Raw genomic sequence first — 115,343 nt, forward strand, 5'->3', positions numbered from 1 at the left:
GCCTTCTCTACGGGACGGGATTCAGTGTCGAAGATGGCAACGGGATCCAGAAGGGTTGGGGCGGCAGATCCCGGTGAGGACCAGTGCCGACACGCCCTGCCCATACACACAATTTGGCCTATAACCCGGTTTCTTCCCTACAAATGACTGTGTCGCCGCTGTGACCAGCGGCGACACGGTGGAGGGGATGACGGGAATCGAACCCGCACCATCAGTTTGGAAGACTGAGGCTCTACCATTGAGCTACATCCCCGTGTTGCGTGTTCGACTATAGTCGAGAACTTCCGCGACCGCCAAATCGAGATTCGGTGACGCGCGTCACCCTCCCGGCCTCGGTGTGAGGTGTATCGCATTACCGATTTCGCTCGCCCCCAGGGTGCATCCGGCGACCCGGCTGTGGTTAGATAGGAGCCGTCGCGGGATGTGGCGCAGCTTGGTAGCGCATCTGTTTTGGGAACAGAGGGTCGCAGGTTCAAATCCTGTCATCCCGACAGGCTCAAGCCGCTCGGACCATATGGTCCGAGCGGCTTTTTCAATCCGACGCAGGATGGGCCGATATCCGAGCTGCGACTCAGACCTCGAAGTCGATGACCTGCCGGACGACCGTTCCGTCGGAGAGCGCGTCGAAGGCCGAGTTGAGATCGCTCAGCGCGATCGTGTCGGAGATCAGCTCGTCGACCGGCAGTCTGCCCTCCCTCCACAGGTCCGCGTAGACAGGGATATCTCGGCTCGGCACTGCCGAACCGAGATAGGACCCGATGACCGTGCGGGCCTCGGCCGTCAACGTCACAGGAGTGATGTGGGCCTGGGCGTCCGGGGCGGGCAGCCCGACGGTCACGGTCGTCCCGCCGACGGCTGTGGCGCCGAATGCGGTTTCGAACGCGCGCGGATGGCCGACACATTCGATGACGATCGGTGCACGGCGGTCCCCGAGCTGTTCGGGAGTGAAGACCTCGACGGCCCCGAGTTCCTGCGCCCGCACGAGCTTGTCGGGATTCGCGTCGACGCCGATGACGCCGGCGGTCTCGATCGACAAGGCTGTGATGAGCGCGGCCATACCGACGCCGCCGAGGCCGACGATCATCACTTCGTCGTCCGGACCGGGCTGTCCGGCGTTGAGCACCGCTCCCCCGCCGGTGAGCACGGCGCAGCCGAGCACTGCGGCGATCGAGGCGGGAACATCGTCGTCGACGGGGACCACGGATGCGCGGCTGAGCACGGCATGAGTGGCGAACACAGAGGCACCGAGGTGGTGCAGCACCTCGGTGCCGGTGTCGTCGTGGAGACGCACCTTGTGCCCGTCGAAGGGCAGGGTCCCGGCGCCGTTCGTCGCACTGCCCGGCGTGCAGGGCAGTTTGCCGTCGGTGCGGCAGTTTGCGCATTCCCCGCAACGGGGCAGGAATACCGTGACGACCTGTTGGCCGATCTCGAGATCATTGACGCCGTCCCCGAGCTTCTCCACCACGCCGGCACCTTCGTGGCCGAGCAGCATCGGCAGCGGTCGAGGCCGGTTTCCGTCGACGACGGAGAGGTCCGAGTGGCAGACCCCAGCGGCCGTCATCCGGATGAGCACCTCACCGGGACCGGGTTCGTCGAGCTCGAGGTCCTCAATCGCAATCGGCTGCGACTGAGCGAACGGCCGGGGCCGCTCCATCTCTCGCAGCACTGCCCCTCGGATCCTCACAGTGTTCTCCCCCTCACAGAGCCTGCGGGCCCTGATCCTCGTAGTCGCCCATGATCGTGATGCGCCGTTCGTGGCGCTCATCGCCGGAGAACGGTTCGGCCAGGAAGGCGTCGACGATGGCGATCGCCTCGTCTTCGGGGTGCTGGCGAGCTCCGACCGCGACGATCTGGGCGTTGTTGTGCTGCCGGGCGAGCTTCGAGATCTCCGGGTTCCAGGCCAGTGCGGTACGCGCACCCTTGACCAGGTTCGCCGCCATCTGCTCCCCGTTGCCTGATCCGCCGATCACGACTCCGAGAGCGTCGATGCCGGCGGCGCGGTCATCGACGACGGCCTGAGCAGCCGCGATGCAGAACGCCGGGTAGTCGTCGAGTGCGTCGTATTCGAGTGCGCCGTGATCGATGACCTCGTGTCCCGCCTCGACGAGGTGGGTTTTGAGGATCTCTTTGAATTCGAATCCGGCATGGTCGGTGCCGAGGTGAACCTTCATATGTCTGCCTTTCGCTGATCCTCAGCGGATCATTCTGGTGCTGAATGCCGTATGCATGGGTGCGGGGCCGATCTCAGTCGAAGTTCGGGTCCTGGTCGCGGGTGCGCTTGAGTTCGAAGAATCCCGGCGTCGAGGCGACCGCGAGGACTCCGTCGAAGAGTCGTCCTGCGTCCTCCCCCTTCGGAGCAGGCGTGACGACAGGGCCGAAGAACGCGGTTCCCGCGACCCGGCAGATCGGGGTGCCGACGTCGTCGCCGACCAGTGCCAGGGCTTCGTCGTGGGAGGCCTGGAGCTGCGCGTCATAGTCCTCGGTCTCGCCGTACTTCATGAGGTCTGCGGGCAGCTCGAGCTCGGCGAGTGCCTCTGACACGGCCTTGTCGAAGTCCTTCTCCCCGCCAGGGTGGATACGGGTGCCGATCGCGGTGTATAGCGGTTCGGCGATCTCGTCACCGTGTTCTGCGATCGCGGCGGTGACGACGCGCATGGGGGGCCAGAGCCCGATTCATCAGTGCGCGGTAGTCCTCGGGAATGTCCTTGTCGCGGTTGAGGAAGTTCAGGCTCATCGGGTGGAACTTCACGTCGACGTCTCGGACCTTCGCCACTTCGAGTCCCCAGCGTGAGGTCATCCACGCCCATGGGCAGGCCGTATCGAACCACAGGTCGAGTGTTTCTCTGCTCACTGTCTCTCCTCTTTCATTCGCTTGCGGGTCCCGGGTCAGGCACCCATCATGTCGGTGCTCAATCTACCTATCGTGTCGGTGCTCAATCTACCTATCGTGTCGGTGCTCAATCTATCAAGACCCATCGACTCCGGGGACAGCGGTCGAATCGCGATCAGTGCCGTCGGCATCGGGCCAGGAGCGCATGTCCATGAAAGAATGACCGAGTACACCCGGTCCCCGAAGCGAAGGTCACCTCACTGTGCCGCAACACAACCTCACCCGCGACGAAGCACGCGAACGTTCCGCCGTCGTGGACGTCTCGAGCTACGAGCACACCCTGATCCTCACGGGAGAGGGAGAGAGTTTCCGCGTCCGTTCACGTATCCGCTTCACTGCAGATCCGGATTCGACGACATTCATCGACGCCATCACCGCCAGTGTCGAGCGCGTCCGCCTCAACGGCACCGACCTCGATCTCGCCGAGGTGGTCGCACCGGCCCGCATCACCCTTCCCGGACTCGCCGCTGAGAACGAGCTCATCGTCGATGCCCATTTCTCCTATATGAATACCGGTGAGGGCCTGCACCGTTTCGTCGACCCGATCGATGACGAGGTCTACCTCTATTCCCAGTTCGAGGTCCCCGACGCCCGCCGTGTCTTCCCCGTCTTCGAACAGCCCGATATCAAGTCTCCGTACTCCTTCACCGTCGTCGCCCCGGAGAAGTGGACCGTCGTGTCCAATTCCCCCACTCCGACGCCGAGCGATCCGAAAGAGACCTTCGCCGAACTCGAGGAGACTCCGCGGACCGGCATGGCAGTGTGGCAGTTCGCCCCCACCACACCGATCTCGTCCTATATCACCGCGATCATCGCGGGACCCTATGAATCCGTGCATTCGCAGCTGACCTCCTCCGACGGGTCGATCGTGCCTCTGGGTCTGTACTGCCGTGCCTCACTGCTCGAACACCTCGATGCCGAGAAGCTGTTCCGGATCACGAAAGCCGGTTTCGAGTTCTTCGAACGCGAATTCGATGTCGCCTACCCGTTCGAGAAGTACGATCAGCTCTTCGTCCCTGAATTCAATGCCGGGGCGATGGAGAACGCCGGAGCAGTGACGATCCTCGAGAACTATGTGTTCCGCTCCCGTCCCACCGAGGCTCTGGTCGAACGCCGGACGGTGACGATCCTCCACGAACTGGCTCATATGTGGTTCGGCGATCTCGTGACCATGCGCTGGTGGAACGATCTGTGGCTCAACGAGTCCTTCGCCGAGTTCATGTCCACACTCGCCACAGCCGAGGCCACCGAGTTCGCCGATGCGTGGACGACCTTCGCCACGATCGAGAAGTCCTGGGCCTACCGCCAAGATCAGCTGCCGAGCACGCACCCGATCGTCGCCCCGATCGAGGACCTCGCCGATGTCGAGGTCAACTTCGACGGGATCACCTACGCCAAGGGTGCCTCGGTGCTCAAACAGCTCGTCGCCTGGGTCGGCCGCGACGAATTCTTCTCCGGTCTCAAGAGCTACTTCGACAGACATGCGTGGTCGAACACCGAACTCTCCGATCTCCTCACCGAGCTCGAGGCCACCTCGGGACGGGATCTTGAGCGCTGGTCGCAACTGTGGCTCGAAGAATCCGGCGTCAACCTCCTCGAAGCCGCTGTCACCACCGAGGACGACGAAGGAGCGACAGCTGCGACTCAGACGTCAGATCGGACGATCTCGAACCTGCGGGTGACACAGAAGCCCTGGTCGCTTCCGGGACAGCCCACTCCGTCGCTGCGCCCTCACCGCCTGGCCATCGGCTTCTATTCGGATAACAGGCAGGGGCGTCTGGAACGCACCCATTCGTTCCCCCTCGACCTCGATGGCGAATTCGCTGAGGTCACCGAAGCCCGGGGTCTGCCCCTGCCCGATGTCATCGTCGTCAATGACGCCGACCTCAGCTATGCGAAGGTCCGCTTCGACGCCCGCAGCATGGACACGGCGGCACACAGGCTGGGCGACTTCGACGATTCGCTCACCCAGCTGCTCGTGCTGGCCACATTGTGGGATGAGGTCCGTGACGGTGAACGACCCGTCCACGACTACATCAACACTGTGCTCACCCACTTGCGAGCCATCACCCACTCCTCCGGACTGCTCACACAGATGCGTCAGCTCGACACCGCGGTCGCGTCCTACCTGCCTCCGCAGGAGCGGGAGACGATGCACGCCGAGGTGGCCGACCGTTTCATCGACCTGCTCGAGAACACCGAGGAAGGCACAGATCAGGCCTTCCAATTCGTGCGCGGTTTCGTCCGTAATGCGACCACAGCCGTGCAGCTGGACCGGCTGAAGACCTGGCTGCGGCCCGAGACGGAACACGTCTACGGGATCGCCCTGGACACCGATCTCACGTGGGAGATCATCATCGGACTGTGTTCGAACGATGCCGTCGACGATGCCACCGTGGCGGAGATGACCCGGAAGGATCCCAGCGCCACCGGCGTCCGCCACGCCGCGACCGCACGTGCCTCCAGGCCCACCTCGGCGGCGAAGTCGCAGACCTTCACCCGCATCGTCGACGATGCAGACCTGCCGAACTCCGAGCTCGGGGCGCTCGCGCTGGGCTTCGGAACCGGGCTGCAGACTGCCGCCGGGGAGATCATCAGCGCCGAAGCACCGCTGACGTCATTCGCCGACGAGTACTTCGCTCGAGTGGCTGGATGGTGGGAGACCCGCACCCTGGAAATGGCACAGACGATGACTCTGCGGCTGTATCCACCGGTGAGTTCTGCCACAGTCGAGGCCACCCGGCAGTGGCTGACCGATCATCCCGCGGCGCCGAAAGGCCTGGTGCGGCTGATGCGAGAGAACCTCGCCGATGCTGATCGCGGTCTGCAGGTTCAGCGTATGTCCAGCGCTTCCAAGGGATCATTGAACCTCGGCGGCTAGTCTCGGGACATCATGACTTCTGACGCTATGGAATCCACTGTCCAGGCCGCAAGTGACTTCGATTGGTCGTTCCTCCTCGGCGCTCCGCTGCAGATCACGGTCATCGTCATCATGGCCTTCGTCGTCAACCTCATCGTGCGGTACTTCATCCGCCGCTTCACAACCGCGGTCGCCAAAGGCACCGTCGGCAGTGAGAAGGCGGAAGGCGCCGGTCTGGCGAAGTTCTCCGCCACAGCGCTGGAGGCCCAGCGGACCGGAGTCGATCAGCAGACGATCAAGGAGCGCCGTGCCCAGAGGGCGAAGACGGTGGGCCGGATGCTGTCATCGGTGACGACGATCCTCATCAGCGTGATCGCCGCGCTCATGATCCTCGACGCTCTGAACTTCAATATCGCCCCGATCCTCGCCTCGGCGGGAATCGCCGGTGTTGCCATCGCCTTCGGTGCTCAAGAGCTCGTCCGCGACTACCTGTCGGGATTCTTCATCGTCATCGAAGACCAGTACGGAATCGGTGACACCGTCGACCTCGGCGAGGCCGTCGGCGAAGTCGAGGACGTCGGCCTGCGCCGCACCCAGGTCCGTGACCTCACCGGCACCCTGTGGCACGTGCGCAACGGTGAGATCCTGCGCGTGGGCAACCTGTCCCAGGGTTGGGCGCGTGCCGTCCTCGACATCCCCATCGACTACCGGACCTCAATGGATGAGTACCGTGAGATGACTGCGGACATCACGCGCACTCTGCGGAAGGACCCCGAGCTCTCCAGTGCGATGCTCGAAGATCCGGAGATCGCCGGCGTCCAGTCGCTGTCGGGCTCCCACAGAGTCATCCGCACGATGGTCAAGACCAAACCGAACCTGCAGTGGATGGTCGAACGTGCTTTCCGCGCCGAACTGATGACCCAGCTGGCCAAGCACGGCGGGCAGATCGGTATGGTGCAGGAGACGGTTCTGCGCACTCTTCCCACCAAGGAGGCGGCGGTTGCCCCCGCGGCGGCCGCAGACTCCGAGAACCCCTCGCCACTGCCCGGTGACCAGGAGATCCGCAGCACCGCGCAGGAAGACTCCCCCAGTGAAGGAACGACCGATGACGCAGACAGCTGACGGCTCCATCTTCGACGCCGTCGGGGGCCATGACACGTTCACCCGCCTCGTCGACGTCTTCTATCAGCACGTCGACGCGGATGCTCAGCTCATTGCGATGTATCCGGACGGCCATGAGCTGGAGGGGGCGAAGCACCGTCTGCAGACGTTCCTCGAGCAGTACTTCGGCGGTCCGTCGACTTACCAGGAACAGCGAGGTCATCCGCGTCTGCGCATGCGGCATTTCGACTATCCCATCGATTTCGACGCTCGAGATCGCTGGCTGCGCTGCATGCGAGCGGCTCTCGACGAAGTGAACCTGCCGCCGCTGTATGACGAGATGTTCTGGGACTACTTCCAGCGGGCCGCCACCGCCATGGTGAACACGAATCCGAACATCCGCTGATCACCAGACGCTGATCATCAGGCGCTGACTGCAGCCGAGTGTGCGGCCGCATTCCTCACCGAATGCGGCCGCACTCTGTGCTCTCCGGAGTTTTCGGGTACCTAGAGCTCGCCGACTTCCAGCCGTACCGTCTCCTCTGTTCAGCCGCGGGCGCGTGTGTCAGCCGCGGGCGCGTGTGAGCAGATGACCGCCCGGGGTGACGAGGCGCAGCCAGCCGGAGGACTCCATGATGCTCAGCTGCCGGTCATCATCGTGTCCGGCAGGCGGGACGAAGCGCAGAGCAGTTGCCGCGAAGGCCAGTCCTCCCGGCATGAGGGTCCCCTGCTCCCCCGCGATCTCCCGTGACCAGACTCGGGAGCGCAGAGACTTGACCGCATGTCCGCCGGACCCCTCGGGTGCTCCGGTGCTGATCTCAGCGATTCCCGCCGCCGCGCTCTCGTGGAGTCGCCCCGCTGAGATGGTGTCGTGTTCCAGCCAGCCCCCGCGTGGCGGCGCGATCCCCGTCCACGATACGAGCACGGAGTTCGGAGGCACGGGCAGACTCGTGCCGTTCTCATCGCGGGCGAAGCGATCGAGGAGATTCGACAAGGGCACCGCCTCGTCGAAGCCGTCGAGTTCGTGATCGTTCAAACGCAGCGTCCGCATCGCCAATACCAGCGGCGTCGAGTCGCCCAGACCGTGGGGGAACAGCGGAGCAACGGTCGCGGCGAGGACGTCAGAGGCGACCTGCAGCCGCATCGCTCCATCGGAGTCCGCGCGGTGGGCCAACGAAGTGAAGGCAGAGAGGTCCCGCATCGCCAGCGGGTCGTTGATGTGCAGAACGGTCATCGGCGTGCCCTCCGCAGCGGCACGGGCGTACCGACAACCGATTCCATCGCTTCGGTCTCGGTTTCGGTCAGCCGACGTGGTCTGCCGCGGTCAGTGTCGATGAAGACCACGACGGTCTCGGCGACTGTGTAGGTGCGCGAACCATCGGGTTCGCAGATGACATAGCCCACTGTCACCGAGGCGGGACTGACCTCGCTGATGACGAGGTCGACGGCGATAGGTCCGCTGCGATAGGGAATCGAGGCACGGTATTCGATCGCATGTGAGGCCACGAGCAGCTCCGTCGTCGCCGAGGCGTCGGCGAAGACCGTCGGAATCTCCACCCCGCTGACGGTCTCGGTCACCCCGTGCAGTCCGGGCGTGGTCGGCGCGTCCGAACTGTGGGTGGGAGAGCCGAGAGCACGGACACGCGCTTCTTCCAACAGTTTGAGCTGGGTGACATTGTTGACGTGGCCGTAAGCGTCCATATCACCCCATCTCAGTTCCAGCAGTACGCGGGTGAATTCTTCGAGAAGGGGGTTGGTGGCGCCTGAATGCATGTTACCCATCATGCCACCTTCATCACGCCGGTGCCGCACGCGATAGGATCGTGACTCGTACGCATGATCGGCACAGTCACCCGAGGGAGAAACCCATGACCGACGAAGCATCCTCAGACGCGGAAGCGAACGTGGCACGACTGCACGAGATCCTCGATCTGCGCAAGCTCGAGTTCACCGCGGCTTCCAGCGAAACGGATTTCTTCATCGGCCACAGCCAGTACAAACCGGACGGTCGGGTCTTCGGCGGGCAGGTCCTCGCGCAGTGTGTCGTCGCTGCTGCGGCAACCCTTCCCAGCGACCGCCTGATCCATTCCCTGCACGGGTATTTCCTTCGCGCCGGCGACGTCAGCGAACCCATCGAGTTCGGAGTCGAACGGCTGCGTGACGGGCGTTCGTTCTCTGCCCGCAGAGTGCATGCGTATCAGAAGGGAGCGCCGATCCTGTCATTGAGTGCTTCATTCCAGGACGACCAGCCCGGACTCAGCCATGCCGAACAGATGCCGAGAGATCTGCCTGCTCCCGAGGACTGCCCGGAGCTGCTCGACTACATCGGCGACGAGGATTCTCCGCTCGTCAGCGAGTGGCTGAAGAAGCGTCCCTTCGAAGTCCGCCCTGTCGAGCCGTCCCTGCACACGTCCGGCGTCTCTGATCCCTCGATCAACGAGCAGCACTCCTGGTTCCGGTCCAGTGCTGTTTTCGGAGACGATCCGGTTCTCAATGCCGCTGCTCTGGCTTACGCCAGTGATTTCAATCTGCTCGAGCCGGTTCTGCGTCACCACGAACTGACGTGGCGCACTCCCGGTCTGCGGGTGGCGAGCCTCGACCACGCCATGTGGTGGCACCACCGGGTGCGAGTCGACGAGTGGATGCTCTATGTGCAGGAGTCGCCTGCTGCGCAGGGCGGACGCGGACTCGGCTATGGGCGAATCTTCGCTCAGGACGGCACCCTGCTGGCAACTGTGGCTCAGGAAGGCATGGTCCGGGTCAAGGAGGTTCAGTGACTCGTCAGGACCCGACGATGATGGATATCATCGGCACGATCCTCAGTCGGCTGGTGAACGTGGCTCTGTTCCTCGTCATCGGGCTGCTCGCCCTCGTCGCGTTCATGGGACGCACCGATCTGCATCCGGGTATCTGCGGGCTGCTCGCCGTCGTGTGTGGGATCATCGGCACGATCCTCGTCCGACTCCTGTTCAGAGGGATCGCGGTCCTCGGCGGTCTCACCAGTCGCTCAGCAGACTGATTCCCGCGGCTGCCGGAACGCCCGACCCCACCGAAGTCTGCGGGGTATGCGAACCCGCCTACACTCAACGATCGAATCGGCACAGACGCAGTGATGCCCCGGTCGGGAGGACCGGGGCATCACTGCTCAGAGCGACGAGTCAGTACGGTATCGGCTCAGACCGGACCGAGATCAGTCGCGGGTGAGACGGCGGTGCGTGACTCGGTGCGGACGGGCCGCGTCTTCGCCGAGTCGTTCGACCTTGTTCTTCTCGTAGGCTTCGAAGTTTCCTTCGAACCAGTACCAGCTCGCCGGGTTCTCTTCGGTGCCTTCCCACGCGAGGATATGGGTGGCCACGCGGTCGAGGAACCAGCGATCGTGCGAGACGACCACGGCACAGCCGGGGAACTCGAGAAGAGCGTTCTCCAGGGAACCCAGGGTCTCGACGTCGAGGTCGTTCGTCGGCTCATCGAGCAGGAGGAGGTTTCCGCCCTGTTTGAGCGTCAGGGCAAGGTTCAGGCGGTTGCGTTCGCCACCGGAGAGGACTCCGGCCTTCTTCTGCTGGTCGGGGCCTTTGAACCCGAAGGCGGAGACGTAGGCGCGCGACGGCATCTCGACCGAACCGACCTGGATGAAGTCGAGTCCGTCGGAGACGACCTCCCACAGCGACTTGTCCGGATCGATGCCTCCACGTGACTGATCGACATAAGAGATCTTCACGGTGTCGCCGACCTTGAGCTCGCCGCCGTCGAGTTCTTCGAGACCGACGATGGTCTTGAACAGCGTCGACTTTCCGACGCCGTTGGGGCCGATGACGCCGACGATGCCGTTGCGCGGCAGCGAGAAGCTCAGACCGTCGATGAGCAGGCGATCGTCGAATCCCTTCTGCAGGTTGTCCGCTTCGATGACGATGTCGCCGAGACGCGGTCCGGCCGGGATCTGGATCTCTTCGAAGTCGAGCTTCCGAGTCTTCTCCGCTTCGGCGGCCATCTCCTCGTAGCGGGCCAGACGCGCCTTCGACTTCGTCTGCTTGGCCTTCGGGTTCGAACGCACCCAGTCGAGTTCGTCTTTGAGGCGCTTGGCGAGCTTCGCGTCCTTCTTGCCCTGCACCTGCAGACGTTCGCGCTTCTTTTCGAGGTAGGTCGAGTAGTTGCCCTCGTAGGGGTAGAGGTGACCGCGGTCGACTTCGGCGATCCATTCGGCCACGTGGTCGAGGAAGTACCTATCGTGTGTAATCGCGATGACTGCGCCCGGGTAGGTCTTCAGGTGCTGCTCGAGCCACAGCACCGATTCGGCGTCCAAATGGTTGGTCGGCTCATCGAGGAGCAGCAGGTCGGGCTTCTCAAGCAGCAGCTTGCACAGTGCCACACGGCGACGTTCACCGCCGGAGAGCACGGAGACCTCCGCATCCGGCGGCGGACAGCGCAGTGCGTCCATCGCCTGCTCGAGCTGGGAGTCGAGATCCCAAGCGTCGGCGGCGTCGATCGCCTCCTGCAGTTTGCCCATCTCTTCCATGAGGGCGTCGAAGTCGGCGTCGGGGTCGGCCATCTCCTCGGAGATGGCATTGAAGCGGTCGAGTTTCGCCTTGATCTCGCCGACGCCTTCTTCGACGTTGCCGAGTACGGTCTTCTCTTCGTTCAGGGGCGGTTCCTGCATGAGGATGCCCACCGAGTATCCGGGGCTGAGTCGAGCTTCACCGTTGGACGGCTGCTCGATCCCTGCCATGATCTTCAGAATCGTTGATTTGCCGGCGCCGTTGGGGCCGACCATACCGATCTTCGCTCCGGGGTAGAACGACATCGATACATCGTCGAGGATGACTTTGTCACCGTGGGCTTTGCGCGCCTTGTGCATGGTGTAGATGAATTCGGCCATAGTGAACTCAGGCTATCGGTTCGGCGCACTCGAGCGCTACTTGACGCTCTGCCCCGCAGGGGATGTTGAGCTTCCACCGAGGTGGTTCTCGTCCGGCGAGGAGCTCTCAGCCTCCGCCGAGAGACGGGGCTTCGCCTGAGGTGTCGCCCTCGCTCGAAGTCTGTTCGGATCCGCCGTCGCCGGATGCGCTGTCGGAGCCCTCGGAGCCGGCAGTCCCTTCCGCTCCCCCGGTGCTTGATGAGTCGGAGTCGTCTCCGCTCGGTGCGGGGCTCTCGGTCTCACTGTCTTTGCCGTTGATGTCCTCGCCAGGCAGGTGCCCGGCACCGTTGGAATCGCCGTCTTCGTCGCGTTTGTCACCTTTGGGCGCCTTGACGCCCTTCGGCCGTTCGACCTCGCCGAACAGGCAGGAACCCGTCGACTCGGTGGGCTGGACGAGGTCGGCACTGGCCTTGCCCGCCCGAATCTCTCCGACGACGCAGCCTTTGTCGGTCTTGACCCCGAACATCTTTGCGGGAACTTCATTGCCCAGCGGCGATTCGTCGATCGTGGCCTCAAGCTGCTCGGGTTCGTATCCGGCGTCGAGCATCGTGGTGAAGAACTTCTTCGTCGACGGCACCGATTCCTTGTCTCCCGTCAACGGCTTGAGCGCCTTGAGCACCTTGTCGACTTCGGCAACGGGCTTCGCCTGAGTCTGCTTCGGCTGGGGCTGCGGGTCATCGGATGCGAAGCCCAGAAGTGAACAGCCTGACAAAGCCAGAGTCAGTGCTGCGGCACCCAGCACAGGAACGAGACGCATCTACAACCTCGGCGAGAGGGGATAATTGACAGTCTCACTCTAGCGGATCATGGGTGCCGAGCGCGGCAACGAGACGACCCCGAAGCGAGGAATCCAGGCGATGATCAGAATGGAGCTGCCGCGTTCGCGGTCTCGCGGGCGATCGGATCGTCTTCGCCTCCATCACCGCCGTCGGCAGCACTGATGCCCTCGGCGTCGGCACTGGTGTCGACACTGGTGCTGCTCTCGGAACCGACTTCGTGATCGTCATCCGAGCCTGTCCCTGCCAAGCTGTCTGTTCCAGTCGACTTGAGTGGGGCAGCCACGGCGTCGCCGACCCTGCCGGCGGCCTCAGATGCGGGCGTTTCGACGGGACCCAAGGTGTTCCAAACTCCATCATTCGATCCAGATGGCTCCGTGTCCGTCTGCCCGGCAGTGGACTGTGAGCGTTCCGAGGCCTTGGCCCGCCGGTAGTGCGCGGTGCCGTACCTGAGGTCGGGACCGATATGCTCCGCGACCACCGTCGGCGAGATTCCGCTTCGCTCCTCTGTGGCCCACTCCCGGTTTCTCAGGTTGCCCGACACGATCACCGCGGCTCCGGTGTTCAGTGACATCGCGGCATTGCTGGCCAGTTCGCCGTAGCAGTCGATGCCGAACCATGAGGTGCCGTCGGTGACGAACTCCCCGGTGTTCTTATCGACTCTCCAGTGGTTCACGGCGAGCCTGAATGAAGCGCACGCGCGCCCGGATGGCAGCGTGCGCGCGGTGGGGTCTGTGGCGATTGTGCCGGTGACGGTGATCGGGATTGCGGACATCGGTGTCTCCAACTCGGTGTGATGAAACCATACGGGCATCTGCGTCCGCATGGACCTCCAGTCAGCCCGATGATTCGGTCCGGTGTCCAGGAACCGAAAATGCCCTGTGGACAGAGCTTGTCCGTCCACAGGGCAGCTGACCCGGAGTCATCCCCGTCGTGTGTTTGAGTCTCAGTATCTCAGCCGAGCATCTCGTATGCCTGTCGGTGTTCTCCGATGACGGCCTTCACCGGGTTCAGGTACGAGCTCTGAGCGACGCGACCGACAGCGTCTCTCAGCCTTCCGTCGACCTCGGCAGCCGCCTCTTTGGCCCCTCTGGTCCGCGCCGACTTCGACATCAGCGAGGTCACAGCGGATCCGATGACGCCGATCACGAACAACCCCATGCTGACGATCCAACACCAGGTCGGCAGAGCACCGGAACCGATCACCGCGACGAGAGCGGAGACGATGATGCCGAGGACACCGATGATCGAGGCGACGAAGAAGATGATCTGCAGAGCGTGCGCCAACGACCACCAGCCGGGGGTCTGCCGTGTGATCTCCACAGCTGTGACGGCCGAGTCGAGGTTCTCGGACAGCTCGTCTGTGCTCTTCTTCTCTGCTTCTGCGGCCTCGTTCTGCCAGGCCTGCGGCATGGTCGACACAGATTCTGCGATGAGTTCGTGAGCCATGAGCCGCACATGCGAACTCTGGGCCCTGGTTGTCGCGGGCACAGATGCGCGAACGAGTTCGTCTCGGTCCTGACCGTGTTTGGCACCCAAGGGGTCAGGTGCGTTGCGCTGAGCCCACGCGAGTACGGGATAGCCGGTCTTGCGATATGCCCGGCGGATATAGTCATCGTGAACGGTCTGTGCCACGGCTTCGACACCTGCGGCCTCCGACATCGTCTCGACCAGTCGGGATGCGCCGGCCAGTTCGTCCGGCGCGGCGACGGGTTCTCCGAGCTCCTTTCGGATCCGCTTGGCCATCGCCTGCATGTCGGCCAACAGCCTTTCGGCGGCGGCATCGTTCGAATCGACAGTGTCGGCGAGGATGCCGCGGATCTCCGGGATGCCTTCACGCGTCGCTGCCGAGGAGATGCGCACATTCGTCTCGCTGAGCCCATCCTCGTTGAGCAGTTGGCGCAGATGGTCGGCTGCGGCCTTCTGCTCCTCCGGGCTGAGTTTGTCGATCTGGTTGAGGACGACGACCATGTTCGCACTGTTCTCGGCGAGTTTGGTCAGGTACTCGGAGTGCAGTGAGAAGTCGGCGTACTTCTGCGGGTCGACGACCCAGAACACCACGTCGACGAGCCCCACGAGCCGGTCGGATTCGACGCGGTGCTCGACTGCCGTGGAGTCGTGGTCGGGCAGGTCGAGGAGGATCAGACCGTGCAGACGCCGCTGGTCGTCACCGTCGAGGGCCGACTCGCGCCATGTACGGCTGCGCTCGGGCACGTGCAGCCAGTCGAGGACATCGTTTCCGCCCTCTCCCCAGACGCAGGCGGTCGGGCGTGAGGTCGTCGGTCGGCGCACACCGACTCGGGCGATCTCGAGACCGGCCACCGCATTGAACAGCGAGGACTTGCCGGAGCCGGTAGAGCCGGCGAAGGCGACAACGGTGAAGTCCTCCCCCAGGCCCAGGCGGTCTTCTGCCCGATCAAGCAGATTCTGGGCATCGGTGCGGACGTCTCCGGCGAGTTTGTCTTCGCTCAGCGACAGCGCATGTCGGATGCCTTCGGCCAGATCCCGGATCTCGGTCTGTGCAGAACTATTCACAATGCCACCTCAAGTCGTTCACCGGAGGCGCGCAGGGCGCCCGCTTGCCGCGCCGGTACCGCGGATAGTCTCAGAGCGTTGTCGAAAGGGGTGCGGCAGCTCGCGACGATCCCCACAGCGGCATCGAGGAAGCGCTGGCGGATCGAGGCGATGAGGCCGGCAGCCTCGTCCTCACCGAAGATCGTCTCTGCGAGGTTGAGTGCGACTCCGGCTCCCTGCCGGTTGCCCTGCCCCATATCGCGAGTGCGCTGAGGATCCCAGAAGGCGGCATATTCGACGACGGCGCAGACCCCGGCGACGCCGAAGGAGAGAATTCGGGACTTGGACTTCTTGCCCTGGCCGATATCGCGCACGAGCGCATTGACTTCGTCGGACCAGGTGCTCACGGCCGACTTCACTGCGTCCTCGAGACCTGCCCCGACGGTTCGCAGTTCAGGCTGGTCCTCGATGAGGGCTGCGCCGGCTGCGGTGTTGCGCCACTCGGCGTTGACTTCATCGACCACGTCGATGGCCTGTTCGCGCAGGGAGACCGCGGCGCTGCGCAGAATAGCCACATGCAGAGGGGTGGCCGCATCATGCTTGCCGGTCACCGCCGCAGAGATGCGATCGCGCATTCGAGCCATGGTCGGCTCGAGACCGCGGAACAGCTGTCCTGTGCCGACGAAGTCCTGCCAGCGGGCATTGACCTCTCCATGCAGGACACGACCATCGGAGAACACTTCGGCGAGCCCCGACTGCGCGGACCGGAAGCGATTCTCCAACGAATCTGCCAGAGCGGCGTGGGTCTGCTCCTGAGTCTCGGCGAAATCAGCGAGTTCGCGGACCCGAGCCGGCAGGGCCTCGACAGCACCGGTGAGAGTGCGGCTGCGAATGCGTTCGAGTGAGGTTCCCTCAGTGCCGACCTGAGAGATCCAGGAACGTATCGGATAGATCGCCGAATGCGGCAGCAGACCGTCTTCGAGTTCGAGCTCGGCGACGGAGAAGATCGGTGAGTTCGCCAGTCCCGCGTCCGAGAGCAGACTGGACAGATGATGCCTGACTTCGCGGTTGGCTTCGGGCGGAACCCGGTCGAGGACGATGGCCACCGAGGTGCTTCGCGCTGCCGCTGTCTTCAGCAGAGCCCAAGGGGCGGCATCGGCATACCGGTTCGCCGTGGTCACGAAGAGCCACAGATCCGCGCTGAGGAGCACCCTGCGAGAGAGCGCACGGTTGGTCTCAGAGATGGAGTCGATATCCGGGCAGTCGAGGACGGCAGTACCCGGTTCGATGTTCTCATCGGCGATGAGGACGACTCCGGGCACGCTCGACTGCGGATCGGAGCTGCGCGGCAGGTCCGGCAGATAGTGCTCAGCCTCGAAGAATCTGGAGTCGGCCGGGTTGAAGATGACGACCGGATTGCCCGTCGTCGGACGGCGCACTCCGGCAGGGCTGACGGTCCGGCCCACGAGCGAGTTGACCAGTGTCGACTTTCCGGCACCGGTCGATCCGCCCACAGCGATGAGGAACGGAGTCCGCGAGCGATTGATCCGCGGCAGCACGTAGTCATCGAGTTCTGCGGTCAGCGTCGAGTGTGCTGTGCGAGCGTCGGCGAGGTCCTCGCTGCGCAGGGTGAAGCGAGTCTCCGAGACTCGCTTGACGATATCGTTCAACGCTTGGCCGACCGGCGGCGTCACGGCGCTCTTGCTCTCAATGATCACGCCTCCACTCTCTATGTTTTCCCAGCTCGGCACCAACTGCCACGCCGTATCGGCGCGGATTTGCTCACCGGCGCCACGGATCAGGCGCCCACACCACTCTGCGCCGAGTCCGGACATGAGAAGCGCCCCCGGCGGGGCTCGAACCCGCGACCTACCGCTTAGAAGGCGGTTGCTCTATCCGACTGAGCTACGGAGGCTCAAATATCGTAACCGATGCTCGGATGAGAACAGAAAGCGACCCCGGTCAAGGCGGACTGTCTCAGTCGCCGCCTCGAACCGGGGCCGGATCGCTGCCGTGAAAGACCGGCAGAGACATCTCAGTAGTGACGAGCCGCGTTCTCCATCGACTTGCGCACTGTCACAAAGGACACGATAACCACTCCGGTCATCGCAAGGATGACTGCCACAGCTTCGATGCCGAAGGCGAAGTCGACGATGATCGGAAAGAATCCAGCGAGCATGAAACCCAGCAGCGCGACCAGCGTGAGTGCCGTGGCAATTGAAAAGAGCTTTGCACCATTCATCGTCCATCTCCTTCGATCAGTGCATCCGATGGAAAAGACTAACGCCAGATGCAGCTCACGTCACTGAAAATTTCGAAATATTTCGCCTCAGGAGTCTTCGCGGACATCGATCGCTTTCTCCAGGCGCTCGAGTTTGCCGTCGATCTCGCCGGAGTAGCCGGGCCTGATATCGGCCTTGACCACCAACGACACCCGAGTGCCGAACTCACCGACGGCCTCGGTCGCGTCCTTGATGACCGCGAAGACTTCGTCCCATTCACCTTCGATGGTTGTGAACATCGAGTCCGTGCGGTGCGGCAGACCAGAATTGCGGACGATCTCGACGGCCGCTGCCACGGCGTCGTGGACCGATGCGTCGGCCCCTTCTCCCCCGCTGGGGGCGACTGAAAAAGCTGCGAGCATGATGGTGATCCCTTCGTTCAGGTGCGGTGGGGTGCCGATCGGCACCCCACCGCGCTAGCTTGACCGACGCGGACTGGCCGACTCCGCTCAGGCTTGAGCAGGCACTGTCACGATGAGCGAATCGCCCTGTCCGCCGCCGCCGCAGAGTGCGGCGATGCCAGTGCCGCCGCCTCGGCGCTGGAGTTCGAGGGCAAGGGTGAGGACGACTCGAGCTCCCGAGGCTCCGATCGGATGGCCCAGCGCGACGGCGCCTCCGTTGACATTCACCTTGTCCTCGTCAATGCCGAGATCCTTGACACTGGCCAGGCCGACAGCGGCGAAGGCTTCGTTGATCTCGTAGAGATCGAAGGAGTCGGCTGCGACGCCTTCGCGCTCAGCAGCAGCCTTGATGGCCTGCGAGGGCTGGTGCTGAAGGGTCGAGTCCGGTCCGGCGGTCCATGCATGGGACCGGACCTCGCCGAGGATCGGAGCACCCAGCGCTTCGGCCTTCTCACGCGACATGACGACGACGGCGCAGGCGCCGTCGGATATCTGCGAGGCATTGCCGGCGGTGATCGTTCCGTCCTTGCGGAAAGACGGACGCAGCTTGGACAGGGACTCGGCGGTCGTGTCCGCCCGCACTCCCTCATCAGCGGAGACTGTGACATCACCCTTGCGCGAGCTGTAGGTCACGGGAACGATCTCATTCTCGAAGGCTCCGGATTCCTGCGCCGCGGCGGCTCTCTGGTGGGAGCGAGCGGAGAACGCGTCCTGCTCGGTGCGGGAGAATTCGCGGTCACCGGCGTTGGCCTCTTCGGTCAGTCCGCCCATGGCCTGATCGGTGAACGCATCCCAGAGGCCGTCGTAGTCCATATGATCCTTGACGACGACATCGCCGTATTTGTAACCCGAACGCGACTTCGTGAGCATGTGCGGAGCCTGGCTCATCGACTCCTGCCCACCGGCCACGACGACGTCGTACTCGCCGGACCGGATCAGCTGGGCGGCCTGGGTGATCGTGTTGATTCCCGACAGGCACAGCTTATTCACCGACACAGCTGGAACGGACATCGGAATGCCGGCCTTGACCGCAGCCTGACGACCGGGGCCCTGACTGTTGCCCGCCTGCAGAACCTGCCCCATGATCACGTAGTCGACGTCAGAGCCCTGAATTCCGGCGCGATCGAGTGCACCGGCGATGGCTTCGGCGCCGAGCTCGACGGCACTGAGTTTCGACAGCTCTCCCTGCAGCCGCCCGAACGGTGTCCGCGCTCCGGCGACGATCACTGCATCAGCCATATTTCCTCCTCGGATATCCGCGTCCGGACTCGTGTCCGCAACACGTATGCATTTCGACATCCACCAGCCTAGTCGAGGCTCATGTGGCCTGTATCACTGGGGCCGGACAGCCGTGTCTGAGAAGCCTCGTCCACACTCCCGCATTCGCACCCAACACTCATGGAGTCTCCGTTAGAGTAGGACGAGGACAGCCCAAGAACACCCCCTTTCCAAGATGACAGGAGTTCGCTTCAGTGACGCCCACCGAAGAATTCCGCACAGCGATGCGCGGCTACGAGAAGAGTGAAGTCGATTCGCGTCTGCAGCAGCTGCGCACCGAGGTCGAATCGGTCCGCAAGGCGTTGGCCGATGCGCGCAGTCAGGTCATCAATGCAGATCGGGCGAAGCTGCAGATCGCCGGAGAGCTCTCTGAAGCCAAGGCACAGCTGAAGAAGGCTGCCAACGACAACGCAGAAGCCGCCGGTCCTCCCGGAAGCCGCATCGACCATCTCCTCAAGATCGCCGAATCGCAGGCCCGTGAGACCCTGGCTCAGGCCAATTCCGATGCTGAGACGATCCGAAACAAGGCCCGCGCCGAGGCAGCTTCCGCTCGTGCTCGGATGCACACCGAAAGCAACGACACACTCTCCAATGCACGCTCGGAAGCCGATGCGATCACCTCCTCGGCCGAGCTGCGCGCCGAAGAGACGATCAAGGCCGCTGAGAAACGCGCCGCAGAGCTCAGCGCGACCACCGAACGAGAGACCAATCAGGCCAAGGAAGCGAATGCCGCTTCCTCGAAGGAGGCTCGCGAGAGCCTCGATCTCGAGCTGTCCGAGCTGCGGGCGACTGCAGAGAAGGAAGCTGCAGATCTGCGCGCCGAGGCCAAGACCGAGGCCGAAGAGATCGTCGCGTCCGCACAGGCCCAGGCCGATGAGCTGCTCAATGCCGCGAAGGCCCGCGATGAGGCGTCGAAGAAAGCCGGAAACGACTTCGACCTCGAACTCGCGAATAAGCGCAAAGAAGCCGAAACCGAACGCAAGAAGCGCTACGAAGAGGCTCAGGCCGAGAACAAGAAGCTCATCGAAGAGGCTCAGGCGCGTGCGGGGAAGGCCGACACCGAGGCGAAGGAAGCTGCCGAACGCGCGGAGCAGACTCGCACCGATGCGGTGAAGAAGGCCGACGAGATCATCGCCGATGGAAAGTCTCGCGCCCAGACGCTCATCTCCGAAGCTCGGGCCACCGCCGAGGCGACCATCGAGGAATCCGCGGCAGAGGCCAAGCGCAATGTCGCCTCCGCTCAGTCGCAGGTCGATCTGCTCACGAAGCAGCGCAAGACGATCACCGCTCAGCTCGACCAGCTCCGCTCCCTGTTTGCGATGCCGGGAGTCATGGGCGGGGACTCGGTGGATCCGGCGAAGGCCGAATCGGCCTCTCACGCCACCGAGCAGATCGCTGACGGCCAGGAGCTCGAAGATCTGCTGGCCGACGATGATTCTTCGGATTCGGATTCGGAAGAGGACGATTCCGGGCAGTCGACCGACGATGCGCAGTCGACCGATGCCGAAACGGATTCGGCCGAATCCGCCGATTCCAAGGGTTCGAATTCGCCCGGAAGCGGGAAGAACGACGACGCCGGAGCCGAGGACGAGGTAACCGCCCAGTCCGACGAGTCGGCAGATGGTTCGGAGACCACTGCGGAGTCAGAGACCACTGCAGAGTCGGCTGCGGACGCCGACGACGAAGCCGAGGACACGAAGGCCGAAGACCTGCCCAACGGCGCCACCGACGAGGACACCATCTCGATCGACGCCCAGGTCTCCGGATCGAAGAATGACAGCTCTAAGACGTCACGCTCGCGTAACTCGCTGCGCTGAGGACGACTGAGACGAATATGGTGAAGGGACCCGCAGCTGCGGGTCCCTTCATCATTGACAGCCTCGGAGCTCGGCCGACCGAAATCATTCAGCCACCGGGCCCAAGACCGTCTGCTCTCACCTGAAGCGGTCGAAGCAGCGGTGGTGCCAGTGTCGTCTGCTCTCGACCCCGATTTCGATTCCATGCGGGGCATCCTGACGCCACGCCACGATATGGCTTGCGGCTGCGCTGACGTCGCGACCACAGCCCGGGCAGACATACGCCTTGCCGGAGTCGTTTCCCTTCACGGTCTGCACAGACCAGGTTCCGTCCGGCAGCGTACGGCTCGTCCTCATACCTGCCACCGACGCGGACAGGTCGCGGGGAGCCTGCTGCCATTTGTTCTTGCGACGCGAGGATGAAGATCGTGGCATTGAGTCATTGTCTCACGTAGGCTGAAGCGCGTGCGTCTAGTCATAGCCAAATGCTCTGTCGATTATGCCGGTCGTCTGACCGCTCACCTGCCGATGGCCACCCGCCTCATCATGCTCAAGTCAGATGGCTCGGTGCTCATCCATTCCGACGGCGGTTCCTATAAGCCGCTGAACTGGATGACTCCCCCGTGCACGGTTCGGCACATCGAACCCGATGCCGAGCAGGCCGAAGCCGGGCTGACCGAGCTGTGGGAAGTGTCGCAGACGAAGACGGGTGACCGACTTGTCATCTCGATCGCTGAAGTCCTCGCTGACGACACCTATGAGTTCGGTGTCGACCCGGGTCTTGTCAAGGACGGTGTCGAAGCACATCTGCAGGAACTGCTCGCCGAACACATCGATACCCTCGGCGACGGATACAGTCTGGTTCGCCGCGAATACATGACGGCGATCGGGCCGGTGGACATCCTGGCTCGTGATGACGGACAGAAGTCGGTGGCAGTGGAGATCAAACGCCGTGGCGATATCGACGGCGTCGAGCAGCTGACACGCTATCTCGAACTGATGAATCGCGATCCCCTCCTCAGCCCTGTCCAGGGAGTCTTCGCAGCTCAGGAAATCAAACCGCAGGCTCGTACGCTCGCTGAAGATCGCGGTATCCGCTGCGTCGTCCTCGACTACGATGCCCTGCGCGGTATGGACGACCCGGATTCGCGCCTCTTCTGACCACCCAGCGTGGACTGCCTGATCACTCCACGGGACACTCCCAGCTCCTCGATCAAGCTGCCGATCAAGCCGAACCGCATCTGCGGACTCGTCGCGCATAGTGTGCCCCTCGATCAAGCCGCCCAGCGTCTGTCGACCCTCCGCACGCGCTCCACTCGTCGATCAAGCCGCCCAGCGTCTGTCTGCCCGTCTACCGATCGATACATGAGGCCCGCCTTGAACGAGGGCAGATATCACGTCACGTAGCGACGGTGGCCGTCGATAATGATGCGTCGTCGCACCGCCTCCTTGATCCGCAGGAAGACGTCGGCGGCGAACAGATCGCTCCACCGGATGCGGAAGACTGTCCACCCTTCGTTGCGCAATGCGTACTCACGACGCCGTTCGAGTTCGAAAGTCTGCTCCGGGTCAACTCCATCGAGGTAGTACTTGCCCACTCCGTCGAATTCTGCGATGACCTTGGCATCCTCATTTGCGAAGTCTGTCCGCCCCAAGTGTTTGCCGTTTCCATCCCAGACGTCGACCTGCGGTACGAAATCGGGAATCGAATGTTCGACGAACCGCATCGCACAGATCGACTCGGCCACGCTCTCCCGTCGAGCGTCGACATTGTCGAGAGCCTTGAGTATCTTCGCGGTGCCTGTGCGTACAGGATGGGATTCGCAATAGGTCCGGATCTCGTCGACAGTCACGATCTCATTGCGTACCGCCGAGTCGAGCACCGCAACGGCGAACGGGAGCGTGCTGTCCCGAGCGATGTCGTGCATCGTCTGCGGAACTGACGTGACCGGGATCCCGTTGACGATTTGGCTGGCACTGTGGTCAAGTGCACGTCGACGTACCAACATCTTCGCAAGGCGCACACCGCTGCGCGGACTCACGGCTTCGGCAAACACATCGTCTCGATCGACAAAAGGTATCGCGACGCCATGAATGATGAGTGCGCTGCGATGAGAGAACACAGCATCCGGAGGGAGGCGATCGACATACGACCTGACGATGATCCTCAAGTCCTCCGTACGCTTGCGCAGGCCGGTCGTCTCCTGAGGCAGAGTGGTGGTGGGGGCCTCCGCGATCGCAGCGACGAAACTGTGGTCCGGGTTCGTACACGCCGCGGTCACAACGTACCTGCCGCGCTGCAGACGTCGCAGGCAACATCGTTCAGCAGCTTTGATCCGGTGACAGTCCCATCCTGCCGCGAGCAGCGCGGCCGTCGACAGACATCCGTACATGACACCAAGCATGACCGACCGGCACCGAGGAGGCCAGAGTCGAGAATCGGCCTGTGGATAACCGACGACTCGACCTCACAGACCCCACGATTCTCTGCGTGATGTCCCACCCCCGCTTGCGCGGCGGCGCCCGCAGTCGTGTGTGTCCCGGACGGCACGAGTGGGAAGCCAGGCCCCATTCAAGCGGCAGCGCCGTTATCGGGCGGTAGACCTATGGACAGACGGGGTTCGCCGTGAACGAAGGAGGCGACTATGGACAGACGGGGCGAGGCTTGAATGAGGCCCATTTGACGGGAGAGGTCGCACGCTGAAGGGCGGAGGACTGAGCGCGGAGTGCCACGAGCCATGTGCAATGGGGTAAAGGTACGTGAGCCGCCGCGCAAAGGACGGACAGCTGCGAGGCGGAGGATGGAGACGACTCGCGGGGTGTATCGAGAAGAAGAGCGGTTCCGAAAATCACGATCGGAAGGTTGTGCGCACCGCCCGAGGTGGCCTAATCGAAGCTGAGGACGTCGCGCTTCTCGACTCGCTCGATGCGGACACCGAGGCTACGCAGATTCTCGACGAAGTTCTCATAGCCGCGTTCGATGTGATCGATTCCCGACACTTCGGTCACTCCCCCGGCTCGCAGCGCAGCCATGACCAGGCCCGCCCCTGCACGGATGTCGGAGGCTTCGACTTCGGCACCTGAGAGGCTCTCGCTGCCGGTGACCAGCGCATGATTGCCGTCGATGCGCACTCTGGCACCGAGGCGGGCGATCTCCTGCACAAAGCGCCAGCGGGCTTCGAACAGGTTCTCGGACAACAGGCCGATTCCGTCGGAGACAGAGTTCAAAGCGATGACGAAGGGCTGCAGATCGGTCGGGAAACCGGGGAACGGCATCGTCGCGACCCGAATCGCGTGAGGGCGCTCTGCACCGATGACGCGAAATCCCTGACCCAACGTCCCATCACCGAGGGTGATCTCTCCCAGGTCTTCGACTGCAGCACCCGAGTCCCGCAGCTTCGTACCGATATTGGGCATGATGTCGAGCCCGACTCCGCGTACGGTCACGTCGCCGGCGCTCAGAGCGGCGCCGAAGGCGAAGGTTCCCGCGACGATGCGGTCTCCCACGGTCCGGTGGGTGACCGGGTGCAGCGACTCAACTCCCGTGATCGTGAGGTCGGAGGTGCCGATCCCCTCGATCTGCGCTCCCATCTCGACGAGCATCCTGCAGATGTCGACGATCTCAGGTTCACGCGCGGCATTGGCGATCGTGGTGGTGCCATGGGCGAGGGTCGCGGCCATGACGAGGTTCTCAGTGGCGCCGACGGACGGGAACTCGAGGACGATCTCGGTGCCGCGCAGCCCTTCGGGTGCTTCCGCGACGAAGTAGCCGTGGTCGAGATGGACGACTGCGCCCAGCGCTTCGAGTCCGGCCTGGTGCATATCGAGACCACGGGAGCCGATCGCGTCACCACCGGGAAGAGCCACATGTGCGGCTCGCATCCGTGCGGTGAGAGGGCCGAGGACGGAGATCGATGCCCGCATCGCACGGACCAGCTCGTAGTCCGCCTGGATGCCGACCTCTGCGGGGACATCGATGCTGACGACGCCGTCTGCGGCATCGTAGTCGACCTCACAGCCGAGGCGGACGAGCAGTTCGACCATGATCCGCACGTCCAAGATGGCCGGAACGTTGGTGATGGTGGTGCGCCCGACGGCGAGGAGACTTGCGGCCATGAGTTTGAGCACGCTGTTCTTCGCGCCTCTGACGTCGATGGTTCCCGCCAGCTGTGCAGGACCGGTCAAACGGAAGACATCCATTAAGTGAAACGTCCCATCGTCGGATTGTACCCAGGGGGTGAGGATTCGAGCCACGAAGCCATTGTGGACAGGGATTCGGTGTCCATTGCCAAGGACACGGATCGCGGGCGGCCGTCCGCTTTGCCGTAGGAGCAGTCGACGACGACTGCCTCAGGCAGAACCGAATACTGCTCCCCGGACGTGGGTTTGCGCCGCACGAGTATGTCGAGATCCGCCCGCGGCAGTCGGAACGCTGCACGCCGGGTCAGAGCGAACACGGGGTACCAGTCAAGGGAGGTGACCGAGAACACGGCTACGCCCAAACGCCAACGTGGGCGAGAAGAATACTCCTCGCCCACGTTGATGGAACAGTCAAAGGCACCCGAGAGCTTCGAGATCGACCTGCGTCGAATCGTGACGACCACGATCAGAGCAAGCGCGAGTCCTACCAGCGAGAGCAGAACGATCAGCAGGACGGAAGGGTTCACGGTTGCCAGTGTAACCTGCGGATCAGAGAAGTTCGGCCTGATCAGCGGCAATGATCACACGGTTGTTCTCCACCGAGAGGAATCCACCATCGGCTTTGACCCTGATGGTGTCCTCCCCCGGGGTGAGAATCCGCGTTTCGCCGTCGGCGACGACACCCAACACGGGCTCGTGGCCCGGCAGGATGCCGATCTCGCCGTCGAGTGTACGGGCGATGACGCGCTTGGCCTCACCGACCCATACCTCGCGATCAGCAGCCACGACATTCACTTCGAGTGTCGCCATGGCTTACTTCTGCATCTCTTCGTAGTTGCGCATGACGTCGTCAAGGCCACCGACGTTGAAGAATGCCTGTTCCGGGATGTGGTCGACTTCGCCGGAGCAGATCTTCGCGAAACCTTCGATCGTGTCGGCCAGCGGCACGGTCGAACCCGGAACCTGAGTGAACTTCTCAGCGGTGTAGGTGTTCTGCGAGAGGAACTGCTCGATGCGACGGGCGCGGTGAACGACGAGCTTGTCCTCTTCACCGAGTTCATCGACGCCGAGGATGGCGATGATGTCCTGCAGCTCCTTGTTCTTCTGCAGAATCGCCTTGACCTCGTTCGCCACGCGGTAGTGCTCGTCACCGACGATCAGCGGATCGAGGATGCGCGAGGACGATGCGAGCGGGTCGATCGCCGGGTACAGACCGCGCGAGGCGATGTCACGGCTGAGCTCGGTCGTCGCATCGAGGTGGGCGAAGGTCGTCGCCGGGGCCGGGTCGGTGTAGTCGTCGGCAGGAACGTAGATCGCCTGCATCGACGTGATCGAGTGACCACGAGTCGAGGTGATGCGCTCCTGCAGCAGACCCATCTCGTCAGCCAGGTTGGGCTGGTAGCCCACGGCCGAGGGCATACGACCCAGCAGGGTCGAGACCTCGGAACCGGCCTGAGTGAAGCGGAAGATGTTGTCGATGAACAGCAGCACGTCCTGGTTCTGCACATCGCGGAAGTACTCCGCCATGGTCAGTGCCGACAGCGCAACGCGCAGACGGGTGCCTGGAGGCTCATCCATCTGACCGAACACCAGGGCGGTGTCCTTGAAGACTCCGGCCTCATCCATTTCCATGATGAGGTCGTTGCCCTCACGGGTACGCTCGCCCACACCGGCGAACACCGAGGTGCCCGAGTGGTTGTGCGCGATGCGGAAGATCATCTCCTGGATGAGCACGGTCTTGCCGACACCGGCGCCTCCGAACAGACCGATCTTTCCACCCTGGACGTAGGGGGTCAGGAGGTCGATGCTCTTGATGCCGACTTCCAGGATCTCGGTCTTGGACTCGAGTTCGTCGAAGGACGGAGCCGGACGGTGGATCGGCCACCGCTCGGAGATCTCCAGCTCCTCGCCGTCGGCGAGGTTGAGGCAGTCACCGGTGGTGTTCCAGACATGGTGCTTGGTCACGTCTCCGACGGGAACGGAGATCGGTGCGCCGGAGTCGACGACTTCCTGTCCGCGGACAAGGCCGTCGGTCGGCTGCAGCGACACGGCGCGGATCAGTCCGTTGCCCAGGTGAAGCGCGACCTCGAAGGTCAGCTTGCGGGTTCCTTCGGACAGATCCACCGACGTCGTCAGTGCATTGTAGATCTGGGGCACGGAGTCGAGCGGGAACTCGATGTCGACAACCGGGCCGATGACTCGGGAAATCCGGCCGAGGGCAGTGCCCTGTGCCGGAGAGGTTTCCGTTGCTGTGGCAGTCATGGTCTCTTTCTCTCTGCTCTCGCCGGTCAGTCGCCGGCTGCCGATGCCGCGAGGGCATCCGCCCCACCGACGATCTCGGTGAGTTCCTGGGTGATTTCCGCCTGGCGAGCCGTATTGGCCAACCGGGTGTAGGTCTTGATGAGATCATCCGCGTTGTCCGTGGCTGTCTTCATCGCCGCCTGTCGCGAGGCCTGCTCAGATGCCGCTGCACTGAGCAGGGCCGACAGAATGCGCGAATCGATGTATCGCGGCAACAGGGCGTCGAGCACGGCCTCCGCGCTCGGTTCGAACTCGTAGAGCGGGAACGCGGGTGCTTCGGACCCGCCGCCGGTCTGTCCGCCCGTCGATGCCTCCTCGGCGTCGACGACCTCCAACGGAAGCAGTCGCCGGTACTCCGGGTCATGCGTGACGCTGGAGACGAAACGGGTGAAGACGATGTAGATCTCGTCGATCCCGGAGTCCTCGGACTCTGGGTCGAAGTTCTCCAACAGCGCTTCGCCGATCTCGCGGGCGTGCTCGGGCAACGGATTCTCGGAGATACCTGTCCAGGACTTCTCGATCTTGCGATCGCGGAAGGTGTAGTAGTTCTTGGCCTTGCCGCCGACCGTGAACAGATCCACACTCTTGCCCTCGCCGCGCAGAAGCCGAACGAGTTCCTCGGCTTCGCGCAGCAGGTTCGCCGAATAGGCACCGGCGAACCCGCGGTCGGGGCCGATCACGAGGACGGCAGCATGCTTGACGTTGTCCGTCTCCGTGGTGAGAACGTGGTCGACGTTCGACTCGCTGGCCACTGCCGAGACCGCCCTGGTCAGGGCATTCGCGTAGGGGCTTGCGGCCTGCGAGCGGGCAATGGCCTTCTGAATCCGCGAAGCAGCGATGAGCTCCATCGCCTTAAAGATCTTCCTCAAGGACTGAGTCGAGCGGATCTTCTGCTTGAAGACCCTCTGCTGGGCTCCCATCAGTTCTTCCTTTCGCCGTTACGGAACAGGTTCAACGCTTCTGCCGAACGATCTGCTCCTGCTCGACCTCGTCAGAGGACGCGGCTGCGGTGTCTTCGCTGCCGGCCTTCGACCCGCTCTGATCGGAGCTGGCGAAGTTCTGCGAGAACTCGGCCAGAACACTCTTCAGCTCTTCGGTCGTGTCATCATCGAGCTTCAGCGTCTCACGGACAGTCGTGAAGATACCGGTCTTGCGCTCGATGTGATCGTGCAGCTCCGACTCGAAGCGGAGCACGTCTTCGACCGGAATATCGTCGAGGTAGCCGTTGGTTCCGGCGAAGATCGACACGGTCTGCTTCTCGAACGGCATCGGGGCGTACTGACCCTGCTTGAGCAGCTCTGTCAGACGCGCGCCACGCGCCAGATCGCGCTTGGTCGCATCGTCGAGGTCGGACGCGAACATCGCGAAGGCCTCGAGCGAACGGTACTGAGCCAGCGAGATCTTCAGCGTGCCCGAGACTCCCTTGAGAGCCTTCGTCTGAGCGGCACCACCGACTCGCGACACGGACACACCGACATCGACGGCAGGACGCTGACCGGCGTTGAACAGATCGGACTGCAGGAAGATCTGACCGTCGGTGATCGAAATGACGTTCGTCGGAATGAATGCACCGACGTCGTTGGCCTTGGTCTCGATGATCGGCAGACCGGTCATCGAACCGCCGCCGAGTTCATCGGAGAGCTTCGCGCAGCGCTCCAGCAGACGCGAGTGCAGGTAGAAGACGTCGCCGGGGTAGGCTTCACGGCCCGGCGGACGACGCAGCAGCAGGGACACAGCGCGGTAGGCCTCGGCCTGCTTCGACAGGTCGTCGAACACGATGAGGACGTGCTTGCCGTCGTACATCCAATGCTGACCGATGGCGGAGCCGGAGTAGGGAGCCAAGTATTTGAAGCCTGCGGGGTCCGAAGCGGGCGAGGACACGATCGTGGTGTACTCGAGCGCACCGGCCTCTTCCAGTGAACGGCGGACGCCGGCGATGGTCGAACCCTTCTGGCCGACAGCCACGTAGATGCAGCGGACCTGCTTCGTCGGGTCTCCGGTCTCCCAGTTGGCCTTCTGGTTGATGATCGTATCGATCGCCAGAGCGGTCTTGCCGGTCTTGCGGTCACCGATGACCAGCTGACGCTGCCCACGGCCGACGGGGATCATCGCATCGATGCTCTTGTAGCCGGTCTGGAGCGGCTCGCGCACTTCCTGGCGATCCATGACGCCGGCGGCCTGGAGCTCGAGCTCACGGCGACCGACGCTCTCGACGTCTCCGAGTCCGTCGACGGGACGCCCCAGCGGATCGACGACACGGCCGAGGTAGCCGTCACCGACCGGGATCGAGAGGACCTCGCCGGTGCGGTAGACGTTCTGCTCTTCAGCGATTCCGGAGAACTCACCGAGGATGACCACGCCGATCTCGCGTTCGTCGAGGTTCTGTGCCAGACCCAGAGTGCCGTCTTCGAACCGCAGAAGTTCGTTGGCCATAGTGCCGGGCAGCCCCGAGACGTGAGCGATACCGTCACCAGCGGTGACGACCTTGCCGACTTCGGTCTTTTCCGAGCTCTCTGGGTTGTACGAGTCAACGAACTTCCCGAGAGCGTCCCGGATCTCTTCCGGGCGAATTGTCAGTTCCGCCATCTGGTTTCCCTGCTTCCTTTACTCAAATCTTGCGTCCGACGACCGGTGGGCCGCCGATGCCGGAGAAGCCGGCCACTAGTGTCAACCTGCGAGCTTGCGCTGCACATCGGCCAGTCGATCGGCCACGGTCGAGTTCATCATCTCGTCGCCGACCTGCACCCGGACTCCCCCGATGACTTCGGGGTCGACCTGGACATTGAGGACGAGTTCGCGACCATAGCTGGCCGACAATGCCGCCTGCAGCCTTTCGGTCTGCGACTCGCTCAGCGCTCTGGCGACGGTGACGTCCGCAACCGACCGCTGCTGGCGGGCGGCGAGGATATCGCTGTACTGATCGAGCGCCTTCGCCACACGGAGTCCGCGCGGGTGCAGAGCGGCCTGTTCGACCAGCTTGATGGTGTCTGGCTGTGCCTTGCCGGAGAGCAGGTCCGACACGAGAGCGCGTTTGCTCTCGTCGGTGGCCTGCGAATCAAGTGCGCGGGACAGCTCGTGGTTGGATTCCAGCAGACGCGCGAAGCGGAAGATCTCCTCTTCCACCTGTCCCAGCTGTCCAGCTGCCTGTGCAGCAGCGGCAATCGCTGTCACACCGGCGACTTCGAGGCTGGTGACGAGGTCCTGAGTCCGCGCCCAGCGGCGGCCGATGGCCTTATCGCTGATGCGCATGACTGCATCCGTGATCCGAGTCGAGAACAGAGTCCGCAGCAGCTGCTGCTTCCTCTCGGCCGACTCGGAGGAGTCTGCCAGAGCCTTGCGCAGACCGACGTTGTCGGCAAGGACGCCGACGACTGCCAGAGTCTCCTCACCGATCTGTCGAGAGTCTCCGCCGGAGATCTCGGAGTTCGCGGTCTCGAGGACGGCCTGCAGGGACAATCTGCTCGACTGGAGCATCACGCCCCCTTGACCGGCTGCGCGGACGAGTTGGACTCGAGGTCGGAGATGAAGCGATCGACCACGTTGGCCGAACGCTGGTCATCGGTGAGGGATTCACCGACGATGCGCGAAGCCAGGTCCGTGGCAAGAGTGCCGACCTCGGAACGCAGCTGCACCATGGCGGCCTGACGTTCGGCGTCGATCTGAGTCTGTGCCTGAGCGATGATGCGATCAGCCTCGGAGTGAGCCTGAACCTTCATGTCGGCGATGATCTGGGCGCCCTCTTCTTGAGCCTCGGCGCGCAGTCGTGCAGCTTCGGCACGACCGTCGGCGAGCTGCTTCTGATATTCGGCCAGAGCCTGATCGGCTTCGGCCTGCACCTTCTCAGCCTTTTCAATTCCACCCTGAATGCGCTCAGCACGCTCGTCGAGAGTCTTATTGAAGGCGGGAAGGACGTACTTCCAGACGACCAGGAAGACGATCAGCAGACAGACGGCACTCCAGACGATGTCGTACAGCGCCGGGAGAAGCGGGTTCTCCGCGGAGGCGACGATGTTTACCGGAGTCATGTCTCACTGCCTCACTGAGTAAGGAAGAACGGGGTGGCGATACCGATGAGGGCCAGGGCCTCGATCAGAGCGATACCGAGGAACATGTTTCCGCGCAGAGCGCCGGCCATTTCGGGCTGACGAGCGGTTCCCTCGATGGTCTTGCCGATAACGATACCGACACCGATACCGGGACCGATGGCCGCGAGGCCGTAACCGATCGTCGAAACGCTACCTGTCACTTCGGCGAGCATATCCATAGGATGCTTTTCCTTTCATAATGAAGCCGGGTGGTTGGCCCGACCGTGCAACTCGTGAGTTACGGTTCTGGGTGCGATCTCAGTGTTCGTCCGAGATCGCGGCATTGATGTACACACAGGACAGAAGGGCGAAGATGTAAGCCTGCAGCACGACGATGAGCATCTCCAGGATGAAGACGAACATTCCGCCGGCGAAGGTCACGATGCCGAAGAACTGGAATCCGTTCGAGGCGTCGAAGAGGAAGAAGCTCGTGGCTGAGAAGCAGAGGACGAGCAGGAGGTGACCGACCATCATGTTCGCGAAGAGTCGGATCGCCAACGTGAACGGCTGGGTGACGAACTTCGTGATGAATTCGATCGGAATGAGCAGGATGTGCATCGCCGGCGGGACGCCGGGCAGGATGAGCGAATCCTTGAGGTAACGGCCGAGGCCCTTCTCTGCGATGCCCGCCCAGTGATAGGTCACGTAGACGACCAGAGTGAGGACGATCGGCATTCCGATGACGCCGGTGCCAGGCATATTGAGGAACGGAATGAGCTTCGTGACGTTCCAGAACAGGATGCCGAAGAAGATCGCCACGATGAGCGGCATGAACTTCTTGGCCTTCTCCTTGCCCATCGTGTCCTCGGCGATGCCGACGGTCACGAACTCCATGGCGAGCTCCATGCTCGACTGGAAGCGGCTCGGGATGAGCTTCATGCGCTTGGCCCAGACGGCCAACAGCACGACGACTGCGACGGTGGCGATGATGCGGATGAGCATCACGCGGTTCATTTCAAATGGTGTGCCCTCAAAGAGGAACGAGGCTGGAAAGAACTCAGCCATCGACGGTGCGTGGAAGCCGCCTTCTGCAGCACTGACTGTTGTGTTCGCGGCGTTGAGTGTTCCCACGTTTTTACTACTCTCCCATGGTCAAGGGCCCTGATGGCCTGGCCTTGGCCTCGCACGAAAGGCGAGGCTTGAGGTTCAGGAGCGACAAAGGGCGAAGATCCGCCCAAGCACCGGAACTACTCTACCAATTGTAGAGAGTCACCGACAAATTCATCAGGCTTCTCTGTGCAATTTCTGTCAACGATTTTATACGACACGTCATTCGACTCGTCACTCACCCCACGACGTGTCTCAGATGGGTGCTGAAGCGACGGCTCTTAAGCCTATTTCGCGTCCGGATCGACATAGGGGACGCGCCCCTTGACGACGGTGATCGCCTCGACGAGCGACGAGCCGATCACTGCGACGACGATCGTGAAGAAGGCGATCGTGCCGTCGAGCCAGGTCGCGTCCTTGATCCGCCAGATCACGATCATGAAGATGAAGGCCTTGAACAGGAATCCCATGCCGAGGAACCCTGCGATCGCGGTCAGGCCCATGTTTCGGCCCACGTACATGATCACGAGGGTGATGATGATGAACACTGCGGCCAGTGCCCCGCCAACGGCACCGCCGACGAGCCCGGTCATGCCCGAGACCAACCAGCCGATGCCCATTCCGAGGGCGGCGACGACGAGGACGAGGATGATGCCGCGGATGAGCAGAGTCCTCCATACGCGGGTCCAGGCGGCTTCGACTGCGGTTTCTCGTCGCGGAGTCGGGTCGGTCATGAGATTTCCTCTCTGGCTTTCTGACGCATGCGAAGGGGATAGAAGGTGAAGATCAGGGTGATGGCCACGAGGCCGCCGATGACCCAGGCGACGAACAGCCAGCCCTTGAACAGCAGCAGCACCGAGCCGAAGGCGATGAGCGCCGTCCAGGTATAGAGGATGAGCACCGCACGAGCATGGGAATGTCCCAGGCGCAGCATCCGGTGGTGGAGGTGTTTGGCATCGGCGGAGAACGGCGACTGTCCGGCCCGCAGCCGACGCACCACGGCTAGTCCGAGGTCGAGCAGCGGCAGGAACATCACAGCGACCGGCAGGATGATGGGCATGAACGTGGCGAACGCGCGTTCCTGGCCGATCAGCGCCGGGTCGACCTGACCGGTGACCCGGATCGTCGAGGCCGCCAGAAGCAGGCCGATGAGCATCGAACCGGAATCGCCCATGAAGATCCTGGCCGGATTGAAGTTGTGCGGCAGGAACCCGAGGCAGGCGCCGACGAGGATCGCGATGATGAGCGAGGCGAGGTTCGCATAGGACTCCGGTGAGGCGTCGCGTGCCAGCCAATAGGAGTAGATGAAGAACGCGATGCCGCCGATGGCGACGACACCCGCGGCGAGGCCGTCGAGGCCGTCGACGAAGTTCACCGCGTTGATGGTCACCAGGACGACGAGGACGGTGACGATGATCGACATCCGCGGTGAGCCGATGATGACGCCGCCGAAGGGAATCGACAGCAGCGCCACACCCTTGATCGCCATGAACCCCGCGGCGAGAGCCTGACCAGCGAGTTTCGCCATCCAATGCAGATCCCAGATGTCATCGATGACTCCGAGCAGACACAGCAGTCCGGCGGCTCCCGCGATGCCGATGATCGGTCCCAGGTCGACGAAGATCCGGTTGAGGAACGGCATCTGGGAGGCGAAGATGAGCCCGGCGAGCAGCCCGCCGAACATCGCCACTCCGCCCAGCCTCGGCGTCGGAACCGAGTGGACGTCGCGGTCACGCAGAGGTGAGAAGATCTTTCCTCGTTCGGCCACCCGCTTGACCATGGGGGTCAGCAGGTACGCCACGAGGGCGGAGACGACGAGGATGAAGAGGTAGGCGCGCACTCAGCCGTCCAGGTCGATGAGCTCGGGGACGATCTCGCGCAGCTGATCGGCCGTGATCGGGCCGCGCCGCAGGATGCGGGGCACGTCGCCGCTGAGGTCGATGATGGTCGAGGACGTCCCCGACTCCCGCGCTCCCCCGTCGACGTAGATGTCGACATCGTCGCCGAGCATCTCCTGCGCTTCGTCGGCGTTCTGGGCGGCGGGTCGTCCGGAGATGTTGGCACTCGACACGGCCAGCGGTCCGGTGCGACCGAGCAGGGACAGTGCTGCCTCGTCATCGGGCATGCGTACGGCGACGGTTCCGTGGGTGTCGCCGAGGTCCCAGTCGAGGGAGGGCTGAGCATTGGCGATGATCGTCAGCGGCCCGGGCCAGAACTTCGCGGTCAGTGCGAGCACGGTCTCATCGACCCCGTCGACGAGACCGAAGATGGTCTCCGCACGCGGGACGAGGACCGGAGGCGGCATATCTCGGCCGCGGCCCTTGGCCGCGAGCAGAGCCGCCACGGCGGAAGCACTGAAGGCATCGGCGGCGATTCCGTAGACGGTGTCGGTGGGGATGACGAGCAGGTTTCCTGTGTCGACGACTCGCGCGCACTCGTCGAAGACGAGCTCACGGATTTCGGCTTGGCTGACGTCGAATCGTCTCGACACGAGTTCTCCGTTTCGAATGTTCGGGCTGTGGTCTCGGCGACTGGGCCGTGCACGGCACGGATTCGTCTCCGGTGTCTCCTACGCCTCTCGGCGTGCCACCGAATAGCGGTCGCGTCCAGTGTAGTCCTGGAACGTGGCGGCATGTCTCAGACTGGCCGTGGCCGCCAGCAGTTCTCGAGCCTCCGCGCCCTGTTCCTCACTGTGTTCCATGAGGAAGAGGCCACCGGGTCGCAGCAGCCGCTCGGCCTCAGCGATGATGAGCCTCAGAATCTCCAGACCCGAGGCCCCGCCGTAGAGCGCGGCCGCAGGATCGTGCTCGGCGACTTCGGGGTCCCGTGGGACGGCGGCATCGGGAACGTAGGGCGGGTTCGTCACCACGATGTCGGCACGGCCGCGCAGATCGGCTCGCTCCTCGGTGATCTGCGTGGCATCTCCGGCGATGAATTCGACGGTCGACTCGCCGAGTCGGCTGTGGGCGAGGTTTTCCCGTGACCATTCGAGGGCAGCCGGTTCGCGTTCGACGCCGAGGACGTCGACTCCGTCGAATTCGGTGGCCACGGACAGGGAGATCGCTCCCGATCCGGAGCACAGGTCGATGACGATGGGGCGTTGTGCATCATCGTTTCCGGTCGATGCGTCGGGGCGCGCAGTTTCTGCGAGTTCTGTCAGGACGGCTCCGGCGAGGAGTTCGGTCTCCGGCCGCGGCACGAAGACTCCGGGACCCACCTTCAGCTGCAGGTGCCGGAAGTGGGCGATGCCGGTGAGATGCTGCAGCGGAATCCGCTGCCGGCGCAGGTCACAGAGTTCGGCGAATCGTCTGCTCACATCGACGGGCACGGGGTCGTCGAAGAGACGACGGCGGCTCAGGGCCGACCGATCGACCTCCCAGGCGTGAGCGAGCAGTTCGACGGCATCGGCTTCAGGGGTCGCGATTCCTGCGTCGGAGAGCAGGTTGATGGCCCCACGCAGGATCTCCGAGACGAGAGTCGGCCTGACGGTGTCCAGGTCAGTCCCCCAGCGCGTCGAGGCGAGCGGCCTTGTCGGCGTCGCGGCAGGAACCGATGACGGGATCGAGGTCGCCGCCCAGCACCTGGTCGAGGTTGTAGGCCTTGAATCCGGTGCGGTGATCGGTGATCCGGTTCTCCGGGAAGTTGTATGTGCGGATGCGTTCCGATCGGTCGACGGTGCGCACCTGTGAGCGGCGGATGTCTGCGGCTTCCGCCGCGGCCTCCTCCGCCTGCTTGGCCAGGATCCGGGCGCGGAGCATGCGCATCGCCGCGTCTTTGTTCTGCAGCTGTGACTTCTCGTTCTGGCAGCTCGCGGTGATGCCGGTCGGCAGGTGGGTGATGCGCACAGCCGAGTCAGTGGTATTCACGGACTGGCCGCCGGGGCCCGAGGAACGGTAGACGTCGATGCGCAGATCGTGCTCGTCCAGCTGAACCTCTTCGGGCTCGTCGACCTCTGGGAAGACGAGCACTCCGGCCGCGGAGGTGTGGATGCGGCCCTGCGATTCGGTGACCGGGACTCTCTGGACCCGGTGCACTCCGCCTTCGAACTTCACCCAGCCGTAGGCTCCGTCGTCCTTGGCTTTGACGGCCATGGTGACGTCTTTGAAGCCGCCGAGATCCGAATGCGTGGCGTCGAGGATCTGGCTCGACCAGCCCCGCGCATCGATCCAACGTTGATACATCCGAAGCAGATCGCCGGCGAACAGCGCGGATTCGTCTCCGCCTTCGCCGGCTTTGATTTCGATGATTGCGTCTCGGGAGTCATCCGGGTCGCTGGGGACCAGGAGATCCTTGAGCTCACCCTCGGCGGTGTCCATCTCTGCCGACAGCCGCTTCGCTTCGTCGGCGAAGTCGGCATCGTCCTCAGCCAGCTCCACGGCGGCTGCATGGTCGGCTTCGAGCTGGGCGAAGTGCCGGGCGGCCGCGGCGACTCTGTCGAGTTCCGCGTACCGCCTGGTCAGCTTCTTGGCCCGGCCGGCGTCAGCGTGGACCGCGGGATCGGAGAGTTCCTCCTGCACCCGCGCATGCTCATCGAGCAGAGCGCTGACGCTGGCCGTGAGGGTATCGTCGGCCATCTCAGCTGTTGTCGGTCGACGACTTCGGCAGCGGAGTGGTCTTCTGTACCTGCATGAGGAACTCGACGTTCGAGCCGGTCTCCTTGAGCTTCGACATGAGCAGTTCGACTGCCTGCTGCTGTTCGAGGCCCGAGAGCAGACGACGCAGCTGCCACATGACCTTGGTCTCCTCGCCGGTCATGAGCATCTCTTCGCGGCGGGTGCTCGAGGCGTTGACGTCGATGGCCGGGAAGATGCGCTTGTCGGCGAGCTGACGGCTCAGACGCAGCTCCATATTGCCGGTGCCCTTGAACTCTTCGAAGATGACTTCGTCCATCTTCGAGCCGGTCTCCACGAGAGCCGTCGCCAAGATGGTCAGCGAGCCGCCGCCTTCGATATTGCGGGCGGCACCGAAGAACTTCTTCGGCGGGTAGAGCGCATTCGCGTCGACACCACCGGAGAGGATGCGTCCGGATGCCGGCTGGGCGATGTTGTAGGCACGTCCCAGACGAGTGATGTTGTCCAGCAGCACGACCACATCGGAGCCCATCTCAACGAGACGCTTGGCGCGTTCGATGGCGAGTTCGGCGATCGTGGTGTGGTCATCGGCCGGACGGTCGAAGGTCGAGGCGATGACTTCGCCCTTGACCGCCCGCTGCATGTCGGTGACTTCCTCGGGACGTTCGTCGACGAGGACGACCATGAGGTGAGCTTCGGGGTTGTTCTCGGTGATCGCATTGGCGATCTGCTGCATGATCGTCGTCTTGCCCGCCTTCGGGGGTGCGACGATGAGTCCGCGCTGGCCCTTGCCGATCGGGGTGATGAGATCGATGAGGCGAGTCGAATGCAGCTTCGAGGTGGTCTCGAGTCGCAGTCGATCCTGCGGGTAGAGCGGGGTCAGCTTCGAGAACTCGACGCGGCTGCGCGCATCGTCGACGGTGAGACCGTTGACGGAGTCGAGACGGACGAGGGCATCGAACTTCTCGCGCTTGTTGCCCCGCTGCTCGTTCTCACGCGGCTGGCGGATCGCACCGGCGACGGCATCGCCCTTGCGCAGTCCGTTCTTGCGCACCATGGATGCCGAGAGATAGACGTCGTTCGGTCCCGGCAGGTAGCCGGAGGTGCGGAGGAAGGCGTAGTTGTCGTGGACGTCGAGGATACCGCCGACGGGAATGAGCACATCATCGTTGCGGATATCCGGCTCGTCGTTGCCGCGACCGCGACGCTTCCGATCCCGGCCCCGTCCGCGACGGTTGTTGCCGCGATCGTCATCGTCGTTGTTGCGGTTGCGACGATCGTTGCGGTCGTTGTGGTTTCCGCGGTCATTGTTGCCGCCGCGGTCGTTGTTGCCGCCGCGGTCGTTGCGGTGTCCGCGGTCGTTGCCGCCGTCCCTGTCGCTGTTGCCCCGGCCGCCCCGGTCATTGCCGCTGCGGTCATTGCGACTGTCGTCGGAACGATCGTTGTTCTTGCTGCGACGGTCATTGTCGCGTCCTCCGCGCTGCTCGCGGTCGGAGCGGTCCTGGCCACCGGAGTGGTCCCGGTCGGCGCCGCGGTCGGAAGATTCCTCGCCGCTGCTGTCGCGGCCCTCGGCCTGGGAACCAGGGGCCTGGGAACCGGAGGTCTGGAGCTCTGAGTCCTGGGCTTCGGAACCCTGAGACTCGGAACCACGAGAACGCGAACGGCTGCGACGGGAGCGCTGACGGTCCTGGTCGTCGTTCGCTTCCGCGGCGGGTGCTCCCCCGGACTGGTCTCCCCCGGACTCAGACGCCGACGAGCTGTCGGAGACCGGTTCGGTGATGAGGGCCGGAGCGTCCTCGGACGCAGATGCGGCCGAACGACGCGAAGAGCGGCGGTTCGTCGCCTCCTGCTTCTTCTCGTCCTGCTTCTCTGCCGACTTCTCGGCCTTGGCCGCCGGTTCGGCGGCAGACTTCTTCTCGGCGGGGGCGGACTTCGCCTCAGCGGATCCGCCCGAATGGCTGTTGATGGCGTCGATCAGTTCGCTCTTGCGAAGGCGACGGTAACCCTTGATTCCCAGCCCGGCGGCCATTTCTTGGAGCTGAGGCAGCCGCAGCGCTGTGAGGCTGCCGGAGCGCGGGGTGGAATCCTGAGTGGTGGTTTCAGACACGAAGGTCCTTCTCCCTCTTTCGGCCGTGCGGCATGTGCCGTTTGCTCACGGCGACGGAAACACCATTGACGGTGCGTTGTGAAAGAAAACCTGCTAAAGAATGAGCAGGAGATGTTCCAGAATGTATGACATCGGCGACGGACCTGTGAAGAACAGCGGGAAGCCGTGCCCTGTCGGAACACCCACAGTCTACTTGCTCGGAGACGATCTTGCGAATCGTTTCCTCAAATTTCTCGGTTCACCCGATAACCGCCGAGGTCAATCGCAGTGCGCAGAGTGACGAAGTCTGCCGGCACGAGGGCCTCGGGCACCGCCTCGGCGAGGACGAGCACCGTCGGTCCGGCTCCGGAGATGACGGCCGCATATCCCTCGGCCCGCAGCGAATCGACGAGTGCCATCGACTCCGGATAGGCGCTGCGACGGAATTCCTGGTGGAGCTGATCCCGAGTGGCTTCGAACAGCACCTGCGCATCGTTGCTCAGTCCGTGGACGAGCAGGCCGGCCCGCGCCGAGTTGTCCGCGGCGATCGCATGCTCGATGTCTGCGGGGATGAGTCCCCGGGCGACCTCGGTGTCGAGGCGGAAGGAGGGGACGAGCACCGTGACCGTGTCGAGTGTGCGCACGGGCACCTGCCAGGACTTCACAGGCGCGGACAGCGAGACGGTGAGGCCCCCGAAGATCGCGGGCGCGGCATTGTCCGGGTGGCCCTCGACAGCCGTGGCGATGTCCAGTATCCGATCGCGGCTCAGCGGTGCCCCGGTCGCCCAGGCACCGAGTTCGGAGGCGAGGCCGATCCCAGCCACGACTGCGGCCGCCGATGAGCCCATTCCCCGGGAATGGGGAATCCGATTGACGCAGTCCAGCGACAGACGCGGACCCAGATCGGCAGCGAGAGAGGGAAACTCTGAGTCCAGCACCTCACCGATGATCCGCATGATCAGGTGGGTGCGGTCTCGCGGCAGCACCCCGGCGCCCTCCCCCGTCACTGCAACGCAGCGGTGCGGATCGACCGCGTCGTCGTGGACGGTGAGAGTGAGGGTGTCGACGATGTCGAGGGCCAGCCCGTACGAGTCGTAGCCGGGTCCCAGATTCGCCGAGGTGGCCGGGACCTCGAGTCTGACACGCACCCTCAGCTGTCCTCGAGTCCCAGCGCGCGAGCGGCACTGACGGCATCGACGGAGACCCGCGTGGGCTCGATATCGGATCCGTCGGCGGTGTGCAGGGCCCAGCTGGGGTCCTTGAGTCCGTGACCGGTCACGGTGACCGCGATCGTCGCATCGGCGGGGACTCTGCCCGCGTCGGCCATCTTCAGCAGTCCCGCCACCGAGGCGGCCGACCCGGGTTCGACGAATATTCCCTCTTCGCTGGACAGGATCTTGTGAGCGGCGAGGATCTCGTCGTCGGTGACCGAGTCGATGACTCCCCCGGAATCGTCACGCGCTGTTTCGGCCTGCGACCAGCTGGCCGGGTTGCCGATGCGGATCGCGGTCGCGATCGTGTCCGGTTCGTCGACCGGGTGGCCGAGCACGATGGGTGCGGCGCCGGCGGCCTGGAAGCCCCACATCTGCGGCAGCTGCCGGGAGATTCCGTGTGCGCGGTATTCGCTGTAGCCCTTCCAGTACGCCGTGATGTTGCCGGCGTTGCCGACGGGCAGAACATGGATGTCGGGGGCATCGCCGAGGACGTCGACGACCTCGAAGGCTGCGGTCTTCTGACCTTCGATGCGATCAGGGTTCACTGAGTTGACCAGGTGCACAGGATAGGACTCGGAGAGTTTGCGGCACAGCGTCAGGCAGTCGTCGAAGTTTCCGTCGACCTCGAGCAGGGTCGCCCCGTGGGCGATGGCCTGGCTCATCTTTCCCGGTGCGATCTTTCCGCTGGGCACGAGCACAGCGCAGGTCAGTCCGGCCTTGGTGGCATAGGCGGCGGCAGAGGCCGAAGTGTTGCCGGTCGAGGCGCAGATGACGGCTTTGGCGCCATGGGCCACGGCCTTCGTGATCGCCATCGTCATGCCCCGGTCCTTGAAGGACGCGGTCGGGTTGAGTCCCTCGTACTTCACCCACACCTGTGCACCGGTGCGCGCGCTGAGCTTCTCCGCCTTGATCAGAGGGGTCCCGCCTTCGCCGAGGGTGACAGCAGGAGTGTCAGCGGAGATGTCGAGGAGGGTGCGGTATTCCTCGACGACGCCCTGCCACTGGTGTCTGGGATAGTTCATTGTCACTGTCCTTCTACGCGGATCACGGATTTGACGGTGTGGACGACTGAGAGATCGATGAGTCGATCGACCGTCTTCTGCAGTGTCGAGTCGGTGTTCGAGTGAGTGGCGAGCACGAGTTTGGCATGCTGGACGCCCTGCTCGTCGATATCGCCGATCGTCTGACGCATGAGTTCGATGGAGGCACCCTCGTCGGCGAAGACCTCGGAGACCGCGGCGAGCACACCGGCACGGTCCACCACGTCGAGCGTGATGTGGTACCGAGTCGTGATCGAGGAGATGGGCAGGATCGGGTAGTCCTCGTGGAAGGGACGTTCGTACTGTCCGCGTCCGCCCAGGACCTTGCGGCGGGCCACGGATACGAGGTCGCCGAGGACTGCGGAAGCGGTCGGTGCTCCCCCTGCGCCCTGACCGTAGAACATCAGCTCACCGGCCGCTTCGGCTTCGATGAAGACGGCGTTGAAGGCACCGCGGACGGACGCCAGCGCGTGGTTGCGGTCGAGCAGCGCCGGATACACGCGAGCGGAGAGTCCGGCACCGGTCGGCGACGAGGCGACGCGTTCGCACACGGCCAGGAGTTTGATGACGAATCCCTGATCCCGGGCGGTCTCCACCATTTCGGCGGTGATGCCTTCGATGCCTTCGACGTGGACGTCGTCGATCGATACGGGGGCGTGGAATGCCAGCGAGGACAGGATCGCGGCCTTCGCAGCCGCATCGTGTCCGCCGATGTCGGCGGTCGGATCGGCTTCGGCATAGCCGAGCTCCTGGGCTGCGGTCAGTGCCTCATCGAAGTCCCAGCCTTCGGAGTCCATCTGGTCGAGGATGAAGTTCGTCGTTCCGTTGACGATGCCGATGATGCGTTCGATCCGGTCACCGGCCAGAGAGTCTCCGACGGGTCGGATGATCGGAATCGCGCCGGCGACCGCGGCTTCGTGTTCGAGACGGACACCGGCGGAGTCGGCTGCGGACATGAGCTCGCCGTAGCTGGCGGCCAACAGCGCCTTGTTCGCGGTCACGACCGATGATCCCTGGCGCAGCGCCCCAGTGATGAGCGAACGGGCCGGTTCGATCCCGCCCATCATCTCGACGACGATATCGGCTCCGGCGATGGCCGCCTCGGCGTCGGTCGTGAGCAGCTTCTCATCGATTCCCGGGCGGGCCTTCGACGCGTCACGGACGACGATGGCGCTCAGCTCCAATGGCGCACCGATGCGTTCGGCCAGGCCCTCTGCACGGTTCTGGATCCGGGCGGCGACCTCCGTGCCGACGACTCCGCATCCGAGCATGGCAACCTTCAGTGCCTGCATTTCCTCACCTTTTCCGCTCTTGTCTCTCACGCTCATCAGCTTGTCTGTCCTCCCCGGGCCATTCCCGGGTCGGTGGCGAACATCTGTGTATGGTCCTCGGGCAGGACGATCCACTCAACTCTATCGGCATCGACGGCGAGCACTCCCGGCCGGGGCAGGTGGTTGTAGTTGTTCGCCAGCGACCGGCAGTATGCACCCGTGGTCGGAACGGCGACGAGGTCGCCGGCGGTGACGTCGGCACCCATGTATTCGTCGCGGACGATGATGTCTCCGGATTCGCAGTGTTTGCCCACGATCCGCACGATCGCCGGTTCTGCGCTCGAGTTCCGGTTCGCCAGGGTGCACGAGTAGTCGGCATCGTAGAGCGCGGTGCGGATGTTGTCGCTCATTCCGCCGTCGACGGCGACATAGGTGCGAGTGCCGCTGTCGGTGCTCACCTGTTTGACGGTGCCGACCTCGTAGAGCGTGAACACCGCCGGGGAGACGATGGCACGTCCGGGTTCGATGGAGATCCGGGGGACGCTCGTGCCCAGTCCCCGGCATTCCTTGGCCACGACCGCTGCGAGTTCTTCAGCCATCTCCGCAACCGGAATCGGGGTGTCCTGCGAGGTGTAGCGGATGCCGAAGCCGCCGCCGAGGTCGACATCGGGCAGGTCGATGCCGTGTTCGCCCATGACTTCGGCTCGGAAGGCCAGCACACGGGCGGCGGCGACTTGGAAGCCGGAGATGTCGAAGATCTGCGAACCGATGTGCGAATGGAGACCGTCGAGGCGCAGATGCTCGGACTCGGCGGCCAGACGGGCGGCCCGGGCAGCGGTTCCGTCAGCGAGGGAGAGCCCGAATTTCTGGTCTTCGTGTGCAGTGGCAATGAAGTCGTGGGTGTGTGCTTCGACTCCGACCGTCACGCGCAGCATGACTGGTGCGACCGCGCCTCTGGCCGCGGCGATGGATTCCAGACGTGCGATCTCATCGAGGCTGTCGACGAAGATCCGCGCCACGCCGTAGTCGAGAGCGTATTCGAGCTCTGCTGTGGATTTGTTGTTTCCGTGCAGCCCGACTCGATCGCCGGGGACTCCGGCCGTGCGCGCGATCATCATCTCGCCCAAGGAGCAGGTGTCGAGGCCGAGTCCGGCGTCGTGGACCCAGCGGCCCACGGCTGTGCACAGGAAGGCCTTTCCGGCGTAGAAGACGTCGGCTCCGGCGAGACCTTTCTCGACGGAGAATGCGTTGGAGAACGTGCTCAGGTAGGTCTCTGCCCGAGTGCGGAAGTCCTCGACGTCCATGACGAGTGTCGGTGTGCCGTACTGCTCTGCCAGGTCGATCACGGAATGACCGGCGATCGTGAGCACTCCGTCCTCGGTCTTCGTGACATTGTCCGACCACAGACTCGGCAGCAGCGCATTGACGTCATCGGGATACGGCAGCCACACCGGGGCCGGGGTCGCGTGCAGTGTCCCTGCGATATGTGCGGGCATCAGATCCTCTCCGGGGCCGAAGCGCCCAATTGTCTCAGTCCTGCGGCGAGGACGATGGTGACGGCTCTCAGCGCGAGGAGCCGGGATGAATGTGTGACGGTGATGTCCTCATCGACCGTCGGGGTGACCACACAGCGGTCAAGGAACTCCTCGACTGCCTCGCCGAGTTCGAGGAGAGCAGTGAGGAAGGGACCGATTTCGCCGAGGCGGCCCGCTAGCTCCAGTGATGACGGCACAGCTGCCACGCTGATGAGCATCCGGGCCTCGACCGGGTGTTCGAGTCTCGAGGCTTCGGCGTCGTCTGTCGAGATCCCTGCTCGGTGTGCTCGCCGCTGTTCGCGACAGGCCGCGGCATGACCGCGCTGGAGGACATGCACTGCGGCCGGATCGACATGAGCGTCGCCTTCCTCGTGCAGGCAGGGCCGGTCAAAGGCATGCGCCTCTTCCGTGCCCGGAGCGGCCAGCAGTGCCCCGAACGGGCTCCGGCCCGAGCTCGCTCCTCCAGCGGCGACTGCCGCGACGAGATCGAAGGCCACGCGCGCACGGGCGGCAGGGGTGAGGGTCACGTTGACGAAGCCGGGGCCGGCGATGACGGCATCGGCCACCTCGGGGAAGGTGCGCAGCTCGGTGCACAGATGTGCGGCGAGCTCGGTTCGCCGCTCGGGAGCAGCGGCGGCGCGCAGCGCCACGGGCGTCGACCAGTCACCGAACTCGGATCGAGACGGAGCCGAAGCGTCGATGTGCGCGGCGAATCCCGGTGCCACAAGACCTGCTTCGGCCGTCGCCAAGGCGCGCGCGAGTGCAGTCTGCAGGTCTTCCGGAGTCACTCGAACAGAGTACTCGGGGCCGGACGGCGAGGACGAATCCGGTGTCGTCTTCGCTCTCATGACGAGACGGATGCCTGATCGGGCTCAGATCGCGCCGGGGCGGCAGGCGGCGTGGCTGACGAGGAACTTGACGACCACCGAGGCGAGCACCACGGCGAATGCCGGCCACATGCTGTCGAAGCTCTGGATGAGGAAGGCGAAGAGCAGCGGTCCCGTGGCCGCCAGGAGGTACCCGCCGCCCTGGACGAAACCGGACAGTGAAGCCGCCGCTTCGGCGTCTCGTGCGCGCAGAGTGATCAGCGTCAGAGCGAGTGGGAACGTGGAGATGCCGATGCCCAGCAGAACAGTCCACAGAACCGGTGCCGCAGTCGGCAGCAGCCACAGACCCAGGTAACCGACGGCCAGGCTGAGACAGAAGCCGACGACGATGAGATAGGCCGAGGTCATCCTCTGTGCCAGAGCGGGCAGGACGAAACCGAGGACGAGCGGGATGGCGGTGACCAGGGCCAGCATCGCTCCGGCGAAGGCCGCATCGAAACCGGAGCGCGTCAGCAGGCTCGGCAGCCAGGTGAAGAGGATGAAGTTGTTGAACGAGGTCAGTCCCGTCATCGTCATCAGCGCCCACGCCCGTCTGCTGCGCAACAGGCGCGAGAGCTCGCTGCCGCCGACCACGGCGGCGGCCACCTCGGCGGTTGGGGCGGGCCTGACGATGCGGAGGACGATCCAGGCGACCACGCCCAGGCCCGCGATTCCGGCCCACACGAGCAGCGAACCTCTCCACCCCGCACCGGTGGCGAGGGGAACCGCGACCAGCGGCGGGATGAACGTGCCGAACTGGAGCAGCCCGACATGCACGGTCGACATGAGCGCCACTCTGTCGGGGAAATACGATTTCACCAGGGGCGGGAGGACGACGTTGCCGATGCCCATGCCCAAGAGAGCGAGAACGCTGAGGGCGAGGAACAGGGCCGGCGAATCGATGACCGCGCGGAAGCCCAGACCGATCGTGACCATCACCATGGCGGCCAGGGTCAGGCCGAGCCCGGAGAAGCGGGCGTAGAGTCGCGGGGTGAGGAAGCCGCTGAGGCCGTAGAGCAGCGGGGGCAGCATACCGATGATCGCCAGGAACACCGCGCTCAGATGGATCTCTTCGCCCATGGCGTCGAGCAGCGGTGAGAGGCCGGTGACGCCGGGGCGCAGATTGAACGCAGCGACGACGATTCCGAGGACGATCAGAATACGGGTGCGCGCAGAGTTCATGAGATCTTTCCTATCAGACACCGACTTCCAGGCCGGTGACCGGGGCGGATCAGAAGTCGAGTTTGAGTCCCTCGACGGGTGAGAGTCGCGACGCTCGCCTGGCCGGCGCCAGAGCGGAGAGGATGCCGGCGATGACGGCTACACCGAGGATGCCGAGGAACGACGGGGCGGAGAAGTCGACGATGAGGTCGGTGGAATAGTCATAGGTGACCAATCGTGTGCCGACGATGCCCAGCGCTCCGCCGAGGACGAGGCCGAACAGTGCGGCCACCGACGAGATGAGCACCGCCTCGAGCGCCAGCAGGGTCCGCAGCTGCGAGATGCTCAGCCCCAGCGCCCGCATGAGCGCGTTCTCCCTCCTGCGTTCGATGACGGAGAGACTGACCGTGTTCGAGACACCGATGAGCGCGATGATCACGGAGACGAAGAGCAGGGCGACGGCCGCGGCGAGCATGACGTCGATGAGTTCGGAATAGGCGCCCCGAGCGACTGCGGAGCCGCCGACCTCTTCGCTGGAGACGTCGAGCTCCTCAGCCACTGACTGTCGGATGCGCGTGATCTCATCGACGTCGATGTCCTCATCGAGGCGGACGAGCACGGCCGTCGTTGTGGCCGAAATGCCGAGGTCGTTGCCGACGTCGGGGGTGGTGAAGAAGGCGAGGCTGGAGAGTCCGTCCCTGTGCACGGGAACGCTCATCTCGTTGAGTCCTCTCACCCGCACGGTCGGCGTGGGGTAGTCCTCAGGAACGGTGATCCGGCCGGACACGATATCGGCGGCCGCGTCCCCGAGTACGGTCTCGGCACTGTCCGGGTCGAGGACGTAGACCTCGGGTCGGGAGCCTTTGAAGTCCTCGACCGCCTCGGCGCGATGGGCGATGACCGCGGTGGACACGCCGGGGATCTCACGCACGTCATCGAGTTCATCGTCGTCGACGAGCCCCGACAGCGGCACGGAGATGTCGACGGGATAGCGCTGGTCGAGACCGTGGCTGAGCGTCGCCTTCGTCGACATCCCACCGACGAGGATCGTCGCCACCAGCGTCACACCGATGATCAGAGCCGTCGCTGTGGCCGCCGTGCGGCGCGGATTGCGCAGAGTGTTCAGGGTTGCCAGCTGTCCGGGCACACCCCAGGGGCTGAACAGCACCTCCCCCGTCCACGCGACGACCGGCGGGATGATCTTCGCCGCACTGATGACCAGTCCGGTGACCACGAGTCCACCGCCCAGCGCACCGCCGAGGATCCAGTACTGCGTCGTCGACACCGCGTAGACGGAGACGATGATGAGAACGATGCCCACACCGATGAAGCCCATGCCCACGAGGTGGCGGGGCCGGGCGCGGGTCCTGGGTGAGATGGAGACGTCGAAGGGCTGGAGTGCTTCGAGAGGCGTCACCGCGATGGCACTGCGGGCCGGACGGATGGTGGCCACGATCGTCAGCAGAGCACCGACGACGACACCGCAGACCAAGGCGGAGACGGGAACGGTGAGCGTGTCATAGGGGAATTCGTCCGGCCAGTAGCGCACGGCTGCGGCCATCAGTGCGCGGCTGACCAGGACTCCGGCGAGGACGCCGAAGATCGACCCGAGGAGTCCGACGAAGAGGCCCTCGGCGACGACGGAACCGTACATCTGCCCACGGGTGGCGCCGAGGCAGCGCAGCAGTGCGAATTCGCGACGGCGTCCGGCGACGATGACGGAGAAGGTGTTGGAGACGACGAGGATGGCCACGATGACGGAGATCCCAGCGAACACGAGCAGGAGTCCGGTCACGACGGCGTTGCCCCCGGAGAGGCGATCGGTCTTCACTGTCACGGCGTCGTCCACGGTCAGCGCTGAGAGGCTGCCGTGCAGCTCCGAACCGTCGATGACCTTCTGCAGCTGAGCACGCACCTCCTCCGGGTCCGCTCCGTTCTCGAGGGCGATCTGAATGGCGATGACGTCACCCTGCTGGGCGAAGTACTCCTGATACCCCGAGGCGGTCGTCAGTGCCCGGGTGGCGCCGGGCAGCGCCGGGTCTTGGCCCATCTCGGCGATGCCGACGACGGAGAAGGTGACGCTGCTCTGGCTCGGCCCCCGATAGACGGGCATGTCATCGTTCCCGCTCTCCACCGGAACCGAGTCGACGGTGAAGCGGACCTCATCACCGATTCCGACGTCGAGGTCGGTTGCAGTCCGGGTGTCGAGAACGAGGTCGGTCGTCGATTCCGGACGCTGGCCCGACACCATGTCGAAGGTGTCGAGACGCTCATCAGCAGGCACCGGCGACAGTGCGAAGGAGCTTTCGGAGAACTCGGCGCCCCGCCCCGTGGTCACGGTACGCGCCGACAGCGACGCGGTCTCTACACCGTCGACCTCGGCCAGGGGCCCTAACAGCGGGGAGGCCTCCTCTCCCCCGACGAAGACATCTCTGTTCGGGATGACCGTCAGGTCGGCTCTGTCGAACGAGCGGCCGACCGCGTGTTCGAGACTGTCCTGCAGTGAGGAGTTGATGATCAGCGTCGTCGCGACGAATCCCGCTGCCAGGGCGATGCCGAGGCCGATTGCGAGGAACCGGGCCCAGTGGATCCGGATCTGCGCGAGGGCGACTGCGATCACAGAGAGCTCAGTTCGCTCAGCGCGGTGACCACGCTCTCGCGGGTGGGCTGCCGGACTTCGCCCGTGGCACGCCCGTCTTTGAGGAGGACGACCCGGCCGGCATGAGATGCCGCCACGGGATCGTGAGTGACCATGATGATCGTCTGCCCGTACAGAGTCGTGGCCCTCCCGAGCAACGAGAGGACTTCCGCCCCGGCGTGCGAGTCGAGGTTCCCCGTGGGCTCATCGGCGAAGATGACGTCCGGTCGGGTCAACAGCGCTCGGGCCACGGCGACTCTCTGCTGCTGACCGCCGGAGAGCTCATGGGGTCGATGTTGGAGACGGTCGCCGAGTTCGAGTCGTTCGACGACTTCGGCCTTCCACTCACGATCGATCTTCTTCCTGGCCAGCGACACCGGCAGCTCGATGTTCTGCTCTGCACTCAGCGTCGGCACGAGGTTGAATGCTTGGAAGATGAAGCCGACGCGGTCACGACGCAGCTGAGTCAGCTGCCGGTCGTTGAGACGAGTGATGTCTTTGCCCCGCATGATGATCGACCCCGAGTCGACGCGGTCGAGGCCGGCGAGGACATGCATGAACGTCGATTTTCCAGAGCCCGAGGGACCCATGATGGCGGTGAAGCGACCCGATTCGAAGTCGACGCTGATGTCGTCGAGTGCATCGACTGCTGTGTCGCCGCGGCCGAAGCTCTTGCGCAGGCCCTGCGCCCGGAGGACGATATCGTCATCCTCCGCGCTCAACTGGCCGGACTCATCAGCAGGTTTCGACATCGCATGCCTCATATCACCGTTCGGGTCTCGTCTCCGACTACCTTAGGTCCTGTCTGCAGAGCCGACCACTCGGGCCGCGAATGCAGAACCGCCCACCTCAGCAGTTGAGATGGGCGGTGTTGTGGTGCCCGCGACAGGATTCGAACCTACGACCTTCTGCTCCGGAGGCAGACGCTCTATCCACTGAGCTACGCGGGCAACGGATGCAACTCTATCACCGTTGAGCACCGCCTCCCAAAACGAAACCGCGTGCAGTCCTCGAAGGACTGCACGCGGTGTCTTAGGGCTGCGACCAGCCGTGTCCGAGCTGATCAGGCGCCTTTCATGGCCTTGCGACCGGGGACATATTCCCAGTGCCAGAGCTCATAGGAGTTGCGCTTGGCCCAGTCCGGGTTCTCCCACCCGTACTTGCCGGCGTTGGCAACGAGCCATTCGTACTGCTGACCGGTTCCGTTCTGCGTGCCCGCACCGAGGTCCAGCGCCAGTCCCCAACCGTGGTTCGAGGTTCCGGGACGGGCGGCGAAGCCGGGTTTGCGAGAGGCGACGGAGACCTGCGATTCCAGCGACCGGTAGGAGTCGGTGACCGCGAGATCCTTCCCGGTGTCCTTCTTGAACGCGGCGTTCATCTTCGCGAACGACACTGCCGCGTCGGAGCGCAGTTTGTGGTTGCCCACGCCGATCTCGCACAGCCAACCGTCGGGCAGTTCGCCGTTGCTTGCTTCGCCCTTCGGCGCCGCTTCGTCACAGCCAGGCAGAACGGTCTTCGTGATCGCACGGGACGCGGCGTCGACCTTGGTCTGTTTGGCGCTCGGGGCGCCGATGGTCATCGAGGTCTTGTCGTCATCGTCGACCTTGATGTCCGCGGAGACCGATTCGGCGTTGATCGCGCGCGGCTCGGACTGAGCGGCGGTGTCGTCGACCTTGACTTCCTGGTTGCCGCTCATATTTCCGGCGACCATCACAGCGGCGATGGCGGTTCCGGTGACCGAGACGGTCGCCAGAGCGGAGAAGGTCGTGACCTGCCGACGGCGGACCGAGCGCAGCAGCGAACCGTCCGATCCGCGGGTGCCCAGTTGGGCCGCGGCCAGCGTCGAGGTGCGTCCGGCGGGTGTCATCGGCTGCGGAGTCTCTTTGGCCATCGCAGCTCGCCGCGGTGAGCCCGCTGCGGCGCGGGCTTCGGCGGCCATGGCCGCGCGACGAGGCGAAAGGGGGGCGGGTGTGCTGCTCCGCGACTGCGATGTCACGGGCTGCGAAGAGTTGATCGTCGAAACCTGCGAAGAGGCGGTCTGCTTGCGCAGATCACGTCGGCGAACCGGCGGCGCCTCGACGGTCGAGAGCTCACTCGACATAGTGCTCCATACTGTTGGTGAAGATTGTGCGGTGGAGGCCCCGATCCGGGCGCCCGAAAGCTTATGTCACAACACTATAACGACATCGTTACAGGATGTCACCTTCAGTTCATACACGGCGTGTGACCAGGTCATTCGCTGAAGATGACTGATCACGGACCACTACATCTGATCTACTTCAGGCGTCCTGAATCACTGTTTCGTTACCATCCGTTACACCTTCGGTCACGAAAGGGATTCTCCCCGTCGAACGGAGTCCTCCCCCGGTCTGCACAGACACGATCGCCGCGGCGATCGTGTGAGCCGGTCGGCCCAGCCAGTGGAGAGTGCTCAGCTGCGGAAGTCGAATCGTCCCCGCTGCATCGCATCCTGGACCTCACCGACGAGCTCTTCGAGCACGTCTTCGAGGAACAGCAGTCCGAGCACCTGTGCCTGCGCATCGATGACCCGGGCGACGTGGATTCCCACCTTCTGCATCTGTGCCAGAGCCTCTTCGACCTCGTCATCGGCGGTGACCGTGAACAGCGGGCGGAAGCGCTTGCTCTGCACAGGAGCGTCGAAGGCCTCATCGGTATCCGCGTAGAGCACATCCTTGATGTGGAGATAGTCCTGCGGATACCCGTCGTCACCGACGACGAAGTAGCGAGAGAAGCCGGTCTTTCCGACCAGGGTCACGAGCTCGTTCGGAGTCACCTTGTCCGAGATCGTGATCAGCTCAGACATCGGGACCATGATGTCAGCGGCGGTCTTATCGCTGAACTCGATCGCGCCCTTGAGCAGCCCGGTGTCATCGCTGAGCAGTCCCTCGCGCTTCGATTCGGCGACGATCGATTCGACCTGCTCGATCGTGTAGGCCTCGTTGACTTCGTCACGCGCCTCGATCTTGAACAGATGCAGGATTCCGTTGGCCAATCCGTTGAGCGGTCGGATGACGAAGCCGAAGACTCGGGCCAGGAACACCAGCGGTGTCGCCAGCAGCATCACGGCCTGGCCGGATGCCGCCAGAGCCAGGTTCTTCGGCACCATCTCACCGATCACCACGTGCAGATAGGTCACGACGCCGAGTGCCAGGACGAAGGAGATCGTCGACGACAGTCCGGCGGGGATGCCCAGGCCCTCGAGCGGACCGGCGAGCAGATGATGGATGGCCGGTTCGGCCACATTGCCCAGGAGCAGGGAGCACACAGTGATGCCGAGCTGACAGATCGCCAGCATCAGTGACACGTGCTCCATCGCGTAGAGGGCTGTCTTCGCCGCAGCAGAGCCTTCGGCCGCACGCGGCTCGATCTGTGAGCGTTTGGCCGCGACCACCGCGAATTCGGCGGCGACGAAGAATGAGTTGCCCAACAGCAGAACGACCAGCCAGACCAGTCCGAACCAATCGGCGCTCATCGGGACTCACCTCCTGCTTCGTAGGCTTCCGCATCGGCGGCGCGCAGCACCACCCGGAGGCGTTCGATGCGTCGGCCGTGCATCCGCTCGACCACGATGAGGGCATCCTCGGTGCGGATCTCGTCGCCCGGTTCGGGGATGCGTCCGAGTTCCTTGAGCACGAAACCGGCAAGAGTCTCGTAGTCCGAGTCTTCCGGAATGGTCATGCCTATCGTCGACGAGATCTCATCGGGGCGCAGCTGACCGGGCACGATCCAGGAGCCGTCGCGCGCCGGTCTCGCCGCGACGCGCATCCGATCGTGTTCGTCGGCGACCTCACCCACGAGTTCTTCGACGACGTCTTCGAGCGTGACGACTCCGGCGGTGCCGCCGAATTCATCGACGACCACAGCCATCTGCAGTCCGGTGGCTCGCAGCTCCAAGAGCAGCGGATCGAGACGCTGAGTCTCCGGGATCTCGCGGACCTCGGTCATCAGTCCTCCTGCGTAGGCGTCCTCGCGGTTGCCGGGAGGCACGGCGAAGGCCTGTTTGACGTGGACGACGCCGACGATGTGGTCTTTGTCCTCGGCGGCCACGGGGAAGCGGGAGAACCCGGTGTCCCTGGCCTGTTCGATGATCTGTCGGGCTGTGGTGTCCTTGTCCACCGTGGACATGCGTGTGCGCGGGGTCATGACGTCTTCTGCGGTGCGCTCGGAGAAGCTCAGGGTCCTCTCCAGCAGACCTGCCGTCTGTTCGTCGAGCACACCTTCTTCTGCGGAGTGGCGTACGAGGGAGGTCAGCTCCTCGGGAGATCGACCCACCGAGCCCTCTTCCTGCGGCTCGACGCCCATAGACATGAGGATCTTGTTCGCCGTGCCGTTGAGGGCGGCGATGACAGGTTTGAAGACGATCGAGAACACATACTGCATCGGCGCTGCGATACGGCCGGTCGCCAGGGGCACGGCGATCGCAAGGTTCTTCGGCACGAGTTCACCGAAGATCATCGATCCTATGGTGGAGAGGATGAGTGCGATGGTCAGCGCCATCGGTGCTGCGAGTCCGGGACCGACTCCCCAAGCTTCGAACAGCGGCGCCAACAGTCTGCCCAAAGACGGTTCCATGAGGTAACCGGTGAGCAGAGTGGTGATCGTGATGCCCACCTGAGCAGCCGAGAGCTGGGTGGACAGGTGCGTCATCGAGGCCCGCAGCGTCTTCGCACCGACGACGCCCTCCTCGACCGCCTTATCGGCGGTGTGGCGGTCGAGGGTGAGCAGTGAGAACTCGGCTGCGACGAAGACGCCGGTGCCGAGGATCAGCAGCAGTGCGAGGGCGAGGAGTATCCATTCCATCAGTGACTGTCCCCGCCGTTGTTGATCTGCTGAGCAGAACAAGTGAAGTGTGAGACCCTCGCGGGGTGAGGATCATCATCTGGGGCGCCGGCTTCCCGCCGGCCGGGACTGTCACTGTGCATGAGGAGATCTTACCAACTTCCCGACAGCGGTCGGCCCTCTTCATAACCGGCGGCACTCTGGACTCCGACCGCGGCCAGGCGCGCGAAATCCGCGAGATCACCGGCTCCCGCGTAGGTGCAGGAGCTGCGAACGCCTGAAGTGATGCCGTCGAGCAGGTCCTCGACCCCAGGAGATTCCGGGTCGATGTACATGGTCGACGAAGAGATGCCTTCTTCGAACAGACCCTTTCGTGCCCGTGCGAAGGCCGACTCAGTGCGGGTGCGGTTGGCCACGGCCCGCGCCGAAGCCATTCCGAAGCTCTCCTTGTATTTGCGGCCTTCGCCGTCGATGAGCAGGTCGCCGGGGGACTCATGGGTGCCGGCGAACCACGATCCGACCATGACCTGGGAGGCTCCGGCCGCGAGAGCCAGGGCGACATCACGGGGGTAGCGGACCCCGCCGTCGGCCCACACATGGGCACCCAGCTCGCGAGCCGCCTCGGCGCATTCGAGCACTGCGGAGAACTGCGGACGACCGACTGCGGTCATCATCCGGGTCGTGCACATGGCTCCCGGACCGACCCCGACCTTGACGATTTGGGCTCCGGCTGCGACGAGATCGCGGACCCCTTCGGCAGTGACGACGTTTCCGGCCACGATCGGCACCCCGAGCTCGGCATCGGCGATCGCCGACAGCGTATCGAGCATCTTCACCTGGTGGCCATGAGCGGTGTCGACGACGAGGACATCGGCACCGGATTCGACCAAAGCCGTGGCGCGTTCGACCGCGGCACCGTTGACGCCGATGGCCACGGCGATCTTCAGCCGTCCCTGAGCATCGACATTGGGAGTGTAGATGGAGGACCGCAGCAGCGACTTCGGAGTCAGGCTGCCGAGCACGGTGTTGTCATCGTCGACGACGGCGGCGAACTCCGCCCGCGATTCGGTCATCGACTCGAAGAGCGACTCCAGCTGCGCGGTGTCCTCCCAGTCGACCTCCGAGGCGCGGATGACATGGGGGGCGGAGTCCGACAGCTCCGCCACCGAGGTGAAGCGGTCGACGCCGCGCAGATCCGCGGCGTTGATGATTCCCTCGAGTCGTCCCGCGGAGTCGACGACGACTCCGAAGCCGTGCGGACGCTTGGCGAGCACGTGCAGAGCATTGAGCACGGTGTCCTCGGGGGCGAAGCGCAGAGCGGATTCGAAGATCCGGTCACGGCTCTTCACCCAGGAGATCGTCTCCTGCGCAGCGGTCAGCGGGATGTCCTGAGGCAGCACTGCCAGCCCTCCGCGCCGGGCCATCGTCTCCGCCATCCGGCGACCGGACACGGCGGTCATGTTCGCGGCGACGAGCGGGGTCGTCGACCCGGTCGGATCTGTTGTCGTGAGGTCGACGCTGAAGCGCGAAGTCAGCGCCGAAGAGTTCGGGACGAGGAAGACATCTGAGTAGGTGAGATCGTTGTTCGGGTCATTTGAGATGAAACGCATAACACTATTGTCCCTTAACTGCACATTCGATGGCACATCACGTTAGGCTTGGAGATGTCGTTAAGCAGCAAGTCTTGAATCAGGAAGTAGGCGATCAACGCCGTGTCCGTCAATACTCCGAACCGCACCGTTGAAGACTTCGGGTCGAATGAGTGGCTGGTCGAGGAATTGTATGAGCAGTACAAGTCAGATAAGAATTCGGTCGACCAGTCCTGGTGGCCCTTCTTCGACAAGTACGAGAAGAACGGCGGAGGCGCTCAGTCCGCTGCCGAGCCCGCCGCCAAGCAGGAGGCGAAGCCGGCCGCGAAGAAGTCGGATGCCAAGGCCCCTGCCTCCGCTGCAGCACCGGCGACTTCTCGCGGAGTCTCCCCGTCCTCGGCCGAGTCCGAGACGCTGAAGGCGGAGACGAAGTCCGTGCCCAAGGTCACTCCGAAGGAGACCGCACCGAAGCCCGCACCGGAGGAGACGATCACTCCCCTGCGCGGCCCCGCGAAGCTCATCGCCAAGAACATGGATGACTCGCTCGAAGTCCCGACCGCCACCTCGGTCCGGGCACTGCCTGCCAAGGCGCTCATCGACAACCGGATCGTCATCAACTCGCACCTCAAGCGCACCCGCGGTGGAAAGGTCTCCTTCACCCACCTCATCGGCTTCGCCGTGATCCGGGCGCTGCAGAACTTCCCCTCGCAGAACGTCTCCTACGACGTCCGCGACGGCAAGCCTGTGATGATCTCCCCCGCCCATATCAACTTCGGCCTCGCCATCGATGTGCCGAAGAAGGACGGGTCCCGCACTCTGCTGGTGCCCAATGTCAAGAAGGCCGAGACACTGACCTTCCGCCAGTTCGTCGATGCCTACGACGGCCTCGTCGACAAGGCGCGCCAGGGCAAACTCACCGCCGACGACTTCGCCGGCACCACGGTCTCTCTGACCAACCCCGGCGGAATCGGCACCGTCCACTCCGTGCCGCGTCTGACCAAGGGTCAGGGCTGCATCATCGGCGTCGGAGCACTCGACTACCCTGCCGAGTTCCAGGGCGCCAGCCAGCAGACAATCAACTCTCTGGCCGTGTCCAAGGTGCTGACCCTGACTTCGACCTACGATCACCGCGTGATCCAGGGCGCCGGCTCGGGTGAGTTCCTCAAGCTCGTCCACAGCTACCTGCTGGGTGAAGACGGCTTCTACGACGATGTCTTCGAATCCCTGCGCCTGCCCTACGAGCCTGTGCGCTGGGTGCCCGACGTCTCAGCAGAAGACCAGGACGACGTCAACAAGACCGCGCGCGTCATCGAACTCATCGATGCCTACCGCACCCGCGGCCACCTCATGGCCAATATCGATCCCCTGGTCTACCGTCAGCGGTCCCACCCGGACCTCGACATCAACCAGCACGGACTGACCCTGTGGGATCTCGAACGCGAGTTCCCCACCGGCGGCTTCGGTGCGAAGGCGATGATGCCCTTCCGCAGCATCCTCGGTCTGCTGCGTGAAAGCTACTGCCGGACCACCGGCTTCGAATACATGCACATCGCCGACCCGGTCCAGCGCCGCTGGTTCCAGTCGAAGATCGAGGTGCCCCACCAGGAGCTGAGCCGGTCCGAACAGGGACACATCCTCGGACGCCTCAACGCAGCAGAGGCCTTCGAGACCTTCCTGCAGACGAAATACATCGGACAGAAGCGCTTCAGCCTCGAAGGCGGAGAGTCCGCGATCGTCCTGCTCGACGAGATCCTCAACCAATCCGCCGACACCGGACTCGACGAAGTCGCCATCGGGATGGCCCACCGAGGTCGCCTGAATGTGCTCACGAACATCGCCGGCAAGTCCTATGCGCAGATCTTCCGGGAGTTCGACGGCACGATGTCGCCCGACAGCGTGCAGGGATCCGGCGACGTCAAGTACCACCTCGGCACCGAGGGATCATTCACCTCGCCTTCGGGAAACACCACCGGCGTCTACGTCGCGGCCAACCCCAGCCACCTCGAGACGGTGGACCCGGTCCTCGAAGGCATCGTCCGCGCCAAGCAGGACCTCGTCGACCAGGGCGAGTCCGGCTTCACCGTGCTGCCGGTCCTCGTCCACGGCGATGCTGCATTCGCCGGTCAGGGCGTGGTCACGGAGACGCTCAACCTCTCGGAGCTGCGCGGCTACCGCACCGGCGGAACCGTCCACGTGATCATCAACAACCAGGTCGGATTCACCACTCCCCCGGCCTCGGCGCGTTCCTCGTTCTACTGCACGGACGTGGCCAAATCGATCAACGCCCCGATCTTCCACGTCAACGGCGATGACCCCGAGGCCGTTGTCCGAGCCGCTCGCCTGGCCTTCGAATACCGCCAGGAATTCAACCGGGACGTCGTCATCGACCTCGTGTGCTACCGCCGCCGCGGCCACAACGAGGGCGACGATCCGTCGATGACACAGCCCACGATGTACTCGCTCATCGAGAAGAAGGGTTCGGTGCGCAAGCTCTACACCGAGTCCCTGGTGGGCAGGAAGTGCATCACCGACGAAGAGGCCGCCGAGGCGCTCAAGGATTACCAGTCGAAGCTGGAATCGGCCTTCGCCGAGACCAAGGAAGCCGAGACCGGCCCCTACGATGGCGAAGCGTTCAACGCACCCTACGAGCCCAGCGACATCGAGACCTTCAACGATGCCGAGACGGCCATCAGCCCTGAGACGCTCCAGCGCATCGGTGAAGCCTTCGCCGAGGTGCCTGAAGGCTTCACGGTTCACAAGAAGCTGCGGGCGCTGCTCGAGAAGCGCAAGGAGATGTCGCTGTCGGGCGGAATCGACTGGGGATTCGCCGAGCTCTTGGCCTTCGGCTCACTGCTCATGGACGGTGTGCCGGTGCGACTTGCCGGACAGGACTCCCGCCGCGGGACGTTCGTCCAGCGTCACTCCGTGCTCATCGACTCGGTCAACGGCAACGAGTGGACCCCGCTGCAGAACCTCACTGAGGATCAGGCCCGCTTCTGGGTCTATGACTCCCTGCTCAGCGAGTACGCGGCCGTCGGCTTCGAATACGGCTACTCCGTACAGCGCAAGGACGCTCTCGTGGCATGGGAGGCTCAGTTCGGCGACTTCGCACAGGGTGCGCAGACGGTCATCGACGAGTTCATCTCCTCCTCCGAGCAGAAGTGGCAGCAGAACTCGGGCGTCGTCATGCTCCTGCCCCACGGCTATGAGGGACAGGGACCCGACCACTCTTCAGGTCGCATCGAGCGTTACCTGCAGCTGTGCGCGGAGAACAATATGACAGTCGCCTATCCGTCCTCGGGCGCCTCGTACTTCCACCTGCTGCGTCGCCACGCCACGACGACGAACAAGCGTCCGCTCATCGTCTTCACCCCGAAGTCGATGCTGCGCCTCAAGGCCGCGGCGAACTCGCCGGAGGAATTCACTTCGGGCAAGTTCCAGGCCGTCATCGACGATACGGATGTCGATGCCTCGCAGGCCGAGCGCGTCGTCCTCGTCTCCGGCAAGCTCTATTGGGAGCTCAAGGCCAAACGCGAGAAGGACAACGATACCAAGATGGCCCTCGTTCGCCTCGAACAGCTCTACCCGCTCGATGAGGCAGCCATCACCGCCGTGCTCGATCGCTTCCCGGCCGATGCCGAGATCGTCTGGGCACAGGAAGAGCCGGAGAACCAGGGTGCATGGCCGTTCATGGCTCTGCATCTGCCCGAGCTCCTCGGCGGTCGTGAGGTCAAGGTCATCTCCCGGGCAGCTTCTGCAGCCACCTCGACCGGCCTCAAGCACTTCCACGAAGTGCAGCAGAAGGAACTCGTCGACCGGATCTTCAGCCGGTGAGCAGCGACATCACCACGACCATCGCCGTGGTCGGAGGCCCTTTGGTCGCCGGCCACGGCGATGGTCGTGGTCTCGGATGGGTGGGTCGAGTCACGGCGAGGACTCTGCCGAGCCTGCCGGAGCTCAAGGTGTACCCACTGGCGGTGCCCGCTGAGGATACCGCCGGGCTCCATGCACGCACCATCGCCGAGGCGTCTCTGCGGTTCACCCCCGACGGGGACAATCGTCTGGTGCTGGCTCTGGGGTCCGGAGATCTCGATTCGGGTCGTTCAGTGGCCAGGGCACGTCTTGATGTGGCGAACATCCTCGACGAGGCCTTGGCTCGAAAAGTCTCGACCTTTGTGCTCGGACCGCCGCCGGAGCACGACGGAGACCGCAACCGTCGCATTGCTGAGCTCAATGCCAGCTTCTCCGATGTGGCCAAGAGGCGCGGAATCACCTATGTCGACACCTTCACTCCGCTGCTCGGTCATCCCGTGTGGCAGCGTGAGGTCGCCTCGTCACGGAACCATCTGCCCGCGCAGGAAGGCTACGGTCTGCTGGCGTGGCTGGTTCTGCACCGCGGCTGGTTCAACTGGCTCGGTGTCCAGGACATCCTCGGCGAGCGGTGAGCAGCGTCTGCGGCGACAGCTGAGTGAGCATCCACGGCGCCTGACCGCAGCACCTCGGTGTGTCGCTTCGGCAAGGTCTGTGACCTGGTCCGACTTTGCTCTGCCCGGGCGATCATGAGATAATTAACCGTCTATCAAAGGAGGGCACAATGAGCAAGCGTGGCCGTAAGCGTCGCGATCGCCGCCGTAAGAAAGCAAACCACGGCAAGCGTCCAAACGCATGATTCGCTGATTCGCTCAGCGAATGTCGAAGGCGGGAAGAGATTCGATTCTCTTCCCGCCTTCGTTGTGTCCAGGGCTGCCCAGCTGTGTCCGGGCCCCCGGTCAGGAGTTCTGTTCGAGAGCGATCCGCTGACGGATCTTCTCACGCAATCCCATCGGGGCCTGATCGTGACTGCATGAACGTCGGACGAGTTCCTTCAGCAGCGCTTCGATCTCGTACTCGTCATGACACGACGGGCACTGTTCGAGGTGGATCGAGATCTCGCGGATCTCCGTCGTCGTCAACTCTCCGTCGAGGTAGTGGTAGATGCGCATCAGAGACTCGGCCCTGACGCTTTCGCAGCATCCGTCGTAGCTCATTTCGCACCTCCCTCGGTATTGCCGAAGCCGCGATCGGCAGCGTAGTCGGCCAGCATCTCACGAAGCTGGCGGCGCCCACGATGCAGTCGCGACATCACTGTGCCGATCGGCGTCTCCATGATCTCGGCGATCTCCTTGTACGGCAGACCTTCGACATCGGCATAGTAGACGACCATGCGGAAGTCTTCGGGCAACGCCGAGAGCGCCTCCTTGACATCGGTGTCGGGAAGATGGTCGAGGGCTTCGAGTTCGGCAGAGCGACCGCCGGAGGACGTGTGACTGTTCGCCTGCGCGATCTGCCAGTCCTCGATGTCCTCACTGCCGTGTTCCTTCGGCTGGCGCTGCTTCTTCCGATAGTTGTTGATGAAGGTGTTCGTCAGGATCCGGTACAGCCAGGCCTTGAGGTTGGTTCCGGGCTTGTACTGGTGGAAGGCCGCGTAGGCCTTCGCGTAGGCTTCCTGCACGAGATCTTCGGCATCTGCCGGATTGCGGGTCATACGCAGAGCAGCTGCGTAGAGCTGATTGACATATTCCAGAGCATCCCGCTCGAAACGAGCCGACCTCTCGGCATCGGTTTCAGGGACTTCTTTGACTGATTCGGTCATCGCAGTCAATGGTACGCCCGTTCTCTCCAGGACGGCAGTGGCGCTCATAGACTTCTCCTTCTGCCTGTCGACTTCGCGACGGGTGCACCCGTCGAATGACTTCACCCTGTACAACATCGGACTGGCGTCCCACTATTCCCACCGCAGCAGTTATGCTTGCGAGTGAGATGACCGCCACGTAGGAAGGACCACTGTGTCTCCCATTCGTCTTATCGCACGGCCCATGCTGGCCGCCGGCTATATCCTCAACGGCGTCGACCGTCTGCGCAAGCCGGAGGCAGCGGCCGCCACGGTCGGCCCGCTCCTCACCCAGGCCCGCAAACAGGTCGACGTCCCGGTCGACGCAGTGACTCTCGCCCGTGCCACCGGGGTTGCCCAGGTCGCCGCCGGTTCGCTGTTGGCCATCGGTCGTTTCCCGCGCCTCAGCGCTTCGATCCTCGTCGGAACCTACCTCCTCGACACCGTCGGTGAACGTCTGTCTGCCGACAAGGCGACGACGAAGGAGGAGAAGAAGGCCCGCAACGAACGCACCGTGCTGCGCACCTCGATGCTCGGCGGCGCCCTTCTCGCTGCCGTCGACACCGCAGGTCGACCCGGTCTGTGGTGGCGCACTCAGCACGCGGCCGAAGACCTGTGGTCGAGTGTCGAAGACACCTCGAAGCAGGCTCTGAGCGCACTCGGAGTTGACTGACATTCCCACGCACACTCATCCGGTGACCGGCGACTGGCAGCCGCCGGTCGCCGGTTCCGCTGTCTCTGCCTCTGTTTCCGTTCCCGGTTCCAAATCGCTGACCAACCGTTATCTCATCCTCGCAGCACTGGCCCGTTCGGGCTCCGACCTCAAGGGATGGCTGCGCAGCCGCGATACCCTGCTCATGGTCGACGCCCTGCGCCGCCTCGGCGCGGTGATCGACGAAGACGGCGATGTGCTCCATATCGAGCCGATCCCGTTCACCGGTCAGGATGTGCACGCAGATGATGCTGTGCCGGATTCGTCTCCGATCACCATCGACTGCGGTCTTGCAGGAACCGTGATGCGTTTCATTCCCCCGCTCGCCGCGCTGACCGGGCGTGAAGTCGTCCTCGACGGCGACGAACAGGCTCGAGTGCGGCCGATGTCGGTGACCATCGACTCGCTGCGCGAACTCGGCGCTTCGATCACCTCTGCCGAGGGCACCCTGCCGATGACGATCCATGCCGACTCGCAGCTGCGCGGCGGCCACCTCGGCATCGATGCCAGTGCCTCCAGCCAATTCGTCTCCGGTCTGCTGCTCGCCGCCCCCGTCATGCCTTTGGGCCTCGAGCTGACGAACACTGCAGACACGGTGCCCAGTCGGATGCATGTGGATATGACGATCGAAGTCCTTCGAGACGCCGGCATCGACATCAGCGAACCCGAACCCGAGCGTTGGATCGTCGAACCCGGACTGCCGCGCGGGCTCGACGTCCAGGTCGAACCCGACCTCTCCAATGCTGCCGCGTTCGCTGCGGCCGCCCTGGCCACCGCAGGGTCCGTGACGATCGCCGACTGGCCCGCGCACACGACGCAGGCCGGCGACGGCTTCCGCGAGATCGCCGAGGCCTTCGGGGCGACGGTGCACCTCGACCGGGACGGACTGCATGTGCAGGGGCCGGAGAGGCTCACTGCGGTCGATCTCGACCTGTCGGCCGTGGGCGAACTCACCCCCGTGGTCTCGGCCCTCGCAGCGCTGGCCGAAGGCACTTCGCAGCTGCGCGGGATCGGCCACCTGCGCGGACACGAGACCGACCGCCTGGCCGCTCTGACTCGGGAGTACAGTGCCATCGGCGTCGACGTCGTCGAGCATGCCGAGGCGCTGACGATCATCGGCACGACAGAACTGCGCCCGGCACTGTGGCACACCTACCACGACCACCGCATGGTCATGGCCGGTGCCGTCCTCGCCCTGCGCAACGCCGGAATGGTCATCGAGAACGCCGGCACCGTCGCCAAGACCCTGCCGACCTTCACCCAGCTGTGGGAAGCCATGCTCACCCCCGGAGCCTGATATGGCGAAGATCTTTCGCGACGAGGACTACCGACCCCGACCGAACCGACGCGGTTCACGTCCTCGGACGAAGAACCGTCCCGACCACCGGGACGCTGTGTCCGGCTTGGTCACCGCGGTCGATCGGGGCCGGTACCGCGTCATCCTCGCCGACGCCGACGGGACCTTCCCGTCCACTCCCCCGACTCGGAAGAAGGGGAAACGGCCTCGCGGGGCCACCTCGGTGACGGCGGTGCGAGCTTCGCACCTGCGCAAGCAGGCGATCGTGCCCGGCGACATCGTCCGCCTCGTGGGCGACACCTCAGGCACGGAGGGAACTCTCGCCAGGTTGGTCGAGATCACCGACAGACAGACGCTGCTGCGCCGCAGCGCCGATGACACCGACCCCACCGAGCGCGTCCTCGTGGCCAATGTCGATGTCATGGGCATCGTCACGGCCACAATGGACCCCGAGCCCTCGTTCGGCCTCATCGACCGGGCGCTCGTCGCGGCTTTCGACGCGGGGATCACCCCGCTGCTCATCGTCACGAAGACCGATCTGCATTCGGCCACGGAGCTCAGGGAACGATTCTCCGCGTGCGGGGTCGACATCGTCGAGTCCTCCGTCGTCTCCGCTGCCGAGACGACGGACACGACCGGCACCGAATCGACCGGGCACGTTCCGACTGGGAATGCTGCCGATCCTCACGCCGAGGTGGCCGAACGACTCCGCGGACGCATCAGCGTCCTCGTGGGGCATTCCGGGGTGGGCAAATCCACACTGACGAATGTCCTCGTTCCCGCCGCCGAACGCGCCACGGGCCATGTCAACGACGTGACCGGCCGCGGACGTCACACCTCTTCCTCTGCCGTGTGCCTGCCGCTGGAGCGCGGCGGATGGCTCATCGACACTCCGGGTGTGCGCAGCTTCGGATTGGCCCATGTGGACCGGGACACACTGCTCTCGGCCTTCCCGGAACTCGTCGAGGCCACTGCCGACTGCCCCCGCGGATGCACGCACCTCGACGACTCCCCCGGCTGCCGCCTCGATGAGTGGGTCGCCGACGGCAGAGCCGGACCCGGAGGAGTCTCACGTCTGGAGTCACTGCGGCGGCTGCTGCCCTCGACTGGATAGGCTGAAGGCATGAATGACCTCGACTTGGCGATCGAACTCGCCGATCTCGCCGATGCCATCAGCCATCCGCACTTCCGGGCACAGGACTTCGACGTCGAAACCAAACCCGACCTCACCCCGGTCACCGAATGCGACCGTGCGGTGGAGAAGACGATCATGGATCGCCTCAGCGAGGTCCGACCCAATGACAGCGTGCTCGGTGAGGAATTCGGGGCCCATGGGGACTCATCGCGACGGTGGATCATCGACCCCATCGACGGGACGAAGAACTTCGTCCGCGGAGTGCCTGTCTGGGCGACGCTGATCTCCCTCTACGACGGCGACCAGCCGCTGCTGGGTGTGGTCTCCGCTCCGGCGCTCGGCCGCCGGTGGTGGGCGGAATCGGGTCAGGGCGCCTTCACGACAGAACTCGGATCACCGGCCGAACGCATCACCGTATCGTCGGTCGAAGCCCTCGCCGATGCCTCGCTGTCGTATTCGTCGCTGTCAGGCTGGAAGGAACTCGGGATCTTCGATGAGTTCCTCGATCTCTGCGGTTCGCTCTGGCGCACCCGCGGGTACGGCGACTTCTATTCGTATATGCTGCTGGCCGAGGGTGCGGTCGATCTCGCCTGCGAACCGGAACTCGCGCTCTACGATATGGGCGCGCTCGTGCCCATCGTCCTCGAGGCCGGAGGCTCCTTCACGAACACAGCAGGGATCCCCGGGCCCTTCGGCGGCAATGCCCTGGCCAGCAACTCACGGCTGCATGAGGCCGCTCTCGACCGGCTCGGCCGTGTCTCTCCTGCGGAGGTGTCGTGATGCCGGACATGATGCGGGCCCCGTTGTGGCATGAGATGGCCGAGCCTGCAGGACTGACGAACCCTGATGGGTCGATCGGTGAGACGATCTACGGGCAGATGACGAAGTTCGCCGCGGAAGTCGGTGCCGTCAACCTCGGGCAGGGCGCCCCAGGCACTGAGCCGCCGGAGGAGCTCATCGCTGCCACCGCCGCTGCGATGCGGGCCGGTTTCAACCAGTATGCCCCCGGTCAGGGTTTTCCGCAGCTTCTCGAGGCGGTGGCTGCCCAGCGCGGACGTGATTTCGGCCAGCAGGTCGACCCCGACGAGGTGCTCTACACCGCGGGCGCCACGGAAGGGCTGACGGCTGCGATCTTGGCTCTGCTGCCGCGCGGCGGCTCCCTCGTCGCATTCGAGCCCTTCTACGATTCCTATCCGGCGGCGATCGCTGCTGCCGGGGGCACGCTGCACACGGTCCCACTCCTGCCTGATGACCACGACGGCTTCGCCCCGGATTGGGAGGCTTTCGATCGGGTGGTCGCCGAGATCGAGCCTGAGATCATCCTCGTCAACACTCCGCACAATCCCACCGGATTCATCTTCTCAGCCGCTGATCTCGCCCGGATCGGTCGAGCCGCCGAGGATGTCGACGCCTGGGTGCTCTCCGATGAGGTCTACGAACAGCTCGTCCTCACCGATCAGGCACATGTTCCTCCCGCAGCGGCGATCGAGGATTCCGCACGGGTCGTCACGGTCTCCTCGGCGGGCAAATCCTGGAACACCACGGGGTGGAAGATCGGCTGGGTCATCGCTGTGCCCGAGGTGCGCCAGGCCATTCAGACGGTCAAGCAGTTCCTGTCGTTCACGGCCGGCGGTCCCATGCAGATCGGTATGGCTGAGATGCTGGACGGCGATTCGCAGTTCGTCGTCGAGAACCGCGCTTCGCTGCGGGCCCGAGCGGAGGTGCTCGTACCCGCTTGTCGAACAGTGCCCGGCGCCGAAGTATCGACTCCACCGGCCGGCTACTTCACGGTGATGGATTTCTCTGCGCTGACGGATCTCGATGCTTTCGAACTCAATGATCTCCTGGCCAGAGAATTCTCCTTGGTCGGGATCCCCGTTCCGGCTCTGTGCAGGCCAGGCAGCCCCGCATATGAGGCCTATCGCTCATCAATCCGGTATTCGTTCTGCAAATCCGTCGCGGATGTGGACAAGGGCGCACAGCTGTTCATCGCCCTCGGAGGACATCTCAGCGAGCACCCCGATGCTCTGCGGCAACGCCGATGAGCAGCAGATCGACTTGCCCTCGGGCGGGTTGAGACCTCAGCGCCGCAGTCTGGGAAGGAATCACTGGGACAGCCGAAGGGGCGAACCGCAGATGCGGTTCGCCCCTTCTGTTTCGCGCAGTCGCGCTGCTTGGCGGCTCGGTCTTCCTGAGGGCGCTGTCGCCGTTCAGGCAGAACCCGGCTCAGTCCAGATCAGGCCTTGACCAGTTCGAGCTCGAGTTCGATCTTGATCTTGTCGGAGACGAGGAGCTCTCCTCCGCCGAGGACGGCCTCGAAGGACATTCCGAAGTCCTTGCGGTTGACCGTGGCGGTGGCGGAGAGCCCGGCGACCTGGTTGCCGTTCGGGTCAGTGGCGACACCGGCGAATTCGGTTGCGAAGGCGACTTCCTTGGTCACGCCGCGCATCGTCAGCTCACCGACGGTCTCGAACTCATCCGCGGCATCGGCCTTGATCGAGGTCGACTTGAAGCTCAGCTTCGGGTGGTCCTCGGCCAGAAAGAAGTCACCGCTCTTGAGGTGACCGTCGCGCTGTTCGTTGCGGGTGTTGATCGAGTCCGCCGAGGCCTCGGCAGACACGGCGCTGTCTTCGAGGGTCTCACCGACGTTCACGCTGCCGGCGATCTCCTCGAAGTGACCGCGGACCTTCGAGACGCCCGCGTGGCGAGCGGTGAAGGTGAACTCCGAGTGGACGGGATCGATGTTCCAGGTTCCGGCGGTGAGTCCCTGAGGCAGAGCAGTCATGATTTCTCCTTTTGGTTGAAATTTGAAGTACAGAACTGACTATAGTTCAACTTTCAACCATACGCAAACCCTGCGGGTAAACATCAAGTGACCATGTGGCGGAGGTCACCTGTACTCGGTTTGGCCGTGAGGTGACCCCTCGTGTAAAGTTAAGAACACGCCGCGGGGTGGAGCAGTTCGGTAGCTCGCCGGGCTCATAACCCGGAGGTCGGGGGTTCAAATCCCTCCCCCGCCACGATAGCGGCAGAACCCCCAGTCAGATTCTCTGGCTGGGGGTTCTTCTCATTCATGCCGCACTTCCCCGTGTATCCGCAGCCCGCGTGTATCCGCAGCCCACGCAGCAGTTGAGGGCGACGGCAGCCTCGTTCAAGGCGCAGCGCCGATTTCGGCAGGTACACAGTGCGACATCTGCTCTCCGCCTTGAACGACGGGAAGGCAGGGCCTGAGGCCCGGTCAGCGATGCGCTGATGGTCGCTGCCTGACGCCCGCGCATCCGCAGCCTGCTTCGACCCCGCTCACGGATGAAATCAGCCTCGTTCAAGGCGCTGCACCGATTTCGGCAGGTACACAGTGCGACAGAAGCGCTCAGCCTTGAACGACAGTGCTCAAGCGCGGCGTGAGGGGGAACGACAGTGCTCGAGCGCGGCGTGAGGGGAACGGCGGGTGCTCGAGCGCGGCGTGAGGGGTAACGAAGGCGCCCCTGGGAGAACCCAGGGGCGCCTTCTTCCGACGGCTGCAGATCAGCGGCAGGTGGAGCTAGACTCAGTTGCCCGAGTCGCCGCCCTCATCGGCCGGCTCCGAAGCAGGTGCTGAGGCACCGTCCCCGGCGCCGTCCTCGGCGATCGACGGATCAGCGGCCACCGCGTCCTCAAGCGCGTTCTTCAGACGGTCCTGCGCCTTTCCGTACTCTGCGAAGTCGCCGTCCTTCAGCGCGGCATCGGAATCCTCCATGGCCTTCTTCGCCTCTTGCAGAGCATCGTTGAGAGCCTTGTCGGACGAACCGCCGCCGGATCCGGAGTCCTCGTCGTCGGCGGGCGACGAACCGGATTCTCCGTTTCCGCTGTCCTCTGTTCCGGCATCGCCGGCCTTGGCACCGGAGTCGCCGCCGAACACCTGGTCCAACGCTTCGTCGAGAGTCGGAGCGAATCCGATGTCCTCGCCGAAGGCCACGAGCACGTGCTGCAGCAGCGGATACGAGGTCTCACCGGCGGACCGGACGTAGACCGGTTGGACGTAGAGGAGACCGCCGCCGATCGGCAGCGTCAGCAGGTTGCCGTTCTCGACTTCGGACTCACCCTGACGCAGCAGGTTGAGGCTGCGCTGGACATCAGGCGCGGTGTTGAAGTTGTTCTGCGCCTGTCCCGGTCCGGGCACTGTCGTGTTGCGCGGCAGCTGCAGCAGTCTCAGCTTGCCGTAGCCTTCGGCCGTCTCGCCCTTCTTGTTGCCGGCATCAGCATCGGCGGAGAGGAAGCCCGTGAGGTTGTTTCGCGACTGCCCCTCGGACGAACGAGCAGGAATATAAGAGCTCGTCAGCGAGAACGACGGCGACTGCTGGCCCGGCATCTGCAGGGTCATATAGAACGGCGGCTGGGTCAGCCCGCTGCTGGCCTTCGTCGTCGGATCCGTCGGAAGCGTCCAGAAGTCCTGACCGGAGTAGAACTCACTGGCGGAGGTGACATGGTACTTCGCGAGCAGATCGCGCTGGACCTTGAACATGTCCTCCGGGTAGCGGACGTGGCTCATCAGGTCACCGGACATCTCCGAGGAGGACTTGATGAGCCCCGGGAACACCTTCATCCAGGTCTTGAGAACCGGATCTTCCTTGTCCCACTGGTACATGTCGACAGATCCGTCGTAGGCGTCGACGGTGATCTTCACGGAGTTTCGGATGTAGTTGACTTCGTCATCCGGCAGAGTCGCCACCGAATTCGGAGCCGCCGCCGTGGTCGAGTCCTCAGTCGCCTGCTGGAGCGGCTGCGGTGTCGAATAAGGGTAGTCCTCGGCAGTGGTGTAGCCATCGAGGATCCACTTGATCTTCCCGTCCACGACGGCCGGGTACGGATCGCCGTCGACCTTGAGGAAGGGAGCGAGCTTCTCCACACGCTCACGCGGGTGACGTTCGTAGAGGATCTGGGATTCTTCGTTGAGCGCGTCCGAGAGCAGAATCTGCTCGTCCTGGAACTTCAGCGCGTAGGCCAGCCGGTTGAACACGTTGCCCACCGACGGTCCGCCCTCGCCGGTGAAGGTGTTGTTGACCTGACCGGAGCCGCTCTTCTCGTCCGAGGGATAGTCGAGCTCACGCGGAGTCGCGTCCTTCGGCGCACCGACGATCGAATAGTCCGGCGACGACTCTCCGAAGTAGACGCGCGGCTCGTAGTCGGGGAAGTCGCCCTTCGGGGGAATGTCCGACTCCATGAACAGCGGTTCGCCGTCCGGATTGCGCTGGTTTCCGTTCGCCGCGACCACACCGAAACCGTGGGTGTAGACGATCGCCCGGTTGAACCAGCTCTGGTTGTTCACCGAGCTCGGAGCGAGTTCACGCACGGAGATGACGGTGTCTCGCATGTCTCCGTCGATGTTGTAGCGGTCGACATCGAGCTTCTGCGGGAACGAGTAGTACGGACGCACCTGCTGCAGCTGGCGGAAGGTGTCGGAGACGAGGTTCGGATCCAACAGACGGATCGAGGCCGCGGTCTCGGCGTCCTTGCGCAGGTCGCCCTTCTTGCCGGTGGTGCTCGGCTCGTACGGTGTCACGTCGATGTCGTCGAAGTCGAACGCATCACGAGTCGCATCGATGTTGTGCTGGATGTAGTCCGATTCCTTGCTCTGCTGTGAGGGGTTGACCTGGAACTGCTGGATCAGCGCCGGGTAGGCGATGATCGAGACGCCACCGAGCACGATGAGAGTGAGAGTGGCGATGATCGAGATCCGCCAATTGCCCTTCCACGCGGTGTAGACGAAGAGCAGAGCGACCAGAACTGCGGCGATGGCGACGATCGCCATTGCCGGCAGAGCCGCATGATCGTCGACATAGGTGACACCGGGGACGATACCGCCGGCCGCGGTCAGCCGGTCGTAGCGGGAGAGCCACAGCCGACCTGCCTGGACGATGACGAGTGCTGCCACAGTGATGCCCAGCTGCCACTGAGCCGCCTTCGTCAGAATGACGCCCTTCTGCTCCCCCGGACGGATTCCGCCGAAGAGGTAGTGGGCGACGAGCGCGGCGATGAGCGCCATGAGCAGTGCCATGCCCAGCTGGTTGCCGATGAGGCGCAGTCCGGGCAGGACAAAGACGAAGAACGACTTGTCGAGACCGAACTGGGGGTCCTTCGACCCGAAGGACGTCGAGTTGATCCATTCGAGGACCGTGTTCCAGTTCGCCGAGGCGGTGATGCCGGCGAGGACGCCCATGACGGCGGGAATCGCGATCGTCGCGACCCGACGCAGCGGTTCGATGGCCTCACGGTAGCGGTCGAGGTTTTCCTGCCGCGGCGTCGTCGGCGCATAGACCGGACGATGGCGGTAGGCCAGATGCAGGCTGATCCAGACCGGAACAGCCATGACGATGAATCCGCCGAGGAACGTCAGTCCACGGGTGAGCCACACGGTGCGGAAGACCTGTGAAGCGTCGATCTGGCGGAACCACAGCACCTCGGTATAGACCTGGGTGAAGGCGATGAAGGCGATCAGCAGGATCGCCACAGACACGAGGGTGAGCAGAAGCGGCGAACGTCTGGGCCGATTCGCCGGCATGCGTGCGGAGGTGGGTGAGGACGAGGTGCTCACTGCTGCCCTTTCTCATTGTTGTCGGCACCGTCGGCGGGACACTTCGGCAGATCCGAGGTGTTGCCGGCGGCGTACTGCTCCACGGTCGTCTGCGCGTCATCGAGCGTGTCGATGCGTGCCACCGTGATCTTGGATTGGTCTGCGGCGGCCATGACCTCCGCACAGTTGTCGGCGGGTGAGAGGAACAGCGTTGCTCCCTTCTCGGTGGCCGCGGCCACCTTCTGGCGGGCGCCGCCGATCGGCCCGACTGCACCGGCGGGGGTGATCTCCCCGGTGCCGGCCACATGCTTGCCTCCGGTCATCGCTCCGGGAGTGAGCTCGTCGATGATCGCCAGAGAGAACATCGTTCCCGCCGAGGGCCCTCCGACGCCTTCGACATTGAACTTCACGTCGACGGGGAATTCGAAGTCCTGCTTCATCGTGATGCCGACAGCCTTGCGGTCGTCGATCTTCGCAGGTGTCAGGCTGATCTCCTCGGTCTTCCCATCACGCTCGATGCCGAGCTCGACAGAGTCCGACTCCTGCACGGTCTTGCTCATGATCTGCGCAGCCTGAGGATCGGAGTCCAGCTTCTTTCCGTTGACCGACATGAGACGATCGCCCTTGCGCAGCTTGCCCTGCGCAGGAGCATCGGCGACGACCTCGTCGACCGACAGATGCACAGAATATGACTTGTCCAGCTGCCCCATGGCAGCCGCGATGGCGACGTCCTGACTCGAGGACATCTCGACTGCATTCGATTCGGTCACGTCCTCACGAGTGGTGTCCAACGGGTAGTACGCCTCCGTGGGGACCACGGTCTGGTCACCGTTGATAAGTGCTCCCAGTGCCTGAGAAGCATAGATGTCACGACCGGGGCCGCCGCTGACTGCGACGGTGAGCATGTCGATGCGGCCGTCTGTGGGATAGGTCTTGGCTCCGGAGACGCTGATCATCGGGTCGCCTTGGTAGTCACCGAGGGTGTTGAAGACAGGCCCCGGCAGCTGGAGCATATACGGCACCGGCAAGAGCACGGCCAGAGCGATGAAGACGTAGGTGAGGACGCCCGAGGTCGTGGCCAGACGTGGATTCCGTCGTCGTTTGGTGCCGCGTGTCCGCGCCGGTGACGCCGGCACGGCCCGAGGGGCGTTCTCTGTCATGTAGTCCTTTCGCTGCACCGCCCCACCAGTCTAGTTGAAACCTCAGCGTCCGGTTCACAGACTCCTTTCGCCCGGTGCGAACATCCTGCGAAACCTCCCGGAATTGGGAAGCTTCGCACATTCGGAACCGTTAACGTTGATGTCAAACCGATTCTTGGGGGCTGTAGAACAATGACCGATGACAACAACAACGAGCAGAATCCGTTCGAGCAGATCTTCGGAATGCTCTTCGGCGCCAATGGTCCCGGATCCGGTCAGGGGGAGGACAAGAACAGTTCGGGCATGCCGCAGGGCTTCCCGATCGATCCGGCGATGATGTCCACGATCATGAACCAGATGCAGGGGCTCTTCGGCCAGGGTGCCGATCCACAGGCCCAGGCCGTGTCGATCGCTCAGAAGGCCGTGCCGACTCCTGACCCCTCCGTGTCCGAGGACGCCGAGCGGGCAACAGCCGATGCGTTCCGTCTGGCTGAGCTCTGGCTCGCCGAGGCGACCGACTTCTCTGTCGCCAACCGCTCCGCCCGACCGCTGCGCCGCGCCGACTGGGTGAAGGAGACGATGCCGGGCTGGCAGAAGTTCGTGCTGCCCATCAAGGAGAACATGTCCTCGTCCCTGACCGATACGCTCGAATCTCAGGTTCCGGAGGAGATGAAGAGCATCCTCTCCGGGGCTTCGTCGATGTTCGGGTCGATGAGCGATTCGATGTTCGCCATGCAGATCGGCCAAGCCGTCGGCGCACTGTCCGAAAGCGTCCTCACCGGCACCGAGGTGGGGTTGCCCCTGCTCCCCCATGACACTGCCGTCGTCATCGAGACGAATGTCGACTCGTTCGCCGCCGAAGTCGACGTCGACGTCTCCGAGGTCCGCATCTACCTCGCGGCTCAGGAACTCGCCCACCTCGCACTGTTCGAGCGTGCCCCGTGGCTGAGCGCCCAGGTCGAGACGGCCCTGACCCGTTATGCGCAGGGTCTGAAGGTCGATACTTCGCAGATCGAGGATATGGCGTCGAATATCGATCCTTCGAACATCTCCGACCTCAGCGACAACATCCGCCAGGGGCTGTTCAACCCGCCGACGACCGAGGACCAGAAGAAGGCCCTGACGTCGTTGGAGAATCTCCTCGCTGTCATCGCCGGCTGGGTCGATGTCGTTGTCTACGAGGCCTGCAAGCATCTGCCTGGTCGCGATCAGATCCGCGAGGCTCTGCGCCGTCGCCGTGCGACTGCGGGACCTGCGGAGAAGACTTTCTCCACTCTCGTCGGCCTCCAGTTCAACCCCCGCCGCCTCCGCGATGCGGCCGCCCTGTTCGCCTACCTCGAAACCCAGGGCGGCGCCGAGGCCCGCGACCGGGTGTTCTCTCACCCGGATCTGCTGCCCACCACACAGGATCTCGATGACCCCTTGGGCTATTCCGAGCGTCGTCAGGCCGAGTGGACCAATGAGTCGAGCATCGACGAGGCGCTGTCCCGCATCCTCGCCGAGGGTCTCGATGGAGCCGGCGGCAGCGACGTGCAGCCGACCGCCGAGTCCGAGGACGCGGACTCCGAGGGTTCCGAATCCACCGACGGCGATGACTCCGATCAGCCCGATGATCGCTGAATGATCGATCTCGCTACTGCCCGGCAGGAAGTCGGGCAGGGGCCGCAGACCCCATTCTCAGTCGCCTTCGCTGAGCTCTTCGACCGGCAGGGCGACGATTCCCTGCACCGCGCCGGTGGCGAGCATCATGTCACTGCCAGCTGTCTGGTCGTCGACCCTCTCGCCGAGGCGGTCCTGCTCAATCACCACAGGAAAGCCGGTCTGTGGGGGCAGTTCGGCGGACATCTCGAACCCGACGATGTCTCACTGCGCGGGGCCGCACGCAGAGAAGCCGAAGAGGAAAGCGGTCTGCACCCTCTCACCCGCGTGACAGCCACCCCCATCGATCTGCATGTGCATGACTTGTCGGCGGCCTTCGGGGTCTGCACCCGGCACTTCGACGTCGTCTACGCAGCCCAGGCATCGACAGGAGACTCCCCACGGGTTTCCGACGAGTCGTTCGACGTCGCATGGTTTGAGTTGGATCGACTGCCCGGCGATCTCATGCCCGACCTGCCCGACCGGCTGCCGGGCCTCTACCGCTCCGCTGTGGCAGCGCTCAGCCCCCGCGGCTGAAACGTTCCCCGTCGCTGAATCCCTCAAGGTAGAGTCTTGCGTCCGATTGCCTCGGATGGCGATCGGCCAAGGCGTGGAACTCCTTCGAATGCGGCCCGATCTGGAGGTGGACCAGTTCATGGACCACTACGGTCTCCAGCACCCAGCGCGGCACCGCCTGCAGGCGATGGGAGATGCGGATGTCTCCCGTCGACGTCGTCGTTGACGCCCACCGACTGATGTTCTGATTCGTCACCCAGCGGATCGAGGTCGGCCGCAGCCGACCGCCGAAGTACCGCCGACTCATCTCATCAGCCAGGTCGACGAGGTCAGCATCGGAAGAATGGTCACGGGCGGAGAGACGATTGAACAGGTCCGTCAGCGACCGGATGTTGTTCTCCACGCTGTAGCGCACGGGAGTGCGCAGCACATAGGTCTCTATCTCCTTCGAGACGGCAACGGTCTTCTTCCGCCGCGCCGATCGGCGCACTTCGATCTCGCCACGAGCGATCGCCCGCAATACCTCATCTTCACTCCACCGCTGTGCTCTGCTCACCAGACCATCATAGGAAAAGCACCTGACATAGGGACTGGCTCACTGGAACGGTTAAGAACACGAACTCACTTTCGGATCCCAGAGTTTGTGAGTTTCCTGAATCTGCCGAAATTCCGGGAGCAGATCACCTGTCCACAGCCGCCTCGGCGAACCTCTCCCCCGCGGAACAGGAGCTGATCCGATCCGGCGACCTGTTTATCAACAGTTCAATCGGCGATCAAGGCACCTTTCCTCCACAGACTGCACGGCGATTCCCACAGGTTATCCACAAGCTGTTGACGTCTCTGTGCATGACGGCGCATTGACGCGGCGGCAATTGCGGAATAAGTTCTATGCTTGACCCCGGAAAACCCGAGGATGCGTGCGGAAGGGGAAGCCGCACGAGTCCTCGCGAGCGCCTGGGGCACTATGCGGCTGAGGGCATGTCGGGAAACGTTCCCGGCCTGTCCTCAGCCGTTTTTCCACAAGCTTATCCACAGTTCCGCGTTGACCGTGGCGAATCGGCCCTCTGTTCACTACCGTGGAAGTCTCCACGAGACTGAGGCGAAGGGGTCGAGATGTTCAGGATCTTTCCGAGTGTTCCCATCACATGGCGATCGTCTTCATGCATTCAGTTCGGGGCAGATGACCCGGTGCTCATCGATGGGCTGCTGCCCGCCGATGCCAGTCTCATCGAAGATCTCCGCCTCGGCATCGGCTCGGCACAGTTCTATGTTCGTGCTCAGGAGCTCGGGGCCGACCTCAGCCGGGCAAGCTCCCTCATCACCCTCCTCGGTGAGGCCGGAGTGCTCGTCCCCGTCGATGCGGATGCCGGCACAGTGCCGAAAGGATCACCGGTCTTCGCCGCTGCGCGCGCCTTCAACCTGTCGCCGGATCGCGTGTCGCAGATCCTGGGGTCTCGGCCGGTGCTCGTCACCGGACCGCTGCGCTGCCATGTCGAGGGACAGCTGGCCGCCCTCGGCTTCGCTGTTTCCGCAGCCCACCGTGTCGACGAGCTCGATCTCATGACAGCGCCGGTGGTGGTCACGAGTTCGCATCTCGTTCCGGATCTGCATTCTGCCATGTGGCTCAGCGATCGTGAGGTCGACCACTGCCAAGTCGTCCTCGGAGAGCAGGCGGTGGAGATCACCGGACTCATTCGTCCCGGCCGGACACCGTGCTCTGTCTGTTCGTGCCTTCACCGGAAGGACAGCGACTCGGGATGGCTCGCGCAGCATCCGCATCTGCGTGCTCTGCCCGAACGGGAGAGCCTCTGCGATCCCGCCGCACGGATCCTCGGTTCGGCCCATGTCGTCCAGATGCTTCGTCAGGCGCTGCTGCGGCCCGAGACTGCTCCGTTCCGTCGCGTGGTCACCTTGGATGCGGGAGAGGTGCTGGACACCAGCCTGTTCTTCCATGACCGCTGCCAGTGTCGTTCACCGGTGCCCGATTTCGGGTCAGTCGCCGAGCATGCCCAGTAGCTGCGTTCCGTAGAGTTCGAGCTTCGTCGCACCGATTCCGGGAACCCGAGCGAGCTCAGCGAGGCTGCGGGGGCGGACTTCGGCGATGACGGACAGTGAGGTGTCGGTGAGCACGAGGTACGGCGGCAGGCCCTGTTCCAATCCGACCCGCACCCTCCACCGGCGCAGACTGTCCAGCAGCTCGAGGTCGATGTCGGCAGGACAGTCGGAGCATCGCCCGACGGACCGGTCGATCTGCGAGACCAGCGCCCTGCCGCAGCCACGGCAGCGGTTGAGGACCGTCGTGTTCGACGCTGTTCGTCCCTCTCCCATGGTCGGTCCCGCCTGGCCGAGTTCGGCGAGGAACCGGGAGGATCTCCGAGGCTTCTGTTTGGAGTCGAACCTCGCCAGTGACCAGCTCATCCGCAGGTCTCTGCCGGCTCGGGTCAGTGCCACATAGAACAGACGCCGCTCTTCGGCGATGGCTCTCGGGGTCTGGGCATAGCTGATGGGCAGCAGACCTTCGCTGAGACCGACCAGATGGACACTGTCCCACTCCAGACCCTTCGCCGCGTGGAAGGACGCGAGAGTGACCCCCTCGATATCCGGGGCGAACTGATGTTCGGCACGGTCGGACAGGTCGTTCAAGAAGACTTCCATCGGCACGGGCAGCTCCTGCCCGTGTTGGTGTTCCTCGGCGAGGTCGACGAGAGCTTTGAGGGACTCCCAGCGCTGCCGACTGGCCCCAGCCGCAGGCGGTTCCCGAGTGAATCCGAGCGACCCGAGAACCTCCATCACAGCTTCGGGCAGGCGCTGCCCGCCCGATGTCGCACGTGCGGCTTTGAGCATGAGCACGGCTTCCTTGACCTCTTTGCGGGCGAAGAATCGTTCCCCGCCACGCAGCACATAGGGAATTCCGGCTGCGGCCAGCGCCTGCTCATAGGCGGGGCTCTGTCCATTCGTGCGGAAGAGGACCGCGATATTGCGAGGACGACGCCCTGCCTGGATTTCGGCGGAGATGGCCTGAACGACCCCGGTGGCTTCAGCCTCATCGGTCGGGTATTCGACCATCCGCGGCTGCTGCCCCACCGGATTGTCCGTCCGCAGAGTCAGTGCGGACGAAGACGTGTGCCGCAGCAGACTGTTCGCCGTGGACACGATCGACTGGGACGAGCGATAGTTGCGAACAAGACGGATCGTTCTGGCTTCGGGCATCGATGTGCTGAGCGAACCGAGCAGGCTCGCATCGGCTCCGGCGAACGTATAGATGGTCTGGGCCGGATCACCGACGACACAGAGATTGTCGCGGGGACCCAACCAGCGTGAGAGCACATCGAACTGCAGCGGTGAGACGTCTTGGAACTCGTCGACGACGAAGTGCCTGTACTGTTCGCGGATCTCAGCCGCGATCGCAGGGTACTCGGCCAGGACTCCCGACAGCACGAGGAGCACATCATCGAAGTCGAGCAGCCGCCCTCTTGTCTTCGCCTCCCCGTAGGCTTCGAAGATCCGCACCATATCCTCGACAGTCAGCCGGCCGGGGAGTTCCCGAGCCGCAGCTTTGGTCGCATAGTCTTCGACGCCGAGCAGGGATGCGGCCGCGAATTCGATCTCCGAGGCGACATCTCGCGTCAGTTCCCGGCTGGTCTCCAATCCGAGACTCTGCATGACCGAGCCGATGATGCCGGCCTTGTTCTCGATGATGCGCGGAAAGTCGCCTTCGGCGAAGCGGTCCCAGAAGAAGCGCAGCTGACGCAGCGCCGCAGAGTGGAACGTGCGGGCCTGAACCGCGGGCACTCCGAGTCCGCGCAGGCGCGAACGCATCTCCCCCGCCGCTTTTGCGGTGAAGGTCAGGGCGAGGACATGGTTGGCCGGAAACACCTCGGTCGCGATTCCATAGGCGATCCTGTGCGTCATAGCGCGAGTCTTGCCGGTGCCGGCACCGGCGAGGACGATCACCGGCGAATCGAAATGGGTGGCGACTGCACGCTGCTCCTCGTCCAGGGCCTCGAGTAGGGCCGCGGCCGAAGCGTTCATTCGTTGTCCAACCAGCTGTACAGGAGCTGACCGGCGATCGAGATCGTCGATGGGGCGCGCACTTCTCCGTCGGCAATGGCATTCTGCAGCTCGGCCCGGGTGAACCAGCGCAGGGAGGCGATCTCCGCCTCATCGGCGGCGAAGTCGCGGCTGGGAGCCGATGCTGCGAAGCCGAGCATGAGTGAGCACGGAAACGGCCACGGCTGGGAGCCCAGATACTGCGGGTCGACGACCTCGAGATGAGCTTCTTCCCAGATCTCGCGGATCACGGCGCGTTCGAGGGTCTCGCCCGGTTCGACGAATCCGGCCAGGAGAGAGTACCGGTCGGATTCCCAAGCGGCGTTGTTGCCCAACAGGACACGTTCGACACCGTCTGAGTCAGTGTTGACGATGACGACGATGACGGCGGGGTCCGTGCGAGGGAAGTGTTCGCTTCCGGTCTCCGGGTCGCGGCGGACCCATCCGCCCACGGCTGGGGTGGTCGGGGTGCCGGTGCGCGGGGAGAACCGGTGCGCGCGATGCCAGTTTCCGAGGCCGACGATCTCACAGGCCAGGGACACCTGCACATCATCAAGAGATTCGGCGAGGTGTCGCAGGGGCAGCCAGACCGGTTCGGAACTGTCGATGCCCTCCCCCGGTGCGGTCAGCTGGTCCGTGGCGTCCCGGGCCCGCGAGGCGTCCAGTCGGGCGTCGATGTGGCTGCGTCCGTCGTCGTCCAAGGACACTCCGATATAGCGGGTGCCTTGCGGGTCACGGCCGAGGTAGACCTCTGTCTGCCCCTTGGGCACCGATTCGCGGTCAGTCAGGAAGAGTCCGCCGCCGGCGACGAGCAGCGTCCCGCGGTGTTCGAAGACCGCCCGGGCCCCCGAAGCCCAGATCTCGCTGAGGTCCCCGTCTTGGCCCCGAGTCAGATGGTCACGATCGATTCCGTGTCGGGCGAGGCTGATCGGCTGCACTGGAGGCAAAGGCTTCATGTCCTCCACGATAGCCCAGCGCCCTGACACTGCCACCGTGGCCGACGTCTCCCCGGCGGGAGCCGAAAGCCGCCTCGGCAGACACGCTCGACGGCGAGTCCCGTGTCTCAGCGGAACCCAGACGGTAGATTGGGGAAGGTGGATAACAAGGCGCTCAAGTTGACTGCTATCGCGGCGACGATGCTCGACGGCTTCGTCCCGACGAAATGGACTCCCCTGCCGCCCCTGGACGCTGGTGTCAGAGTCCTGCTCGGCAATGACGACCAGCAGCTCGTCGCAACGGCTCAGACCCAACTCGATCGGTCCGCGGACATCGGCTCGGCTGCCGAAGCGGGACGCATCTACGAGACCATGTACCCGCACGCGGACTTCACTTGGCCGCACCTGCGGGCCATCACCGAGGTCGACGCCGACTACTTCGATACCGAATCCCCGACGACCGTGACGCTGACCGATCCTCTTCCGGGCGCACCACTGGGAGATGTTCCCATCGCCGACACTGCGCGGGCCAGCTCATTGGCACAGGCTCTGGCGACCCTGCATTCGGCGGCGCCCGAACCCGTCTCCGATGCGGGTTTCCCGGTGGAGGATCCGTCTCGGTCACAGTTCCTCATCCTCGAGCGCCTCGATCAGGCAGCGAGCACCGGCCGGGTGCCGTCGTCACTGCTGCAGCATTGGGAGGAGGAGTTCGAGAAGGTCGCGCTCTGGCATTTCCTCGCCGCACCCATCCACGGCTCCCTCGATGAGACGAGCGTCTATACCGATCAGGAGCGGGTGCTTGCTCTGGCAGAGATCGGTCGTCTTCGCGTCGCCGATCCGGCCATCGACCTGGCGGCGGCTTCAGCGCTGATCGATCCTGCCGCCTTGCCGACCTTCTACGAGGAATACCGCAACTCTCGGCCCCGCGCCGATGAGCACGTCATCGCCCGGGCCGAGCTGCTGGCGGAATTCGCCGTGCTCGACTGGCTGCTCGAAGCCGTCGACTCCGGGGACGAGACGGCCGTCGAGGATGCGGCCGAGCTGCTCCGCTCATTCAATGAGGTCCTGTTCGGCAGCGCAGCCGACGAGGGCGCAGCTGCCGGTCGTGAAGACGAAACAGAAGATGCTTCTCCGTCCACCGAAGCCTCACGCGACACCACCTCGGCAACCGCGGCGGCGGGAACCGACACTCCCGATGTCGAAGCCGCCATCACGGAGACCGAAGCGTCCGATGTGTTCATTCCCCGGGCTCAGTCCTCTGACGTCTCGCGGGAAGACGAGTCGGAATTCGAATCCGAACTCGGATCGCAGGTGTCGACCGAACCGACTCGTGACTCCGAGGACTCCGATGACGGGGAAGAGACCGGTCGGATCCGCTGATCTCAGGCGACGTCGTTGGCTTCCAACCACTCGATGACCTCGTCCTCGTCGGGCAGCTCGGTGAACTGCACGACCTCATCGCTGCCGACGAAGTAGAACGTTCCCGTCACATCGGTGATCTCCGGATGCACGCGCAGAATGGCGAACCGGTAGAGGGCCAGCTGCCATTTCATCACCTCGAGCACCGCGGCATCGGGCTTCTTCGAGGTCTTCCAATCCACGACCTCGGCGTGGTCTCCGCTGATGAAGACAGCATCGATCTTCCCCGGCACCCGGAATCTGCCGAGAACGAGTTCGAAGGACATCTCCACATGGTCTGCTCGGCGAGTCGCGAACTCGGAGGCTGAGAACGTCGCCTGCAGCCGTTCGATCGTGGCGGCATCGATGGGTCGCACCCCTTCGTCCTCACCGATGTCGATGCTCGACTGACCGAAATGCTGTTCGACCCAGGAATGGAAGGTCGTTCCGATCTCGGCCGCCCGGCTCGGCGGGGTCGGAATCGGACGCAGAGTCTGTGTGCGGAAACCCTGTGGGTCGCGTCGCCATGCGACCAGGGCCGTCGCCGACAGGCGATCGGGCATCGCCTCTGCGGACACGGTCTCCGGGCGGTCACCGATGCGCAGAGCCTGAGCGGCATAGCGTCCGATCACTCCCGGAACCTCGGTCAGAGACTCCAAGCTGAGGTCCGGACTCGCTTCGACCCAGTCCGCGGCACGCTGCGCGGCGGCGACCTGCTTGGTGCGCGGGACCGGCCATGGTGTGGTCTCGATCCGGTCCTCAGCCGATTCATCGGCAGGCTCCGGAATCTCGACCTCCATGCCCAGGACTTCGATCGCTTCGGTGAGGAAGGGCGAGGGATCGTCGGGAACGGTGCGTGAACCGATCAGCTCCGCCCCGAGCCACAGATGCTTCTTGGCGCGGGTGAATGCCACATAGGCCAGTCGCCTTTCCTCACCCACATGTGCGTCGGCGATCTGCGGGCGGATGAAGTCCCCGATCCACTCGTCCAGGGCCTTCTTCGTATCGAATTCGGCCTCCCGCAGATCAAAGTCGACGAGGTGTGCGCGGTCGCCGCGCAGGGGGTACGGCAGTGCCGTGCGGTCCATCCAGCCTTCTTTGTCCCGCGGTTCGGTCGGGAAATCCTTGACCACGAGAGAGGGAACGGCGACCGCATCGAACTCCAGCCCCTTCGAGGCGTGGACGGTCATGACGTTGATCGCGTCGGCAGGCGTCGTCGGTTCGGCGACGCTCAGCGCATCATGGGCCTCCATGAGGCTGAGCCAGGACAGGAATCCGGTGATCGAGGGTTTGTCGTCGGTGGTCGAGTACTGGCTGGCCGCGGACAGGAACGCATCGACGGAGGCCCTGTGCAGATTGCGCAGCGACTCGCTGAGCCCCCAGATATCCGAATCGATTCGCGTCTCGGACATCGCGGTGCGGATGATCGACGAGATGGTGCCCGTACACGACCGGGTGGCACGCAGCGCACGGGCCAGTCGGACCAGGCGGTGCAGCGCCTCTGAGCTCAGACCGGACTGCTGATAGTCGGCGACAAGGCCCTTGTCAGCGGCCTTCCGCGCTCCCTGGTCGAGGGCTCGCTGCACCTCGACGAGTTCGTCGAGGCCTTCGACGATCGTCGCCTGGTCGATGGCTTCGGCGATGACCTCCTCGGTGGCGGGTACGGACCCGTCAGCCGCTCTCCTCTCGGTCTGCCGGCGGGTGAAGGCCTGCAGTCCGGCGATGTCGCCGGCACCGAGCCCGAGCATCCGTCCGCTGATGAGCCGCATGACCTCGTCGCCGGCCATCGGGTCCACCGCGGCAGTGAGCACCGCGCGCAGATCGGCGACGAAGGGGTCTGTCAGCAGCCCGGAGGAACCATGCACGTGGACGGCGAACCCGGCGGCCTCCAGGGCCGCTGCGACCGGTGCGAAATGGGCGCGTTTGCGGCACAGCACGGCTTTTGACGAGCCTGCGGGAATGGTGTGGAACCATTCCGTGAGGGCGCGCAGTCCGGTGGTGAGGAATTCGGGGTCGTGGGCTCCCGAACTGATTTCGACGCTGACGTCACCGTCGCCTGCGCCATCACGAGCCGACAGCGGGGACTCGCTGCCGTCGTTGAGTCCGGCGGCGATGCGGTTGGCCACTTGCAGGATCGAACGGTCGTTTCGCCAACTCGTGCTCAGAGACAGCGATTCGACATCACGGAAGTCGGAGGAGAACCGGATCATATTGTCGGCGCTGGCGCCGCGCCATCCGTAGATGGCCTGGCGGGGATCGCCGACCGCGGTGACAGCGGTGGAGTGGAAGAGGTCGCGCAGGAGCTTGAGCTGGGCCACTGAGGTGTCTTGGAATTCGTCGAGGAGGACGATCTTCCATCGGGCCCTCTCGGCTTCTGCTGCGGCCGGCACCTCGTCGAGGATGCGTTGGGCGAAGCGCACCTGATCCGAGAAGTCCATGGCCAGATTGCGACGTTTTGCCCGCATATAGGCATCGGCCAGTCGGGCCGTTCTGATCTTCGCTTCGAGCTTCGCGCGCCGCCCATTGGGATCTACGGGTCTGCCTCTGCTCGAGACGAGTGCGGCCAGGCACTGCTCGAGATAGTCGGTGACTTCGTCGACATCGCGTCCGTGGTCGTTCATCTGCCCGGCCAGAGCGATGACGTCGGCGATCATCGTCTCGCGGGAGAAGTCTCCGGGGATCTCCTCGGGTGCTGTGGAGTCGATGATCCCCCCGGCGATGGTGTGTGCCGCGGCGTCATCGAGGAGGACCGTCTCGGGTTCGATGCCGATGCTCACACCGTGTTCGCTGACGATCGAGGCGGCATAGGAGTTGTACGTCGACACGGTGGGATTGTCGAGACCGGGCAGGGAGAGGTCCTGGCCGTGCCCGAGGTTGTGCCGCAGCCGGGACAGAAGCACGCGGATGCGTCCACCGAGTTCACCGACGGCTTTGCGGGTGAAGGTCAGCCCGAGGATCTCTTCGGGAGCCACGAATCCGTTCGCCACCAGCCACACCACACGCTGGGAGATGACGGTGGTCTTTCCGGAGCCGGCCCCGGCGGTCACCTTCATCGACTGTGCGGGTTCGGCCTCGATGATCACCCGCTGCTCCGGGCTGGGCGGGAATGCTTGGGCAGGGTCGGCGGCAGTGAGTTCGGCAAGCCGCTCAGCGGTGAAACGCATCAGTTGTCCTCCAACATCTTCGGACCGATCGCCGGACACGACGACCGGACGGGACAGGACTGGCATTTCTGCGGGTCCACCCGGGCGGGGAAACTCGCAGCTCGCATCCTGCCGGACACGTCATCGATGAGCTCTCGCGCCCAGTGGGGATTCTCATCGACGTCCAGCGCCGACTGTTCCCGAACTGTCCGGGCAGACTTGCGCAGAAACACGAGTTCGGCACCGAAGGCATGAGCGTCGAGTTCCTGATCCTCGCCGATTCTGATGGTGCCGGAATTGATCGCTTCCTGGTACACGCCCAGCTGGGCGTGCCGGTCCATCTCCTTGCCGGCGACGACGTTCCGGCCGGTCTTGAAGTCGACGATGCGCAGTCCGCCTTCGACCTCCTCGACGCGGTCGAGTCGGCCGGTGACTCTCCACTCGCGGCCGTCCGCGTCGACGCCGAGAGCATAGACCTGCGCTTCGACACCGACGAGGCGGCCCGGGGTCTTCTTGATGTAGTCACCGAGGCGGTCGGCCATGCTCATCGCCACCTCGAATTCGCGTTCGCGTTCCCACTGGGCATCGAAGTCCAGGGACGCGAACTCCCCCTCCACGAAGCTGCGGATCGCGGAGGCGGGGCCTTCCGGATAGTTCTCGGCGGCCGCGTGAATGATGGTTCCGAGATTCTGTGCCGTCGACATCGGACGGTCACCGCCGTTGCGGGTGAGGAACCATCGCAGAGAGCAGTCGGTGAAGGCTTCGACCTGAGAGGGTGAGACACGGACCGTATCCGAGTCCGTGAACAGCGGCTCGTCTGTGGTGATGTCCTCGGCTTCGCGCCACTGCCTCGGTGGTCCAACAGTCGGGCCGGTGTTCGCCAGAGCCCTCATCAGCGCGGCCCACGACTGTGTCTCCGAGTCCGGAGTCGCAGACTGCTCCGAGCCCTCAGCGAGGCCGTCCCCCGACACAGCCGCATCGGGATCGCCATCCACGGTCGCAGCAGTCTGCAGCAGGCTGGCACGGGCATGAGCCGCCATCTCCGGCAGAGTCAGAGGGGGCAGCTCGTCCTCATGGGTGATCGCATATCCGTCAGCCGCCTCGGTGCCCTTGGCAGTCCCGGCCGCGAGCACGTCGAAGAACGGGGACGGCTCGGTCTCCGCATCGGTGACGGCGGTGACGATCACCCGTTGCTGGGCCCGGCTGAGCGCGGTGAAGAACAGCTCGCCCTCTTCCCGCAGATTCCTCCGTTTCGCATGTGCGTGGTAGCCGGGGTCGCCGGTGATCGTCTCACCTGAGTCGAGCACAGCGGTGAGGTCGGTGAGGCCGAGGATTCCGCCGCGCAGCTTCGGATTCGGCCAGACGCCTTCGTTGACCTCGGCGATGATCACCAACGGCACACGCACGTGAGCCAGCGAGGACGGAGTGCCGACACGGACATGGTCGGCGAATCCGGCAGTATCGGCCAGAGAGTCCTGGGCGATGTCCTGCTCGGCGACGATTCCTGCGAAGGAGCGGGCGGTGAACCCGCCGCGATCGGCGATCTTCTCCGCCAGTGCGAACAGTCGCAGCACCGAATCGAGGTAGCCGTTGGTCACCGATTCCGGGTCGCGCAGAGCCTCGGCCTGCCATTTCTCGGCGACCCCCGCGGCGTTCCAGATACTCCACAGTGCCTGGTGGGGGTCGGTGGTGCCGACCTCGGCCGCGGCGTGGAGCATCCGTGAGATCGTGGCCAGCCCCTGCGGGGATGAGTCGTCGATGGGGCTGCGCAGCGCCTGTGCCAGCGAGGTCGTGCTGCTGGGCGCAGGGAACCGCTTGCGCACCGCGCGTCGGAAGCGACGGATCTGCACGGGGTCGAGACGGACATAGATGCTGCCGGCCAGTGACAGGGCGAGGTCAGCGATCGACTCGTCATCGTCGAAGTCCGGAGAGGCAGAGAGCAGATCCAGCAGAGGTGCGGTCGCGGGGTCGACGTTGAGAGGCTGCAACAGGGTGGCGATGGAGACGCCGGAGGCGCGCAGCTCATTGGCGATCGTGCGCGCGCTCGAGGAGTTGCGGCAGATCAGAGCGACATCGGACCAGGATTGACCCTGTTCGACGAAGTTCGTGATGCGACGGGCCAGATACCGGTGTCCGGAAGCGCTGCCCTCGAACACATGCGTCTCCACCGGAGCCTCGACCGATGCAGCCTCAGGAGCCACAGTCGATGCGGCGACCGGGGCCACAGCCGATGCGGCGGCGACCGGGGCCGCAGGTGGATCCTCTGCCGAACGCGGACGGGGTATGTGTCCGATCGACCAGCGTGTGGTGATTCGGGCGCCGAAATCGTCGATGACCTCAGCCAATGCCGGATCGACGTCCCATTGGCGGTCGAGGACGACTGTTTCGAAATCGGCATCGGCTGCGGCCCGGTCGATGATCGAGGCATCGGCACCGTGGAAGCGTCCGGTCACCGTTTCGGGAGATCCGAACAGAGCGATCGCACTCCCCCGGGCACGCAGCTGCGCGAGGATTCCCCAGCTGGCGGCAGGAAAGTCCTGCACACCGTCGGCAAGAACGACGGTCGGCACCCGGTCGGGAGCGAAAGACCACGATCTGCCGGCAGTCACCTCGGCGGGTTCGCGGAAGATCTCGAAGGCGGCAAGGGCGAGCACGGTCGCGGAGTCGATGCCCCCGTAGCCCGGCATGGACATAATGCCCAGATATTCGTCGAGGACCTCGGCCACGGCCTTCCACCGCGGATCGGGGTTGTCTGCCAGGACACGGTCGAGGGCGCTGCGACCGAAATCGAAGACGTGCTCGCCCGAAGAATCGGGCGGTGGGCCGGGCAGGCGCATTCCGAAGTCGAATTCCATCACCCGGTTGAGCGCGTCGCGGACCTCGGTGCGGAATGCCGAGGTCGAGCGCACCTCGGCGGTGATCTCCGTCGGCCATGCCGGACCGCGGGCGTGACCGAGTTCGTGACCTGCGAGGAGATCGGCGAGGAACACATCCTGATCGGCCCCGGAGATGAATTCGAGGTCCTCCCCGGTCCGTGTCGTATGTGCGGCGCGGGCGATCCCATACGCGAATGATGCAAGGCTGCGGGCCGGAGCGCCGGAGAGGACCGCATCAGCCGGCAGCTGGAGGCGATTGCGCAGCACATCGGCGTGATCGCGATCGGGAGTGAGTACGAGGACGGATGCCGGGTCGATCGTCGACACCAGCTGCGCATAGAGCGACTCGAGCAGAGTCGTCTTCCCGGTTCCCGGCCGACCGATGATATTCAGGCAGTCTCCGGAGAGCAGCGTGCTGCCCATTCGCTGCGTCATCTCATCCATACTCGTATTCCATCACGGCCCGCTGACATGGCTCGATCGAACCCGGAACCGGCGCGTCGCCGATGCGCGCGGCGGGATATCCGGTGCGAGGCCTGACTTCGCGTAGCATTGAAGAATGTCGAGTCCACAACAGAGATTGCCCCGTGACCAGCGCCGCGACCAACTGGTGGGAGTCGCACGCTCCGTTTTCGCCACCCGTGGATATCGGACGACTTCGATGGACATGATCGCCGAGGCAGCCGGTGTGTCCAAGCCCGTGCTCTATCAGCACTTCGATTCCAAGCAGGACCTGTACTTAGCGCTCATCGATTCCTCGGCGGCGCATCTGGACTCCCGCTTGGCCGAGGCCCTGGGGTCGACCACAGATCCGCATGAGCAGATTCACGCGACCTACCGCGCCTACTTCGACTTCGCGGTCTCTCACCACGAAGAGTTCGTCATCATCTTCAATTCGGACGTCTACGAGCCGAAGGCCGAACAGAAGCTGCGCGCACTGCGTGAGAGTTCGGCAACACGTGTCGTCTCGGCCCTGCAGAACTTCGCCCGACTCACCGACGATGAGGCGCGGCTGCTGTGCCGGGCCCTCATCGGCACCGCTGAAGTCGTCGTCAAGCAGATCGACTCACAGCGCGGAATCGACGTCGACACCGCAGTCGAGCTGCTCACCCAGATGAGCTGGGGCGGTCTGCGGTCGTTCTCCGAACGCTGAAGCCTCACCAGCACATCAGCCCACAGCGGAATCTGCAGAGAAGAATCCACGTTAAGCTGAACACAGTCCACAATCCGTCATCGGTCACCGAGCATCGGCACAAGGAGCACCATGGAAATCAAGATCGGCGTCAAGCAGACTCAGCGCGAGATCGTCCTCGAAACGGACGAAGAGGCGAAGGCACTCGCCGCCCGCGTCGAAGAGACAATCCAGTCCGAAGGGCTGCTGACCTTCACTGATACGAAGGGCCGTCAGGTCTTCGTTCCCTCTGCTTCGCTCGGCTACCTCGAAATCGGTGCCGAGACAGCACATCGCGTGGGCTTCAGCGCCTGAGCTGCTCGCCCGAACAGCAGAAGGGGCCCCGGTCGTCGTGACCGGGGCCCCTTCTGCTTCGACTGTGGATCATGTCTCGGCGGAGGAGCACATCGGGTCTGAGGCGGCCGTTTCGACAGGCTGCCCACGCAGCCGAAGAGGCCCTGACTCAGGCGACGAGGCCGAGAGCCGACATGCGCCGCGAATGGTTCGACGTCACCGCCGGGATCAGCTCGACCACGAGGTCTTCGTCGAGGCCGAGGAACGGATCGGTGAGCAGACTTCGCGCCCGCCCCAGCGTCTCAGCGACGAGCTTGCGACCCCACAGCGCAAGCCGCGAGGCCAGCTGTGTGTCGACGGCCACTTCGGATGTCAGACGATTGCGCGCATATTCGCTGGCCCGTGTATCATCGAGAATTGCAATAGCCAGGCTGTATCCGGGCTCCGCGAGTTCGTCCACCGCCGTACGGTAGAAATCATTCATGATTCCGTCGAAGACGAATCCCTTCATGAGGCTTTCGTACCAGTCGCGGGGGCGAGTCCTTTCGGCCAGAGTGCTGAAGGTCGGCTCGAAGTGCCGACAGAGCTCGATCACATCCTGGCCCATCTGATCAATGTGCTGTGAGAGCTGTTCGAAGTTCGCGAATGACTGAGAGGCCAGCCGCGCCAGGATGACCTTGTCATCCAGATCCGCTGCGGTCGTCGCGTTTGTGGCCATACGTTCGAAACCGGTCAGCTCGCCGAACGCCAGAAGTGCGAGCGTTGCAGCATCATTACCGGCCAATGGGACAGAATCGGGCATAGTTCAAGACTACCGGTTCGCACCATGACAAGCGCATACGCGCTAAAAGGAGTTTGGAATATGGCGGAGACAGAAGCGGACTTCGCAGAGCTGGGAGTCGCCGGACCGATCGTGGCCTCGCTGGCCTCAGCAGGAATCACCCACCCCTTCCCCATCCAGTCCCTGACACTGCCCGTGGCACTGTCGGGCGCCGACATCATCGGGCAGGCGAAGACGGGCACCGGCAAGACCTTGGGCTTCGGCATCCCCCTGCTCCAACGCGTCGTCGGCAAGACCGAGGACTCCTCGTTCACTTCAGAGCCCGCGTCGACTCCCGAACACCGGGGCGACTCGACGGAGCCGCGGCTGCCGCAGGCCCTCGTCGTCGTGCCCACCCGTGAGCTGGCCAAGCAGGTCGCAGCCGATCTCGTCACCGCCTCGGTGCAGCGCGATATCGACATCATGACGATCTACGGCGGTATGGACTTCGATCCGCAGATCAACCGGCTCAAGGCAGGCGTCGATGTCGTCGTCGGCACTCCCGGTCGTCTCCTCGACCTCTACGGTCGACGGATCCTCAGGCTCAACCGCGTCCGCACCGTCGTCCTCGACGAGGCTGATGAGATGCTCGACCTCGGCTTCCTGCCCGATGTGGAGAAGATCATCAACGCCGTCCCTGCTCACCGCCAGACGATGCTGTTCTCTGCCACTATGCCCGGCGCGGTCATCACTCTGGCCCGCCGCTACATGAGCCAGCCCACCCACATCCGCGCGCAGGACCACGAAGACCTGTCGCTGACGGGAAAGAACACGACGCAGTTCGTCTACCGTGCCCATTCGATGGACAAGTCCGAGCTCGTGGCGCGCATGCTGCGGGCCGAGGGCCGCGGCCGCACGATCATCTTCACCCGCACCAAGCGCACGGCAGACAAGCTCGCCGCTGAACTCGCGGACCGTGGCTTCGCCGTCAACGCCCTCCACGGTGATCTCGGCCAGTCTCAACGAGAGAAGGCTCTGAAGGCCTTCCGCGACGGCAAGGTCGACGTCCTCGTGGCCACGGATGTCGCCGCCCGCGGCATCGACATCGACGATGTCACCCATGTCGTGAACTACCAGTGCCCCGAGGACGAGAAGACCTACGTCCACCGCATCGGACGGACCGGTCGTGCCGGCAACTCCGGTGTCGCTATGACCCTGGTCGACTGGGATGATATGCCGCGCTGGCGCCTGATCAACAAGGCCCTCGGCCTCGATTTCGACGAGCCCGCCGAAACCTATTCGACGTCACCGCACTTCTTCTCCGACCTGGGCATCCCGAAGGGCACCAAGGGTCGCCTGCCCCGCCAGCACGTCGAGGGCGCAGACGAGAAGAGCACCGGTGAGCGGAAGGATCGTCGCAGCTCCGGACGTGGCCGTTCCGATTCTCGCCGAGGCGGCTCATCCGAGCGTCGCGACTCCTCCTCCGACGCCGGCGAAGACAGCCGCAAACCACGTCGCCAACGCACGCGTCGCCGTACGCGTGGCGGCAGACCGGTCAACCGTGCCCAGGGCGGTCAGGGCGGACATCCCGCCTCCGACTCCGGCGAGGACTGATCTAACCGACTTCCCCGCACAGCCTGAATGAAGGGCTCCGACCAGCTGGTCGGAGCCCTTCTGCTTCCTCACACGCATGACTGTATTGTCCTGCGGATCGAACTGCGTTCGAACAAGGCCGCACCTGCACAGGGTCATCAACCGAACTCACGCCTGGGGCAGCCGAACTCAGCCGTGGGCGCGGCTGAGCTCAGCCCTGGATATAGTCGACGCCGCCCGGTCGTGAGGCGGCACGGTCGAGCAGCTTCGCGAGCATATGGTCGGAAGTCACGTGCTCGCCGAGGCGGTTGGGCTTGCCCGTGCCGTGGTAGTCACTCGACCCGGTGACGATGAGGTCGTGCTCATGAGCCAGCCGCCGCATCGCTTCACGCTCCTGCGGAGGGTTGTCCCGGTGGTCGACTTCGAGCCCGTCGAGGCCGGCGGCGATGAATTCCGTCATCGCCGAATCGGGAACGACCCGACCCCGCATGGCCGCACGCGGATGGGCGAAGACCGAGACTCCCCCGGCCTCCCGAATGAGTCCGATCGCAGTGATCGGGTCGATCGTCGGCAGGGACACATGATATTTGCCCTGGCTGGACAGAATCGAGGAGAACGCCTCGGTGCGGTTGTCGACGACACCGGCCGCCACCAGCGCATCGGCGATATGCGGCCGGCCGATCGTAGCGTCCTCGCCTGAGACCGAGAGCACCGCATCCATATCGATCGGATAGTCCTCGGCCAGTCGTTCGATGATGAGGTGCGTGCGGTCGAGACGAGCCCGCCTCGTCTCCTGCACGACCTCGGCCAGCCCCGTATCGTACGGGTCGTGAAGGTAGGAGAGCAGGTGCACGCTGATCCCCTCGTAGCGGCAGGAGATCTCCATTCCCCGGACCAGCCCGAGTCCGTATACCCGGGCGGCATCTTCGGCAAGAGTCCACCCTGCGGTGGTGTCGTGGTCTGTGATGCCGACGACGTCGATGCCCTCCATCGAGGCTTCTGAGATGAGTTCGGAAGGGGTCTGGGTCCCGTCCGAGAATGCGGTGTGCACATGGAGATCGATGACCATGGTCACAGTGTATCTGCATCTGTCGTTCCGACTTCCACGTGAACGCACCATGTCACTCCGTCCGTCTAGACTGGTGGCATGACAGAGCAGAATTCAGATACCTCAGACTCGACTCAGGACCTCGCGGACCGCGTCAACAATCGCTCGCACCGCCCGAATTCCACCGCCTTCCGCAATTTCGTCGCCTCCGGTTGGGACCGCACTCCGCTCAACGCCGAGGCTCTCGCCGCCGCCGGTTTCACCCCGACACGTCGGGCCGCAGTCTCCGCAGCTTTTCCCGGTGAACGTCTCGTCGTTCCTGCCGGCGGACTCAAGGTCCGCTCGAACGATACCGACTACCGCTTCCGCGCCCATTCCGCGTTCATCCACCTCACGGGCCTGGAAGCCGATTCCGAGCCCGATGCCGTTCTCGTCTTCGAACCCGAGGGCGACGGCCACGAAGTGACCCTGTACTTCCGTCCCCGCGCCGGTGCCGACACCGAAGAGTTCTTCTCCGATTCCCGGTACGGCGAGTATTGGGTCGGACCGCGCGCCGACCTCGAGGCCATGTCCACGATGACCGGCATCGCCACGGAGAGCTCCGCCACCGTCGACGACGCGATCACGAAGGATCTGGGGGCGATCTCCGTGCGGCTGGTGCGCCAGGCCGACGCCCGCGTCGACGGAGTCATCGACCTCGCCCGCAGCCAGGTCCAGGCCGATCTCGAGACCTCCGAGGCCGGGGATGCGGAGCTCGCACAGATGCTGTCCGAGCTGCGCCTGATCAAAGACGACCATGAGATCGCACAGCTGCGCGAGGCCGTCTCCATCACCCGTGCGGGTTTCGACAACGTCGTGGCATCGCTGCCGAAGGCACTGGGACACCGTCGCGGTGAGAGGGTCGTCGAAACCGCGTTCGAGACCGCTGCCCGCTCCGACGGCAACGGTGTCGGCTACGACACGATCGCAGCCTCGGGCAACAATGCCTGCACCCTGCACTGGATCCGCAACGACGGTCAGGTCCGCGACGGCGACCTCATCCTCGTCGATGCCGGTGCCGAAGCCGATTCGCTGTACACTGCGGACATCACCCGCACCCTGCCCGTCTCGGGCACCTTCACCGAGGTGCAGGCGAAGATCTACGATGCCGTGCTCGAAGCCTCCGATGCTGCATTCGCTGTGGCTGCCGATCACGCCGACCGCCCCGTGAAGTTCCGCGAAGTCCACGAGGCGGCCATGGAAGTCATCGCTAAACGACTCGAAGAGTTCGGCGTCCTGCCGGTCTCCGCAGCCGTTTCGCTCTCACCCGAAGGCCAGCAGCACCGCCGGTGGATGGTGCACGGCACCAGTCACCACCTCGGACTCGACGTCCATGACTGTGCTCAGGCGCGGGCGGAGATGTACCTGGACGCCACCATCGAACCGGGAATGGTCTTCACCATCGAACCCGGTCTGTACTTCAAATCCGATGACCAGCTGCTGCCCGAGGAATTCCGCGGCAACGGAGTGCGCATCGAAGACGATGTCCTCGTCACCGCCGACGGTGTGGAGAACCTCTCCGCAGACTTCCCCCGCACCCGCACCGAGGTCGAGGCCTGGGTGCAGGGGCAGGCTCAGGAACGCTGATGACCGACGCTGCCGCCCACGGTCCGGGTTCGGACTCACTGTCCGGCCCGGTCCGCGGGCGCGGAATCCTCGAGGTGCCCGGTATCCGCCTCGGGCATTCGGGCGAGCTCACCGACTCCCGTCTGACCGGGATCACCGCTGTGCTGCCCCCGCCCGGTTCGACCGTCGGCGTCGATGTCCGCGGTGGCGGCCCCGCCACCCGTGAGACCGATGTCATCGCCCCCGGAACTCATTCCTACGGCGCCGATGCGATCGTCCTCACCGGCGGCTCCGCCTTCGGGCTCAACGCCGTCTCAGGGGTCGTCGACGTCCTCGCCGAGGCGGGGCTCGGATTCCCCGCCCCCGGGCTCGCCGACGCGGTCATTCCGCTCGTCCCCGCAGCTGCGATCTTCGACCTCGGGCGCGGAGACGGCTCGGTGAACCCGCCGACACCAGCCGAAGGCGCCGAGGCGGCACGAGCGGCACTGTCCGGCGAGACAGTCGAGGTCCGAGGCAGCCTCGGAGCCGGAATCGGTGCCCGGTCAGGGTTTCAGAGTCTGCGCGGCGGCATCGGATCCTTCGCCGTCCGTCTGCCCGGCGGAATCACCGTCGCGGCTCTTGTGGTCGCGAATTCGCTGGGCACGATCGGCACACCGTCCGGCGGCCTGTGGACCGAGCCGCTGCTGCGCTCGTTTGGCCTCGATCTGCCGAGCGTGCACGGTCTTCCCACCACACCGCCGTCGCAGTCAGGCACCGCGGCGAAGAACACGACGATCGCCGTCGTCGCTACGGACGCACGACTCGATCCGGCACAGGTCACACGGATGGCCGCGGGAGCGCATGCCGGCATCTCCCGAGCCGTACAGCCCTCGCACACCCTCTTCGACGGCGACACGGTCTTCGGAATCGCCACCGGAGTCAACGACCTGTCCTCGAATCACGACGTCGGCACCCGAGAACTCGTGATGATCACAGCAGCGGCCGCCGATGCCCTCAGTTTGGCAATCCTCGATGCCCATGCCTCGGCGACGCCCGTCCCCGGTACGTGGCAGCAGCCGCCGACGCTGAGTGAGATCGCACCGGACTTCGCGTCCGCGCTCACTGCTCTGTGACCACAGAAGCGGGGCCCACCGTTCGGCGGACCCCGCTTCTCTCAGCTGCCCTCAGGCCGCCCCGATCCATCGGCGGTGCTGAGGGTCTGCTCCGTTCAGGACCGTCAGTCGTTGCGAGCCGACTGAGCCTCTTCGGAGTCGAGTCCCTTCGGCTCCCTGATCTCCTTCTTCTGCTGAGTGTCGAAGCCGTCCTGACGCAGCAGCTTCTGCGATTCGGACTGCGCTGCGGCCTCGTCCTCGACCACGGTGAATCGGATCGTCTGTGTGAAGTCACGACCGTAGCGGTCGGTTCCGGTCACCTCGGCAGTGTGGGTTCCCAGGTCGAGGTCGGCGGGGATCGCCGTCCGCCACAGGTGCGAGCTCGACTGCCCGACATTGCCGGAGGTGCGCAGGTTCTGCGAGGCCGTGTACGGATCTGTGTACTCCCAGCCCTTCGCCAGGGCCTCGCCCTGGCCCGGCTGTGTGTGCTCGGACTGCTTCGGACTCTTACCGTCGAAGCTGACTTCGACGCGGGCGTCGGAGGTCCCGGCGAGGAAGCTCGAGGTCAGCCACGTCTCGCCCTGCTTGAGGTCGTCGCGAGTGACGACGCGCTCTGAGATCGCCTCCGGCGCGGTGCCCTCCTTGTCCGCATCCTGCCAGTCCTGCGCCTTCTGCGCCCAGTCGCGCCATTCCGGCGAGTTCACACCGAGCAGCAGCTGGTGATCGTCGGATTCGTTTCGCACCGTGTAGCGTTCGCTGCGCGAAGCACCGTCGTATTCGAGGGTGAGCACGCCCGGCTCCGAAGCGTCCTGTGTGAATGAGTACGGCAGGCCGTCGGCGTTGAGGCCACCGGAGTACCAGTCACCGGAGACGGCGCCGGCGACGATCTGCGTGTTCGGCAGCTTCTCGATCCCGGCCGCTGCCCATTCCCTGCGCGTCTCACCGGCCACGAGGTTCTCCTGCGTGTGCGTGTGTCCTCCGATGGTCACGGCGTTCGGGTAGTCGGCGATGACATCGTAGAACTCCTTCGCATTGTCGACGACGACGTCCTTGTGAGTGAGGATGGGCGCGTGTGTGGCGATGACGACCTGCGCGTTCTTCGGCACATTCTTCAGATCGTTCTCCAGCCAGGTCAGCTGCTCGGCGGTGATGTTCTCCTTGTACTTCTTGTTGTTGGCCTTGCCCTCGTATTCGATGCTGTCGAGGACGACGAAGTGAGTCTTGCCGACGTCGTAGGAGAAGTACGAGGGTCCGAACTGGTCGCGGAAGGTGTCGAGGGCGTGAGAGTCGTCGACCGCGTCATAGTCCTGATCGTGGTTGCCTGGAGCCACGCGTACGGGTCCATTCATCTGCGAGTAGATGTCGCGGAGTTCGTCGTTGAGGCTGAGGTCGTCACCGACGTTGTCACCGAGCAGCAGCACTCCGCAGGCCCCGTAGTCGTTGCGGTCGGCGAGGTCGCCGACGGCTCCGTCGCGAGCGTAGCCCATCTCGGTCTTGTCATAGGCCTGGGTGTCGGAGGCGATCGGGCAGTTCTGGTCGTCTTTCGCCGTGGCCTGCGACTCGATCATCGGGAAGTTCACGGCCTTCGGCGTCTCGCCGGTGGGTTCGATGCCTCCGAACTCGAGGTCGCCGGAGCCTTCGGGCAGATGGTTGTAACTGAACTGTGCGACCTTGTCCTCGTCGACGGGCACCTGCCATCCGGAGGGCTGCGTGATCGAGACGGTCATGTTCTCGCGCACCGGCAGCTCATAGCGGCCGTCTCCGTCCGTCTGGACGACGTCGACTCCGTTCGACACCGCGACCCCGGAAACGCCCTTCTCATCACCGTCGAGCTTCGAGTTCTCATTGACGTCGTCGAAGACCTGACCGGTGAACTTCTCCGGATCGTCGGCCTTGCCGCGGTCGACCTGGACGTGTCCTTCGTAGAGTTCGGCTGGTGCATCCGCGGCCATCCGCCGAGGCGGGAGAGAGAAGCGGGGCGAAGAGCGAGAGCGCGGCGCAGGCTCCCAAACCTGCGGCAGCGGTGCGCGGACGGATTCGTCGTGTCTGCATGGATTTCTCCTGTATTCGACTGTGGCGGGTTCTGCCGAGAAACGACCCTAGGGAGACGGTGCGACAACGAGGTGAAGAAGGCAGGACTGCTTGATGAATAGGAAAAGAGTCCGAGTGGAACCCGATGCCCACCGTGCTCACCGCCGCCGACTGTGATCTGGGTTCAATTCGCGGGTTCGGCCTCTCAGGAGTCCACGCACCACGTAGTCTGAGACCATGAGTGGTCCACCGAAAAGAGTCTTCGTCGCCCGGCTCGTATCCGCCCCTGTGTTCGACCCTCTCGGAGATCAGGTCGGCCGCGTTCGAGACGCCGTCGTCGTCTACCGGGCGACGATGCGTCAGTTCCCCAGAGTCATCGGCCTCGTCGTCGAGGTGCCGGGACGGCGACGCGTGTTCGTGCCGATGGGTCGGGTCACCGCGATCGACTCCGGGCAGGTCATCACTACGGGTCTGGTGAATATGCGCCGCTTCGAGCAGCGTGAGTCTGAGACGTTGGTGATGAACGATCTGCTCGACCGGCGTCTGCGTCTGCGGGAAGACGGTTCGCCGGTGCTCGTCGAAGACGTCGGCATCGAACAGCAGGTGAACAAGGATTGGGAGGTCACTCGGCTGTTCGTGCGGCGTGTGCCCGAACGCAGCGCCTTCGCAGCCTTCCGCCGCCGGGGCGAGACCAAGCAGATCGACTGGACGGACGCCGACCATCCGGTTGATTCCGAGGTCGATCAGGAAGCCACCCAGCTCATCGCCGCCTATCAGGACACGAAGCCTGCTGACCTCGCCGATGTGCTCTTCGAGATGAACTCAGCCCGCCGTCTTCAGGTCGCCCGGGCACTGGATGACGAACGTCTCGCCGACGTCGTCGAAGAGCTGCCGGCCGAAACCCAGATCGAGATCCTCACCGGCCTTGAAACCGAACGAGCCGTGACCGTGCTCGAGGAGATGGCCCCCGACGACGCCGCTGACCTCCTCGGTGAACTCAGCGATGATCAGGCCGAACGGTTCCTGACCCTGATGGAGCCCGATGAGGCCGAAGATGTGCGCACACTTCTGGCCTACGACGACGACACCGCCGGTGGTCTGATGACGACCGAACCGGTGATCCTGACCCCGGAAGCCACCGTCGCCGAAGCCCTCGCCCATGTCCGCAGAGAGGACCTGCCTGCGGCCCTGGCCGCTGCGGTCTTCGTCTGCCGTCAGCCTGTGGAGACCCCGACCGGCAAGTATCTGGGTCTCGTCCACATTCAGGAGATGCTGCGGCATCCGCCGCATGAGGCTGTGGGCATCATGCTGGACACGGAGGTCGAACCGCTGTCGCCGGAGACTCCTCTCGGCGAGGTGGCGAAGCTGTTGGCCGCGTACAATCTGGTGTCGGTGCCGATCACCGACGAGAACGATCGCCTCGTCGGTGTGGTCACCGTCGATGACGTCCTCGACGAGCTTCTGCCCGAGGACTGGCGAACCACCGGTCGTGATGATCGCAGCAGGGGGTAGATATGGCCGTCGATGATTTCGAGATCCCTCGGTCGAGCAGACGCCGACTGCCGAGCTTCACCGTCTCCCCCGAGACCTTCGGACGCGGGGCAGAAGCCTTCGCCCGATTCATGGGCACTCCGGCGTTCCTCGTCGGGATGACGGTGTTCTGTGCCGTCTGGCTGGTGTGGAACACCCTGCTGCCCGAATCATGGCAGTTCGACCCGCGGTCGCTGAACTTCACACTGCTGACGCTCATCCTGTCTCTGCAGGCCTCCTATGCGGCCCCGCTGATCCTGCTCGCGGAGAACCGCAGCACCGACCGGGACCGCGTCGAGTTCGAACACGACCGGCAGCGTGCCGAACGCAACCTCGCCGACACCGAGTACTTGGCACGGGAGGTCGCGGCACTGCGCATCGCCATGCGCGAGGTCGCCACCCGTGACTTCATCCGCTCCGAGCTCAAGGATCTGCTCAAGGAGTTGGAGGAGGAGAACAGGCAGGACGGGAGCCGGTCCGAAGAAGTCGACTCCGAAGCCGAAGAACACCGTCGAGGCGGCCCCAGGGGCGGATGACGAGACGGCTGCCGAAGCGGTAGGGTTGAAGCCTCGGGAGCACTGATCCTGGCAGGAAAGGACGTGGGCATGACTGGTCCCTCAGAGGACGCAGTGAGAGAGGCACTGACCGGCGTCATCGACCCGGAGATCCGCCGCAGCATCGTCGAGCTCGATATGGTCGAATCGATCAGCATCGACGGCGGCAAGGTCACCGTCACGGTTCTCCTCACAATCGCCGGGTGCCCCCTCAAGGACACGATCACCAGAGACACGGAAGCGGCAGTGGCCCGTGTCGACGGAGTCACCGAGGTGGCCGTCGTCCTGGGCACGATGAGTCCCGAACAGCGCAGAGCGATGAAGGAGAAGCTGCAGGGCAGCGGCACCCGCGACATCCCGTTCAATCGCCCCGAGTCTCTGACCAAGGTCTATGCTGTGGCGTCTGGAAAAGGCGGAGTCGGCAAGTCGTCGGTGACCGCGAACCTGGCCGTGTCTCTGGCGGACAAGGGCCTGCGCGTGGGAATCGTCGATGCCGATATCTACGGCTTCTCCATCCCAGGCATGCTCGGTCTCTCCGGAAAACCGACTCGAGTCGATGAGATGATCCTGCCGCAGATCGCCCACAACGTGAAGGTGATGAGCATCGGGATGTTCGTCCCCCCGAGCCAGGCCGTGGTCTGGCGCGGACCGATGCTCCACCGTGCGCTGCAGCAGTTCCTCACGGATGTGTTCTGGGGCGACCTCGACGTCCTCCTGCTTGATCTGCCTCCCGGCACGGGGGATATCGCGATCTCCGTGGCTCAGCTGCTGCCGGATTCCGAGCTCCTCGTCGTCACCACACCGCAGGCAGCAGCTGCGCAGGTCGCCGAGCGGGCCGGATCCATCGCCACCCAAACGAAGCAGAAGCTGGCCGGAGTCATTGAGAACATGTCCTGGATGGAGATGCCCGACGGCACCCGGATGGAGGTTTTCGGATCCGGCGGCGGCACCAGTGTCGCCGCGAACCTCTCCGAGACTCTCGAACACGAGGTTCCGCTTCTCGCCCAGATCCCCTTGGACACTCGCCTGCGCGAAGGTTCGGACGCCGGTGCACCGGTCGTGCTCGGCACCCCCGAGTCACCTGCCGCTCAGGCCTTCGACATCCTCGCCGAGTCGGTGCGGCGACGCAGCAGGGGCCTATCGGGCAGGTCTTTGGGACTGAGCCCGGTCTGAGTCGGTGTCTCCTCTCTCCCCTCGCGACACCCTGGTCTACTCGGTCTTCGCCGTTCTCAGCACCCTGACCGTTCTCATCCTCTTGGCCGGAGCCATCGTCACGGCCTACCGGGGCGACCCCATGCCCAGGCAGTCGGTGGACGCTGCGCAGAGAGTGACCGCCGCGAAGAACCGAGATGTCCTCGCCGCCGCGATGCGCAGCTATGCGGTGGTGTCTGCCAAGCGCACACCCCGATTGGACATCCACACCTTCGGCCTGCCTGCGTCCGACTCGCTGAACTCGGCGATCGAGGCGCATGTGCTGACCATGATCGAGGAGTCCGGTGCCTTCGCCGATCGCGCCGCCTTCGACCCTGTCCGGACAGCACCGGCCCATCGATGGCCGACGGCGGCGTTCGCCCCCGCTCAGACGGACCTCGACGACGGCCGATCATCCCGAGTCGACCCGCGCGCCGTCGACATCAGCACTCGCGTGCTGGCCGGCGGTGGACACTTCGTCGTCACTGCCGTCGACACGGACTCACCACACCAGCGGACGAGGCTCCTGCTCACCGACCTCGCTCACGACCGCACCGTCGATGCCCGCCGACTCTTCGCCGCACCCGTCGACCCCGCAGCTGTCGGCGCTGATGACACGGGAACGCTGACGATCGATGACGACCCTGTCTCCGACACCGACCTCTCCTCCATCGGCGACCGAGTCCAGAAGGCGCTGCACAGCGCCCTCGAGCTGCCACAGCCCGGAGACCAGCGGTCCCCCGACTTCTCCTGTGCTCTGCTGCCCTGTGTGGCCCTGACCTATGACGATGGCCCCGGAGAAGCGCAGACCGAGCAGAAGATCCTCGATGCCGCCGATGAGGCTGACATCCGATTGACCTACTTCTTCCTCGGGCAGAACACCGATGCCGCCCCCGAGGTGGCCGAGCGGATCATCGATGCCGGACACGAGGTCGACAATCACACCTTCTCGCATGTCCGGATGGACACGACCCCCTCGACGACGAACCGAAAAGAGATCGACCGGACCGGCCGCTCACTGCGGTCGGTCGGGGTGAAGGAACAGCCCCTCATCCGCCCTCCCTATGGAGCCCTCGACAAACGCTCAGCATACGGTCTGGGCGGCCCCGCAATCATCTGGGACGTCGACACCGGAGACTGGCAGAACAAGAATGCGAAGAAGACGGTCAGCCGCGTGAAGTCGCAGGCACGCCCCGGTTCGGTCGTACTCATGCACTCCATCCATCCCTCCACCGCCGAAGCTGCTCCGGCGGTGTTCTCGGCCGTGGCCGACAAGGGACTCTACGCGGTCACAGTGCGCGAGCTCTTCTCCGGAATCACGTTGAAGAAGGGCGGATCGTACTTCTGCCGCGGCTACGCAGATGAGCTGTGCTCGAATCCTGAGCATCCCGCTGTGATGAAGAACTGAGCTGCGAGGACGACGGCGGACTCCAGCGAGCTCGGGATGCCGACGATGCGGTGCCGATGCCGTCGGCGCTGATCTCAGGTTGCTTCGGAGTCGAACGGCGCCGCAGTGGAACGGTCGCGCAGGTCCACCTGGGCCTGGAACCGTTCGATGGGTGATCTCTCCCGAGTGGGGGCTGCCTCGGTGCCGGTGACGGTGTCCGAGGAATCAGCGGAGGCCAGCTCAGGGGAGGTCTGTTCGTGACGTTTGGACTCGCGGATGGCCGCGTCCTCTTCGACGAGTGCTTCCCGAACGATCCGACGCGGATCATACTGGCGCGGATCGAGCTTCTGCCAGTCCACATCCTTGAAGTCGTCGCCGAAATCACGCTGGACGCTGTCCTTCGCCCCTTCGGCCATCCGACGCATCTGACGCACGAGGTCCCGCAGCTTCTGAGCATATTCGGGCAGGCGTTTTGGTCCGATCACGACCAAGGCCACAACGACCAGGATCACCATTTCGGTGCCGTTGATACCCAACATGATCTCAAGTCTACCGTGGACGGCGGTAGCATCGACTCATGGTCAGCACAGCTTCGACAACCCGCTTCTGCCGGGAGGCCCAGTGGACGAGGTAGCCGTCGAACGGGTGCTGCGGATCGTCGAGCTGGTCCCGGCCGCCCGCGTCGTCGCCTATGGGACGATCGGCGCCGTCGCCGACTGCTCACCGCGCTACGTCGGTCGGGTGATGCGGGAATTCGGGTCGAACGTCACATGGTGGCGGGTCGTCAACGCCGCTGGGATCCTGCCTCCGGAGATCTTCGCCCGTGCCCGCATCCATTGGGATCAGGAGGGCACTGCGCACTCGCATGAACGCGTCGAACGCACGGCGTTCCTCGATGTCGATGAACTCGATCGGCTGTGGCGCACCCGCGGGATCGAACCCGAATGCGGTTAGACTTGGGACAACTCAGCAGCAGAAGGGAGGGGCCGGTTGGCACGCGAAAATGCAGGTGATCTCACCTTCTCTGAGCAGTACAACGGTCCCGATCCGCTGCTCGATGCCGCTCGCACCCACTCTCATGAGTTCGGGATCGCACCGGTCTCACAGACCACGGCGAAGACACTGACGCTGCTGGCCCGACTGCTCACTCCCGTGGCCGCCGTCGAGGTCGGTACCGGGGTGGGCACCTCGACGCTGTCGCTGCTGCGCGGAATGCCCACCGCCGGGATTCTGACGTCAATCGATACGAATTCGACGACGCAGAGTGCAGCACGAGATCTCGTCGATATGGCCGGGATCAGGCCGGGTCGGCTGCGGCTGATGAGCGGCCGTGCCGAAGAGGTGCTCAAACGGCTCGCCCCCTCAGCGTATGACATGGTCTTCATCGACGTGGAGCCGGGCAACTTGGAGAGGATGATCGAGCCCTCGCTGCGACTGCTCGACTCTCAGGGTCTGCTCGTCATCCACAAGACACTGCTCAAGGGCGCCGTCGCCGATCCCGTCGACCGCAGTCCGCGCACCCAGGCGGCCCGCGGCATGCTCAACCGCATCGCCGAACAGGAACACCTCGAGCGAGTGCTTCTGCCCATCGGAGAAGGCCTGCTGCTCCTGCAGAAGACCCGGTGAATACGACAACAGCAGAGACTCACAAGTAAGTCTCTGCTGTTCGTGCAGTTCCGACCGGCCGTGCGCTGCGGCCGTCGGCTCAGAGCCCCAGTGTCTGGGCGAGAGTGTCGTGGAGCCCGGTGGCTTCGTCTCTGCTGAGTTCGATCACCAGGCGGCCTCCGCCTTCGACTGGAAGCCGCATCACCATGCTTCGGCCTTCTTCGGTCACTTCCAGAGGTCCGTCGCCGGTGCGGGGTTTCTGGGCTGCCATATGGGCTCTTCCTTCCGTTGTCATGCAAAGACGGTTCACACCAGGTGGACCGACTGTTGTACTCAAGATTATCCCATGATCCGCGCGTTCCCGGTAACTCTCCCACTCAACGGATGATCACGGAGGCAGATCGGCGGGCGGAGTGAAGTGCCACAGGTAGGCGACCCAGACGATCTGGAGCAGGATATAGGCCACCAGCATCGCGGCCCGATAACCGCGTGAACGCACCAGCGCCAAAGTCAGCGCCAGCGGAAACAGTGGCAGCAGGAGCCGCAGGGTGGACGTCTGGGGGTTGAAGAAGATGAGCAGATAGAGGCCGTAGCCGAGGCAGAACAGCTGCAGGGTCCGGCCCATATGCGCTCCGGCCGGGGAGAAGATCAGGGCGAGCGTTCCGGCGATGACGATGACGAGCAGCACCGGTCCGAGTGGACCGATGAGGTTGATCGATTGGGCCACCCACTGCACGACGAACGTGGTCTCACCGGTGTGCCAGGCCGCCTCGGTGTCGGTGTAGGCCGTCAGCGATCCCGTCGCCCACCATGCGTGGATCGGGTGGATGAGGGCCGCGACGCAGGACAGCACGCCGAGGGTCCAGGACCGCACCACCTCACCGACCGGGTAGGGATCGGTGCGGCGGCGAAGCAGACGGTCGATGAGGTGGAAGAGCATGAAGAACGAGAACGCCACACCGATCGGCCGGGACAGGTCCATGAAGACGACGACCGGCAGGGCGGTGAGATAGCGCCGCTCGACGACGAGGAACAGCGCTGTCGCCTGGAGCAGCAGGGTCAGGGATTCGGCGTATCCGGTGGAGAAGATCGCCGCCGATGGGAAGAACATCACCAGCGCCAGCCCCATCAGAGCCTGACCGGCATCGACGTACTTCCGGAAGAGGTGGAGGATGACGATCGCGGCCAGACCGGCGGCAATCGTGGACACGATCGGTGAGATGACTTCGTAGCTCAGCCCCGTGAGGTCGGCAGAAGTGGACACGATCGAGGGGTGCAGCGGATAGAACGCCCACTGGTTCTCCGCGACTGCCCCCGACTCATCGACGGGCAGTATGCGGGGATAGCCTTCGTCGGCGACGCGGCCGTACCAGCCGCCGTCCCAGAAGTTGAGGAAGTCATTGAGCGTCGTCGTCACCGGGGATGATGACCAGTTCGCCGGGTCTTGGCGTTTGAGCACCGCAGCGAAGATCGACAGGCTCACGACGCGGGAGACGAAGTACACGGCCACAGCCTGAAGCCACACCGGCAGGGTCATGAACAGAGCGACGAGGCGGCTGAAGCGGGAAGAGTCGAAGACTTCGGGGGCGAGAGTGATTCCGGGCAGGTCTGCGGGGCGGCTCATCGTGGTCCGGCAGCCGTTTCCGGTCCGTCGGGAGATGTGCTCTGGGCAACGTCGAGAGCGGATGTGGACGCGGTCGCAGTGCCGGCCGCAGTGCCGGCCGCGGCTTCGAGCTCATTCAGGCGTGAGCGCAGCGCCGCCATGGCCGCATCGACGTCTTCCATCCGATAGCCGCGCAGTGCGGGACGGAATCGCACTGATTCCAGGTCCTCGCTGGTGAACTCCTCAGGCAGTCCGGTCCAACGTTCTTCAGCCTCATCGACGGTTTCGGAAGAGAAGACGTTGAAGGTCGCCGCGACGACGAAGACGAGGACGAACACGGCGGCCGCGACACCGATCACAATCCACACAGGCATAGGACCATTTTCGCATAGGAGCGTCAGCGCAGTCCGCGCACGGTGTGTTTCGGCGCCGCCGCACCGGTGATCGCCAAGGTCACATCGATGGCGTCTGCGGTGGCACGCACATCGTGGGTGCGGATCATCGCCGCCCCCTTCTCGACGGCCAGTGCGGTCGCGGCAATCGTGCCGTACAGGCGCTCCCCTGGGCCGACGTCACCGATGGCCTCTCCGATGAAATCCTTGCGTGAGATGGCGAGCAGCACCCGATAGCCGCTGCCGGTGAACCGCTCGAGTTCTCGCAGCAGCCGCAGCGAATGGTAGGTGTTCTTACCGAAGTCCGGGGTGGGATCGATGATGATCCGCTCCTCGGGGACACCGGCCGCACTGGCCGCCTCGGCGAGTTCGACGACGCCGGCCAGGGTGGAGTCGACGACGTCCCCGGCATGCAGACCATAACGGCTGCGGTGGGCATCGGTGCGCGGGCTCAGACCCCCGGTATGGGAGCAGACGATGCCGACCTCATGTCGAGCGGCCACCTCGGCGAGCTCCGGGTCGACTCCGGCCCAGGTGTCATTGAGCAGTCCCGCACCGGCCGTGCAGGCGGCCTCGGCCACCTCATGACGCCAAGTGTCGACGCTGATGAGCACGTGCGGGTGGGCCTGGGCCACGGCTTCGATGGTCGGGCACACGCGGTCGATCTCCTCGTCCACGGTGATCTCCCGGCCACGACCGGCACGCACTCCACCGATGTCGACGATCTGGGCACCTGCGGAGGCGGCGTCCTCCACTGCGACGATCGCCTCATCGAGGGTGGCAGCGGATTCGTAGAAGGAGTCGGTGGTGCGGTTGATCACGGCCATGATCGCTGGGGTCCCGGGCCGGGCTCGAGCCAGGTCGAACCGATCGGACTCCGGCAGTGCTGAGGTGTCGCCTCTCACGATCGGCCGTTCGCAGGATTCGAGACAGTGGAGGCCGTGCCATTCGGTTTCGATCCGGGTCCGATGGTGGCGACGACGTCGTCGATGTCGTCGGTGAGGGTGAACATGGTCAGGTCTGCTTCGCTGATCGTTCCCGAGGCGAGGAGGGTTTTGCTCATCCAATCGACGAGTCCGCGCCAGTAGTCGGTGCCGAAGAGCACGATCGGGAATGAGGTGATCTTGCCGGTCTGGAGCATGGTGAGGGCTTCGAACAGCTCATCGAGAGTGCCGAGGCCGCCGGGCATGACGACGAATCCGCGCGAATATCTGAGGAACATGGTCTTGCGGACGAAGAAGTAGCGGAAGTTCACGCCGAGTTCGACGTGCTTGTTGAGTCCGGTTTCGAAGGGCAGCTCGATGCCCAGTCCGATGGACACTCCCCCGCCCTCACATGCACCGCGGTTGCCGGCCTCCATGATTCCGGGTCCTCCGCCGGTGATGATCGCATTGCCGTTCTCAGCGATGCGGCGGGCGATCTCGCGGGTGTCCGCATAGGCTTGGGTGCCGGTCTTCAGCCGGGCGGAGCCGAAGATCGACACGGCCGGTCCGATCTCGGCCAGAGAGCCGAAGCCTTCGACGAACTCGGCTTGGATCCGCATGACCCGCCAAGGATCCTCGTGCACCCAGTCGGTGCCCGACTTCGACTCGAGGAGTCGCTGGTCCGTCGTCGTCGCCGGCACCTGGTCACCGCTCAGCCGCAGCGGCCCCTTGTTGTAGAAGCCAGCGTCGCCTGCCGGGTCGTCGGTCGCGTCGTCTCTCGATCTGGTCATCTGTTTCACCGAGCCTGGAGGTAGCTGCGCAGAGTCGAGGTGGCCTGTTCCACCTCGGTGACTCTCACATGCTCATCCGACTTGTGGGCATACAACGGGTTGCCGGGGCCGAAATTCACCGCCGGAACACCGAGTGCGCTGAACCGTGACACGTCGGTCCAGCCGAGCTTAGGGGCCGGGGACAGTCCGAGTGTGTCGATGAAGTCTTGGGCGATCGCCCTGTCGAGTCCGGGGCGTGCGCCTTCGGCGGCGTCGGTGACGACGACGTCGAATCCGGTGAAGAGCTCGCGCAGGAATTCCTCGGCGGCGGCCGCCGATCTGCTCGGAGCGAAGCGATAGTTCACGGACACGACGCATTCGTCGGGCACGACGTTGCCGGCCACTCCCCCGCGGATGTTCACAGCGGAGAGGGATTCGCGGTAGTCGAGGCCGTCGACCGTGACGGTCTCAGTCTCGAATTCGGCGAGCCGGGTGAGCACCTCGGCGGCGGAGTGGATGGCGTTGACACCCATGAAGGCGCGGGCCGAGTGGGCACGGACTCCGGAAGTGGTGACGTCGACGCGGATGGTTCCGTTGCAGCCGCCTTCGACCGAGGCGTTCGAGGGTTCGCCGAGGATCGCGAAGTCACCGCTCAGCCAGTCGGGATGGTTGCGGGAGACCCGGCCGAGCCCGTTGAGCGAGGCATCGACCTCCTCATGGTCGTAGAAGACCCAGCTGACATCGCGGTTCGGGGCGGTCAGCGCGGCAGCAGTGGACAGCTGCATCGCCACTCCGGCCTTCATATCGCAGGCGCCGCGACCCCAGATGACCTCGTCATCGGGGTAGTCCTCACCGGACATGTGAGTGCGCACAGGTGGAAGGTTGCCTTCGACGGGAACGGTGTCGAGGTGGCCGGCGACGACGATGCGTTCGGCCAGCCCCAGGTTCGTGCGAGCGATGACGGTGTCACCGTCGCGGAGGATCTCCAGGTCCGGCCCCGGTCCCGCGCTGATCCTCTCGAGCACGTCGACGACGGCATCGGCCAGAGCAGTCTCATTCCCGGACACGGATTCGACGGCGCACAGGCGACCGGTGAGTTCGGCAGGGTCGCCCAGTGCGGCGAACAGGTACTCACCGAGGTCACCGGTGGGCGCGAATATGGCATCAGTCTCAGCAGATGGATCGACAGTCATGTCTCTTAGCCTAGTACGGTGCCACCGTCTAGGCTTGAGGCATGACAGAACGCATTGTTTCCGCACGTGGACTAGCCACGATTCATTCCGACACCGTCCTCTCTGTTTGGTACCCCGCCTTGAGCACCGGTGATACCCATGACACCGCCGAGGCGGCCGCCACCGCCCGTGCCGCCGATGATGGCCTTGACGCGCTGGTGGGCACCGACGAGGCTCGCGGCACCCGCTCCGAGGTCGTCACCACCACGATCGATCTGGACGCCGGCCCCGCCTCGGCGGCCGATGCCTACCTGCGTCTGCACGCGCTGTCGCATCGCGTCGCGGCACCGAACGATGTCAACCTCGACGGCATCTTCGGTCATATCGCCAACGTCGTGTGGACCTCCTTCGGCGCCTGCTCCCCCGAGGACTTCGAGGCCACCCGCGCGAAGCTGCTCGCCCGCGGGCCCGTCGCTGTGTACGGACTCGACAAGTTCCCGCGGATGACGGACTTCGTCATCCCCTCCGGTGTGCGCATCGCCGATGCCGACCGTGTCCGCCTCGGTGCTCACCTGGCTCCCGGCACCACGGTCATGCACGAAGGCTTTGTGAACTTCAATGCAGGTACGCTCGGTTCGGCCATGGTCGAAGGACGCGTCTCTCAGGGCGTCGTCGTCGGCGACGGATCGGATATCGGCGGCGGAGCCTCGATCATGGGCACGCTCTCCGGCGGCGGCACGCACCGCATCTCCATCGGCTCGGGCAGCCTGCTCGGCGCCAATGCCGGTGTCGGCATCTCCATCGGCGACGACTGCATCGTCGAAGCCGGCCTGTACATCACTGCCGGCACCCGCGTGACGATTCCCGGCGAAGACGATGCCGTGGTCAAAGCCGCCGAACTCAGCGGGAAGAACAACATCCTCTTCCGTCGCAATTCGGTGACCGGCACTGTCGAGGCGATCTCCCGCGATTCCAAGGGCATCGAGCTCAACCCCGACCTGCACTGATCAGCAGTCGGGACGGCATGACTGCCGCCGGGCCACCACACCCAGCCATCGGGCGCGACCGCCACAGCAGCTCCACCCGGCCCGACTACCGCGGGGCCGGCGCACGCAGCCGTCGGGCGCGACCGCCACAGCAGTCTCCGCAGAGGGCGCGTTCACATCACGTGGACGCGCCCTCAGCGCATTCACCCCCGCGTCGGCTGCCGCATCCCACATGCTTCGCGCCACGACGCCGTCCTCGCAGCAATACGCCCCGTGAATGCCACAACGACCCGCTCCTGCTGGAGGTTAAGGCACGAAGAGTGAGGGATGCTCAGACAGGTGTAGGAAGAGCCGCCAGCGGTGCGGGATGCCGGCGCACGAGACGAACGCCCGTAGGCGACTTGTCAGCCGCTCAACTCTGCAACCCTCACCCGCAGCGGCTGGACATACTGGTCCTGCGGGAGGATCTGCTGCTGACGGTGATGGATCCGCAGGTACCTGGAGGAAACGTCAACAGCGGCGCAGAAAGCCGAGATCGGTAGGAAGCACCGGAAGCGGTGAGGGATGCCGTGTGAGGAAAGCCCGCGAGAAGGACGCACCGGGAGCGGTGAACGATGCCGGGTGAGGGAAGCCGCGGGAGGGAAGTGGGACGCCAGAGGTGATGACCGAATGCGCAACGGCGCCGGGCAGAATACTCTGCTCCGACGCCGTTGCGTCTGCCCCGACAGCCCTTGTGCCGCAGCCGCGCTCAGCTGCCTGCGTTGAAGCAGACCGCTGAGCATAGGGACTCAGCGGTCGCTGATCTCCGTGTAGTCGCGATTGTATGCGCCGGTGTAGATCTGGCGGGGACGGCCGATCTTCGTCTCGGGGTCCTTGATCATTTCGCGCCACTGAGCGATCCAGCCAGGCAGACGACCGACCGAGAACAGCACGGTGAACATGTTCGTCGGGAATCCGAGAGCCTTGTAGATGAGGCCCGTGTAGAAGTCGACGTTCGGATAGAGCTTGCGCTCGACGAAGTAATCGTCGGCCAGCGCGATCTCTTCGAGCTGCTGAGCCAGTTCGAGCAGCGGGTCGCCGCCGGAACGGGCGAGGACCTCGTCGGCGGTCTTCTTGATGATCTTCGCGCGCGGATCGTAGTTCTTGTACACGCGGTGGCCGAAGCCCATGAGACGGACGCCGTCTTCCTTGTTCTTCACGCGCTCCATGAACTTCTTCGGCCCGTCGTCGGACGCCGCGATCTGCTCGAGCATCTCGAGAACGGCGGAGTTCGCACCGCCGTGCAGAGGTCCGGCGAGGGCGTTGACGCCTGCCGAGATCGACTGGAACACATTGGCCTGTGAGGAGCCGACGAGTCGGACCGTCGAAGTCGAGCAGTTCTGCTCGTGATCGGCATGGAGGATGAAGAGCTGATCCATGGCCTTGACTGCCAGCGGGTCCGGCTCGTACTCCTCAGCGGGAACGCCGAAGTTCACACGCAGGAAATTCTCCACGAGGCTGAGCGAATTATCCGGGTGGATGACCGGCAGACCCATGTTCTTCCGGTGCGCGAGAGCCGCGATGGTCGGCATCTTCGCGAGCAGCCGGAACGACGAGGTGTCGATCTGGTCTTCGTCAAAGACATCGAGGTCATCTTGGTAGAACGTCGACAAAGCCGCGACGGCAGCTGCAACCATAGGCATCGGATGGGCATCGTACGGGAACGCGCGGAAGAAGCGACGCAGGTCCTCATGGACGATGGTGTGTCCGCGCAGGCGGGAATCGAACGCGTCGTACTGTTCCTGAGTCGGCAGTTCACCGTAGATGAGGAGGTAGCAGACTTCAACGAAGTTCGACTGTTCAGCGAGCTGTTCGATCGGGTATCCGCGGTACTGCAGTTCACCTTCGTCACCATCGATGTAGGTGATGGACGACGAGGTGGTTGCGGTGTTGGCAAACCCTGGATCGTATGTGACCGTGCCGGTCTCTTTCAGCAGAGAGCCGATACGGTATCCGTTGTTGCCCGCTGTTGCTGACACCTCGGGCAGTGTCAGCTCCGTATCAGCGATCCTGAGGTTCGCCTCCGAAGTCATTCGATCTCCTCACCGTTGACCGACCCCAAGAACTTCCTGAGGTGTTTTGCACAGTTCTCTCAAAGACTACCGACTACTGCGGGAATCAGAAAATCACTGAACTCTGCATCTACCGGTCAGTAATACCTCTGACCTGGACAAATGCCAATTTTTCGCCATGCATGAAGACTGAGCGGAAACTTAGCGGACGCTCGGAAACCATCGGATTCCTCGTACGTGCTCCCGTTTCACCGTACTGCCCTTCTACGCGCCGGCACGCAGACGGTCGGCCGCAGCCTGGATGCGTTCGTCGGTCGCGGTCAGCGCAATCCGCACATGGTTGGTCGCTGCCGCTCCGTAGAACTCGCCGGGGCCTGCGACGATGCCGAGTTCGGCGAGGTCGGCCAGGGAGTCCCAGCAGTTCTTGTCCGCAGTCGACCACAGGTAGAGGCCGGCGGTCGAATGGTCGATCCGGAAGCCGAAGGCTTCGAGCCCCGATCGCAGCTGATCACGTCGAGATCGATAGGTCTCCTTCTGTGCCAGCACATGCTCAGTATCGCGCAGACCGGCGACCATGGCCTGCTGGATCGGGAAGGGCACGATCATTCCCGCGTGCTTTCGTGAACGGGTGAGGTCGGAGATGAGCTCGGCATCGCCGGTGACGAACGCAGCCCGGTAACCGGCGAGGTTCGACTGCTTCGACATCGAATACACGCTGAGCACGCCCGCATAGGACACCCCCGCGGCCGAGAGCACACTCGGTGCAGGCTCATCGGATTCCCAATTGAGCAGTCCGTAGCATTCGTCGGAGGCGACGACGACTCCGGCGGCTCGAGCCCGGCGGACCACCTCGGCGAGTGTGTCGACAGCGAGGACCTCGCCCGTCGGGTTGCTCGGAGTGTTGATCCACAGCAGTCCCACGCCCTCCAACGAGGCTCCGTCGACGATCTGCGCGACGTCGAGGCGGCGGCATTCGACTCCGGCGATCGTCGCACCCATCTCATAGGTCGGGTAGGCGGCGGATGGACAGGCCACGGCCAAACCGCGCTGACGGAGTCCAAGCAGAGTCGGCAGCCAGGCCACGAGCTCCTTCGAGCCCACGGTCGGCAGGATCTCGGCTGCGGGATCGAGCTGCACCGAATGCCAATTCTCATACCACCACGCAATGGCTTCGCGCAGCTGCGCCGTTCCTGCCGTCGTCGGGTAGCCATGGGCGTCTCCGGCCTCGGCCAGGGCGCGACGAATCACCTCGGGGGTCGGGTCGACAGGAGTGCCGATGGAGAGGTCACACACTCCGTCGGGATGCTCCGCGGCGCGACGACGGAGATCAGTGAGACGATCCCAGGGGTAATCTGGCAGGTCGAGGCCGAAAGAGTTCGTCATCGTTCAGTCGTCGTGGGGCTGCGGAGGCAGGGCGGCGATGATCGGATGGTCCTTGCCGGTGTTGCCGAGCTTCGCGGCACCTCCGGGCGAACCGAGGTCGTCGAAGAATTCGACATTGGCCTTGTAGTACTCTTCCCATTCGTCGGGCACATCGTCTTCATAGAAGATGGCTTCGACGGGACACACCGGTTCGCACGCACCGCAGTCGACACATTCGTCGGGATGAATGTACAGGCTGCGTTCGCCCTCGTAGATGCAGTCGACGGGGCATTCGTCGATGCAGGCCTTGTCCTTGAGGTCGACACAGGGCTGGGCAATGATGTACGTCACTGGACTGACTCCTCGAAAGACTCACAGATGGTGCGCATATACACCCAACAATACGCCTTCGTCCGATTCCCGTGACCACCGGTCTCAGGTGATTCACATTGCATCTGACATCCCCGCTCACGCCTGCGCCCGGCCGGCACCGCCGTGTCATAGGGTGGGAGTGCATCAATTTCGCGGAGGAAGGCCAGAAGTGGACGATCTGCAGCCCGGCAGACGAGTGGTCGTACGGTATTCGCTCGACCCCGGCGACACCCATTCCACGTCCGATGCCCTCGGCGTCATCACAGCCGTCGACGAGGCGGGGCTCGAAATCGATACGAAGCGCGGACCCCTGCGCATCGCTCGCGGCCAGATCCTCCTCGTCCACGAGGTGCCCCCGGCTCCGACGAAGGCCGGACGTACCCATGAGATCGTCTCCGCGGTGGATCTGCGGCGCATCTCCGCGGCCGCCTGGCTTCCTGACGATGTGTCCTGGCTGCACGTGGAGAACCTGCGCAACGAAGGCACCGAGGCTGCGGCTGATGTCAGCCTGCTGCAGAAGGGCTGGCTGCTGCGCAGTTCGGAGTCCGCGACCCGCCGAGCCAATTCCTGTCTGCCGATTACCGACACGGGACTGGGCTGGGAGCAGGGTCTTGATGCTGTCGAAGAGTGGTATCGGAATCGAGGCAGGCCCAGTCGCGTCCAGATCTATTCCGCCGACGATTCCTCGACGCTTGCGCCTGAATGCGAGGGACTCGCTCCCCTCCTCTCGGCTCGCGGCTACACCCCGTCCGAGGCGGTTCTCCTGCTCACCGGTGCCACGGCTGAGGCGGCCGGTGATGCGCCCTCCCCCGCCGAGGCGGCCGCTCCCGGTCTGATCATCGACGTCTCCGAGGCGCCGACTTCGGAGCATTTCGCCGCGTGGACGTCCCAACGCAGCCCGGGAGAGGAGCCGCGAGCGGAAGAGGCGTTCCGTACGCTCATCGAAGCCGATGAGCCATGTGAGTTCGTCACTGCCTATGCCCAGCATCCCGATGGGTCCCGTTCGATGGTGGCGGCCTGCCGAGTGGTCGAGCGCAGCAAGTGGGGTATCATCACCAACCTCATCACCCGACCCGACCTGCGCCGACGCGGCGCCGGACGCTCGGTGACCGCTGCCGCAGCAGCGCTGCTCGCTCAGCGCGGAGTCCGGTCCTACCTCGTCGACATCGAGTCGAGCAACGAAGCGTCGTTGAATCTCTTCGCCTCTCTCGGGGCCGCTGTGCGGCACAGGTCCTGGTACGCCGAGGCCCGCTGACCGGCCGGGACTGCACCCTGCCCTGGGTGCGTCCGCTCAGAGCGCAGCAGGCCTGATCATTTCATCGCAGGCCCGTGCCGCGAGGGCTCAGTCCTTGCACTCGACTTCATTCACCGGCCGATAGACCGTGGTGAAGCCGTCCTTCGTGGTCTTACCCGAGGCGATGTCCTTCAACGTCCGGGTGATCCGGATCGACCAGCCGCCCTTCGGTGACTGCGGGGTGCACGAGGATCCGCTTTCGGTGACCGAACCCGGCGAGGTGTGGTCGAACCGGTCCGAAGCGTCGGCTGAGACCTCGTACTTCTTGGCGCCGAAGACCTTCGCGTGGACCTCACCGTCCTTGAGGTACATGTCGAGGACGACCGGGGTCTTCGAATTGTTCGTGAACTTCATGTCGATGGAGGACCAGTCGAGGGTCGACTCCCGACCTTCTGGGTATCGGGAGATATAACGCGAATGCGCCTGGTGTTCATCGAGGCCGAAGCCTGCGAAGAATGCGGCATTGAACAGTGTCGTCGACACCTGTGAGACTCCCCCGCCATAGTCTTCCTTCATCTGCCCCTCGGAGATCACACCGGCAGGCTTGTAGCCGTTCGCGGCAGTGCGCTGGCCCAATGCTTCGTTGAGGGAGAACTGCTCACCGGGTTGGAGCACGGTGCCGGAGACCTTCTTCGAGGCCACGCGCAGGTTGGTATCGCGGTTGGGTTCGGAGCTGTATCCGGTGGAGAAGTGCGAGATGGTATCGGAGACATCGGCCTTCTTCGCGTCCTTCGTCGTGAAATCGGGTTTGACGGAGGACAGGGTGACCGTCGGCTTGTCGTCCTTGCCGTTGATGGAGTCGGTGACAGCAGTGGTCAGCTCATCGGCCTTGATGCCGATTCCATCGCGGGAGGGCACCACTTGGGGCTTGCCGTCCTTGATCTCAAAGCAGGCGTCTTCGGCAGGTCTCCCGATATCCTTGTTCGCTGCGAGCACGGACTTCTGCAGCTCGTCCTTGTCGAAGACCGGTGTGAGTTTCGAATCCTCGGCCTTGAAAGTCAGAGTCTTCGCAACGGTCTTCGGGGATACGGTGAGGTCACCGCCCTTGACCTCGGAGTCCGCGTCCTTCGCCGGCTTCGCCGTGATCGTGAGGTCCTTGCTCACGGCGTCTTTCGCGAATCCGTCGGCCATGTCTTCGGCTTCGGCCGTGGTGATATCGGGATCGATGCTCGTCGGCCTGACCGGCAGAGCATCGTCGGCGCGCAGCCAATGCTCGTCGATGGCGGTGCGCACATCCGCGGAGTCGACGGTCTGGCCCTTCTTGCCGTCCTTGATCTTCGGTGCGGTCTTGTCGAATTCGAGTTCTGCGTCGGTGGGTTCGACGGCGAGGGATTCGGTGACCTTCGAGGTCGCCTCGTCGAACTTCTTCTCATCGACGTGAATGACGGGCGCGACCTCGTCTTCACCGAACAGGCGGTGCCAGATGACGGTGGGGTCGAGACTGAAGCCGGTGACGCGATCGACCGTGGCTTCGGCGTCGAAGGTGATTCCGGCCTTGTCCGGGTCGACCTTCGCGGTCGGCTCCCCTGCTTTCAGGACGATGCCCTTCTCTGCCTCGTCCCGCAGCTCATTGCGCAGAGTGGTCTCGGCATTCGTCGCGGACTTGCCGCCGATGTCGATTCCGGCCACGGTCGTCCCCGGCGTCAGCACTCGTCCGCTGAAGAAGCCGATCGCGATGTAGATCGCGGCCAGCACGAGTACTGCCAGGAGGATGAAGGGCCAGATCGTCTTCTTCCGGGCATCGCTGCCGGACGGGTCGGGCCCGCCGGGGTTCGAGGTTCCATCGGATAGGGTCTTGGTCGGCATCATTCTCCCGAGAGTATCGATATCGACTGATTCGCTGCGGTTCGCACGAGTCTAGCGAGTGCGATCGCGTCCGCGCACGTTGATGAAGGAGAAGACAGCGGCCAGGACCATCGGTCCGAGCAGCCACACGACGGAGCGCAGCAGGCCGGTGACGATCATATCCGAGCCGGGCAGCCACTTCGGCTGACCGAAGGCGAAGGACAGCACGGCGATGATGACGGCGGCGATCAGCATCGGGGCGCTGCTGCGGTACATCGTCTTCAGGTGCCACAGTCCGGCCGCTGCCAGGGCCACGGCCAAGACGAGTCCCCACGGCAGGATGATCGTGGTTCCGCCGAGGTTGAGGACAGTGACGTTGAGGTGCTGCATGGTGCCGAGGAAGGCGATGAGCAGTCCGAGTACGGCGGAGTGGAGGTAGGCGAAGATTCCGGGTTTCCGCGGTTCGCGGCGACGTCGCAGAGGTGCAGCCGCCGCGGCGTTCGGCTGAGCGTCCACCGCTGCGATGTCGAGCCCGGTGAGCACGTGCGGAGCCGACCCTCCGTTGGGGAATTCGGCTGGG

At 64.2% G+C, this 115,343-nt stretch carries 98 protein-coding genes, 5 tRNA genes and 1 pseudogene (1 of these 104 running past the window's edge); 33 read left to right on the forward strand and 71 right to left on the reverse strand.

The genetic code is table 11. The features are described 5' to 3' along the window. Nucleotides 1–179: 179 nt before the first annotated feature. Nucleotides 180–253 (reverse strand) — tRNA-Gly (locus EB835_RS00100). Nucleotides 254–417: 164 nt separating this feature from the next. Here EB835_RS00100 and EB835_RS00105 point away from each other — a divergent pair. Further along, nucleotides 418–491, forward strand: a tRNA-Pro gene (locus EB835_RS00105). An 80-nt stretch (nt 492–571) separates the two neighbouring features. On the opposite strand, the gene EB835_RS00110 is transcribed toward EB835_RS00105, so the two are convergent. From EB835_RS00110 to EB835_RS00120, 3 genes and pseudogenes are all read right to left on the reverse strand, one after another. Then, complete coding sequence (locus EB835_RS00110) at nt 572–1,684, reverse strand: alcohol dehydrogenase catalytic domain-containing protein (RefSeq protein WP_135807481.1); 1,113 nt, start codon at nt 1,682–1,684, stop codon at nt 572–574. 13 nt (nt 1,685–1,697) lie between these two features. Beyond that, nucleotides 1,698–2,171, reverse strand: coding sequence for a ribose-5-phosphate isomerase (locus EB835_RS00115; protein ID WP_135807482.1), 474 nt, complete (start codon nt 2,169–2,171; stop codon nt 1,698–1,700). Between the two features lie 73 nt (nt 2,172–2,244). Continuing rightward, a pseudogene (locus tag EB835_RS00120) lies at nt 2,245–2,851 on the reverse strand (disulfide bond formation protein DsbA). A gap of 241 nt (nt 2,852–3,092) precedes the next feature. Here EB835_RS00120 and pepN point away from each other — a divergent pair. The 3 genes from pepN to EB835_RS00135 are packed head-to-tail and all read left to right on the forward strand — an operon-like array spanning nt 3,093 to nt 7,257. Next, nucleotides 3,093–5,771, forward strand: coding sequence for an aminopeptidase N (gene pepN / locus EB835_RS00125; RefSeq protein ID WP_135807483.1), 2,679 nt, complete (start codon nt 3,093–3,095; stop codon nt 5,769–5,771). 12 nt (nt 5,772–5,783) lie between these two features. Then, nucleotides 5,784–6,872 (forward strand): mechanosensitive ion channel family protein, encoded by a 1,089-nt coding sequence (locus EB835_RS00130; protein WP_135807484.1) that lies wholly within the window; start codon nt 5,784–5,786, stop codon nt 6,870–6,872. Beyond that, entirely contained in the window at nt 6,856–7,257 is a 402-nt protein-coding gene (locus tag EB835_RS00135; protein ID WP_135807485.1) for a globin, read from the forward strand. Before EB835_RS00130 ends, EB835_RS00135 begins: the two co-directional genes overlap by 17 nt. A 159-nt stretch (nt 7,258–7,416) precedes the next feature. Here EB835_RS00135 and EB835_RS00140 read toward each other — a convergent pair whose 3' ends face one another. Both EB835_RS00140 and EB835_RS00145 read right to left on the reverse strand, forming a co-directional pair. Next, the gene (locus EB835_RS00140) at nt 7,417–8,085 is read right to left on the reverse strand and encodes a hypothetical protein (RefSeq protein WP_135807486.1); all 669 of its coding nucleotides are present in this window, start codon (nt 8,083–8,085) and stop codon (nt 7,417–7,419) included. Then, nucleotides 8,082–8,633 (reverse strand): acyl-CoA thioesterase, encoded by a 552-nt coding sequence (locus tag EB835_RS00145; RefSeq protein WP_240688434.1) that lies wholly within the window; start codon nt 8,631–8,633, stop codon nt 8,082–8,084. Before EB835_RS00145 ends, EB835_RS00140 begins: the two co-directional genes overlap by 4 nt. An 86-nt stretch (nt 8,634–8,719) precedes the next feature. Between EB835_RS00145 and EB835_RS00150 the strand changes: the two genes are divergently transcribed. Further along, complete coding sequence (locus tag EB835_RS00150) at nt 8,720–9,628, forward strand: acyl-CoA thioesterase (protein ID WP_135807487.1); 909 nt, start codon at nt 8,720–8,722, stop codon at nt 9,626–9,628. Next, nucleotides 9,625–9,870 carry a hypothetical protein gene (locus EB835_RS00155; RefSeq protein WP_240688435.1) on the forward strand — a complete coding sequence of 82 codons (246 nt, stop codon included), beginning with the start codon at nt 9,625–9,627 and terminating at the stop codon, nt 9,868–9,870. The genes EB835_RS00150 and EB835_RS00155 overlap by 4 nt, the downstream gene beginning before the upstream one ends. Before the next feature lie 171 nt (nt 9,871–10,041). On the opposite strand, the gene ettA is transcribed toward EB835_RS00155, so the two are convergent. The 9 genes from ettA to EB835_RS00200 form a co-directional block, all read right to left on the reverse strand. Next, a complete protein-coding gene (gene ettA, locus EB835_RS00160; RefSeq protein ID WP_135807488.1) occupies nt 10,042–11,724 on the reverse strand; it encodes an energy-dependent translational throttle protein EttA in 1,683 nt (560 codons plus the stop codon). A gap of 106 nt (nt 11,725–11,830) precedes the next feature. Continuing rightward, nucleotides 11,831–12,520: a DUF6993 domain-containing protein gene (locus EB835_RS00165; protein ID WP_135807489.1), complete on the reverse strand. Its 690-nt coding sequence runs from the start codon at nt 12,518–12,520 to the stop codon at nt 11,831–11,833. A gap of 104 nt (nt 12,521–12,624) precedes the next feature. Next, nucleotides 12,625–13,314: a single-stranded DNA-binding protein gene (locus EB835_RS00170; RefSeq protein WP_168216580.1), complete on the reverse strand. Its 690-nt coding sequence runs from the start codon at nt 13,312–13,314 to the stop codon at nt 12,625–12,627. Nucleotides 13,315–13,493: 179 nt separating this feature from the next. Then, the gene (locus EB835_RS00175) at nt 13,494–15,074 is read right to left on the reverse strand and encodes a GTPase (protein ID WP_135807491.1); all 1,581 of its coding nucleotides are present in this window, start codon (nt 15,072–15,074) and stop codon (nt 13,494–13,496) included. Beyond that, on the reverse strand, nt 15,071–16,771 hold the full coding sequence (locus EB835_RS00180) for a dynamin family protein (RefSeq protein ID WP_240688436.1): 1,701 nt from the start codon (nt 16,769–16,771) through the stop codon (nt 15,071–15,073). The genes EB835_RS00175 and EB835_RS00180 overlap by 4 nt, the downstream gene beginning before the upstream one ends. Nucleotides 16,772–16,894: 123 nt before the next feature. Further along, nucleotides 16,895–16,968, reverse strand: a tRNA-Arg gene (locus EB835_RS00185). 120 nt (nt 16,969–17,088) lie between these two features. Next, nucleotides 17,089–17,295 (reverse strand): hypothetical protein, encoded by a 207-nt coding sequence (locus tag EB835_RS00190; RefSeq protein ID WP_135807493.1) that lies wholly within the window; start codon nt 17,293–17,295, stop codon nt 17,089–17,091. A gap of 87 nt (nt 17,296–17,382) precedes the next feature. After that, a complete protein-coding gene (locus EB835_RS00195) occupies nt 17,383–17,697 on the reverse strand; it encodes a thiamine-binding protein (RefSeq protein WP_135807494.1) in 315 nt (104 codons plus the stop codon). An 87-nt stretch (nt 17,698–17,784) separates the two neighbouring features. Then, the gene (locus EB835_RS00200) at nt 17,785–18,975 is read right to left on the reverse strand and encodes an acetyl-CoA C-acetyltransferase (protein WP_135807495.1); all 1,191 of its coding nucleotides are present in this window, start codon (nt 18,973–18,975) and stop codon (nt 17,785–17,787) included. 233 nt (nt 18,976–19,208) lie between these two features. Between EB835_RS00200 and EB835_RS00205 the strand changes: the two genes are divergently transcribed. Then, a complete protein-coding gene (locus EB835_RS00205; protein ID WP_135807496.1) occupies nt 19,209–20,831 on the forward strand; it encodes a coiled-coil domain-containing protein in 1,623 nt (540 codons plus the stop codon). A gap of 117 nt (nt 20,832–20,948) precedes the next feature. Here EB835_RS00205 and EB835_RS00210 read toward each other — a convergent pair whose 3' ends face one another. Further along, complete coding sequence (locus EB835_RS00210; RefSeq protein WP_240688438.1) at nt 20,949–21,245, reverse strand: hypothetical protein; 297 nt, start codon at nt 21,243–21,245, stop codon at nt 20,949–20,951. 30 nt (nt 21,246–21,275) lie between these two features. On the opposite strand from EB835_RS00210, the gene nucS reads away from it, so the two are divergent. Continuing rightward, nucleotides 21,276–21,971 carry an endonuclease NucS gene (nucS, locus tag EB835_RS00215; RefSeq protein ID WP_135807497.1) on the forward strand — a complete coding sequence of 232 codons (696 nt, stop codon included), beginning with the start codon at nt 21,276–21,278 and terminating at the stop codon, nt 21,969–21,971. Between the two features lie 233 nt (nt 21,972–22,204). Here nucS and EB835_RS00220 read toward each other — a convergent pair whose 3' ends face one another. The 30 genes from EB835_RS00220 to EB835_RS00365 form a co-directional block, all read right to left on the reverse strand. After that, complete coding sequence (locus tag EB835_RS00220) at nt 22,205–23,203, reverse strand: hypothetical protein (protein ID WP_135807498.1); 999 nt, start codon at nt 23,201–23,203, stop codon at nt 22,205–22,207. Nucleotides 23,204–23,696: 493 nt separating this feature from the next. Continuing rightward, nucleotides 23,697–25,010, reverse strand: coding sequence for a UDP-N-acetylglucosamine 1-carboxyvinyltransferase (gene murA / locus EB835_RS00225; RefSeq protein ID WP_135807499.1), 1,314 nt, complete (start codon nt 25,008–25,010; stop codon nt 23,697–23,699). Continuing rightward, the gene (locus EB835_RS00230) at nt 25,010–25,477 is read right to left on the reverse strand and encodes a DUF2550 domain-containing protein (protein WP_135807500.1); all 468 of its coding nucleotides are present in this window, start codon (nt 25,475–25,477) and stop codon (nt 25,010–25,012) included. Before EB835_RS00230 ends, murA begins: the two co-directional genes overlap by 1 nt. 22 nt (nt 25,478–25,499) lie before the next feature. Beyond that, nucleotides 25,500–25,760, reverse strand: coding sequence for a F0F1 ATP synthase subunit epsilon (locus EB835_RS00235; protein WP_135538630.1), 261 nt, complete (start codon nt 25,758–25,760; stop codon nt 25,500–25,502). A gap of 3 nt (nt 25,761–25,763) precedes the next feature. After that, complete coding sequence (gene atpD, locus EB835_RS00240; RefSeq protein ID WP_135807501.1) at nt 25,764–27,212, reverse strand: F0F1 ATP synthase subunit beta; 1,449 nt, start codon at nt 27,210–27,212, stop codon at nt 25,764–25,766. A 26-nt stretch (nt 27,213–27,238) separates the two neighbouring features. Next, the gene (locus tag EB835_RS00245) at nt 27,239–28,171 is read right to left on the reverse strand and encodes a F0F1 ATP synthase subunit gamma (protein ID WP_135807502.1); all 933 of its coding nucleotides are present in this window, start codon (nt 28,169–28,171) and stop codon (nt 27,239–27,241) included. A 31-nt stretch (nt 28,172–28,202) separates the two neighbouring features. After that, complete coding sequence (gene atpA / locus EB835_RS00250; protein ID WP_135807503.1) at nt 28,203–29,837, reverse strand: F0F1 ATP synthase subunit alpha; 1,635 nt, start codon at nt 29,835–29,837, stop codon at nt 28,203–28,205. Between the two features lie 81 nt (nt 29,838–29,918). After that, nucleotides 29,919–30,725 (reverse strand): F0F1 ATP synthase subunit delta, encoded by an 807-nt coding sequence (locus EB835_RS00255; RefSeq protein ID WP_135807504.1) that lies wholly within the window; start codon nt 30,723–30,725, stop codon nt 29,919–29,921. Beyond that, nucleotides 30,725–31,276: a F0F1 ATP synthase subunit B gene (locus EB835_RS00260; protein ID WP_135807505.1), complete on the reverse strand. Its 552-nt coding sequence runs from the start codon at nt 31,274–31,276 to the stop codon at nt 30,725–30,727. Before EB835_RS00260 ends, EB835_RS00255 begins: the two co-directional genes overlap by 1 nt. Before the next feature lie 11 nt (nt 31,277–31,287). Then, entirely contained in the window at nt 31,288–31,515 is a 228-nt protein-coding gene (gene atpE, locus EB835_RS00265; protein ID WP_135807506.1) for a F0F1 ATP synthase subunit C, read from the reverse strand. A 79-nt stretch (nt 31,516–31,594) separates the two neighbouring features. Continuing rightward, nucleotides 31,595–32,407: a F0F1 ATP synthase subunit A gene (gene atpB / locus EB835_RS00270; protein ID WP_227492561.1), complete on the reverse strand. Its 813-nt coding sequence runs from the start codon at nt 32,405–32,407 to the stop codon at nt 31,595–31,597. 263 nt (nt 32,408–32,670) lie between these two features. Beyond that, nucleotides 32,671–33,117, reverse strand: a complete 447-nt coding sequence (locus tag EB835_RS00275) for a hypothetical protein (protein ID WP_135807507.1) — start codon at nt 33,115–33,117, stop codon at nt 32,671–32,673. Beyond that, nucleotides 33,114–34,223, reverse strand: a complete 1,110-nt coding sequence (locus EB835_RS00280) for an MraY family glycosyltransferase (RefSeq protein ID WP_135807508.1) — start codon at nt 34,221–34,223, stop codon at nt 33,114–33,116. Before EB835_RS00280 ends, EB835_RS00275 begins: the two co-directional genes overlap by 4 nt. Then, nucleotides 34,224–34,874 carry an L-threonylcarbamoyladenylate synthase gene (locus tag EB835_RS00285; RefSeq protein ID WP_135807509.1) on the reverse strand — a complete coding sequence of 217 codons (651 nt, stop codon included), beginning with the start codon at nt 34,872–34,874 and terminating at the stop codon, nt 34,224–34,226. A gap of 78 nt (nt 34,875–34,952) precedes the next feature. Continuing rightward, complete coding sequence (prmC, locus tag EB835_RS00290; protein ID WP_135807510.1) at nt 34,953–35,879, reverse strand: peptide chain release factor N(5)-glutamine methyltransferase; 927 nt, start codon at nt 35,877–35,879, stop codon at nt 34,953–34,955. A 1-nt stretch (nt 35,880) separates the two neighbouring features. Then, nucleotides 35,881–36,957, reverse strand: a complete 1,077-nt coding sequence (gene prfA / locus EB835_RS00295) for a peptide chain release factor 1 (protein ID WP_135807511.1) — start codon at nt 36,955–36,957, stop codon at nt 35,881–35,883. Between the two features lies 1 nt (nt 36,958). Further along, a complete protein-coding gene (gene rho, locus EB835_RS00300) occupies nt 36,959–39,061 on the reverse strand; it encodes a transcription termination factor Rho (RefSeq protein ID WP_135807512.1) in 2,103 nt (700 codons plus the stop codon). 224 nt (nt 39,062–39,285) lie between these two features. Then, nucleotides 39,286–40,188, reverse strand: a complete 903-nt coding sequence (gene thrB, locus EB835_RS00305) for a homoserine kinase (protein ID WP_135807513.1) — start codon at nt 40,186–40,188, stop codon at nt 39,286–39,288. 2 nt (nt 40,189–40,190) lie between these two features. Next, nucleotides 40,191–41,276 carry a threonine synthase gene (gene thrC / locus EB835_RS00310; RefSeq protein WP_135807514.1) on the reverse strand — a complete coding sequence of 362 codons (1,086 nt, stop codon included), beginning with the start codon at nt 41,274–41,276 and terminating at the stop codon, nt 40,191–40,193. A 2-nt stretch (nt 41,277–41,278) separates the two neighbouring features. Continuing rightward, the gene (locus tag EB835_RS00315) at nt 41,279–42,586 is read right to left on the reverse strand and encodes a homoserine dehydrogenase (RefSeq protein ID WP_135807515.1); all 1,308 of its coding nucleotides are present in this window, start codon (nt 42,584–42,586) and stop codon (nt 41,279–41,281) included. Nucleotides 42,587–42,621: 35 nt separating this feature from the next. Next, nucleotides 42,622–44,061 (reverse strand): diaminopimelate decarboxylase, encoded by a 1,440-nt coding sequence (lysA, locus tag EB835_RS00320; protein WP_135807516.1) that lies wholly within the window; start codon nt 44,059–44,061, stop codon nt 42,622–42,624. Continuing rightward, nucleotides 44,061–44,888: a DALR anticodon-binding domain-containing protein gene (locus EB835_RS00325; protein WP_168216581.1), complete on the reverse strand. Its 828-nt coding sequence runs from the start codon at nt 44,886–44,888 to the stop codon at nt 44,061–44,063. Before EB835_RS00325 ends, lysA begins: the two co-directional genes overlap by 1 nt. An 84-nt stretch (nt 44,889–44,972) precedes the next feature. Then, on the reverse strand, nt 44,973–46,148 hold the full coding sequence (locus tag EB835_RS00330) for an MFS transporter (protein WP_135807518.1): 1,176 nt from the start codon (nt 46,146–46,148) through the stop codon (nt 44,973–44,975). Between the two features lie 49 nt (nt 46,149–46,197). After that, complete coding sequence (locus tag EB835_RS00335) at nt 46,198–48,747, reverse strand: ABC transporter permease (RefSeq protein WP_135807519.1); 2,550 nt, start codon at nt 48,745–48,747, stop codon at nt 46,198–46,200. Beyond that, entirely contained in the window at nt 48,744–49,517 is a 774-nt protein-coding gene (locus EB835_RS00340) for an ABC transporter ATP-binding protein (protein ID WP_240688439.1), read from the reverse strand. Before EB835_RS00340 ends, EB835_RS00335 begins: the two co-directional genes overlap by 4 nt. 122 nt (nt 49,518–49,639) lie before the next feature. Then, nucleotides 49,640–49,715 (reverse strand) — tRNA-Arg (locus tag EB835_RS00345). Between the two features lie 113 nt (nt 49,716–49,828). Then, entirely contained in the window at nt 49,829–50,866 is a 1,038-nt protein-coding gene (locus EB835_RS00350; RefSeq protein WP_135807521.1) for a M15 family metallopeptidase, read from the reverse strand. A 330-nt stretch (nt 50,867–51,196) separates the two neighbouring features. After that, on the reverse strand, nt 51,197–52,258 hold the full coding sequence (locus tag EB835_RS00355; protein ID WP_135807522.1) for a hemolysin family protein: 1,062 nt from the start codon (nt 52,256–52,258) through the stop codon (nt 51,197–51,199). After that, a complete protein-coding gene (locus EB835_RS00360; RefSeq protein WP_135807523.1) occupies nt 52,255–53,586 on the reverse strand; it encodes a hemolysin family protein in 1,332 nt (443 codons plus the stop codon). The genes EB835_RS00355 and EB835_RS00360 overlap by 4 nt, the downstream gene beginning before the upstream one ends. Before the next feature lie 131 nt (nt 53,587–53,717). Next, on the reverse strand, nt 53,718–55,175 hold the full coding sequence (locus EB835_RS00365; protein WP_135807524.1) for a GMP reductase: 1,458 nt from the start codon (nt 55,173–55,175) through the stop codon (nt 53,718–53,720). Between the two features lie 102 nt (nt 55,176–55,277). On the opposite strand from EB835_RS00365, the gene EB835_RS00370 reads away from it, so the two are divergent. Further along, a complete protein-coding gene (locus tag EB835_RS00370) occupies nt 55,278–58,988 on the forward strand; it encodes a multifunctional oxoglutarate decarboxylase/oxoglutarate dehydrogenase thiamine pyrophosphate-binding subunit/dihydrolipoyllysine-residue succinyltransferase subunit (RefSeq protein WP_135807525.1) in 3,711 nt (1,236 codons plus the stop codon). Then, on the forward strand, nt 58,985–59,599 hold the full coding sequence (locus tag EB835_RS00375; RefSeq protein WP_135807526.1) for a GDSL-type esterase/lipase family protein: 615 nt from the start codon (nt 58,985–58,987) through the stop codon (nt 59,597–59,599). Before EB835_RS00370 ends, EB835_RS00375 begins: the two co-directional genes overlap by 4 nt. A 324-nt stretch (nt 59,600–59,923) precedes the next feature. On the opposite strand, the gene rsrA is transcribed toward EB835_RS00375, so the two are convergent. Both rsrA and EB835_RS00390 read right to left on the reverse strand, forming a co-directional pair. Next, on the reverse strand, nt 59,924–60,181 hold the full coding sequence (gene rsrA / locus EB835_RS00385; RefSeq protein ID WP_135807527.1) for a mycothiol system anti-sigma-R factor: 258 nt from the start codon (nt 60,179–60,181) through the stop codon (nt 59,924–59,926). Next, nucleotides 60,178–60,786 (reverse strand): sigma-70 family RNA polymerase sigma factor, encoded by a 609-nt coding sequence (locus tag EB835_RS00390; RefSeq protein ID WP_135807528.1) that lies wholly within the window; start codon nt 60,784–60,786, stop codon nt 60,178–60,180. Before EB835_RS00390 ends, rsrA begins: the two co-directional genes overlap by 4 nt. A 193-nt stretch (nt 60,787–60,979) precedes the next feature. On the opposite strand from EB835_RS00390, the gene EB835_RS00395 reads away from it, so the two are divergent. From EB835_RS00395 to EB835_RS00415, 5 genes are read left to right on the forward strand one after another with little or no spacing between them, the layout of a single operon-like run. After that, nucleotides 60,980–61,477: a DoxX family protein gene (locus tag EB835_RS00395; protein WP_135807529.1), complete on the forward strand. Its 498-nt coding sequence runs from the start codon at nt 60,980–60,982 to the stop codon at nt 61,475–61,477. Between the two features lie 22 nt (nt 61,478–61,499). Further along, nucleotides 61,500–62,813 (forward strand): 3-phosphoshikimate 1-carboxyvinyltransferase, encoded by a 1,314-nt coding sequence (aroA, locus tag EB835_RS00400; protein WP_240688440.1) that lies wholly within the window; start codon nt 61,500–61,502, stop codon nt 62,811–62,813. A 1-nt stretch (nt 62,814) separates the two neighbouring features. Further along, entirely contained in the window at nt 62,815–63,927 is a 1,113-nt protein-coding gene (locus tag EB835_RS00405; RefSeq protein ID WP_135807531.1) for a ribosome small subunit-dependent GTPase A, read from the forward strand. Nucleotides 63,928–63,936: 9 nt separating this feature from the next. Next, nucleotides 63,937–64,728: a histidinol-phosphatase gene (hisN, locus tag EB835_RS00410; protein ID WP_135807532.1), complete on the forward strand. Its 792-nt coding sequence runs from the start codon at nt 63,937–63,939 to the stop codon at nt 64,726–64,728. Next, a complete protein-coding gene (locus EB835_RS00415; protein WP_135807533.1) occupies nt 64,728–65,993 on the forward strand; it encodes an aminotransferase class I/II-fold pyridoxal phosphate-dependent enzyme in 1,266 nt (421 codons plus the stop codon). Before hisN ends, EB835_RS00415 begins: the two co-directional genes overlap by 1 nt. Before the next feature lie 191 nt (nt 65,994–66,184). On the opposite strand, the gene EB835_RS00420 is transcribed toward EB835_RS00415, so the two are convergent. Further along, nucleotides 66,185–66,733 (reverse strand): YceI family protein, encoded by a 549-nt coding sequence (locus EB835_RS00420; protein ID WP_135807534.1) that lies wholly within the window; start codon nt 66,731–66,733, stop codon nt 66,185–66,187. A gap of 161 nt (nt 66,734–66,894) precedes the next feature. On the opposite strand from EB835_RS00420, the gene EB835_RS00425 reads away from it, so the two are divergent. Next, nucleotides 66,895–66,968, forward strand: a tRNA-Met gene (locus tag EB835_RS00425). A gap of 527 nt (nt 66,969–67,495) precedes the next feature. Here the strand turns inward: EB835_RS00425 and EB835_RS00430 are convergent. Both EB835_RS00430 and EB835_RS00435 read right to left on the reverse strand, forming a co-directional pair. After that, complete coding sequence (locus EB835_RS00430; protein WP_135807535.1) at nt 67,496–70,519, reverse strand: UPF0182 family membrane protein; 3,024 nt, start codon at nt 70,517–70,519, stop codon at nt 67,496–67,498. Then, nucleotides 70,516–71,658 carry a YlbL family protein gene (locus EB835_RS00435; RefSeq protein WP_135807536.1) on the reverse strand — a complete coding sequence of 381 codons (1,143 nt, stop codon included), beginning with the start codon at nt 71,656–71,658 and terminating at the stop codon, nt 70,516–70,518. Before EB835_RS00435 ends, EB835_RS00430 begins: the two co-directional genes overlap by 4 nt. A 171-nt stretch (nt 71,659–71,829) precedes the next feature. On the opposite strand from EB835_RS00435, the gene EB835_RS00440 reads away from it, so the two are divergent. Beyond that, a complete protein-coding gene (locus EB835_RS00440; RefSeq protein WP_135807537.1) occupies nt 71,830–73,257 on the forward strand; it encodes a zinc-dependent metalloprotease in 1,428 nt (475 codons plus the stop codon). Next, the gene (locus EB835_RS00445; protein WP_135807538.1) at nt 73,258–73,812 is read left to right on the forward strand and encodes an NUDIX hydrolase; all 555 of its coding nucleotides are present in this window, start codon (nt 73,258–73,260) and stop codon (nt 73,810–73,812) included. On the opposite strand, the gene EB835_RS00450 is transcribed toward EB835_RS00445, so the two are convergent. Then, a complete protein-coding gene (locus EB835_RS00450; RefSeq protein WP_135807539.1) occupies nt 73,796–74,347 on the reverse strand; it encodes a M48 metallopeptidase family protein in 552 nt (183 codons plus the stop codon). The genes EB835_RS00445 and EB835_RS00450 overlap by 17 nt on opposite strands. A 557-nt stretch (nt 74,348–74,904) precedes the next feature. Between EB835_RS00450 and EB835_RS00455 the strand changes: the two genes are divergently transcribed. Beyond that, nucleotides 74,905–75,807 carry a hypothetical protein gene (locus tag EB835_RS00455; RefSeq protein WP_135807540.1) on the forward strand — a complete coding sequence of 301 codons (903 nt, stop codon included), beginning with the start codon at nt 74,905–74,907 and terminating at the stop codon, nt 75,805–75,807. Here EB835_RS00455 and EB835_RS00460 read toward each other — a convergent pair. Together EB835_RS00460 and nudC are read right to left on the reverse strand one after the other, a co-directional pair. Then, the gene (locus tag EB835_RS00460; RefSeq protein ID WP_135807541.1) at nt 75,784–77,823 is read right to left on the reverse strand and encodes an ATP-dependent DNA helicase UvrD2; all 2,040 of its coding nucleotides are present in this window, start codon (nt 77,821–77,823) and stop codon (nt 75,784–75,786) included. The two genes, EB835_RS00455 and EB835_RS00460, sit on opposite strands and share 24 nt — an antisense overlap. Next, nucleotides 77,820–78,797, reverse strand: coding sequence for an NAD(+) diphosphatase (nudC, locus tag EB835_RS00465; protein WP_135807542.1), 978 nt, complete (start codon nt 78,795–78,797; stop codon nt 77,820–77,822). The genes EB835_RS00460 and nudC overlap by 4 nt, the downstream gene beginning before the upstream one ends. Before the next feature lie 159 nt (nt 78,798–78,956). On the opposite strand from nudC, the gene EB835_RS00470 reads away from it, so the two are divergent. After that, nucleotides 78,957–80,156, forward strand: coding sequence for a protein kinase family protein (locus EB835_RS00470; RefSeq protein ID WP_240688441.1), 1,200 nt, complete (start codon nt 78,957–78,959; stop codon nt 80,154–80,156). Between the two features lie 2 nt (nt 80,157–80,158). On the opposite strand, the gene EB835_RS00475 is transcribed toward EB835_RS00470, so the two are convergent. Together EB835_RS00475 and EB835_RS00480 are read right to left on the reverse strand one after the other, a co-directional pair. After that, nucleotides 80,159–83,338 (reverse strand): ATP-dependent helicase, encoded by a 3,180-nt coding sequence (locus tag EB835_RS00475; protein ID WP_135807543.1) that lies wholly within the window; start codon nt 83,336–83,338, stop codon nt 80,159–80,161. Then, nucleotides 83,338–86,637 carry a PD-(D/E)XK nuclease family protein gene (locus EB835_RS00480; protein ID WP_135807544.1) on the reverse strand — a complete coding sequence of 1,100 codons (3,300 nt, stop codon included), beginning with the start codon at nt 86,635–86,637 and terminating at the stop codon, nt 83,338–83,340. Before EB835_RS00480 ends, EB835_RS00475 begins: the two co-directional genes overlap by 1 nt. Nucleotides 86,638–86,752: 115 nt before the next feature. Here EB835_RS00480 and EB835_RS00485 point away from each other — a divergent pair, with 115 nt between their 5' ends. Continuing rightward, complete coding sequence (locus EB835_RS00485; protein ID WP_240688443.1) at nt 86,753–87,346, forward strand: TetR/AcrR family transcriptional regulator; 594 nt, start codon at nt 86,753–86,755, stop codon at nt 87,344–87,346. Between the two features lie 111 nt (nt 87,347–87,457). Further along, nucleotides 87,458–87,679, forward strand: coding sequence for a DUF3107 domain-containing protein (locus tag EB835_RS00490; protein ID WP_135807545.1), 222 nt, complete (start codon nt 87,458–87,460; stop codon nt 87,677–87,679). A gap of 148 nt (nt 87,680–87,827) precedes the next feature. Here the strand turns inward: EB835_RS00490 and EB835_RS00495 are convergent, their stop codons facing one another. Continuing rightward, on the reverse strand, nt 87,828–88,460 hold the full coding sequence (locus EB835_RS00495; protein ID WP_135807546.1) for a ferritin-like fold-containing protein: 633 nt from the start codon (nt 88,458–88,460) through the stop codon (nt 87,828–87,830). 60 nt (nt 88,461–88,520) lie between these two features. On the opposite strand from EB835_RS00495, the gene EB835_RS00500 reads away from it, so the two are divergent. After that, nucleotides 88,521–90,032: a DEAD/DEAH box helicase gene (locus EB835_RS00500; protein ID WP_135807547.1), complete on the forward strand. Its 1,512-nt coding sequence runs from the start codon at nt 88,521–88,523 to the stop codon at nt 90,030–90,032. A gap of 190 nt (nt 90,033–90,222) precedes the next feature. Here EB835_RS00500 and EB835_RS00505 read toward each other — a convergent pair whose 3' ends face one another. Beyond that, entirely contained in the window at nt 90,223–91,080 is an 858-nt protein-coding gene (locus EB835_RS00505) for a PHP domain-containing protein (RefSeq protein ID WP_135807548.1), read from the reverse strand. Nucleotides 91,081–91,158: 78 nt separating this feature from the next. Here EB835_RS00505 and EB835_RS00510 point away from each other — a divergent pair, with 78 nt between their 5' ends. Together EB835_RS00510 and EB835_RS00515 are read left to right on the forward strand one after the other, a co-directional pair. After that, nucleotides 91,159–92,685, forward strand: a complete 1,527-nt coding sequence (locus tag EB835_RS00510; RefSeq protein ID WP_135807549.1) for an aminopeptidase P family protein — start codon at nt 91,159–91,161, stop codon at nt 92,683–92,685. Continuing rightward, nucleotides 92,685–93,776: a P1 family peptidase gene (locus EB835_RS00515; RefSeq protein ID WP_135807550.1), complete on the forward strand. Its 1,092-nt coding sequence runs from the start codon at nt 92,685–92,687 to the stop codon at nt 93,774–93,776. The genes EB835_RS00510 and EB835_RS00515 overlap by 1 nt, the downstream gene beginning before the upstream one ends. Before the next feature lie 104 nt (nt 93,777–93,880). Here EB835_RS00515 and EB835_RS00520 read toward each other — a convergent pair whose 3' ends face one another. Then, the gene (locus EB835_RS00520) at nt 93,881–95,707 is read right to left on the reverse strand and encodes a calcineurin-like phosphoesterase C-terminal domain-containing protein (RefSeq protein WP_135807551.1); all 1,827 of its coding nucleotides are present in this window, start codon (nt 95,705–95,707) and stop codon (nt 93,881–93,883) included. Between the two features lie 316 nt (nt 95,708–96,023). Here EB835_RS00520 and EB835_RS00525 point away from each other — a divergent pair, with 316 nt between their 5' ends. From EB835_RS00525 to EB835_RS00540, 4 genes are all read left to right on the forward strand, one after another. Continuing rightward, nucleotides 96,024–97,298: a magnesium transporter MgtE N-terminal domain-containing protein gene (locus EB835_RS00525; RefSeq protein ID WP_135807552.1), complete on the forward strand. Its 1,275-nt coding sequence runs from the start codon at nt 96,024–96,026 to the stop codon at nt 97,296–97,298. A gap of 2 nt (nt 97,299–97,300) precedes the next feature. Then, nucleotides 97,301–97,852, forward strand: coding sequence for a DUF1003 domain-containing protein (locus EB835_RS00530; protein WP_135807553.1), 552 nt, complete (start codon nt 97,301–97,303; stop codon nt 97,850–97,852). 69 nt (nt 97,853–97,921) lie between these two features. Continuing rightward, nucleotides 97,922–99,043: an Mrp/NBP35 family ATP-binding protein gene (locus EB835_RS00535; protein ID WP_135807554.1), complete on the forward strand. Its 1,122-nt coding sequence runs from the start codon at nt 97,922–97,924 to the stop codon at nt 99,041–99,043. Between the two features lie 4 nt (nt 99,044–99,047). Then, nucleotides 99,048–100,469: a polysaccharide deacetylase family protein gene (locus EB835_RS00540; RefSeq protein ID WP_135807555.1), complete on the forward strand. Its 1,422-nt coding sequence runs from the start codon at nt 99,048–99,050 to the stop codon at nt 100,467–100,469. Between the two features lie 74 nt (nt 100,470–100,543). Here EB835_RS00540 and EB835_RS00545 read toward each other — a convergent pair whose 3' ends face one another. Continuing rightward, the gene (locus EB835_RS00545) at nt 100,544–100,987 is read right to left on the reverse strand and encodes a twin-arginine translocase TatA/TatE family subunit (protein ID WP_135807556.1); all 444 of its coding nucleotides are present in this window, start codon (nt 100,985–100,987) and stop codon (nt 100,544–100,546) included. A gap of 82 nt (nt 100,988–101,069) precedes the next feature. Here EB835_RS00545 and EB835_RS00550 point away from each other — a divergent pair, with 82 nt between their 5' ends. Together EB835_RS00550 and EB835_RS00555 are read left to right on the forward strand one after the other, a co-directional pair. Further along, nucleotides 101,070–101,402, forward strand: coding sequence for an MGMT family protein (locus EB835_RS00550; RefSeq protein ID WP_135807557.1), 333 nt, complete (start codon nt 101,070–101,072; stop codon nt 101,400–101,402). A gap of 36 nt (nt 101,403–101,438) precedes the next feature. Continuing rightward, nucleotides 101,439–102,074 (forward strand): O-methyltransferase, encoded by a 636-nt coding sequence (locus EB835_RS00555; RefSeq protein ID WP_135807558.1) that lies wholly within the window; start codon nt 101,439–101,441, stop codon nt 102,072–102,074. A gap of 79 nt (nt 102,075–102,153) precedes the next feature. Here EB835_RS00555 and EB835_RS00560 read toward each other — a convergent pair whose 3' ends face one another. The 6 genes from EB835_RS00560 to dapE form a co-directional block, all read right to left on the reverse strand. Continuing rightward, nucleotides 102,154–102,324 (reverse strand): DUF3117 domain-containing protein, encoded by a 171-nt coding sequence (locus tag EB835_RS00560; protein WP_064485784.1) that lies wholly within the window; start codon nt 102,322–102,324, stop codon nt 102,154–102,156. Nucleotides 102,325–102,441: 117 nt separating this feature from the next. Beyond that, nucleotides 102,442–103,677 (reverse strand): hypothetical protein, encoded by a 1,236-nt coding sequence (locus EB835_RS00565; protein ID WP_135807559.1) that lies wholly within the window; start codon nt 103,675–103,677, stop codon nt 102,442–102,444. After that, complete coding sequence (locus EB835_RS00570) at nt 103,674–104,030, reverse strand: DivIVA domain-containing protein (RefSeq protein ID WP_135807560.1); 357 nt, start codon at nt 104,028–104,030, stop codon at nt 103,674–103,676. The genes EB835_RS00565 and EB835_RS00570 overlap by 4 nt, the downstream gene beginning before the upstream one ends. A gap of 23 nt (nt 104,031–104,053) precedes the next feature. Next, nucleotides 104,054–104,953, reverse strand: a complete 900-nt coding sequence (folP, locus tag EB835_RS00575) for a dihydropteroate synthase (RefSeq protein ID WP_240688445.1) — start codon at nt 104,951–104,953, stop codon at nt 104,054–104,056. Next, a complete protein-coding gene (locus EB835_RS00580) occupies nt 104,950–105,762 on the reverse strand; it encodes an LOG family protein (protein WP_135807561.1) in 813 nt (270 codons plus the stop codon). Before EB835_RS00580 ends, folP begins: the two co-directional genes overlap by 4 nt. 5 nt (nt 105,763–105,767) lie before the next feature. Continuing rightward, nucleotides 105,768–106,934: a succinyl-diaminopimelate desuccinylase gene (dapE, locus tag EB835_RS00585; RefSeq protein ID WP_135807562.1), complete on the reverse strand. Its 1,167-nt coding sequence runs from the start codon at nt 106,932–106,934 to the stop codon at nt 105,768–105,770. Between the two features lie 41 nt (nt 106,935–106,975). Between dapE and dapD the strand changes: the two genes are divergently transcribed. Then, nucleotides 106,976–107,920 carry a 2,3,4,5-tetrahydropyridine-2,6-dicarboxylate N-succinyltransferase gene (gene dapD / locus EB835_RS00590; RefSeq protein WP_135807563.1) on the forward strand — a complete coding sequence of 315 codons (945 nt, stop codon included), beginning with the start codon at nt 106,976–106,978 and terminating at the stop codon, nt 107,918–107,920. Nucleotides 107,921–108,687: 767 nt separating this feature from the next. Here dapD and EB835_RS00595 read toward each other — a convergent pair. The 3 genes from EB835_RS00595 to fdxA all read right to left on the reverse strand — a co-directional run bounded on the left by EB835_RS00595 (nt 108,688) and on the right by fdxA (nt 111,663). Further along, nucleotides 108,688–109,971: a citrate synthase gene (locus EB835_RS00595; protein ID WP_135807564.1), complete on the reverse strand. Its 1,284-nt coding sequence runs from the start codon at nt 109,969–109,971 to the stop codon at nt 108,688–108,690. Between the two features lie 243 nt (nt 109,972–110,214). Continuing rightward, nucleotides 110,215–111,333 carry a succinyldiaminopimelate transaminase gene (gene dapC, locus EB835_RS00600; RefSeq protein ID WP_135807565.1) on the reverse strand — a complete coding sequence of 373 codons (1,119 nt, stop codon included), beginning with the start codon at nt 111,331–111,333 and terminating at the stop codon, nt 110,215–110,217. Between the two features lie 3 nt (nt 111,334–111,336). Continuing rightward, on the reverse strand, nt 111,337–111,663 hold the full coding sequence (gene fdxA / locus EB835_RS00605; protein WP_135807566.1) for a ferredoxin: 327 nt from the start codon (nt 111,661–111,663) through the stop codon (nt 111,337–111,339). Between the two features lie 190 nt (nt 111,664–111,853). Here fdxA and EB835_RS00610 point away from each other — a divergent pair, with 190 nt between their 5' ends. Continuing rightward, on the forward strand, nt 111,854–112,939 hold the full coding sequence (locus tag EB835_RS00610) for a GNAT family N-acetyltransferase (protein WP_135807567.1): 1,086 nt from the start codon (nt 111,854–111,856) through the stop codon (nt 112,937–112,939). A gap of 87 nt (nt 112,940–113,026) precedes the next feature. On the opposite strand, the gene EB835_RS00615 is transcribed toward EB835_RS00610, so the two are convergent. Then, nucleotides 113,027–114,787 (reverse strand): VanW family protein, encoded by a 1,761-nt coding sequence (locus EB835_RS00615; protein WP_240688447.1) that lies wholly within the window; start codon nt 114,785–114,787, stop codon nt 113,027–113,029. 48 nt (nt 114,788–114,835) lie between these two features. Next, nucleotides 114,836–115,343: the 3' end of a PIG-L family deacetylase gene (locus EB835_RS00620; protein WP_135807568.1), read on the reverse strand. 815 nt of this gene lie beyond the right edge of the window; only the last 508 of its 1,323 coding nucleotides appear in the window; the start codon falls outside the window, past its right edge; it ends in the stop codon at nt 114,836–114,838.

The organism is Brevibacterium sp. S22, assembly GCF_004745485.1.
Lineage (GTDB): Bacteria > Actinomycetota > Actinomycetes > Actinomycetales > Brevibacteriaceae > Brevibacterium.

Coding starts and splice junctions, on each gene's coding strand:
- EB835_RS00115 (WP_135807482.1), bottom strand. CDS start 2,171: ATGAAGGTTCACCTCGGCACCGACCATGCCGGATTCGAATTCAAAGAG.
- EB835_RS00130 (WP_135807484.1), top strand. CDS start 5,784: ATGACTTCTGACGCTATGGAATCCACTGTCCAGGCCGCAAGTGACTTC.
- EB835_RS00135 (WP_135807485.1), top strand. CDS start 6,856: ATGACGCAGACAGCTGACGGCTCCATCTTCGACGCCGTCGGGGGCCAT.
- EB835_RS00140 (WP_135807486.1), bottom strand. CDS start 8,085: ATGACCGTTCTGCACATCAACGACCCGCTGGCGATGCGGGACCTCTCT.
- EB835_RS00145 (WP_240688434.1), bottom strand. CDS start 8,633: ATGGGTAACATGCATTCAGGCGCCACCAACCCCCTTCTCGAAGAATTC.
- EB835_RS00150 (WP_135807487.1), top strand. CDS start 8,720: ATGACCGACGAAGCATCCTCAGACGCGGAAGCGAACGTGGCACGACTG.
- ettA (WP_135807488.1), bottom strand. CDS start 11,724: ATGGCCGAATTCATCTACACCATGCACAAGGCGCGCAAAGCCCACGGT.
- EB835_RS00165 (WP_135807489.1), bottom strand. CDS start 12,520: ATGCGTCTCGTTCCTGTGCTGGGTGCCGCAGCACTGACTCTGGCTTTG.
- EB835_RS00170 (WP_168216580.1), bottom strand. CDS start 13,314: ATGTCCGCAATCCCGATCACCGTCACCGGCACAATCGCCACAGACCCC.
- EB835_RS00190 (WP_135807493.1), bottom strand. CDS start 17,295: ATGAATGGTGCAAAGCTCTTTTCAATTGCCACGGCACTCACGCTGGTC.
- EB835_RS00195 (WP_135807494.1), bottom strand. CDS start 17,697: ATGCTCGCAGCTTTTTCAGTCGCCCCCAGCGGGGGAGAAGGGGCCGAC.
- EB835_RS00200 (WP_135807495.1), bottom strand. CDS start 18,975: ATGGCTGATGCAGTGATCGTCGCCGGAGCGCGGACACCGTTCGGGCGG.
- EB835_RS00210 (WP_240688438.1), bottom strand. CDS start 21,245: ATGCCACGATCTTCATCCTCGCGTCGCAAGAACAAATGGCAGCAGGCT.
- EB835_RS00220 (WP_135807498.1), bottom strand. CDS start 23,203: ATGTACGGATGTCTGTCGACGGCCGCGCTGCTCGCGGCAGGATGGGAC.
- murA (WP_135807499.1), bottom strand. CDS start 25,010: ATGGATGTCTTCCGTTTGACCGGTCCTGCACAGCTGGCGGGAACCATC.
- EB835_RS00235 (WP_135538630.1), bottom strand. CDS start 25,760: ATGGCGACACTCGAAGTGAATGTCGTGGCTGCTGATCGCGAGGTATGG.
- atpD (WP_135807501.1), bottom strand. CDS start 27,212: ATGACTGCCACAGCAACGGAAACCTCTCCGGCACAGGGCACTGCCCTC.
- EB835_RS00245 (WP_135807502.1), bottom strand. CDS start 28,171: ATGGGAGCCCAGCAGAGGGTCTTCAAGCAGAAGATCCGCTCGACTCAG.
- atpA (WP_135807503.1), bottom strand. CDS start 29,837: ATGGCGGAACTGACAATTCGCCCGGAAGAGATCCGGGACGCTCTCGGG.
- EB835_RS00255 (WP_135807504.1), bottom strand. CDS start 30,725: ATGCTCCAGTCGAGCAGATTGTCCCTGCAGGCCGTCCTCGAGACCGCG.
- EB835_RS00260 (WP_135807505.1), bottom strand. CDS start 31,276: ATGACTCCGGTAAACATCGTCGCCTCCGCGGAGAACCCGCTTCTCCCG.
- atpE (WP_135807506.1), bottom strand. CDS start 31,515: ATGGATATGCTCGCCGAAGTGACAGGTAGCGTTTCGACGATCGGTTAC.
- EB835_RS00275 (WP_135807507.1), bottom strand. CDS start 33,117: ATGACCGACCCGACTCCGCGACGAGAAACCGCAGTCGAAGCCGCCTGG.
- prfA (WP_135807511.1), bottom strand. CDS start 36,957: ATGGCCGACGATACCCTCACGGCCAGCGTCAGCGCTCTGCTCGATGAG.
- thrC (WP_135807514.1), bottom strand. CDS start 41,276: ATGAACTATCCCAGACACCAGTGGCAGGGCGTCGTCGAGGAATACCGC.
- EB835_RS00315 (WP_135807515.1), bottom strand. CDS start 42,586: ATGCAGGCACTGAAGGTTGCCATGCTCGGATGCGGAGTCGTCGGCACG.
- lysA (WP_135807516.1), bottom strand. CDS start 44,061: ATGCCCGCACATATCGCAGGGACACTGCACGCGACCCCGGCCCCGGTG.
- EB835_RS00330 (WP_135807518.1), bottom strand. CDS start 46,148: ATGAACTCTGCGCGCACCCGTATTCTGATCGTCCTCGGAATCGTCGTC.
- EB835_RS00340 (WP_240688439.1), bottom strand. CDS start 49,517: ATGTCGAAACCTGCTGATGAGTCCGGCCAGTTGAGCGCGGAGGATGAC.
- EB835_RS00350 (WP_135807521.1), bottom strand. CDS start 50,866: ATGTCGAGTGAGCTCTCGACCGTCGAGGCGCCGCCGGTTCGCCGACGT.
- EB835_RS00355 (WP_135807522.1), bottom strand. CDS start 52,258: ATGAGCGCCGATTGGTTCGGACTGGTCTGGCTGGTCGTTCTGCTGTTG.
- EB835_RS00360 (WP_135807523.1), bottom strand. CDS start 53,586: ATGGAATGGATACTCCTCGCCCTCGCACTGCTGCTGATCCTCGGCACC.
- EB835_RS00365 (WP_135807524.1), bottom strand. CDS start 55,175: ATGCGTTTCATCTCAAATGACCCGAACAACGATCTCACCTACTCAGAT.
- rsrA (WP_135807527.1), bottom strand. CDS start 60,181: ATGAGCTACGACGGATGCTGCGAAAGCGTCAGGGCCGAGTCTCTGATG.
- EB835_RS00390 (WP_135807528.1), bottom strand. CDS start 60,786: ATGACCGAATCAGTCAAAGAAGTCCCTGAAACCGATGCCGAGAGGTCG.
- EB835_RS00405 (WP_135807531.1), top strand. CDS start 62,815: ATGGCGAAGATCTTTCGCGACGAGGACTACCGACCCCGACCGAACCGA.
- hisN (WP_135807532.1), top strand. CDS start 63,937: ATGAATGACCTCGACTTGGCGATCGAACTCGCCGATCTCGCCGATGCC.
- EB835_RS00415 (WP_135807533.1), top strand. CDS start 64,728: ATGCCGGACATGATGCGGGCCCCGTTGTGGCATGAGATGGCCGAGCCT.
- EB835_RS00420 (WP_135807534.1), bottom strand. CDS start 66,733: ATGACTGCTCTGCCTCAGGGACTCACCGCCGGAACCTGGAACATCGAT.
- EB835_RS00435 (WP_135807536.1), bottom strand. CDS start 71,658: ATGACAGAGAACGCCCCTCGGGCCGTGCCGGCGTCACCGGCGCGGACA.
- EB835_RS00440 (WP_135807537.1), top strand. CDS start 71,830: ATGACCGATGACAACAACAACGAGCAGAATCCGTTCGAGCAGATCTTC.
- EB835_RS00445 (WP_135807538.1), top strand. CDS start 73,258: ATGATCGATCTCGCTACTGCCCGGCAGGAAGTCGGGCAGGGGCCGCAG.
- EB835_RS00455 (WP_135807540.1), top strand. CDS start 74,905: ATGTTCAGGATCTTTCCGAGTGTTCCCATCACATGGCGATCGTCTTCA.
- EB835_RS00460 (WP_135807541.1), bottom strand. CDS start 77,823: ATGAACGCTTCGGCCGCGGCCCTACTCGAGGCCCTGGACGAGGAGCAG.
- nudC (WP_135807542.1), bottom strand. CDS start 78,797: ATGAAGCCTTTGCCTCCAGTGCAGCCGATCAGCCTCGCCCGACACGGA.
- EB835_RS00475 (WP_135807543.1), bottom strand. CDS start 83,338: ATGCGTTTCACCGCTGAGCGGCTTGCCGAACTCACTGCCGCCGACCCT.
- EB835_RS00480 (WP_135807544.1), bottom strand. CDS start 86,637: ATGGATGAGATGACGCAGCGAATGGGCAGCACGCTGCTCTCCGGAGAC.
- EB835_RS00485 (WP_240688443.1), top strand. CDS start 86,753: ATGTCGAGTCCACAACAGAGATTGCCCCGTGACCAGCGCCGCGACCAA.
- EB835_RS00490 (WP_135807545.1), top strand. CDS start 87,458: ATGGAAATCAAGATCGGCGTCAAGCAGACTCAGCGCGAGATCGTCCTC.
- EB835_RS00495 (WP_135807546.1), bottom strand. CDS start 88,460: ATGCCCGATTCTGTCCCATTGGCCGGTAATGATGCTGCAACGCTCGCA.
- EB835_RS00500 (WP_135807547.1), top strand. CDS start 88,521: ATGGCGGAGACAGAAGCGGACTTCGCAGAGCTGGGAGTCGCCGGACCG.
- EB835_RS00505 (WP_135807548.1), bottom strand. CDS start 91,080: ATGGTCATCGATCTCCATGTGCACACCGCATTCTCGGACGGGACCCAG.
- EB835_RS00510 (WP_135807549.1), top strand. CDS start 91,159: ATGACAGAGCAGAATTCAGATACCTCAGACTCGACTCAGGACCTCGCG.
- EB835_RS00515 (WP_135807550.1), top strand. CDS start 92,685: ATGACCGACGCTGCCGCCCACGGTCCGGGTTCGGACTCACTGTCCGGC.
- EB835_RS00520 (WP_135807551.1), bottom strand. CDS start 95,707: ATGGCCGCGGATGCACCAGCCGAACTCTACGAAGGACACGTCCAGGTC.
- EB835_RS00525 (WP_135807552.1), top strand. CDS start 96,024: ATGAGTGGTCCACCGAAAAGAGTCTTCGTCGCCCGGCTCGTATCCGCC.
- EB835_RS00530 (WP_135807553.1), top strand. CDS start 97,301: ATGGCCGTCGATGATTTCGAGATCCCTCGGTCGAGCAGACGCCGACTG.
- EB835_RS00535 (WP_135807554.1), top strand. CDS start 97,922: ATGACTGGTCCCTCAGAGGACGCAGTGAGAGAGGCACTGACCGGCGTC.
- EB835_RS00545 (WP_135807556.1), bottom strand. CDS start 100,987: ATGTTGGGTATCAACGGCACCGAAATGGTGATCCTGGTCGTTGTGGCC.
- EB835_RS00560 (WP_064485784.1), bottom strand. CDS start 102,324: ATGGCAGCCCAGAAACCCCGCACCGGCGACGGACCTCTGGAAGTGACC.
- EB835_RS00565 (WP_135807559.1), bottom strand. CDS start 103,677: ATGAGCCGCCCCGCAGACCTGCCCGGAATCACTCTCGCCCCCGAAGTC.
- EB835_RS00570 (WP_135807560.1), bottom strand. CDS start 104,030: ATGCCTGTGTGGATTGTGATCGGTGTCGCGGCCGCCGTGTTCGTCCTC.
- EB835_RS00580 (WP_135807561.1), bottom strand. CDS start 105,762: ATGACCAGATCGAGAGACGACGCGACCGACGACCCGGCAGGCGACGCT.
- dapE (WP_135807562.1), bottom strand. CDS start 106,934: ATGACTGTCGATCCATCTGCTGAGACTGATGCCATATTCGCGCCCACC.
- dapD (WP_135807563.1), top strand. CDS start 106,976: ATGACAGAACGCATTGTTTCCGCACGTGGACTAGCCACGATTCATTCC.
- EB835_RS00595 (WP_135807564.1), bottom strand. CDS start 109,971: ATGACTTCGGAGGCGAACCTCAGGATCGCTGATACGGAGCTGACACTG.
- dapC (WP_135807565.1), bottom strand. CDS start 111,333: ATGACGAACTCTTTCGGCCTCGACCTGCCAGATTACCCCTGGGATCGT.
- EB835_RS00615 (WP_240688447.1), bottom strand. CDS start 114,787: ATGATGCCGACCAAGACCCTATCCGATGGAACCTCGAACCCCGGCGGG.